At 30.6% G+C, this 115,343-nt stretch carries 101 protein-coding genes, 1 pseudogene and 1 other annotated feature (1 of these 103 running past the window's edge); of the genes and pseudogenes, 88 read left to right on the forward strand and 14 right to left on the reverse strand.

Annotated features, from left to right (window positions below):
- Positions 1-104: 104 nt before the first annotated feature.
- The gene (locus EDC18_RS10030) at positions 105-671 is read right to left on the reverse strand and encodes a hypothetical protein (protein WP_132252739.1); all 567 of its coding nucleotides are present in this window, start codon (positions 669-671) and stop codon (positions 105-107) included.
- A gap of 306 nt (positions 672-977) precedes the next feature.
- Here EDC18_RS10030 and EDC18_RS10035 point away from each other — a divergent pair, with 306 nt between their 5' ends.
- Positions 978-2,192 carry an AI-2E family transporter gene (locus EDC18_RS10035; RefSeq protein ID WP_132252741.1) on the forward strand — a complete coding sequence of 405 codons (1,215 nt, stop codon included), beginning with the start codon at positions 978-980 and terminating at the stop codon, positions 2,190-2,192.
- A 28-nt stretch (positions 2,193-2,220) separates the two neighbouring features.
- Positions 2,221-2,919 carry an HAD family hydrolase gene (locus EDC18_RS10040; protein ID WP_132252743.1) on the forward strand — a complete coding sequence of 233 codons (699 nt, stop codon included), beginning with the start codon at positions 2,221-2,223 and terminating at the stop codon, positions 2,917-2,919.
- Between the two features lie 43 nt (positions 2,920-2,962).
- On the opposite strand, the gene EDC18_RS10045 is transcribed toward EDC18_RS10040, so the two are convergent.
- Together EDC18_RS10045 and EDC18_RS10050 are read right to left on the reverse strand one after the other, a co-directional pair.
- Positions 2,963-3,433, reverse strand: a complete 471-nt coding sequence (locus EDC18_RS10045; protein WP_132252744.1) for a 4Fe-4S binding protein — start codon at positions 3,431-3,433, stop codon at positions 2,963-2,965.
- Positions 3,434-3,755: 322 nt separating this feature from the next.
- Complete coding sequence (locus EDC18_RS10050) at positions 3,756-4,586, reverse strand: hypothetical protein (RefSeq protein ID WP_132252746.1); 831 nt, start codon at positions 4,584-4,586, stop codon at positions 3,756-3,758.
- Between the two features lie 179 nt (positions 4,587-4,765).
- Between EDC18_RS10050 and EDC18_RS10055 the strand changes: the two genes are divergently transcribed.
- From EDC18_RS10055 to EDC18_RS10075, 5 genes are all read left to right on the forward strand, one after another.
- Positions 4,766-5,794, forward strand: coding sequence for a hypothetical protein (locus EDC18_RS10055; protein ID WP_132252748.1), 1,029 nt, complete (start codon positions 4,766-4,768; stop codon positions 5,792-5,794).
- Entirely contained in the window at positions 5,772-6,857 is a 1,086-nt protein-coding gene (locus tag EDC18_RS10060) for a hypothetical protein (RefSeq protein WP_132252750.1), read from the forward strand. Before EDC18_RS10055 ends, EDC18_RS10060 begins: the two co-directional genes overlap by 23 nt.
- Positions 6,858-6,904: 47 nt before the next feature.
- Complete coding sequence (gene ytvI / locus EDC18_RS10065) at positions 6,905-7,966, forward strand: sporulation integral membrane protein YtvI (RefSeq protein WP_132252752.1); 1,062 nt, start codon at positions 6,905-6,907, stop codon at positions 7,964-7,966.
- A gap of 68 nt (positions 7,967-8,034) precedes the next feature.
- Positions 8,035-8,233, forward strand: a binding site (T-box leader).
- A 52-nt stretch (positions 8,234-8,285) separates the two neighbouring features.
- Positions 8,286-9,722, forward strand: coding sequence for a proline--tRNA ligase (gene proS, locus EDC18_RS10070; protein WP_132252754.1), 1,437 nt, complete (start codon positions 8,286-8,288; stop codon positions 9,720-9,722).
- Positions 9,723-9,795: 73 nt separating this feature from the next.
- Entirely contained in the window at positions 9,796-11,331 is a 1,536-nt protein-coding gene (locus EDC18_RS10075) for a WG repeat-containing protein (protein WP_132252756.1), read from the forward strand.
- Between the two features lie 97 nt (positions 11,332-11,428).
- Here EDC18_RS10075 and EDC18_RS14960 read toward each other — a convergent pair whose 3' ends face one another.
- Complete coding sequence (locus EDC18_RS14960; protein ID WP_371829319.1) at positions 11,429-11,989, reverse strand: HTH domain-containing protein; 561 nt, start codon at positions 11,987-11,989, stop codon at positions 11,429-11,431.
- A gap of 317 nt (positions 11,990-12,306) precedes the next feature.
- Here EDC18_RS14960 and EDC18_RS10085 point away from each other — a divergent pair, with 317 nt between their 5' ends.
- The 40 genes from EDC18_RS10085 to EDC18_RS10280 all read left to right on the forward strand — a co-directional run bounded on the left by EDC18_RS10085 (position 12,307) and on the right by EDC18_RS10280 (position 55,770).
- A complete protein-coding gene (locus tag EDC18_RS10085) occupies positions 12,307-13,083 on the forward strand; it encodes an ABC transporter ATP-binding protein (protein ID WP_132252760.1) in 777 nt (258 codons plus the stop codon).
- A 1-nt stretch (position 13,084) separates the two neighbouring features.
- Positions 13,085-14,302 (forward strand): ABC transporter permease, encoded by a 1,218-nt coding sequence (locus EDC18_RS10090; RefSeq protein WP_165878551.1) that lies wholly within the window; start codon positions 13,085-13,087, stop codon positions 14,300-14,302.
- A gap of 183 nt (positions 14,303-14,485) precedes the next feature.
- A complete protein-coding gene (locus tag EDC18_RS10095) occupies positions 14,486-15,823 on the forward strand; it encodes a CCA tRNA nucleotidyltransferase (RefSeq protein WP_132252764.1) in 1,338 nt (445 codons plus the stop codon).
- 265 nt (positions 15,824-16,088) lie between these two features.
- Positions 16,089-17,081, forward strand: coding sequence for a CotS family spore coat protein (locus EDC18_RS10100; RefSeq protein WP_165878552.1), 993 nt, complete (start codon positions 16,089-16,091; stop codon positions 17,079-17,081).
- Between the two features lie 257 nt (positions 17,082-17,338).
- Positions 17,339-18,634 carry a PEGA domain-containing protein gene (locus EDC18_RS10105; protein WP_132252768.1) on the forward strand — a complete coding sequence of 432 codons (1,296 nt, stop codon included), beginning with the start codon at positions 17,339-17,341 and terminating at the stop codon, positions 18,632-18,634.
- 51 nt (positions 18,635-18,685) lie between these two features.
- On the forward strand, positions 18,686-20,383 hold the full coding sequence (locus EDC18_RS10110) for a phospho-sugar mutase (RefSeq protein ID WP_132252770.1): 1,698 nt from the start codon (positions 18,686-18,688) through the stop codon (positions 20,381-20,383).
- A gap of 106 nt (positions 20,384-20,489) precedes the next feature.
- The gene (locus EDC18_RS10115) at positions 20,490-20,894 is read left to right on the forward strand and encodes a protease complex subunit PrcB family protein (RefSeq protein WP_132252771.1); all 405 of its coding nucleotides are present in this window, start codon (positions 20,490-20,492) and stop codon (positions 20,892-20,894) included.
- A gap of 250 nt (positions 20,895-21,144) precedes the next feature.
- On the forward strand, positions 21,145-21,639 hold the full coding sequence (gene lepB, locus EDC18_RS10120; RefSeq protein ID WP_165878553.1) for a signal peptidase I: 495 nt from the start codon (positions 21,145-21,147) through the stop codon (positions 21,637-21,639).
- A 164-nt stretch (positions 21,640-21,803) separates the two neighbouring features.
- Positions 21,804-22,058 carry a Veg family protein gene (locus EDC18_RS10125; RefSeq protein ID WP_442929360.1) on the forward strand — a complete coding sequence of 85 codons (255 nt, stop codon included), beginning with the start codon at positions 21,804-21,806 and terminating at the stop codon, positions 22,056-22,058.
- 67 nt (positions 22,059-22,125) lie between these two features.
- Positions 22,126-23,709, forward strand: coding sequence for a DUF3794 and LysM peptidoglycan-binding domain-containing protein (locus EDC18_RS10130; RefSeq protein ID WP_132252775.1), 1,584 nt, complete (start codon positions 22,126-22,128; stop codon positions 23,707-23,709).
- Between the two features lie 291 nt (positions 23,710-24,000).
- The gene (locus EDC18_RS10135; protein ID WP_132252776.1) at positions 24,001-25,650 is read left to right on the forward strand and encodes a MutS-related protein; all 1,650 of its coding nucleotides are present in this window, start codon (positions 24,001-24,003) and stop codon (positions 25,648-25,650) included.
- A 237-nt stretch (positions 25,651-25,887) separates the two neighbouring features.
- Positions 25,888-27,141, forward strand: coding sequence for a DEAD/DEAH box helicase (locus EDC18_RS10140; RefSeq protein WP_207669195.1), 1,254 nt, complete (start codon positions 25,888-25,890; stop codon positions 27,139-27,141).
- A gap of 169 nt (positions 27,142-27,310) precedes the next feature.
- A complete protein-coding gene (gene ispE / locus EDC18_RS10145; RefSeq protein WP_132252778.1) occupies positions 27,311-28,186 on the forward strand; it encodes a 4-(cytidine 5'-diphospho)-2-C-methyl-D-erythritol kinase in 876 nt (291 codons plus the stop codon).
- Between the two features lie 6 nt (positions 28,187-28,192).
- Positions 28,193-28,867, forward strand: coding sequence for a GntR family transcriptional regulator (locus EDC18_RS10150; protein ID WP_132252779.1), 675 nt, complete (start codon positions 28,193-28,195; stop codon positions 28,865-28,867).
- Positions 28,868-28,969: 102 nt separating this feature from the next.
- Positions 28,970-29,179, forward strand: coding sequence for a CLC_0170 family protein (locus EDC18_RS10155; protein ID WP_132252781.1), 210 nt, complete (start codon positions 28,970-28,972; stop codon positions 29,177-29,179).
- 12 nt (positions 29,180-29,191) lie between these two features.
- Entirely contained in the window at positions 29,192-30,745 is a 1,554-nt protein-coding gene (locus tag EDC18_RS10160) for a spore germination protein (protein ID WP_132252783.1), read from the forward strand.
- A gap of 38 nt (positions 30,746-30,783) precedes the next feature.
- Positions 30,784-31,878 carry a GerAB/ArcD/ProY family transporter gene (locus EDC18_RS10165; RefSeq protein WP_132252785.1) on the forward strand — a complete coding sequence of 365 codons (1,095 nt, stop codon included), beginning with the start codon at positions 30,784-30,786 and terminating at the stop codon, positions 31,876-31,878.
- Positions 31,878-33,005, forward strand: a complete 1,128-nt coding sequence (locus EDC18_RS10170; protein WP_132252787.1) for a Ger(x)C family spore germination protein — start codon at positions 31,878-31,880, stop codon at positions 33,003-33,005. Before EDC18_RS10165 ends, EDC18_RS10170 begins: the two co-directional genes overlap by 1 nt.
- A gap of 76 nt (positions 33,006-33,081) precedes the next feature.
- Positions 33,082-33,801 (forward strand): stage II sporulation protein R, encoded by a 720-nt coding sequence (gene spoIIR / locus EDC18_RS10175; RefSeq protein WP_132252789.1) that lies wholly within the window; start codon positions 33,082-33,084, stop codon positions 33,799-33,801.
- A gap of 164 nt (positions 33,802-33,965) precedes the next feature.
- The gene (locus tag EDC18_RS10180) at positions 33,966-35,030 is read left to right on the forward strand and encodes a D-alanine--D-alanine ligase family protein (protein WP_132252790.1); all 1,065 of its coding nucleotides are present in this window, start codon (positions 33,966-33,968) and stop codon (positions 35,028-35,030) included.
- A 9-nt stretch (positions 35,031-35,039) separates the two neighbouring features.
- Positions 35,040-35,849 (forward strand): glutamate racemase, encoded by an 810-nt coding sequence (murI, locus tag EDC18_RS10185; RefSeq protein ID WP_132252793.1) that lies wholly within the window; start codon positions 35,040-35,042, stop codon positions 35,847-35,849.
- Positions 35,850-35,859: 10 nt separating this feature from the next.
- Positions 35,860-36,339, forward strand: coding sequence for a YwiB family protein (locus tag EDC18_RS10190; RefSeq protein WP_132252795.1), 480 nt, complete (start codon positions 35,860-35,862; stop codon positions 36,337-36,339).
- Positions 36,336-37,226, forward strand: a complete 891-nt coding sequence (gene galU / locus EDC18_RS10195) for a UTP--glucose-1-phosphate uridylyltransferase GalU (RefSeq protein ID WP_132252798.1) — start codon at positions 36,336-36,338, stop codon at positions 37,224-37,226. The genes EDC18_RS10190 and galU overlap by 4 nt, the downstream gene beginning before the upstream one ends.
- Positions 37,227-37,238: 12 nt before the next feature.
- Complete coding sequence (locus EDC18_RS10200) at positions 37,239-37,718, forward strand: HD domain-containing protein (RefSeq protein ID WP_132252801.1); 480 nt, start codon at positions 37,239-37,241, stop codon at positions 37,716-37,718.
- Positions 37,719-37,781: 63 nt separating this feature from the next.
- A complete protein-coding gene (locus tag EDC18_RS10205) occupies positions 37,782-38,345 on the forward strand; it encodes an anthranilate synthase component II (protein ID WP_442929361.1) in 564 nt (187 codons plus the stop codon).
- A gap of 4 nt (positions 38,346-38,349) precedes the next feature.
- On the forward strand, positions 38,350-39,720 hold the full coding sequence (gene pabB, locus EDC18_RS10210; RefSeq protein ID WP_132252806.1) for an aminodeoxychorismate synthase component I: 1,371 nt from the start codon (positions 38,350-38,352) through the stop codon (positions 39,718-39,720).
- A 24-nt stretch (positions 39,721-39,744) separates the two neighbouring features.
- Positions 39,745-40,560, forward strand: coding sequence for an aminotransferase class IV (locus tag EDC18_RS10215; protein WP_132252807.1), 816 nt, complete (start codon positions 39,745-39,747; stop codon positions 40,558-40,560).
- 97 nt (positions 40,561-40,657) lie between these two features.
- The gene (folE, locus tag EDC18_RS10220) at positions 40,658-41,224 is read left to right on the forward strand and encodes a GTP cyclohydrolase I FolE (RefSeq protein WP_132252810.1); all 567 of its coding nucleotides are present in this window, start codon (positions 40,658-40,660) and stop codon (positions 41,222-41,224) included.
- A gap of 9 nt (positions 41,225-41,233) precedes the next feature.
- Positions 41,234-42,082, forward strand: a complete 849-nt coding sequence (folP, locus tag EDC18_RS10225) for a dihydropteroate synthase (protein WP_132252812.1) — start codon at positions 41,234-41,236, stop codon at positions 42,080-42,082.
- Position 42,083: 1 nt separating this feature from the next.
- A complete protein-coding gene (folB, locus tag EDC18_RS10230) occupies positions 42,084-42,449 on the forward strand; it encodes a dihydroneopterin aldolase (protein ID WP_132252813.1) in 366 nt (121 codons plus the stop codon).
- Positions 42,442-42,918: a 2-amino-4-hydroxy-6-hydroxymethyldihydropteridine diphosphokinase gene (gene folK, locus EDC18_RS10235; protein ID WP_132252815.1), complete on the forward strand. Its 477-nt coding sequence runs from the start codon at positions 42,442-42,444 to the stop codon at positions 42,916-42,918. Before folB ends, folK begins: the two co-directional genes overlap by 8 nt.
- Positions 42,919-42,995: 77 nt before the next feature.
- A complete protein-coding gene (locus EDC18_RS10240; protein WP_132252818.1) occupies positions 42,996-43,550 on the forward strand; it encodes a VanZ family protein in 555 nt (184 codons plus the stop codon).
- Positions 43,551-43,574: 24 nt separating this feature from the next.
- Complete coding sequence (locus EDC18_RS10245; RefSeq protein ID WP_132252820.1) at positions 43,575-44,900, forward strand: MATE family efflux transporter; 1,326 nt, start codon at positions 43,575-43,577, stop codon at positions 44,898-44,900.
- Between the two features lie 356 nt (positions 44,901-45,256).
- Entirely contained in the window at positions 45,257-46,381 is a 1,125-nt protein-coding gene (locus tag EDC18_RS10250) for an S-layer homology domain-containing protein (protein WP_132252822.1), read from the forward strand.
- Positions 46,382-46,396: 15 nt separating this feature from the next.
- Positions 46,397-46,732 carry a hypothetical protein gene (locus EDC18_RS10255; protein WP_132252825.1) on the forward strand — a complete coding sequence of 112 codons (336 nt, stop codon included), beginning with the start codon at positions 46,397-46,399 and terminating at the stop codon, positions 46,730-46,732.
- A complete protein-coding gene (locus tag EDC18_RS10260) occupies positions 46,729-47,868 on the forward strand; it encodes an S-layer homology domain-containing protein (protein ID WP_132252827.1) in 1,140 nt (379 codons plus the stop codon). The genes EDC18_RS10255 and EDC18_RS10260 overlap by 4 nt, the downstream gene beginning before the upstream one ends.
- Before the next feature lie 14 nt (positions 47,869-47,882).
- Positions 47,883-48,218 carry a hypothetical protein gene (locus tag EDC18_RS10265; protein ID WP_132252830.1) on the forward strand — a complete coding sequence of 112 codons (336 nt, stop codon included), beginning with the start codon at positions 47,883-47,885 and terminating at the stop codon, positions 48,216-48,218.
- Positions 48,215-49,354, forward strand: coding sequence for an S-layer homology domain-containing protein (locus tag EDC18_RS10270; protein ID WP_132252832.1), 1,140 nt, complete (start codon positions 48,215-48,217; stop codon positions 49,352-49,354). Before EDC18_RS10265 ends, EDC18_RS10270 begins: the two co-directional genes overlap by 4 nt.
- A gap of 14 nt (positions 49,355-49,368) precedes the next feature.
- Positions 49,369-51,729 carry a hypothetical protein gene (locus tag EDC18_RS10275; RefSeq protein ID WP_132252833.1) on the forward strand — a complete coding sequence of 787 codons (2,361 nt, stop codon included), beginning with the start codon at positions 49,369-49,371 and terminating at the stop codon, positions 51,727-51,729.
- Between the two features lie 18 nt (positions 51,730-51,747).
- Positions 51,748-55,770, forward strand: a complete 4,023-nt coding sequence (locus EDC18_RS10280) for a hypothetical protein (RefSeq protein ID WP_132252836.1) — start codon at positions 51,748-51,750, stop codon at positions 55,768-55,770.
- Positions 55,771-55,835: 65 nt separating this feature from the next.
- On the opposite strand, the gene EDC18_RS10285 is transcribed toward EDC18_RS10280, so the two are convergent.
- Both EDC18_RS10285 and EDC18_RS10290 read right to left on the reverse strand, forming a co-directional pair.
- Positions 55,836-56,558 carry a DUF554 domain-containing protein gene (locus tag EDC18_RS10285; protein ID WP_132252837.1) on the reverse strand — a complete coding sequence of 241 codons (723 nt, stop codon included), beginning with the start codon at positions 56,556-56,558 and terminating at the stop codon, positions 55,836-55,838.
- Between the two features lie 145 nt (positions 56,559-56,703).
- The gene (locus EDC18_RS10290) at positions 56,704-58,881 is read right to left on the reverse strand and encodes a DNA topoisomerase III (RefSeq protein WP_132252839.1); all 2,178 of its coding nucleotides are present in this window, start codon (positions 58,879-58,881) and stop codon (positions 56,704-56,706) included.
- Between the two features lie 751 nt (positions 58,882-59,632).
- On the opposite strand from EDC18_RS10290, the pseudogene EDC18_RS10295 reads away from it, so the two are divergent.
- From EDC18_RS10295 to pyrG, 5 genes and pseudogenes are all read left to right on the forward strand, one after another.
- A pseudogene (locus EDC18_RS10295) lies at positions 59,633-59,785 on the forward strand (GntR family transcriptional regulator); the annotation flags it as partial.
- 189 nt (positions 59,786-59,974) lie between these two features.
- The gene (locus EDC18_RS10300; protein WP_132252841.1) at positions 59,975-62,911 is read left to right on the forward strand and encodes an S-layer homology domain-containing protein; all 2,937 of its coding nucleotides are present in this window, start codon (positions 59,975-59,977) and stop codon (positions 62,909-62,911) included.
- Between the two features lie 81 nt (positions 62,912-62,992).
- Positions 62,993-64,540, forward strand: coding sequence for an S-layer homology domain-containing protein (locus tag EDC18_RS10305; RefSeq protein ID WP_165878554.1), 1,548 nt, complete (start codon positions 62,993-62,995; stop codon positions 64,538-64,540).
- Positions 64,541-64,552: 12 nt separating this feature from the next.
- Entirely contained in the window at positions 64,553-65,941 is a 1,389-nt protein-coding gene (locus tag EDC18_RS10310; RefSeq protein WP_132252846.1) for a S41 family peptidase, read from the forward strand.
- A 170-nt stretch (positions 65,942-66,111) separates the two neighbouring features.
- Positions 66,112-67,719, forward strand: a complete 1,608-nt coding sequence (gene pyrG / locus EDC18_RS10315) for a CTP synthase (protein WP_132252848.1) — start codon at positions 66,112-66,114, stop codon at positions 67,717-67,719.
- Positions 67,720-67,839: 120 nt separating this feature from the next.
- On the opposite strand, the gene EDC18_RS10320 is transcribed toward pyrG, so the two are convergent.
- Complete coding sequence (locus EDC18_RS10320) at positions 67,840-68,223, reverse strand: hypothetical protein (RefSeq protein WP_132252851.1); 384 nt, start codon at positions 68,221-68,223, stop codon at positions 67,840-67,842.
- A 155-nt stretch (positions 68,224-68,378) separates the two neighbouring features.
- On the opposite strand from EDC18_RS10320, the gene cls reads away from it, so the two are divergent.
- Complete coding sequence (gene cls / locus EDC18_RS10325; protein WP_132252853.1) at positions 68,379-69,881, forward strand: cardiolipin synthase; 1,503 nt, start codon at positions 68,379-68,381, stop codon at positions 69,879-69,881.
- 49 nt (positions 69,882-69,930) lie between these two features.
- Here cls and EDC18_RS10330 read toward each other — a convergent pair whose 3' ends face one another.
- The 3 genes from EDC18_RS10330 to EDC18_RS10340 form a co-directional block, all read right to left on the reverse strand.
- On the reverse strand, positions 69,931-70,641 hold the full coding sequence (locus EDC18_RS10330; protein ID WP_132252856.1) for a lysophospholipid acyltransferase family protein: 711 nt from the start codon (positions 70,639-70,641) through the stop codon (positions 69,931-69,933).
- A 44-nt stretch (positions 70,642-70,685) separates the two neighbouring features.
- Positions 70,686-71,564: a M15 family metallopeptidase gene (locus EDC18_RS10335; RefSeq protein WP_132252858.1), complete on the reverse strand. Its 879-nt coding sequence runs from the start codon at positions 71,562-71,564 to the stop codon at positions 70,686-70,688.
- 142 nt (positions 71,565-71,706) lie between these two features.
- Entirely contained in the window at positions 71,707-73,155 is a 1,449-nt protein-coding gene (locus tag EDC18_RS10340; protein ID WP_132252859.1) for a nicotinate phosphoribosyltransferase, read from the reverse strand.
- Between the two features lie 383 nt (positions 73,156-73,538).
- Here EDC18_RS10340 and ileS point away from each other — a divergent pair, with 383 nt between their 5' ends.
- Positions 73,539-76,664 (forward strand): isoleucine--tRNA ligase, encoded by a 3,126-nt coding sequence (ileS, locus tag EDC18_RS10345; RefSeq protein WP_132252862.1) that lies wholly within the window; start codon positions 73,539-73,541, stop codon positions 76,662-76,664.
- Positions 76,665-76,717: 53 nt separating this feature from the next.
- Here the strand turns inward: ileS and EDC18_RS10350 are convergent, their stop codons facing one another.
- The 3 genes from EDC18_RS10350 to EDC18_RS10360 all read right to left on the reverse strand — a co-directional run bounded on the left by EDC18_RS10350 (position 76,718) and on the right by EDC18_RS10360 (position 80,306).
- Positions 76,718-77,407 carry an MgtC/SapB family protein gene (locus EDC18_RS10350; protein ID WP_132252864.1) on the reverse strand — a complete coding sequence of 230 codons (690 nt, stop codon included), beginning with the start codon at positions 77,405-77,407 and terminating at the stop codon, positions 76,718-76,720.
- A 132-nt stretch (positions 77,408-77,539) separates the two neighbouring features.
- Positions 77,540-78,916 (reverse strand): magnesium transporter, encoded by a 1,377-nt coding sequence (gene mgtE, locus EDC18_RS10355; RefSeq protein ID WP_132252867.1) that lies wholly within the window; start codon positions 78,914-78,916, stop codon positions 77,540-77,542.
- 199 nt (positions 78,917-79,115) lie between these two features.
- Positions 79,116-80,306, reverse strand: a complete 1,191-nt coding sequence (locus EDC18_RS10360) for a cation:proton antiporter (protein ID WP_132252870.1) — start codon at positions 80,304-80,306, stop codon at positions 79,116-79,118.
- Positions 80,307-80,564: 258 nt separating this feature from the next.
- Between EDC18_RS10360 and spoIID the strand changes: the two genes are divergently transcribed.
- The 3 genes from spoIID (at position 80,565) to EDC18_RS10375 (ending at position 83,710) form a co-directional block, all read left to right on the forward strand.
- Entirely contained in the window at positions 80,565-81,521 is a 957-nt protein-coding gene (gene spoIID, locus EDC18_RS10365; protein ID WP_132252872.1) for a stage II sporulation protein D, read from the forward strand.
- 41 nt (positions 81,522-81,562) lie between these two features.
- Complete coding sequence (locus EDC18_RS10370) at positions 81,563-82,387, forward strand: M23 family metallopeptidase (RefSeq protein WP_132252875.1); 825 nt, start codon at positions 81,563-81,565, stop codon at positions 82,385-82,387.
- A gap of 285 nt (positions 82,388-82,672) precedes the next feature.
- Entirely contained in the window at positions 82,673-83,710 is a 1,038-nt protein-coding gene (locus EDC18_RS10375; RefSeq protein ID WP_165878555.1) for an FAD:protein FMN transferase, read from the forward strand.
- Between the two features lie 74 nt (positions 83,711-83,784).
- On the opposite strand, the gene EDC18_RS10380 is transcribed toward EDC18_RS10375, so the two are convergent.
- A complete protein-coding gene (locus EDC18_RS10380; protein WP_132252880.1) occupies positions 83,785-84,621 on the reverse strand; it encodes an FMN-binding protein in 837 nt (278 codons plus the stop codon).
- A gap of 289 nt (positions 84,622-84,910) precedes the next feature.
- Here EDC18_RS10380 and spoIIID point away from each other — a divergent pair, with 289 nt between their 5' ends.
- From spoIIID to EDC18_RS10535, 31 genes are all read left to right on the forward strand, one after another.
- The gene (gene spoIIID, locus EDC18_RS10385; protein WP_132252882.1) at positions 84,911-85,186 is read left to right on the forward strand and encodes a sporulation transcriptional regulator SpoIIID; all 276 of its coding nucleotides are present in this window, start codon (positions 84,911-84,913) and stop codon (positions 85,184-85,186) included.
- 512 nt (positions 85,187-85,698) lie between these two features.
- Positions 85,699-86,688 carry a rod shape-determining protein gene (locus EDC18_RS10390; protein WP_132252884.1) on the forward strand — a complete coding sequence of 330 codons (990 nt, stop codon included), beginning with the start codon at positions 85,699-85,701 and terminating at the stop codon, positions 86,686-86,688.
- Positions 86,689-86,706: 18 nt separating this feature from the next.
- Positions 86,707-87,462, forward strand: a complete 756-nt coding sequence (locus tag EDC18_RS10395; protein ID WP_132252886.1) for a flagellar hook-basal body protein — start codon at positions 86,707-86,709, stop codon at positions 87,460-87,462.
- Between the two features lie 16 nt (positions 87,463-87,478).
- Positions 87,479-88,294 (forward strand): flagellar hook-basal body protein, encoded by an 816-nt coding sequence (locus tag EDC18_RS10400; protein WP_132252889.1) that lies wholly within the window; start codon positions 87,479-87,481, stop codon positions 88,292-88,294.
- A 12-nt stretch (positions 88,295-88,306) separates the two neighbouring features.
- Complete coding sequence (locus EDC18_RS10405; protein ID WP_132252892.1) at positions 88,307-88,618, forward strand: rod-binding protein; 312 nt, start codon at positions 88,307-88,309, stop codon at positions 88,616-88,618.
- Positions 88,619-88,947: 329 nt separating this feature from the next.
- Positions 88,948-90,141 (forward strand): methionine adenosyltransferase, encoded by a 1,194-nt coding sequence (gene metK / locus EDC18_RS10410; RefSeq protein WP_132252893.1) that lies wholly within the window; start codon positions 88,948-88,950, stop codon positions 90,139-90,141.
- Positions 90,142-90,477: 336 nt separating this feature from the next.
- Positions 90,478-92,709 carry an SF1B family DNA helicase RecD2 gene (gene recD2, locus EDC18_RS10415; protein WP_132252896.1) on the forward strand — a complete coding sequence of 744 codons (2,232 nt, stop codon included), beginning with the start codon at positions 90,478-90,480 and terminating at the stop codon, positions 92,707-92,709.
- 28 nt (positions 92,710-92,737) lie between these two features.
- Positions 92,738-93,451, forward strand: coding sequence for a ComF family protein (locus EDC18_RS10420; RefSeq protein WP_132252898.1), 714 nt, complete (start codon positions 92,738-92,740; stop codon positions 93,449-93,451).
- A gap of 16 nt (positions 93,452-93,467) precedes the next feature.
- Positions 93,468-93,884 (forward strand): flagellar protein, encoded by a 417-nt coding sequence (locus EDC18_RS10425; protein ID WP_132252901.1) that lies wholly within the window; start codon positions 93,468-93,470, stop codon positions 93,882-93,884.
- A gap of 142 nt (positions 93,885-94,026) precedes the next feature.
- Positions 94,027-94,305 (forward strand): flagellar biosynthesis anti-sigma factor FlgM, encoded by a 279-nt coding sequence (flgM, locus tag EDC18_RS10430; RefSeq protein ID WP_132252904.1) that lies wholly within the window; start codon positions 94,027-94,029, stop codon positions 94,303-94,305.
- Positions 94,306-94,322: 17 nt separating this feature from the next.
- Complete coding sequence (locus EDC18_RS10435; protein WP_132252905.1) at positions 94,323-94,835, forward strand: flagellar protein FlgN; 513 nt, start codon at positions 94,323-94,325, stop codon at positions 94,833-94,835.
- 18 nt (positions 94,836-94,853) lie between these two features.
- Positions 94,854-96,452: a flagellar hook-associated protein FlgK gene (gene flgK, locus EDC18_RS10440; RefSeq protein WP_132252908.1), complete on the forward strand. Its 1,599-nt coding sequence runs from the start codon at positions 94,854-94,856 to the stop codon at positions 96,450-96,452.
- A 10-nt stretch (positions 96,453-96,462) separates the two neighbouring features.
- Positions 96,463-98,181 (forward strand): flagellar hook-associated protein FlgK, encoded by a 1,719-nt coding sequence (gene flgK / locus EDC18_RS10445; RefSeq protein ID WP_132252910.1) that lies wholly within the window; start codon positions 96,463-96,465, stop codon positions 98,179-98,181.
- Positions 98,182-98,194: 13 nt separating this feature from the next.
- On the forward strand, positions 98,195-99,523 hold the full coding sequence (gene flgL, locus EDC18_RS10450; RefSeq protein ID WP_132252913.1) for a flagellar hook-associated protein FlgL: 1,329 nt from the start codon (positions 98,195-98,197) through the stop codon (positions 99,521-99,523).
- Between the two features lie 60 nt (positions 99,524-99,583).
- Positions 99,584-100,045, forward strand: coding sequence for a flagellar assembly protein FliW (gene fliW, locus EDC18_RS10455; RefSeq protein ID WP_132252916.1), 462 nt, complete (start codon positions 99,584-99,586; stop codon positions 100,043-100,045).
- A gap of 1 nt (position 100,046) precedes the next feature.
- The gene (gene csrA, locus EDC18_RS10460; RefSeq protein WP_132252917.1) at positions 100,047-100,259 is read left to right on the forward strand and encodes a carbon storage regulator CsrA; all 213 of its coding nucleotides are present in this window, start codon (positions 100,047-100,049) and stop codon (positions 100,257-100,259) included.
- A gap of 141 nt (positions 100,260-100,400) precedes the next feature.
- Positions 100,401-101,210, forward strand: a complete 810-nt coding sequence (locus EDC18_RS10465; RefSeq protein ID WP_132252919.1) for a flagellin N-terminal helical domain-containing protein — start codon at positions 100,401-100,403, stop codon at positions 101,208-101,210.
- A 98-nt stretch (positions 101,211-101,308) separates the two neighbouring features.
- Positions 101,309-101,674, forward strand: coding sequence for a DUF8042 domain-containing protein (locus EDC18_RS10470; RefSeq protein WP_132252922.1), 366 nt, complete (start codon positions 101,309-101,311; stop codon positions 101,672-101,674).
- Between the two features lie 33 nt (positions 101,675-101,707).
- Positions 101,708-103,624 (forward strand): motility associated factor glycosyltransferase family protein, encoded by a 1,917-nt coding sequence (locus EDC18_RS10475; RefSeq protein WP_165878556.1) that lies wholly within the window; start codon positions 101,708-101,710, stop codon positions 103,622-103,624.
- A 50-nt stretch (positions 103,625-103,674) separates the two neighbouring features.
- Positions 103,675-104,667 carry a UDP-N-acetylglucosamine 4,6-dehydratase family protein gene (locus EDC18_RS10480; RefSeq protein WP_132252927.1) on the forward strand — a complete coding sequence of 331 codons (993 nt, stop codon included), beginning with the start codon at positions 103,675-103,677 and terminating at the stop codon, positions 104,665-104,667.
- Positions 104,668-104,686: 19 nt separating this feature from the next.
- Positions 104,687-105,667 (forward strand): hypothetical protein, encoded by a 981-nt coding sequence (locus EDC18_RS10485; RefSeq protein WP_132252930.1) that lies wholly within the window; start codon positions 104,687-104,689, stop codon positions 105,665-105,667.
- Between the two features lie 37 nt (positions 105,668-105,704).
- Entirely contained in the window at positions 105,705-106,112 is a 408-nt protein-coding gene (gene tagD, locus EDC18_RS10490) for a glycerol-3-phosphate cytidylyltransferase (RefSeq protein ID WP_132252933.1), read from the forward strand.
- A 60-nt stretch (positions 106,113-106,172) separates the two neighbouring features.
- The gene (locus tag EDC18_RS10495; RefSeq protein WP_207669196.1) at positions 106,173-107,201 is read left to right on the forward strand and encodes a TylF/MycF/NovP-related O-methyltransferase; all 1,029 of its coding nucleotides are present in this window, start codon (positions 106,173-106,175) and stop codon (positions 107,199-107,201) included.
- 28 nt (positions 107,202-107,229) lie between these two features.
- Positions 107,230-107,409: a hypothetical protein gene (locus EDC18_RS10500; RefSeq protein WP_132252936.1), complete on the forward strand. Its 180-nt coding sequence runs from the start codon at positions 107,230-107,232 to the stop codon at positions 107,407-107,409.
- Complete coding sequence (locus EDC18_RS10505) at positions 107,409-108,056, forward strand: hypothetical protein (protein WP_132252939.1); 648 nt, start codon at positions 107,409-107,411, stop codon at positions 108,054-108,056. Before EDC18_RS10500 ends, EDC18_RS10505 begins: the two co-directional genes overlap by 1 nt.
- A gap of 34 nt (positions 108,057-108,090) precedes the next feature.
- Positions 108,091-109,065 carry a glycosyltransferase family A protein gene (locus tag EDC18_RS10510; protein ID WP_165878557.1) on the forward strand — a complete coding sequence of 325 codons (975 nt, stop codon included), beginning with the start codon at positions 108,091-108,093 and terminating at the stop codon, positions 109,063-109,065.
- Between the two features lie 23 nt (positions 109,066-109,088).
- Positions 109,089-110,507, forward strand: a complete 1,419-nt coding sequence (locus EDC18_RS10515) for a CDP-glycerol glycerophosphotransferase family protein (protein WP_132252945.1) — start codon at positions 109,089-109,091, stop codon at positions 110,505-110,507.
- A 14-nt stretch (positions 110,508-110,521) separates the two neighbouring features.
- Positions 110,522-111,682, forward strand: coding sequence for a class I SAM-dependent methyltransferase (locus tag EDC18_RS10520; RefSeq protein WP_243115113.1), 1,161 nt, complete (start codon positions 110,522-110,524; stop codon positions 111,680-111,682).
- 50 nt (positions 111,683-111,732) lie between these two features.
- Positions 111,733-112,737, forward strand: a complete 1,005-nt coding sequence (locus EDC18_RS10525) for a glycosyltransferase (protein ID WP_132252948.1) — start codon at positions 111,733-111,735, stop codon at positions 112,735-112,737.
- A 24-nt stretch (positions 112,738-112,761) separates the two neighbouring features.
- Positions 112,762-114,144: a CDP-glycerol glycerophosphotransferase family protein gene (locus EDC18_RS10530; protein ID WP_132252951.1), complete on the forward strand. Its 1,383-nt coding sequence runs from the start codon at positions 112,762-112,764 to the stop codon at positions 114,142-114,144.
- Positions 114,145-114,212: 68 nt separating this feature from the next.
- Positions 114,213-115,343, forward strand: the 5' portion of a protein-coding gene (locus EDC18_RS10535; protein ID WP_132252953.1) for a glycosyltransferase. The gene runs 6 nt beyond the window's last position; 1,131 of the gene's 1,137 nt are visible here — the first part of the coding sequence; it begins with the start codon at positions 114,213-114,215; its stop codon lies beyond the right edge, outside the window.

The raw sequence follows: 115,343 nt of genomic DNA on the forward strand, positions 1-115,343 counted from the left end.
AACATGTTAAAGGGAATTGAGGATAAGTGCATTATTTTTTTACAAAAAAATAATGTTGAGGTTTTTACACCCCAACATTTATTATAGAACCTAATGAATTTGCCTTACTCCACTAATCCTAATTGACGCATTGAATTTCTATAGGCATCTTCAATATTTGCATTTATATATCGGCCATCTTCGCCCATTCTGCCTAAGAAATTTTGCTCATCTGCTTGTGTTTGGAACCCTGCATAATTTGTACCAAATTCGTTAAATCTTGTATGACCTGTTTGATAATAATTTCTTATATTATCATAGTGAGGCGCATTTGCTTGGTCGTTTAAACCAAGTGCATTAAATTCATTAAGTGCAGTTCCATAAGCATTTGCTCTATCGGTATAAATTCTTGCACGATCTGTATAGTTAATGCTTGGATCAGATGCAGCCGCATCAAGATCTTCTAATTGTGTGGTTAAAGTGGCATTAATTCTTCTAAGTTCAGGATGATCTAGGGCTACATCAATATCATTGTCCGCTTCCTCTATTGTAGTATCTTCATAAGGGTCTTGTAAGCCAGTAGTATTTGGGAAGTTTGGTTGGTCGTTCTGTGTACCATCTTCTAGAGCCCCAGCTCTACATGCTGAAAAAGCTAATGTACATATGACTAATAAAGCTAAAATCTTTTTCATAATAAGCCTCCTAATAATTATTTTCTTTTGTGAACAGTGTCACTTTATAAACATAATTTAGTATTACTCAAAACAATAAAAATATAAGTTCTAAAGACTATCAAAATTTGGGAAAAAATTATAATTTAATTTTAGATATAAAAATATCTCTAGAGACCTTGATTAAAAAAACAGAATTATATATAATACCAAAGGATGGAGATAATCTTTTACATAGATTTTAACTTTTAAAAGAAATTTATATATGGTAGAATATTTAAGATGTATAAAAGTTTTTAATTTATTATACACAAGAGGTGTTAAGTTTTGAAAATAGAACTTGATAAACGTTATATGAAGAAAATAAAATATTTTACCTTAGGTTTTGTTATTGTATATATTATATATGCAGTGATTGAAAATCTTAATATTGTGTATCAAACAACTATTGGCATTTTATCCCGTACTTTAAGTATTTTATCTCCTTTGATTTGGGGTATCGTTATTGCATATCTGTTACTACCATTGGTTAAATTTTTTGAGTCCCACTTATCAAATATTAAGTTTAGTAAAAAAAACAAAAGTGAACCATCAATAGAAATCAAAAGATATACAAGAATGATAAGTATAACAATGGCCTTCGCTGTTGTGCTGATGATTATTATACTTTTAGGTTATAGTATTTATATGATGGTTGGTGGAAGTGTTAAAGACTTTAGTTTTGAAGAAACTTGGAAGTATATACAACAATACTTTGATCAATATTCGGAAGAAATAAAAAATGTTAGCGTGGCAATGGAGGATTTAGGAATATCTAATGATCTATTAAATTATATAGATGGTTTTTCTGAAAGTTTTTCAAAGGGATTACAAAAGTTACTTTCTTTACTTGCTGCAAGAGTTGGAACCATAGGCAAATACTTTATTGATTTGTCATTTGGTTTAGTATTTTCTGTTAATATCATGTACAATAGAGAGTATTTCACTAAACTTATTGACAATACATTAAAGCTGTTATTTGTGGAAAAAAGAAGAAAGTCAATAACGCTGCTATTTCAAGATATAAATCTAGTCATTAGCAGTTTTGTTAGAGGTCGACTAATTGATTTAACCTTGTTATCTTTTGTTACAGCATTTTCATTAATTATTATTGATTTTGAGTTTTCTTTTTTAGTTGGTGTTTTTGCTGGGTATACAAATATAATTCCTTACTTGGGTACTTGGATAGGGATTATTCCTGCAGTAATTATTGCGCTTATTAATGAAGGTGTTAGAAGAGCTTTTATGGTAGGCTTATATATAGTTGTTGTGCAACAAATATATATTATGTTAGTGTCACCAAAAGTTCAAGGTAGGAGCATAGGCATACATCCATTTTTTGTTCTCCTTTCATTGATTGTATTTGGAGCATTATTTGGACTTATGGGTATGATTTTATCTATTCCAATAGCAGGGATAATTAAGGTTATTATTATTAGATGGTCAAAAAATAGGCAAGCATTAAAAAATATAGAATTACATGATTTAAGTAACTACAGATAGACAGGTGCATTATATTTTGGAGGTAATTATGTATAAAAATTATTATTTTGATTTATATGGAACACTAGTTGATGTTGTGACTAATGAGAACAAAGATGAAGTTTGGGAAAAAATGATTTTGTACTATGGGTATTATGGTGCAGTATACACACCAGAAGAGATGAAAGATATTTTTGATAAAACAAAGAAAAAACTTTTAGGATTAAGCAGTGGACCAGTACCTACTATAAATATAGAAGACGTATTCTATAAATTATTTAAAAACAAAGATATTAAACCTAAGAAAAAATATACGAAAAGTGTTGCAAAAGCGTTTAGAATGTTAACGACTGAATCAATACATCTTATAGATGGTACTAGAGAAGTATTGGAAAAGTTAAAAGAAGACAATAAAAATGTGTATATTATAAGTAATGATCAATCTTTGTATGGTTTATCAGAGCTTAAACTTTTAGGTGTAGATAAATATTTTGATGACTACTATTTTGCATCTGATATGGGTATATCTATGCCAGATGAAAACTTTATGAAAAAAGTATTAGATGAATCTAAGGGCAAAGCAAAAGAGAGTTTGATAATTAGTAATAATTTAGACAAGGTAATTAAGAGTAGCAGTAAGATGGACAGTGTGTTCCTTTATGATACAGAAGATATAAATGTAAAGAATGTAAGCAAATATACAATTGAAAAAAACAATATTAGAAATATATTAAAGGTAATTGATTAAAAAAGGGGCTTATCTCAGAAATCATTCTGAGATAAGCCCTTTCTTAGCTTGCTTTTTTAATATTAGTAATCAGAGCGGTTCCATGACCCATTGGGCATACTTGGCACCAACTTCTAGGTTTAAAGAAAATGCCGAAGAGAATGCCGATTATGAAGGATACCCCCATGAATCTAAAGAATACAAAGCCTACTTTTTGAAATTCAAACCCGGTGTGAATGATGGATATAGAGAAGACAGTTAGCATTGTAACTAATAAAAAATGTTTGAAGTTTTTAGTTCTCATAAACTTAGGCAAGGCATTATTAAAAGAGACAAATGGCATGAATTTCCCTAAAAATGAGCCTCTTGGACAATATTTAGAACAGTGAATCTTGCCTCTACCCCTTAATGCGTGGTAAATAGGTGCAGCCATACAAGCCAATCCAAGTACACCAAACCTAAAATCAAAAATTCCCAAAACAAAGAAAGATATAATCAGTATCCAAGACCATTGTTGATGATTTTTTCTTTTCATAATGTTACCTCCATACATCGTAATAATATAATATTATAATATAACAATATACTTAGGGTGTCAAGTCAAAAAGTAAAAGCCCTATAAAATGGGCTTGGAGACTGTAGACAAACTTATAGGAACAAGGATTTTTGTTATATATAAGTGTAATAGCGTAGCCAAGGATGGCGCAGCGAAACTCTTGCAACCAAGGACGGTTGCGGGTTTCAGAAACTTATATATAATAAAAATCCCTTCACCACCTAGAATACATTAAAATAGTATCGACTTTGTCGATACTATTCAAGCCCCTATAAAAGGGGCTGGGTTAGATATAAGTTAATTATATGGTTATGGATGCGATGTTTTTTTCTAATATTTTTTCCGCATTAAATAATAAATCTTCAGGGTTGTCTCCATCACTTGGATAAGATACAATAGAATAAACCAATTGATATTGATCTTTATTAGTAATCCAGTGGGGAAGATTATTTAAGTAAAGTTTTTCAATTTTATCTGTTACAGCTTCAGCATTAAAGCTAGATGTAAAGGGCAAGAAAGAAACGATGGTTAATGTGCCATATTGAACAACTGTATCAGTAGACCTTAATCGACTATGAACAAGTTTGGATAATTGATTAATAAGTAAACAGATGGTTCTGTCATCGCTATCAAAGGTTAACTCTTTAGGTACAATAGAGAAGAATACAATAGACAAATCATATATACCTCTTTCAGCTCTTTTAATTTCTGAAAATAAATATTCTTGGAAGGTCATTTGAATGTTTGCAATTTTATCTTTTTTATATAAAGTAGAACAACTTAAAGATTCTAGGGTTAATGATAATCTAGAACTGAATTCTTCTTGTGAACAAGGCGTAATAATATAGTCGTAAGCGCCTAAAGCCAAGCCATTTAATATTTGTTGTTTATTGCCAACTATAATAAATGGTATATCCTTGTATAAATATTTAGTATGCAAGGAAAGAATTGTATTAAAGCTATCCATATCATTTTCCAAAGAAATGATTAAAAGATGCACTGTTTTATAATTGGTCTTAAGGTGTTCCAATAGTAATTCTTTGGTAGTTGTTATCGTTGAGTTAATATTAAGTTTATCCAGTTGTTCCATTAAAGAATTGTTGTTTCCTACAAATACAACATTATAACTCATATTTTATCCCCCAATAAAATTATTCTTTATATGCTAAAGGATTTCTAGTTTTTCAGCATATAAAAAATTATGACTAAAAGTGCAGTATCTTTAGAATAACTTCATTATGATGTATGATGAAGGCACTTTGTTTCAATTATATCAAAATTGTAATAATTTTACTAGAAGAAACAAAATATATGTTTGTAAAGAAAGAGTTGGATTTAATAATGAACAAAAAAAGGTGTTTAAAATTAATATTATTTAGTTTTATAAAAAGTTTAATACAATTATTGGTATTGGTTAGTTTATCAATTATTATCAGACCATATGTTTTATATGTAACGAGATCAAATATAAATCTTAATGCATTTAATATACTTTTATTTCAACCCCTAGTAAGTGATACAAAAGCTACACTAATTAATATTTCTAGTATTTTTATTCTTTGGTTATTACTAATAGGTATAACGAATCTAGTTTTTAAAAAATTTTATTCGGTTAAAAATAAGGTAGGATTTGTGATTTTAGAATCATTATTTCTAACTGCTTTTTTACAAGGAATAGAGTACTATATTGCAGGTACTTTTACTTGGTTCATACCTTTATTTATTACAATATTCTTGTTCAACGCAAGTATATTGTTAGCAACTATGCCTTACATAGGAAAAACTGTATATACTATAGTTGGTATTTTTATTTTTCCAGTTACTTTGTTTGCTTTATTTTTCTCATTAAATGCTGGCATCTTTGGTGAAATAAGCTTTTGGATTATGGTACCGAATGTTATTGTATATATTTTTGTTTTGGCATTAGGTGGAAATGTAAATATCGGATTTACAAATGAAATCCTAATTATAAGTGGTTTTAATCTTGGGGCGGAAGGTATGTATTATAGTTATATAGAAGGGGTTTTTTCTTATATATTTGTAATTTTATTACTTGGTATTCTACTATTATTACTTGCTAGCTTTTATGGAAATCCAAGAAATAATTTAAAAAATCAAATATTTTTAATTTTTTACTTTTTTATTTTGATTTTTATTTGTATACTAATATCAAGCTTTAGTTTTGAGTTTCCATTTCTAGGAACGATTGCTCTTTCTGTAGGTCTTGGAAATTCATTAATATTTATAACAGTGTTTTTATTTATAATATTTTTATTAAGAAAAATTTTGAAGTTGCATATAAAGGAGGATAATACTTTTGGAACAGATGAACAATCATAAAAAAATATACAAAGATGCATTTAAAGTGGGGGCGCAATTAGTTGGGTATTTATTGGTTTTTAGTTTTATATTGAGTATGAGTGCATTATTTTTTATTCGAAGAGGTGATATTTTTAGCATTAGTTACATTTTTGGGGTATTAGGTATTGCAATAAATATATTGTTTTTAAATAGCATTGGTACCTTTACAGTGAATATTATTTTAGTTCTATTAATTACTTTTTTTATTTTTTATTTTGTTTTAAAGAAGAAGATTATGAATTACCATGACTTAAGGGAGTTTATCATCTACACATTAATTATTGCCTTTGTTGTGAGTTTTGTTACTAGCATATTGTCATATATTTTTTCCTTTATACGTTTAGACATTTATTCTTCAGAGCAAGCTATATATAAAGCTAATTTTTTTATAAACTTTATTAAAACATACATAAAATCAGTACTATTTATACTGATAATAAAAATATACTTATATGATAACAATAAATTAAATTCAGGTATTGTTGCATTTAAGAGATATTTTTACTTAATCACTATATATACTTTTGTGGTTTCAGTTTTAATAGAAGTTTATATTATGTACTTAATTTCAGGATTTCCATATTACACAAGTGTGTTGAATTTAGGGGTAATCTTAGGAATATTTAATGTAATGGGTTATCTTTTGCTATTTTTATTTGGTGGTGTTCTAAGTTTTTCAGCTATATTTTTAGGAAATACCAATAGATATTTAGTTAGTTTTTTAGACATTTATACAGGCCAATTTGGGCTATTTGTGTTGATATTCTATATAATAGGCATACTTATATTGTTTGGTATTATTTTTCTCTCAATTAAAAAACTAAAGGAAGAATCTTTTATAAAAGACAGTATAGTATTTGTTCTATTAGTAGTAGGTTTTAATATATTGTTAAGTGTTTTTTCTTCAATAAATATGAGTGTTCAATTTCTAAGTTTAAGATTGCAATTTCCAGTTATACCAATAATAATATCAACACTTATCTTGACGAGTATTGTTGTATCAGTAAAATACATTTTAATAATTATTAAAAAGAGTATTTAAGTAATGGTATATGCCATACCCCAACTTTAAAGGAAAGGAGTGTATATATGACAGATAAAAACAATAAACAACTAATCAATTTGACAATTGTAGGCATAACCCTTGTATTTATTTACTTTTTTACAATTCGATTAATTTCTGTTTTTTTGCCCTTTATACTTGGGTATTTTATAGCAGTTATAATCGAACCCATAATAAAAGTCTTTAATAAATATCTAAAAATCCCAAGGGCATTTAGTAGTTTATTGGCAGTAATTAGCTTTCTTAGCATCGTTGGATTGATAGGAAATATTATTATTAGAAAGCTTGTTACAGAATTTAAGTCATTCGTAATACACTTTCCTGAGTATAAAGATCAAGTTATTTTGACACTTGAAAATTGGGGTTATAGCTTTGATAGAATGTTAGGGTATTCTCAAGGCAGCACGAAAGATATGGTTATTAATAACTGGGATGAAATAGGAGGAAGGATTACGAGAGTTCTAACCCCAGGGGTAACAGATGGGTCTCTCAATTTGGTTTCTTCTTTGCCAGGGTTTATGTTCTTTATGATTATCACATTAATAGCGACTTTTTTTATAAGTAAAGACAGACATAAAATCAGAATTTTCTTATCAAAGCAAATGCACACTAAATGGAAAGAAAAATTTAATTTAATTAGAAAAGCATTAGTAGGTGCGTTTTTCGGGTATGTAAAAGCACAATTGACTTTAATGGTTATTATTGGCGTTGTATGTACAATTGGTCTATTAATTATAAGAAATCCATATGCCTTACTGATTGGATTGATTATTTGTATCTTAGATGCCCTTCCTGTATTTGGAAGTGGTACAGTTTTAATTCCTTGGGCACTATTCAAAGCTTTTTCAGGGGATCTGCAATATGCAGTTTGGCTGGGTATTATTTATGGTACAGCGGTATTAATAAGACAATTTCTAGAACCAAAATTAGTGGGAGACAATATTGGTGTTCATCCTTTAGCAACACTAATGGCAATATATATAGGAGTAAGAGTTTTTGGTGTCGTTGGCATTATTTTAGGACCTTTGATTTTAATATTTATCAAAACATTACAAGAGGTAGAAGTATTGCCAAAATGGAAATCTTAATCTTGACAGAAATTAGGATGTAATATACAATTTTATTTAAGTTTATAATCTAAAAAGCGAATATATTTATAAAAATGTTGAAGAGGACTATTAAGTAGAAGGTTTTATTTTAGAGAGAAAACCATTGGTGAAAGGTTTTTATAAGACGCTACCCAACCTACCTTGGAGTTCTGTATGAAAATACAGCGGAGCCTTCCGTTATTAGGAATAAGAGAGAACCTTTTTGGTTAATTAGGGTGGTACCGCCGATAATGCTCGGTCCCTTTGTGGGATGGAGCTTTTTTGTTGTCTAAATATATCAATTGAAAGGAGATTTATAATGGCAAAGGAAAAAAAATTAGTAGAAGCAATAACGTCTATGGAAGTTGATTTTGCACAGTGGTATACAGATGTAGTAAAAAAAGCTGAGTTAGTAGATTACTCAGGAGTTAGAGGATGTATGGTTATTAAACCAAATGGATACGCCATTTGGGAATTATTACAAAGACAATTGGATCAAAGGTTTAAGGATACGGGGCATCAGAATGTGTATATGCCAATGTTTATACCAGAAAGCCTATTACAAAAAGAAAAAGATCATGTTGAAGGGTTTGCACCAGAGGTAGCATGGGTAACTCATGGAGGCTCTGAAGAATTAACGGAGAGATTATGTGTTAGACCAACTTCAGAAACTTTATTTTGTGAACATTATTCAAATGAAATACAATCTTATAGAGATTTGCCTAAATTATACAATCAATGGTGTTCTGTAGTAAGATGGGAAAAAACAACTAGACCATTTTTACGTTCATTAGAATTCTTATGGCAAGAAGGTCATACAGCGCATGCAACAGCAGAAGAAGCAGAAGAAGAAACAATTAAAATGTTGAATGTGTATGCCGATTTTTGTGAAGAAGTTTTAGCAATACCTATGATCAAAGGTCAAAAAACAGAAAAAGAAAAATTTGCCGGTGCAAAAGCAACTTATACCATTGAAAGTCTTATGCATGATGGTAAAGCGTTACAGTCAGGAACCAGCCATAACTTTGGTGATGGATTTGCAAAAGCATTTGAAATTCAATATACAGACAAAGACAATACATTAAAATACGCACACCAAACATCTTGGGGTGTTTCTACTAGATTAATAGGGGCAATTATTATGGTTCACGGAGACAATAATGGTTTGGTATTACCACCAGCTATTGCACCAACTCAAGTGGTTATTGTACCTATTGCTCAACACAAAGAAGGTGTCTTAGATAAAGCCAATGAACTTAAAGCTTTATTAAGCAAAGATTTTAGAGTTAAACTTGATGATACAGATAAAAGTCCAGGCTGGAAGTTTAGTGAGCATGAAATGAGAGGGATCCCTCTTAGAGTTGAATTAGGACCAAAAGATATTGAAAACAATCAGGCAGTACTTGTAAGAAGAGATAATGGAGAAAAAATATTCATTAATCTTGATGAGATAGAAGAAAAAGTAGCTGAAACCATTGCTGCTATTCAAAGTGGACTGCTAGAAAAAGCTAGAAATCATCGTGATGAAAACACATTTACAGCCAAGTCTATGGATGAATTTGAAAAAATACTTGTGGAAACACCAGGTTTTATCAAAGCAATGTGGTGTGGAGACACTGCTTGTGAAGAGACAATTAAGGAAAAAACAGGGGCAACAGCTAGATGTATTCCTTTTGAACAAGAGGATATTAGTGATACATGTATTTGCTGTGATAAACCTGCTAAAAAAATGGTTTATTTTGCTAAAGCATATTAAAAAAATTAAAAAAATTAAAATTTTCTATTGATTACTACATCAATAGGAAAATTTTAAATAATAGGAGGTTAGTATGAAGAAATTAATTGTAACGCTTATGATGATATTTTTGTTAGTACTTACAACAAAACCTTTATTGGCAAGAGAAGAAGTATCTTTTGAAATCAAAATAAATGGACAAATTCTGAATATCCCTAAGGGGATGGGGGCGCCATTTATAGATATATCAAGTAGAACTCAAATTCCAGCTAGAGCTATAATAGAGGGTCTTGGTTATGTTGTTTTATGGAATAACGATACACAGACCATAGCTATTCTTGATAAAAAAGACAACTTAAAAGCAACACTAGTGATCGGAAGTAGGTTAGTAAAGCTATCAGGTGGAGAAATAATTGAGATGGATACAGAAGCTATATTAGGTAGTGATGGAAGAACCTATGTCCCTTTACGTTTTGTTAGTCAAGCGTTAGGATTTTTAATACCCGATGATGGATATGCATTTAAAGATGGCGTTCATAAAATAGATTTAATAAATTCCGAAGAAATTAATAAGCTTAGTGTTGTGTTAAATGAAAAGCCATTATATAAAGTTTGGGAAAGTTTTTTTAATGGTAGAAGATATGTGAGTAGGTATAGTTTTATGGATAATCAAGGTAATATTGTAATTGAACCTAAAGAGTTTAGGGATGTAAATAATTTTAGAGAAGGACTTGCTGTAGTTACATACGATAGAAGGTCATATGGGTACATAAATACGGTAGGAGATATGGTAATAGAACCCAATTTTTTTAGAGCATTTGACTTTTTTGAAGGATTTGCTAGAGTTATCTTGTTTGAGGATAGACATGGAATAATAGATAAAGAAGGTAGTATTGTTTTTGCTTTTGATAATAGATCATCTTCTATAATAAGTGATTTTAAAAATGGATTAGCACTTGCAAGAATAAATGGAGAGTATGTATTTATTAATACAGCTGGTGAGATTGTTGTTAGACCAGAAATTAAAGCAAATGATGCTGATAATTTTAGTGAAGATTTAGCCTTGATTAAAAATTATAGTGGATGGGGTTTTATTAACAAAAAAGGCAAAGTAATTATACCGCTTCAATATCTATTTGCGAAAAATTTTTCTGAAGGAATAGCTGCTGTTCAAGATAAAAACAGTAAAAAATGGGGTTATATAAACAAGCAAGGGGATTATATTATCGAACCTAAATACTATGAAGCTGAGACTTTTTCTGAAGGATTAGCTCTTGTAAATATTGGTGAAAGATTCAATAATTATTATGTTTTTATTGATAGGGAAGGGAATTATATAGTAGATCTATATAAAGTTATAGAAAATATACATAAAGAATTTAGTGATACTTGGATATATGATGTGACTAATTTTTCAGAAGGATTTGTAGCAGTAAGTTATAGGACATATATACCTAATGTAATAGGGCCTGTTTCAAACACATCGTATATTGATCAAAAAGGCAATATATTAACAACAATTTATCATGGTCATGGACAATTGGGCTATGGCCATGAATTTAGGGATGGAATAGCAGAAGTTGGAAACTATTATATAAACAACACAGGTAAAATAATTAAGAAATGGTAAGTTAAAATCTGTGTAGGAATATAGGGTTGAATTAAAGTGCGCATCCAAAAGCTAGAGAAAAGCTTTTGGAGGTGCATTTTTATTTTGGCTCTTTAAATTAACACCCTTGTAAAGGACAAATTTTAGACCCCATACTTAATAAATTATCTAATTTCTTGCTAGAGAAATAATTGTAATAACCAGAACGTGATACGTTGGCAAGAGAACAAAGGGCACTAATAGTAAAAGACTTCATTTGAGATATTCTCCTTATTAACTTGAATTGTTCCCCAGTCATATTTCGTTTACATATCATCTCACTTTCTATTTTTTCGAGCTTTTTTATAAAGGCTAACTCTTGCTTGGTTTTCTTGAGTTCCTTCTTTAAGTGTAATATCTGTTGATCTTTACTTAAGACAGAATTAATATTTCTAGGTAAGAGATGTTTATCTTGAAATACTTCTAGACCATGTAAATTGTATTGTTTTTTCCATCGCTTAATTTGTTCTGTAGGTCTGGTTCCTAAATAAGAAATGTCAAAACCACACTTAGTAAACACCTGTTTAGCTGTGTAACCTTCTAATCCTAATATAATAGCTCTTTTTTTAAATTCATTACTATATAAAATTCTATCTATATTAGCATCAAGTACATATTTGTTTTTCTTTAGTTCTTCAATATGATAAGGATTTAGTTTTTATATATTTCCCATAATATCTTCCTGTTTGTATTACTTTAATTTTACTTTGGGGTGTGAGAATTGTCCATTATTATAAATCCAGTCTACTTTGTAAAGCTTTGGGGTGTAGGAGGTGGGGAAAATAATTCGATTTTCCCTTCTACCCGATTAGTCCAAAGACAGTACAGCTACCTCAAATAGTTTACTTGAAACAATGGAAGCTAATTAATGATAATTAAAAATGAGTGGGTATTATTTACAGTAACAATGCAATAAGATAGAATAATATGTATTGTTAGAAAATGAGGAGGGTATAAATGATAGAGGTAAAGAATTTAACTAAAATATATAAGCTTAATAAAAAACAAATGAAAGAGTTAAAATCTAGAACTAATAAAAAAACAGCTGTTAATAATTTAAGTTTTACAGCACATGAAGGAGAAATCTACGGCCTTCTTGGACCTAATGGAGCAGGAAAGACAACAACCTTAAGAAGTATTGCTACCTTGTTAAAACCAACAGAGGGAGAGATTGTTGTACAAGGTTTTGATGTTGTTAAAAAATCAAGTGAAGTAAGAAGAAGAATTGGGTTTTTAACCAATGAATTAAAATTAGATACCCATTTTTCACCAAAGTACACGATGCAATTCTTCGGCAAGCTGTATGGGCTTGACAATGAAACTATAAAAAAAAGAACAGAAGAACTCTTTAAATACTTTGGAATTGATAACTTTTCAAATAAAAAAATAGAGGAACTATCCACAGGGATGAAACAAAAACTATCTATAGCAGTAAGTTTAGTCCATGACCCAGAGGTAGTTATCTTTGATGAGCCTACAAATGGATTAGATATTATTACGGCAAGAGCTGTTACGGATTATTTGTTTGAATTAAAAGAAAAAGGTAAATTAGTCATTGTGTCTACACATATTATGTCTGTAGCAGAAAAGCTATGTGACCGTATAGGGATTATTATTAACGGTGAGTTAAAGGCAGAGGGAAATGTTGCCCAAATATTAGCGTTAACCGATACAGAGGATTTAGAAGATGCATTCTTTGAGTTGTATAAAGCAAGTGTTAAGGAGGAGGCATAAAATGTTAAGTGTTATTATAAAGAAAGAGTTTAAAAGAGTTTTTTCTGATAGAAGGCTAATATTTTCAATGTTTATTCTCCCTGCGGTTAGTATCTTTGCTATGTATTCTATCATGGGGATTGCTCTTGAAGGGATGATGAAAAATTTTGATGAACATACTTCTGTGGTCTATGTATATAATGCCCCTGAATTATTTAAGATGTATGGGTTAGATAATGAATTAAATATGAGTATATCTTTTATTGAAACCAACGAAAATTTTGATAAAATTAAAGAAGATATCCGATTTGGTAGAGTGGATTTACTAGTTGAATTTGAAGAGGGTTTTATGGATATGGTTGATAGCTATGCCACAGGTAATCGTCCAGAAATAAGAACTTTTTATAATCCCTCTGAAGACAATTCAAATATTGCAAGAAACAGATTTAGAACTACTTTATTGTCAACCTTTGAAAATGATATCTTAGCGGAGCGTTTTGGGAATATAGACTATATTACAGTTTTTGATATTGATAGAACTAATCCATCAGAAGGGATTATTCAAGATGATAATAGAGCAACTGGAAAAGGTCTTGCAATGTTACTACCTGTACTTATTACAGTGTTTTTATTCTCAGCGGTTATGGGTATTGGAACAGATACAATTGCAGGGGAAAAAGAGCGTGGCACTATGGCTACCCTTTTATTATCACCTGTAAAAAGAGAAACCATTGCCTTTGGAAAGTTAATAAGCTTAGGACTTGTTTCTATACTTTCAGTACTGTGTTCATTTGCAGGAATTATAGCTTCTATGCCATTTGCTGCAGTTATGTTTTCTGGTGGAGGGGATATGAATATATCAGGGTATCGATTGGATTTTATAGCTTATGTGCAATTATTCTTTATCATGATAGGTATGGCTGGTATTTTCGTTGGCATTATTTCCTTGGTTTCTGTAAGAGCTAAAACAATAAAAGAGGCAAATACATATGCTGCGCCAATTACAATGATTGTTATGATGGGTGCTTTTGCCAATATGTTTTCTCAAGGAACGCCAGAACTTACAAGCTTTGGTATACCTGTTTATGGAAGTGTGGCAGCATTAAAAGCTTTATTAGAATTGGAATTAACTATGGCACAATTCTTTGTTAATATAGGTGGCTCAGCAATAGTCTTGGGTGTAATCATTGTTATGATAACTAAAACCTTTAATGATGAAAATATAATGCTAAATGCATAAAGGTTAATATATAAAGTAATCCTATCTTACAATACAAGATAGGATTATTTTTATAAAAATGATGGATTCTTTAAGAAATATATGATTAAATTAATTGTAGAATACAGAATAAACATATTTAATGATATATTTTTTAAAAAGAGTATGGATACTAATTGTAAAAGTATGGTTAGGAGACTTATAATGAAAATAAATTTGCCAAATGAAGTCATTTCAATTATAGATCAATTACAAGAGTCAGGATATAGTGCTCATGTTGTAGGTGGTTGTGTAAGAGATAGTTTATTAGGAAGAAAACCAGAGGACTGGGATATTACCACCTCTGCAAAACCAGAAGAAGTTAAAAAATTATTTCAGAAAACAATAGATACTGGGCTGCAACATGGTACAGTTACGATATTAATAGACAATAAATCTTACGAAGTAACAACCTATCGAATTGATGGAAAATACTTAGATAATAGAAGACCTGAGTCTGTAGAGTATACACAAGATCTTATTGAAGATTTAAAAAGAAGAGATTTTACAATTAATGCAATGGCATATAATAATGAAGATGGATTAGTTGATGTTTTTGATGGCATTAAGGATTTAAAAGAAGGCATTATAAAATGTGTGGGTAATCCAATAGAACGATTTAACGAAGATGCACTTCGTATGTTAAGGGCCATTAGATTTGCAGCCCAACTGAGCTTTAAGATAGAACAAAATACAGAGATAGCAATAAAAAAGCTTTCGAGAAACATCAATAATATTAGTGCTGAAAGAATTTTAGTAGAACTTACAAAGCTATTAATTTCTAATAATCCTCAATTAATAAAAAAATTATATGAACTCAACCTCCTAGAAAATATAATTCCTGAGTTTCTCCCTTGCTTTGAGACAGAACAAGAAAATCCTCATCATATGTATAATGTAGGAGATCATACATTAAAGACATTAGGGTATATTGAAGGAGATGCAATTCTAAGATGGACTATGTTATTTCATGATATAGGAAAGCCAGCAAAAAAAACAACAGATAAAAAAGGAATTGCTCACTTTTACGGTCATGCAGAAGAAAGTAGCATACTTGCTGAAAGAATATTGAAAAGGTTAAAGGCAGACAATAAAACAATAACAACTGTAAAAAGATTAATCATTCATCATGACTATAGATACAAAGTAAGTTCAAAAACAGTAAGAAAAGCTATATTCAAGGTAGGAGAGGATATTTTTCCATTGCTATTAAAGGTGCAAAAAGCAGATGTTATGGCACAAAGTGAGTATATGAAGGAAGAAAAATTGTTAACAATAGAAAAAATTAATGAGATTTATAAAAAAATAATAGAGGAAAATCAATGTGTAAGCATAAAACAATTAGAAATTACTGGAAAAGATATAATAGCATTAGGCATCAATGAAGGCAAACATATTGGGGAAACTCTAAACTTCCTAATTAACGTCGTATTAGAAGATCCTGAAAAAAATAATACGTTTACCTTATTAGAATTAGCAAAGAAAAAATTAAATATAAAATAAAAATTTCAAATTCACTTTATCCTGTCCTCATATTTTAGTAATTAAAGTCATATAAATAACAGTAGTTGGCTTTATGTAAAATATGAGGTTTTTCTATTGAGTAAAATTAATATCACGAACCACTAAGATCGATTATAGAAAACCTATTAAAAAGGTACATAAATTGATAAAGCAAATAAATGCCAACATAAAATCAGATTATAAGGACTTCTAGAAGTCTTATAATAGGGCTGAAAAACAAACTAAATTGGCAGGGGGGATTGCCGTGATAGAAAACATAAATAAGATAGTAGAAAATTACGGATTTAAAGTGAAAAATTACTATAGAGGAAGAGGTGCTCATATATGTGAGACCAATAAAGGCGTAAAACTCTTAAAAGAAATGGAAACCACAGTTAATAGAACATGGTTTGAGTTTTACGTGAAAAAACATTTAATTGAAAAGGGATTTACGGATGTAGATCAGTTTAACTTAGTGGAAGATAAACCTTTTTATGAATTAAATGACAAAAAGTATATTTTGAAAGATTGGTGTACAGGTAGAGAATGTAATTTATACGATGAGAAAGAAACCATTCAAGCAGTGGAAAACTTAGCTAAGATACATAAAGGGCTTCAAAATGTAAGTTTTCCAGAACATAGTGTTGTGTATAGTAATCTTGGAGATCTTACATATAATTTAAAAAGACATACAAATGAACTAAAAAAAGTACGTAAATATATACGAAATAAAAGTCATTGGTCAGAATTTGATATATTATTTTTGAAAAATTACAGCTATTATTATAGTAAAGCCAAAGAATCCATAAATGGGTTTGAGGTATCAGATTACAATTCTCTTGTAAAAGATGCTCAAAGCAAAGGTCAGGTTTGCCATGGTCAGTATACCCAACATAATGTTTTATTAACAAATAGTTCTACAATGACTGTTAATTTTGAAAAAAGTTGCTTAGACCTTCAGATAATGGATTTATACCATTTCATTAGAAAAGTAATGGAGAAAAACAATTGGAATGCAAATTATGGGATGAAAATGATAGAGGCATATAATAAGGTGAATTCTTTGGATCAAGATGGTTTAGAAATATTATACTTTACGTTATTATATCCAGAAAAGTTTTGGAAAATAGCCAATTACTATTTTAATACAAGAAAAGCCTGGGAGCCAAAATTAAGTTTAGAAAAACTCCAAAAAATAATTACTCAAAAGGAAACAAAACATGAATTTCTATCAATGTTAGAAAAAAGTTGTAAATGATAAGACCCTCTAATAGGGTCTTTTTTTGGTTTATTTACAATTTATTGGGAATAATTAATAATAGTCATTGAAAAGTACAAGTATTATTCACATATTGATGAATATTTAAAAGAAGTATCTTACCATTATTTTACGAAAACATTAAATTTCATTAAAAAAATTTGCTTTTTCATCTTTTTATATTATAATAACTATAACATTTTACATATTTATAAAACAAGTTTTTTTAGAGCGTTAAGGAAAGAGGTAGAACTTAAATGAAAAAAAGCATTAATTTTTCTAAAGTTATTTTTATAATGGGTATATTGCTACTAATATTAATAAATTTAACAGCATGTCAACAAACTACCAATACAAGACCCAATAATAATAATTCAGATGATGAAGAAATTCTAATTGATCAAGAATTTGATAGAATTCTAGGTGTTATTAAAAATGTTGATACGGCAAATAGAAGGTTGTTTGTATACGATATCGAAAATGAAAAATTAGTTACACTTAATATTGATGGGTCAGTTGTATTGCAAAACAAGTTTGGAGAACCAATCACGCTGCAACAGTTTAAGATGGGTGATATGGTAAGGACAAAATATGAGATTAATACACTTGTTCCAGAACAAGTACAAATTACAGCTCAAGTTTGGGAGTTCCAAAGAGTATCCAATGTTATAGTAAATAAAGAAAATCAAACAGTTCAAAGAGGAAATGATCATTTTAAGTATACAGACGAAGTATTGGTTTTGTATAATGGGATTCCTATAGAAATAACAGATGTAACACCAAATGATCAAGTTACATTAAAAGGATATAGAGATAAAGTATGGGTTATTATATTAGACAGTGGACATGGTTTTATTGAACTTAAAAATCATGAATATTTTATTGATGGCATTATAGAAGTTGGATCAAACATTATGGAAGTTATTAAAAGCAGAACTAGGATACCTGTGCCAGTAGGTGTCCATAGAATAGTTATAGACAAACCTCAGCACGATCCAGTTATAAGAGAAGTCATGATTGAAAAAGACCAAGTAGTAATTTTGGACTTAGGAAGAGATGTTCCTAGAGAAGGAGATCTTAAAATAAACCTAGCTCAGTCTGATGTTAAAGTATATATAAATGGCAAAAGATTTGATGACTTATCAAATCCTATAAGATTGCCGTTTGGGGTTTATGTAATAGTTGCAGAAAAAGAGGGTTATTTAAGATACGAAGACAGCATAAACTTTAATCAGCCACAATTTAGTTATCCTATAAATCTTGAAAAACAAGAACAACAAGTAATCTCTAATTATATGCACGTTAATAGTCCATCTAATGTAGAATTGTATTTAAATGGTGATTACATAGGTATGATACCAGTCTCTATACCTATCAAGCCAGGCAATCATTCTATAACACTAAGAAGAGAGGGTTATTTTTCAAAACTATATACTGTAGAAATATTAGATAATGGCAAAGACAGCTTTTTTACTTTTCCAGAACTGGTTAAGATTCAATCTAATACTGAAGGTAATAGTGAAAATGTAAATGAGACAAATGTTCAAGAATAACAAATTTGGGGTATTAGATAAAGAAGGAAAAAATTAATAGGGGTGAAATAATTGAAACACTTAGAAATTTACAATGAATGGATCAATGATGCTTATTTTGATGAGGAAACAAAAGGAGAATTGTTACAAATTAAAGATGAGAATGAAATTAAAGAAAGGTTCTATAAAGAACTAGAGTTTGGAACAGGCGGATTAAGAGGGATAATTGGCCCAGGGACTAATAGAATCAATATTTACACTATAAGGAAAGCAACTCAAGGATTAGCTAATTACATTATTAAACAAGGTAAAGAAGCAGTAAAAAAGGGTGTAGCTATTGCATATGATTCAAGATATATGTCTTATGAATTTGCGCTAGAAACAGCATTAGTCCTTAATGGCAATGGTATAAAAACATTTATGTTTGATACTCTAAAATCAACACCAGAGTTATCTTTTGCGACTAGACAATTAGGATGTGTTTCAGGAGTTGTTATAACGGCTAGTCATAATCCACCAGAATACAATGGTTACAAAGTATATTGGGATGATGGTGCTCAAGTTACATCACCAAAAGACATAGGGATTATCAAAGAAGTTAATGCTATAAAGTCTTTTAAAGAAGTTAATAGACTAGAAATAAATGAAGCAAAGAAAAAAGGCTTATATAACATCATTGGCAAAGATATGGATGAATTATATATTGGTGAATTAAAAAAGTTAATACTTAATCAAGAGGCAATTAACCAAGAAGGGGATAATTTAAAGATCGTATATACACCACTTCATGGAACAGGAAATATTCCGGTACAAAGAATTTTAAATGAAGTGGGATTCTCACAGGTCTATGTGGTACCAGAACAAGCAGAACCAGATAGTAATTTCTCTACTGTTGGTTATCCAAATCCAGAGGATATGAATGTGTATACATTAGCAATAGATTTAGCAAGGAAAACACAAGGAGATATAATCTTAGCCACAGATCCGGATGCAGATAGAATTGGTGTATTGGTAAAGGGCGAAGAGGAATACATTCCTTTAACAGGAAATATGTTAGGGGTATTGATTGCTGACTATATACTTACTAAAAGAATTGAAAATAGCGATTTTCCTTCAAATGGTGCTTTAATTAAAACCATTGTTTCAACAAATATGATTAATGAAGTAGCTAAGTACTATGGTGTGACATTAATTGAAGTTCTTACTGGATTTAAATATATAGGTGAAAAGATAAAAGAATTTGAACAAACTGGTGATTACACATATTTATTTGGTTTTGAAGAAAGTTATGGGTATTTAATAGGTACTCATGCAAGGGATAAAGATGCAATAGTTGCAACTATGACCCTTTGTGAAATAGCTGCTTATTATAAAACCAAAGGATTGACCTTATGGGAAGGTATGTTGTCCCTTTATGAAAAGTACGGATATTTCAAAGAAACCCAACAATCAATTACCCTTAAGGGCATTGATGGTATAGAGAAAATGAATACAATGTTGAAAGAACTAAGAAATAACCAATTAAGTAATATTGGTAACAACAAGGTATTGTCAACCATAGATTATCTAAATGAAAAAGCCACTGGGTTACCAAAGTCCAATGTATTGTACTTTGAATTGGAAAACAATGGATGGGTTTGTGTAAGACCATCAGGCACTGAACCAAAAGTAAAAATATATTTTGGTATTAAAGGGATTTCAATGGAGGATACCCATAAAAAACTAAATGATCTTCAAGATGATTTTATGAAAATAATGGAAAACAAATAAATGTAAGTAAGCAATAGTACTGTCCTACCTACTTTGTTATAGTTAATATTCTAAAACCATAATTAGAGAAATAGAATATAAAAAAAGAGCTAAGGTGATTTATTACATGAAGAAAATTTTATTTTTAGTAGTCCTATTGTCTTTAATACTTACAGCATGTAAAACAGAAAAAATAGATCAAGGTAATCGAAAAAGTGATTTAGAATTTACTGTTATTGATGAGGATGATGCACCTCAAGAGATAATAAATATGATAGAAAATCAAAAGCAGGAGCCCTTTAGATTTAGTTATGCTAATGGCAATGATCTATATATAGTTGTTGGATATGGAGAGCAACCAACTGGAGGGTATAGTATACAGGTTAAAGACTTATATGTGACAGAAAATGCTATTGTCATTGATACAGATTTAATAGGACCGTCGAAAGAAGACTTAGTAACAATGGCTTTAACATATCCTAGAGTTATAGTAAAGACAGAGTACATAGACAAACCTGTTTATTACAACTAAATGATCTAATAAATTAGAAAAGATATTCTTACAAATTACTTTGTATGAATATCTTTTTTTACGCTATAAAAAGTAATATAAGGTGAATTCAGATAAGAAATTATGAAATATTTTTTAGAGTGACCAAGTCGCTGTGTTCATATTATACATTAAAGGAAATATTTACTTTCTGACAAAAAGTAGATGTAGGCCTCCGTTTATGTTAAAATATAAACATATTATAATTAAATATTCATTGGGGGGAATAATCATGAAACTTTTGGATAAAATAGAAATGTTAGAGTGGATAAAAATAATAATATTTTCTTTACTTGTTATCTTATTATTCCATTGGATTATTTGGCCTATTCGTGTATATGGACGTTCCATGGAAAAAACTCTTTATCATAATGATTTTATGATCATCTCTAAAGCCATTACATTTATTAACCCCATTGAAAATGGAGACATTATAGTAATAGAGGTTCCTATGGATGATAAGGAGGCTCTAGCTGTAAAAAGAATAATTGGAGTAAGTGGCGACCATGTTATTATAAAAGATGAAGATGTTTATGTTAATGGTATAAAAATTAACGAAGATTATATATTAGGTAAAACATATGGTGATATAGATACTATAGTAGAAAATGGTTATGTTTTTGTACTAGGAGACAATAGACAAATAAGTAAAGATAGCCGAGATTTTGGGTCTATTCCACTTAACAAAATAAGAGGAAAAGTTATAGTTAATTTTAGATTTATGTAACATTTTGTTGATACCATAAAATGTTTTAGCACAATAGAAATATCTGTTAAAATAGATTAATTCTTGGAGGTTTATTTATAAGATTTAAGATATGTCAGAAAATTTCTTGACTTTTGCCGCTTTTTATGCTATCATGAAAAAAGTCGGAATAGATGAGGTGATTAATGTTGATTGCAAAAGAAGACATTATACAAGTGAAACGACGTATGGATGAATATGTTGGAAGCCGAGTAAAAGTCAGAGCCAATAAAGGTCGTAAAAAAGTTGTTGTAAAAGAAGGTGTTTTAGAAAACACTTATCCTAGTATATTCGTAGTAAAAGTTCAAAATGAATTACAAGATTCTTATAGAAGAGTTTCATACAGCTATACAGATATTTTAACACATACCGTTGAATTATCATTATGTCGTGAAAACTAAATAATTAGTCATAAAATCCGTCCTATCTTTAATATAATTATATAGACAAAGATTAGGAGGGATTTTTTTGGCGTTAAATTTAATTAGAAAAGATATACAAATGACTAAAACGAAAGGAACTTCAGTAGTTCAAATTACATTAGATGATGATTTTAATGTACCAGATATAAAACCAGACATTCACAAAATTATACAGGAACGTGCAGATATTAAAGTAAATAACATAGAAACTATGAATGACAAAGTTAAAGTAAAAGGTGAATTAGAATTTACAGTATTATATTTAACAGACACAGATGATAAACCTGTACATAGTTTAACAAACTCAATGCATTTCGATGAGGTTGTTAATATGGATGGAATACTAGAAGATGATGATATTAGATTAGCATGCAATATTGAGAATATGATGACCAGTGTTATTAATTCTAGAAAACTCAGCGCAAAGGGCATATTAGAATTAAAGGCAGTAGCGGAGGAAGGCTATTTTATCAATGTGGCAACGGATGTTGAAAGCGAAAGCAACTACCAAAACATTAAAGAGCCTATTAGAGTAAGTCAAGTTTTTACAAGTAAAAAAGATACTTATAGGGTAAGGGACGAACTAGCAATACCTAATAGCAAACCAAATATTATGGAAATCTTATGGAGCAATGCTTCTATAAGAAATCCAGAAGTAAGATTATTAGATGATAAAATAAGTGTAAAAGGTGATATAGCTCTCTTTGTACTTTATATAGGGGAGACGGATGATAAACCTGTAGAATTTGTAGAATTTGAATTGCCTTACAATGGTATGTTAGAAGCAGATGGTTGTCTAGAAGAAATGATTGCTAATGTATCAATGGAAATATTCCAAAAGGATATTCAAGTTAGACCAGATTTAGACGGTGAAGAAAGAGTCTTAGATGTCGAAATAATAACAGAACTAGATATAAAAATTTATGAACAAGAAGATGTAAATGTTCTAAGAGATATCTACTCACCATCTAAAGACGTAGTAATAAAAACAAAACCTGTTACTTATGAAAATATTTTATTAAAAAATCAAACTCAATGCAAAGTGTCTGAGAAGATTGGGATAAAAGACGGAGAGCCATCTATTCTACAAATCTGTTATGCAGATGGAGATATCAAAATCGATGATGTTGAAATCACAGAAGATGGTATAGAAGTTGAAGGTGTAGTAACAGTGCAAATAATTTATGTTGCAGCTGACGATAAGACGCCTATAAATGTAATCAAAGATGTGATACCTTTTACACATTTAATAGATGCTAAAGGTATTAATGATAGTTGCATCTATAATGTGAAACCATCCATTGATTATATTAGTTGCAATATGCTTGATGATCAAGAAGTTGAAATCAGAAGTGGTATCAACTTAAATACTATGGTCTTTGAACAATTAACTAGAAATGTAATAGTAGATCTAGAAGAACAAGAATTAGAAATGAAGAAAATATACGATTTACCAAGTGTAGTAGGTTATATTGTTAAAAAAGGGGAAAGCCTTTGGGATATAGCTAAAAAATACTATACAACAACTGATAAAATAAGGGAAATAAATGGATTGTCAGCAGAACAGGAAGTAAAAGCAGGAGATAAAATCATAATAATTAAAAATGTTGAAGCCATTATAGCAAACTAATGAATAGCCGTATTACTTGTAAAAAGTAATACGGCTATTTTACTTTATAGAAAATTACTATTTCCTATAAAGTAAAAATATTGATTAAATGCGCTGCATTTTTCTAACACAGTTAGAAAAAGCTTGATGCGCAGGAACAATATGACTTCTAATAAGCCATTAATAAATGTTTTTGAGAGTGACGAAGTCACTTTGTTCTATAAAAAAGTCTTGACATTTAACGATTACGAATGTAATATATAGTTAATACTACAATCGTAATACTACTACTGATTAAAAGGGGGGGTTAATGTGAAAGATGTAAGCAAACATTTAAAATCTATCAATGACTTTAGTCTTTTATATCCAATGGGTAAAGAGAATTCCTTTCAAAAGCTTAGTGAGATTGTATGTAATGACTTATCAATTGATTATATTTGTTCATTCTTAAGCAAAAAGGAAAATGAACAAAGAAAGATACGTGGTATCTTAACAGATATCCCTAATGATGAAGAGGTTATAACATATCGTAGTATGGTATATAAAGATTTAAAAAACCATCCGGAGTTTTGTATTAAAGTAGAGGAAGCTCTTGAGGAAATTGAATTGTTAAATGAATATGGAAAGACAAAAAAAGACTGGGATAGCTCTAATTTATGGGAGCTTGTTAGTAGACTAAAAGAATTAGAGGTATATATAGAATGTATAAAAAAACTAAAAAGTAGCATAGAGCTTTCCAGTTTTGAATCAGAAGGACTTAAAAATCTCAATGCCTATGTAAATGGTATATATAATGACAGTGGCTTTTCAGAGTTTCAAGAAGATGTTGAAAAAATTGGGTATGATATTTCTGCAATTAAAAGTATTTCGCTTGGTGTAAATCTAGATGAGAACTTAAACCCAATAGAAGCTGGTATCGTATCCATAAATAGCGAAGCCTTTAAGGGACAAACGTTTCTTAAAAACTTTTTAACATATCATAAAAAAAGAAGTAGCAACAACACTTCTGACTTGTTTCAAGGGATGACTTATTTTAAACATACTGCTAGTAATGGCATTAATCCCTTAATGAATAATTTAACAAAAATTGTTGAAAACATGTTACAGCCAATTGTGAAAGATCTAAAAAAAACATTGAAAAAATATATGAATGTTAGTGGATTGGCGTTGGTTAATATAGCTGATGAAATACGCTTTTATATAAGATTTTTAGAGTTAGAAAAAAAAATCAAGGATATAGGGTTGCCGGTATGCATTGGGCAAACCAACCCAATTAATGATAGTGAGTGTAAACTAGAGGATTTTTATAATATTAAGTTAGCAATATGTAAGTTAAAAGGAGAAATTCAACACGATATTATTAGAAATGATTTGATTTTTACTAAGGACCAAAGGATTTTTATTTTAACTGGTCCCAATCGTGGTGGAAAAACCATATTTACTCAAGGTATTGGATTAGCCTTTTTATTTTTTAACAGTGGTGTATTTATTCCTTGTGCCAACGGCGTTATGAAACCTTGTGATAATATTTTTACTCACTTTCCAGCTGATGAGAACAGTACTGTTGAAATGGGTAGATTAGGTGAAGAGTCTAATCGCTTAAGTGATATTTGTGGTAAAGCCACCTCCAAAAGCTTGATTTTGTTTAATGAATCCTTTGCAACCACAAGTCATACAGAATCTTTATTTATAGCAAAAGATGTAGTGAAATACTTGTGTTATCTAGGTGCAAGAACATGTTTTAATACACATATTCATGAGCTTGCCGAATCCGTAGAAGAAATTAATAAAGAGATAGATGCAGCCCATAATGCGGTAAGTTTAGTGATGGGTTTGGAAAATGGAGAACGCTCTTTCAAAGTTAAAATATCAAAGCCTCAAGGCATAAGCTTTGCAAGGGATATTGCTTATAAATATGGCATCACATTTGAACAATTAAAAAACAGAAGAATTATTAGTTAAGCACATCCAATATTAATATATATACTCAATAGAAAAGTCCTTTTAATAAGGGCTTTTTTACTTTACCCTACAAGTTCTCTTTGCTATAAAGTAAAAAGCTGATTAAAAGTCATTAACTTTGATATATTTGTATTTTATGATATAATTGGACCAAATAAAAACTATGTTTATAAAAGTTTCTCTTGTAGATTATAATAAGAATATAGTGAATAGATAGAGATGAAAGGATTGAGAAATATGGAGATGACAGAAGATAAATGGATAGATTCAATAGATATAAAATCTTTTTTAAAAACAGCTTGGGGGACATCAGGTTTTAAAGCACCTACTTTTATTCAAAAACAAGCAATTCCATTAATTCTAGAAGGAAAAGATGTCATTGCAGAATCACCAACAGGCTCAGGAAAAACCTTAGCCTATTTAGTACCATTATTAAATAAGATTGACCCAGAAAAGAAAGAATTACAAGTCGTGGTGTTAGCCCCTTCCCATGAATTGGTTATGCAAATATTGGGTGTGATTCAAAACTGGACAAAAGGAACGACTATTAGAAGTGAAGGCATCATTGGTGGGGCTAATATAAAACGTCAAGTAGAAAACTTAAGAAGCCATCCACATATAATTGTTGCAAGTACAGGTAGATTGATTGAATTAATCAAAATGAAAAAAGTGAAAATGCATGAAGTAAAGACAATTGTAGTAGATGAATTTGATGTACTTATTGCACAGGAACATGTTGATAATGTAAAAAACATCATAAAAACCACTTTAAGAGATAGACAGTTAGTATTCTTCTCAGCTACCCTATCTGATCGTACAAGCCAGATTGGTAGTGAGGTAATGAAGGATCCAGAAACCATAATAATTAATAAAGATGAAGGCATTCCTTCTATAACGGAACATTATTATATTGTATGTGACCAAAGAGATAAAATCGACTATATAAGAAAAATTGTAAGATCATCTCCAAATGTGAAAGCCTTAGCATTTATTAATGATGTTGAAAAACTATCCATTATAAGTGAAAAATTAAAATTTAAAAATATGCCACTAGGTATACTAACAAGTGAATCTTCTAAAAGTGAGAGAAAAGAGGCACTTATTAATTTTAGAAGGGGCAAATTCCCATTACTAATAGCCACAGATGTAGCAGCTAGAGGGTTAGATATTGAAGGGCTAACCCATGTCATTAATTGGGATCTGCCTAGTAGTCCAAAACAGTATATTCACAGAGCAGGACGAACAGGAAGAATGGGAGCACAAGGCACGGTGGTATCAACGGTGACTCAAGGTGAAGAAAATATATTAATGAGAATGGCGAGTAAAGCAGAGATAACCATTACAAAGAAAAGACTGGTTCAAGGGGAAATGGCTGACACAACAAATAGAAAACCAACTTCAAATGATAGTAAAAAAAAGAGCTCAACAATTACCTCAAAAACCAAATACCAACCTAAAAATAATGGCAATAGAAATAACAAGAAAAAATAGAATAAAAGATCAAACTAAAATAGCTATTAGGAAGGGACCTAATAGCTGTTTTGTAATTTCAATGGTTTGTATAAGTTTTTTTGGAGATGTACCCCTATATTTTTATGTTGAATTCCAAGTTATATTTGTATATAATATTTAGTATACAAGATACAAGGTGAGGGCATCTATGGAAAGTATACATTTAAAAGCAAGAGCAAAAATAAATTTAGCTTTAGACATTCTTAATCGTAGGCCAGACGGCTATCATGAAGTAAGAATGATTATGCAGACGATTAATTTATTTGATCGATTATATTTAAAAAAGATAAATAAGCCGGAAATAATTATTAAAACAAATCTGCCCTTTATTCCAACAGATAATAATAATTTAGTGTATAAAGCCGCTGATCTAATAAGAAAAGAATTTGATATTTCTCAAGGTCTGTATATTCAATTGCATAAAGTAATACCTGTTGCAGCTGGATTAGCAGGTGGAAGCAGTGATGCAGCTGCTGTGCTAACAGGGTTAAATACTTTGTATAATCTTAACTTATCAAATAAAGACTTAATGGCATTAGGTGTTACTATTGGTGCCGATGTTCCTTACTGCATAATGAGGGGAACTGCATTGGCTGAAGGCATAGGAGAAAAACTAACACCATTAGATCCAATGCCCAATTGTTACATATTAATTGTGAAGCCTAATATTAATGTTTCAACAGCTTATGTATACTCAAAGGTGAATATAAATGAATTTGAAACCAGGCCAAATATTGATAAGATGATAGAAGCTATTAAAAGTAGTGATTTAAATAAAATATCTAGTTGTATGGGAAATGTACTAGAAACCGTTACTATAAAAGAATACCCAGTTATTGATAAGTTGAAAAGATTAATGCTTGAAAAAGGAGCTATTGGGTCTATGATGAGTGGTAGTGGACCTACAGTTTTTGGAATTTTTGATGATAAGATTAAAGCTAGAAAAGCGTTGTATGATTTTAAGATAGATAGTAGTAGTGTAAAACAAGCGTTTTTAACAACGATTTTTAATAGGAAAGGGTAGGGGAAGATGGAGGACAATTTAAGAGTTAATCTAAATGAATATTTACCTTTACGAGATGTAGTATTTAATACATTACGAAAAGCAATATTAAAGGGAGAGTTAGTTCCAGGGGAAAGATTAATGGAAAAACAATTAGCAGATCGCTTAGGTGTTAGTAGAACGCCAATTCGTGAGGCTATTAGAAAGCTAGAATTAGAAGGATTAGTCGCTATGGTGCCTAGAAAAGGTGCAGAAGTAGCTAGAATAACTGAAAAAGATTTAAGAGATGTATTAGAAGTTAGATGTGCATTGGAAGAGTTAGCAGTAAAAATAGCCTGTGAAAAAATGACACCAGAGACAATAGAAAAATTAAGAGAAACAATGAATGCTTTCAATGTGGCAGTAAATCAAAAAGATGTAGAAAAAATTGTTGAAAAAGATGTAGAGTTTCACGATGTCATATTCAATGCAACAGAAAATGAAAAACTAATCCAAATCATTAATAATTTAAGGGAACAAATATATAGATTTAGGGTAGAATATATTAGAAAATCAGATAATCATATGGATTTAGTTAGAGAACATGAGCAAATTTTAAATGCAATAGAAAACCAAAATGTTGCCAAAGCAAAAGATGTGGCTCAACAGCATATTTTAAATCAAGAAATGACTGTTATAAAACTAATAAAAGATATTGACTAATAAATTATTATGTTAAAAAAAGGCTAAGATGTATAATCTTGGCCTTTTTTTTTAATACTATTAACTAGTAATGTTAAAAAATAATGTAAAGAGGGACATATTATGGAAGAGATTATATATAAATTAAAGGCGAATTTTACTTTAAACGTTGTTATTTTTATGATCATTATTAGTTTAATTTTATATTATATAGACAGAAAAAAATTTATTGAACAGGAATACAAAACCGAGGAAAAAGTGGCAAAAATATTAAGCTATATATATTTCTTTGGAAGTCTTGGGCTTTTTATTGCATTAAGATTTTTACCATAAAGGAGGGTCACTATGGAAGAAAATAAAAGGACAACCCATAATGCAGGACATAAGATTATTGTTCCATTCACTAAAGATATTGATGAGAATATAAAAACCTTTGAAATGTTATTTGAAGGGAGTGGGGATGTTGTAAAAAGAAAATTTCCCATAGGAGAAAAAAATCAATTTTCCGCCTATATAGCCTATATTGATGTTATGGTTGATCGTACGGTTATTGAACGGTCCATACTAGGACAAATTATGCTGCAAGTAAGGCAGGCGCCTAAAGATATAGATGACTATTCAATAGAAGAAAAAGTAAACTTTGTAAAAAATGGTGCATTTGCAACTGCAGATGTAAGTGAAATAACATCAATGGATGAAGTTGCGCTGGCAGTTCTTGCTGGGGATACCATATTTTTTCTTGATGGATATGATAAAGCATTAAAAGTAGCTACTAGAGGTTTTCCTAACAGGGGAATTCAAGAGCCTGATACAGAAGTCGTTATAAGAGGATCTAAAGAAGGCTTTAGTGAAGCATTTAGATTTAACACGGTATTAATAAGACGTAGAATAAGAGATACACGACTTAAGGTAAAACAAACACAGGTAGGTGTTAGATCAAGAACAGATATAGGCATTATGTATATAGAAGGATTGGTAAGACCAAGTATATTGAAGGAAGTAGAAGATCGATTAAAAAAGTTTAAAGTAGATGCAATCTTTGAAAGTGGTCAGTTAGAACAGCTAATAGAAGATGATTGGCTATCACCTTTTCCACAGTTCCAAGTAACTCAGAGACCTGATAAAGCTGCTTCAGCAATTTTAGAAGGTCGAGTGGTACTGATCATTGACAATACACCCTTTGTATTGATATTACCAACAACTTTAAATAGTTTCTTTCAAGCATCAGAAGATTATTATAACCGATGGCATATTATGACTCTAGTAAGGTTATTAAGATTTGTTGCAGCATTTTTTGCCATTGCCTTACCTGGATTATATATAGCCCTGACAACATATCATCCGTCTATGTTGCCCACATCTCTGGTGTTTTCTTTTGCAGCTGCCAGAGAAGGGGTGCCCTTTCCTGTGGTAGTTGAGATAGTCCTTATGGAATTGGCCTTTGAATTATTACGGGAGGCTGGTATTCGTTTGCCTGGACCAATAGGTAGTACCATTGGTATTGTTGGCGGTTTGATTATTGGACAGTCTGCTGTAGAGGCTAATTTGGTTAGTCCTATTATTGTCATAGTAGTTGCTTTAACGGCTATTTCAGCATTTACTGTGCCTGGTCAATCTTTAACAGAAGCCTTTAGAATTCTTAAGTTTTTCATCATTGGTGCCTCAGCTGTTTTAGGCTTATTAGGTTTTTGGTTGGCGTTATTAGTGATACTAATACATTTGGCATCATTAAAAAGTTTCAATATTCCTTATTTAGTACCTTATGTATCCAGTAACTTAAATGATTACAATGACTTAAAAGATACATTGATTAGGCCGCCAAGTTTTCTAATGAAAAGAAGACCAATATTTACAAATTGGAGAGAAAGAAGAAGGCTGGTTATTAAGAAGAAGGAATAGATTGAAGCCAGTACCTTGAGTACGAAAGGAATGGGAGTATGTTTTCAGCAAATGATAGAATTTCTATAAGACAATTAAAAGTCTTATTAATGTTAAATTTATTTGGCACCACCAGCTTAATATTGCCTAGAATGGCAGCTGAAACAGCAGGTAGAGATGGATGGATTTCTGTTGCATTAGGGACAGTTTTTGCAATTGTATATGCAGTAATTATTTTGCATTTGGCATATAAATTCCCCCATAAAACTTTATTTGAGTATACAGAAACGTTGGCAGGGAGAATTATTACCTTTATCATTGCTTTTATATTTATTACAAGATTAGTATTGGCCGCTTCTTTTGGTTTAAGATTATTTAGTGAATTAATAAAGGAGGCCCTACTAGAGAATACCCCTATAGAAGTTATTATAATGTCTATGCTATTAGTGGTTTTATATATAGCAAGAAAGGGATATGAATGTAGAGCAAGGGTAGCAGAAATAATCGTATGGATTGTTTTTATACCTATAATACTAGTCCTTTTATTTGCCATACCACAAGTTAATTTTAGTAGAGTATTGCCTGTATTTGTAAGTAGCCCACAAGATATATTTATGGGCGCATATGTCATATCTTTGACTTATTCTGCTATTGATCTTTTATTAATAGCCATTCCTTATACAGATAAGCCTAGAAAAACAAGAAGACCTGTAATCAGTGCAATTGTACTAATAGGCATTTTTAATGTATTTTTATGTATTATTACCTTTGGATTATTTGGCGATATTGGAACACAAAGGCAAATATGGCCTGTTATGAATATAATGCAAGTTGTTAAATTGCCAGGAGCCCTTTTAGAAAGACAGGACGCATTAATGATATCTTTTTGGATACTAAGTATATTTGCAGTTATAAACGCTTATGTATTTTTTATAAGTGTTATTACACAAAAAGTATTTAAACTAAAGGAGCAAAATTTTTTAGTATTACCTTTACTACCAATAATATTTTTAATTGCATTAATACCAGATAATGTGGTTCAAATTTATGAGTATACGAAAAATATTATGTCTTATATGGGATTGTTTTTATTGGTGTTTTTACCTTTAGCCCTTATATTCTTAGCTAGAATAAAAAAAGTAGGTGAGAGCTAATGAAGTTAATAAAATACTTGTGCATCATTTTAATACCATTACTGCTAGTAGGATGTTGGGATCAAGTAGAACTGAATGAACGAGATTATGTGGTTTCTATTGGCATTGATTATATTGATGAGGCCGTACATTTTACCTATAATTTACCAAATTTACCAGTGGTAACAGGACAAGGGGATGGAGATGAGAAAAGCTTTATTAAAGTCATAGAGGCCAATACTTTATATGAATCCAATAAAATATTTGGTTCTAGATCAAAAAGAAAGTTGAATTTTGATCATGCTAAAGTAGTCATATTTGGAGAAGGTGTATTAAACAATAAAACAGTGTTCACAAAAATTTTAGATGAGTTTGAAAGAAACCCTCATTTTGCACGTACAGTTATGGTCCTTGCAGTAGAAGAAGAGGCAGAAGAAATGATAGAGCTAGAAATAGAGGGTAGTAATGATATGGGAATGCACCTAATGGGATTATATGAAAATAATCAGTATGATGTGTTAAAAGCAGCAGAGTTAACATTAGGAGACTTAATCAATAGTATTAATGAAAGAGATGGTACCGTATTAATCCCAAGAGTAAAGCTAGAAGAAGATGAGCCTATGATTGAGGGTCTTGGATTGGTAATAAATTATGAATTTCGGGATTGGTTATCACGAGAAGATGTAGAGAAAATGAGCTGGGTAACGGGAAAAGGAAAGGGAACCAGTGTGGTTACTTCATTTGAAGAAGGAAATGAAGAGGAAGAAGTAACGATAGAAATAACAAAGATGGAAACAAGTTTGAAATTTGATGAAAAAGAGGGTGAATTTCGCATTAGCGTTGATATCATTACTGAAGCAGATGTTAAGGCCTATACATTAAACCCTCAATACAGCTTATTTGAAGAAGAGAATATAAGAAAATTAGAGGATAAAACAAAAAATATTTTGGAAGAAGAAACAAAGGACTTTATAACAATGATACAAGATGAGTATGGTATAGATTTATTTAATATGTTGGATCAAATGGCCATTAAGAATAGAAAACTCTGGATAAAACATAACGAAAATTGGGATGATGTTTTCGCTAAAGCAAATATAGAAGTCGAAGCAAAAGTAGATATAAGAAGAATAGGTGTTGCAAAATAAAATTTTACAACTCGTATAATACTTTCCATTTTTGGTAACAATTAAAATATAGTATTAGAAACGGGGGATAAAACCAATGAATAAAAAGATTTTAAGAGAAGGTATAATAATAACAATAGCACTAAGTTTAGGCTTATTAAGCACATTTTTGATAAGTATAGCAAGAGAAAAACCAGCTGGTGAAGTACAACAAGCATTAGCCAGTCAAATCATTAGATTTCACGTTCTAGCTAACAGTGATACAGCAGAGGATCAAGCATTAAAAAATAAAGTAAGAGATGCTGTATTAGAAGATATGGAAGAAATACTATCTGCAACAGAAAATATTGAAGAAACCCGATCAATTATTAATGATAATCTTGATAGAATAAAAGCAGTTTCAGAAAATATAATAAAAGAAAATGATAAAGCATACAAAGTGAATGTTAAATTAGAAAATGCTTTGTTTCCCACAAGAGCATATAGTGATATGATTCTACCTACAGGAGAATATGAAGCATTAAGAATAGAAATTGGGGAAGCCAAGGGCCAGAATTGGTGGTGTGTAATGTTTCCACCTCTATGTTTTGTAGATTCTACACATAGTTTTATTCCAGAAAATACCCAAAAAACCCTTCAAAATGTATTAACAGAAGAAGAATATAAGGGAATATTACAAGCACAAAAAGAAGAAGACATACCATTGGTAGTAAGATTTAAAATATTAGATGTGGTTAACGATACAACTGCAAGACAAAAAGAAAAAAATACGGGGATAATGGCAAAATTATTTGGCAGACCCTTTATGAGTCGATAAATCGACTCTTTTTTTTATAGAAAAGTTCTATTTCCTATAAAGGATACACTAATAAATCTATTGAATAATTGGTGTATTAAGGTTAAAATAAAAAAGAATACTTTTTAGTAAATAAATAACATAGTATTATATTATATAGATTTAAGATTAGGAGAAAAATGCGTATGAAGCAAATTAATTTAGTTGTATTATTTGGAGGACAATCTTCAGAACACGAGGTTTCTTGTGTATCAGCAACTACAGTCATTGAGAATATAGATAGCAATAATTATAAAGTAATTCCGGTAGGTATTACAAAAGAAGGAAAATGGTTACTCTATGAAGGAAAAGATTTAACAGAATTAAAATCAGGGGAATGGATTAATAAATCAAAACCAGCATTTATATCACCAGATGCAAGTGAAAAAGCTTTATATATTATAGAGAAAAATAGTTATAAAAAAGAACAAATAGATGTGGTTTTTCCCGTTTTACATGGGATGTTTGGAGAAGATGGAACAATTCAAGGGTTATTAGAATTGGCTAAAATACCTTATGTTGGTTGTGGGGTATTTACTTCAAGTGCGTCCATGGATAAACATTATACAAAAATAGTTGTAGATCAATTAGGCATTGATCAAGCAAAACATATTACAATATCAAAATATGATTTAAATGAAATGGAAAATATCATAGAACAAATTGAAGGAAAATTAGTATATCCTATGTTTATAAAACCATCAAATGCAGGTTCATCTGTAGGTATATCAAAAGCTAAAAATAGAGAAGAGCTTGTTGAAGGGATTAGGAAAGCTGCTGTTCATGATAGAAAAATCATTATAGAAGAAGGCATTATAGGAAGAGAAATAGAATGTGCAGTATTAGGTGGCATAAGTCCTAAAGCTTCAGGATTAGGTGAAGTTGTTGCGGCAGCAGAATTCTATGATTATGATGCAAAATATAATAACAACGAATCTAAAACAATTATCAATCCAGAATTGCCAAAAGTAGTGGCAGATGAAATACGAAAAAATGCAGTACAAATTTTCACAGCACTAGATGGCTATGGATTAAGTAGAGTAGATTTTTTTGTTGAGAAAGATACCAATAGAATAATATTTAATGAAATTAATACATTGCCAGGATTTACTTCAATAAGTATGTATCCTATGTTATGGGAAGAAAAAGGCATTTCTAAAAAAGAACTAATAGATAAATTAATTCAATTAGGCATTAAGAGGTATAATTAGGAGGCTATAATGGATACAAGACCTATTGGCGTTTTTGATTCGGGTGTAGGTGGGCTGACGGTGGCAAAAGAGATAATGGCACTCCTACCCAATGAAAAGGTTATATATTTTGGTGACACAGCTAGAGTTCCTTATGGGAGCAAATCAAAAACAACTATTGTAAGATATTCACAGCAAATCGTTAGATTTTTACTTACGGAAGATGTGAAAGCCATAGTAATAGCATGTAATACAGCAAATTCCTATGCATTAGAGGAAGTAAAGGAAATGTTTAGCATACCAATTATAGGTGTTGCATTACCAGGCGCTGAAATGGCTGTTAATGCAACTCAAAATTACAAAATTGGTGTTATAGGGACAGAGGGCACAATAAAAAGTGAAATATATAGTAAATTAATAAATCAAATTAACCCAGGGGCAGAAGTTATCGGAAAAGCGTGTCCTTTATTTGTTCCATTAGTTGAAGAAGGGTTAATAAACGATAGTGTGACGGAAGAGATTGCTAGAAGGTATTTGGATGATTTTAAACAAAAACCTGTAGATACGGTTGTATTAGGATGTACCCATTATCCACTAATAGAAGATGTTATTCAAAAAATTATGGGTGATAAAGTGTATTTGGTTAATCCAGCATTTGAAACGGCTAAAAATTTAAAAGATTTATTAATTAAAAATAACATAGAGAATTCAGAGATTAATACAAATCATCACCATTACTTCTATGTAAGCGATAGAGCTGAAAAATTTGAAGAATTTGCAAAAATAATTCTAAATTACCCAATGATGCCTGTTAAACAAATAAATATAGAAGATTATTAAGAGGTGACTAATGACAAAAGATGTAATAATATCAATAAAGGGTATACAGTCTGATTTAGTTGAAAGTGATTCTGTAGAAATGATAACAACTGGAACCTATTATATAAAAAATGAAAAACACTATGTGAATTATATAGATAGAGATCTTAAGGAAGATAGTGAAACAAATACAACCATTAAGATAACAAATGATAAGGTTGATTTAATACGTTTTGGTGGGGTTTCTACTCATATGATATTTGAGCTTAATAAAAAGCACATCACCCATTATGATACACCATTTGGATCCCTTCAAATGGGCATTCAAACAAAAAAAATTAACATAGACAATTCAGTAAGTCATCTAAATGTTCAAATCACCTATAATTTAGAGGTGAACAATAATTTTGTAAGTGAAAATTTATTTGAATTAAAAGTTCAAAGTAAAAAAGACTCAAAGATTCAATTAAGAGAATTTAAAGATGAAGTTACGGAGGAGGACCACTTGTGAAAATAAGGAAGGCTATTATTCCTGCAGCAGGACTTGGAACAAGATTTTTACCTGCCACAAAAGCTCAACCTAAAGAAATGCTTCCCATTGTTGACAAACCAACCATACAATATATTGTTGAAGAAGCTGTAGCATCAGGAATAGAAGACATCATTATTGTAACGGGAAGAAATAAACGTTCAATAGAAGATCATTTTGATAAATCTATAGAGCTAGAATTAGAATTAGAAAGTAAAAACAAAGCAGACTTACTTGAAATTGCAAGAAAAGTGTCTGAAATTGCTAATATACATTACATACGTCAAAAAGAGCCTAAAGGATTAGGTCATGCAATACTAATGGCTAAAAATTTTATAGGGAATGAACCCTTTGCAGTATTGCTAGGGGATGATATAGTCGTTTCTAAAGAGCCTTGTTTAAAGCAAATGGTAAATATATTTAACGAATACAAGACCTCAATTTTAGGGGTCCAAGAAGTTGATAAAGAAGATGTTAATAAATACGGCATAATTAAAAGCAAACATATTGAAAACAGAGTCTATAAAGTAAGTGATTTAATCGAAAAACCATCTATTAAAGAAGCGCCTTCTAATATAGCCATATTAGGTAGATACATAATAACGCCAAGAATTTTTCATTATTTAGAAAGCCAAGAAGCAGGAGCTGGTGGAGAAATTCAGTTAACAGATTCTCTTAAAAGATTAGCAATGGAAGAAGCCATGTATGCATACAATTTCTTAGGTAAACGTTATGATGTAGGGAACAAATTAGGGTTTTTAGAAGCCACTGTTGAATTTGCATTAAGAAGAGAAGACTTAAAAGAAGACTTTAAAAATTATTTAAAAGCACTATTAAACGATTTGGATGAAAAATTAAAGTTTGACTAAAAAGGATCCCATATGATAAGAGTAAATAAGATTTTAAACCATAAAGTTTTTAATGAATACTTAGAGAGAATAAATAAAGCAGAAGAAAATAGGCTTTTCTGTCTTCATAATATTGGGCATTTATTAGATGTGGCAAGAGTTGGATATATTATTTCTTTAGAAAAAGGGTTTAATTTAGACAAAGAAATGATATATGCAGCTTCATTGTTACATGATATTGGTAGATGGAAGCAGTACTTAGATGGATCGGACCACGCTTTAGTAAGTGCTCGATTAGCAGTAGATATTTTAAAAGAATGTGATTTTAATGATCAAGAAATAGATGGTATTATAGAATCCATAAAAAAACATAGAAAAGGTAAAGATCTTATTACAAACTTAGACTTTGTTTTATATCATGGTGATAAAAAATCAAGGTTATGTTTAAAATGCAATAGCATTAATGAATGTTTAAAAGGTGAAAAAGAAGATTACTTAAAACTAGAATACTAAAGCTAGAAAGGCGGTGGAAACCGTTTCAAGTAATTTCACTTGTGCGGTAAAGTCTTGATTTTAATGATTGATAATTATGATTCATTTACCTATAATCTAAAGCAATATTTAATGGAGCTTAATGAAGATGTTTTGGTTTATAGAAATGATGAGATAACAATAGAAGAAATAAAAAGGAAAAATCCAAGCATAATAGTCATATCTCCTGGGCCTTGTACCCCTAATGAATCAGGAATATCTATAGATGTTGTCAAAGAATTTCAAGGTAAAATCCCAATTCTAGGAATATGTCTAGGACATCAAACCATAGGACAAGTCTTTGGCGCTAAAGTTGTACAAGCCACTGAGCCTGTACATGGCAAGGTGCATTCAATTACTCATACTAACAATGGTTCTTTTAAAGGATTAAAAAACCCCCTGAATGTAACAAGATATCATTCTTTATTAATAGATAAAAGTACTTTGCCTGATTGTTTTGAAATAACAGCACTAACAGGTAAAGGTGAAATAATGGGAATAAAACATAAAGAGTACTTAATAGAAGGTGTTCAATTTCACCCAGAGGCAATATTAACAGAATCAGGCCTAGACTTATTAAAAAACTTTATAGAAATGGCAAATAGGTGATAAAATGTATATTAAAGAAGTAAAAACATCCCTAGATTCTTTTGAATTATATACAGTATTTAAAGATAGAGATTATAGTTTTATATTGGATAGCAGTATGAACCATAATAGATTGGGAGAGTACTCCTTTATAGGATTTGACCCTTATTTACTCTTTGAAAGTAAGGGAAATGAAGTGCGAATAAAAAAAGATGGTATGGAAGAAATAATTACTGAAGATCCATTTCATAAATTAAAAGAAATTCTTAAAATTTATCAAATGGATTATAAAGCAGACTTGCCTTTTGTAGGGGGATTAGTTGGCTACTTATCCTATGACTTATGCCACTTTATAGAAAAATTCCCAAGAACAGCAGTGGATGATGTGAATATTCCAGATTGTCATTTTGGGTTATATGATGGGGTTATCGTAATTGATCATATCAATGAGAAAACCTATATTACATCATTAGGTATAAAAGGGGAAGAAAAAAACATAGTAGCTGAAATAGAAAAAGCAATAGAAGAAAGTGAAAATAGAAGTATACAAAAGAGTGTAAAGAAGAAAAATAAAGATATAGTTCTAAAATCAAATATAGAAAAAAGAGATTACTTAAGAAAAGTACAAAAAATTAAAGAGTATATAAAAGCAGGGGACATATACCAAGCCAATATGACTCAAAGATTTGAGTGTGAATTAGAAGAAAGTCCTTATGAATTATATAAAAGACTTAGGGCAATAAACCCATCACCTTTTGGTGGATTTATTGATTTTGGACAAGGTCAAATACTCTCTAGTTCTCCAGAGAGATTTATAAAAATTAAAGATAGAAACATAGAAACAAGACCCATAAAAGGGACTAGGCCTAGAGGAAAAACCCCAGAGGAAGATATTCTTAATAGAGAAGAACTGATAAATAGTGAAAAAGACAAAGCCGAGCTTCTTATGATTGTTGACTTAGAAAGAAATGATATAGGAAAGATTGCAAAGACAGGTTCAGTAAAGGTGACAGAGCTTTTTCACTTAGAAGAATATGCGACGGTTTATCACTTGGTTTCAACAGTGGTTGGAGAAATAAAAGAAGACTATGATGTTATTGATTGTATTAAGGCAACTTTTCCAGGTGGTTCTATAACAGGTGCACCCAAAATAAGAGCTATGGAAATTATTGATGAATTAGAACCAACTCAAAGGAATATATACACAGGATCCATAGGGTATATAGGTTTAAATGGGGATGTGGATTTAAACATTGTTATAAGAACCATCCTTTGTAAAGATCATAAAGCCTATTTTCAAGTAGGTGGAGGTATTGTTTGGGACTCTGATCCAGAATCAGAATATGAAGAAACATTACACAAAGGCAGGGCATTGGTAAGGGCATTAAAGGAATAAAAAAGATATTAGGTCGGTGAAAAGATGTTTGTTAATATAAATGGCAAGAATATACCCCAAGTAAGTAGTAATGTATCCCCTTTAAAAGAAGGGTTTTCTTACGGGTATGGTGTTTTTGAAACAATTAAATTCGAGAAAAATAAAATATATTTTTTAAAAGAACACTTACAACGACTTTTTGATGGTTGTAAAAAATTAAACATTAACCCAACTTTTAATGAAGAACAAATAATACAACATTCAAAAGAAATTATTAAGAAAAATGAATTAGACAACGGTGTCTTAAAAATTACTATTGCTAAAAACAATCAAGAAAGTGACTTAATCATTACAGTAAGAAAAAACACATATACTAAGGAACAGTATGAAAAAGGATTCAGACTATCTTTTACAGAAGTAAAAAGAAACCAAGACTCTTTATTAGTCAATATAAAATCAAATAACTATATAGAAAATCTAATTGCAAGGCAAAAAGCAATAGAAACTGGATTTGATGAAGTGATATTTGAAAACACAAAAAATCATATTTGTGAAGGTGCCATATCCAATATATTTTTTATCAAAAACAGTGTTGTATATACCCCAGCCATAGAATGTGGATTGTTGCCAGGAATTATAAGAGATAAAATAATAAGTATTGGAAAAGGGTTAAAATTAATTGTAAGAACAGGTCAATACTCAAAAGAAGACCTATTAACTTCAGATGAAATATTCATCACCAATTCCTTATTAGAAATAATGCCTGTGGTTCAATTAGAAAATAAAAAGTACGACATTAAGACGAACCTTATTACAAAAATGTTAATTAGAGAATTAAATGAAATAAAAGAAAACTATTAAAGGTGCCCTTTGAAAAAAATGTAGAATAATGATATGATAAAAGTACACTTAAAGCTAGAAGCATAAGATAAACTGTTTGAAGAAAAGAGGTTGAAAAATGGACAGGCAAAAGATAGAAAATGCAGTTAGAGATATTCTAGCAGCTATTGGAGAAGACCCTAATAGAGAAGGCCTCCTTGATACACCAAAAAGAATAGCCAAAATGTACGAAGAAATTTTCAGTGGGTTAAATGAAGACCCAAAAGAGCATTTGGAAATATATTTTGAAGAAGAGAATCACGAAGAATTGGTATTGGTAAAAGACATACCTTTTTATTCTGTATGTGAACATCATTTGGTACCATTTCACGGAATAGCCCATGTTGGATACATTCCTAAAAATGGTAAACTAACAGGATTGAGTAAGTTAGCAAGAGTAGTTGAAACAGTGGCTAGAAGACCACAATTACAAGAAAGATTAACCTCAACCATTGCTGATGCAATAGAGGAAAAATTAAGCCCATATGGTGTAATTGTAGTTGTTGAAGCGGAACATATGTGTATGACTATGAGAGGGGTTAAGAAATCCGGATCAAAAACCCTTACATCTGCTGTTAGAGGTGTATTCCAAAAGGATGGTAAAGTAAGAGCTGAAGCTATCTCATTAATCAATTTCGGAAGATAGGTGATTATGATGAATAGTATAAAATCTACTTTAAATAGAAAAGTAACTATAAAATGTGGCAATAAAACCTTTCAATTTGGTACCAAAACTTATATTATGGGCATTCTTAATATAACCCCAGATTCTTTTTCAGATGGGGGTAATTACTTTGAGTTATACAAAGCCATAGAACATGCCAATGAGATGATAAAAGAAGGTGCTGATATTATCGATGTTGGAGGGGAATCCACAAGACCTGGTGCAGATGAAGTAGATGTAAAAACAGAATTGAAAAGGGTTCTGCCTATTGTTGAAAAGCTAGTTGCTGAAGTCAATATCCCTATATCTGTAGATACGTATAAGGCAGAGGTGGCTGAAAAAGTGTTAGAGGCAGGCGCCCATATGATTAACGATGTGTGGGGGCTTCAAAGAGAACCCCAAATAGCCAATATAGTAGCCAAGTACAATGTGCCTGTGGTTATAATGCATAATCAAAAGGGAACAGAATATAAAACAGATATTATGGAATCTATTAAAGAATTCCTTAAAAAATCCATACAAATAGCAAAGACAGCAGGTATTCAAGAAGAAAATATAATAGTAGATCCAGGATTAGGCTTTGGCAAAAACTTTGAACAAAACATAGAAGTTATGTCAAGACTAGGGGAATTAAATGAATTAGGATACCCTATTCTATTAGGAACTTCAAGAAAATCTATGATAGGAAAAATATTAGATTTAGAGCCTAAGGCTAGAGTGGAAGGCACATTATCAACAACTGTTATGGGAATTATACAAGGTGTGGATATGGTTAGAGTGCATGATATAAAAGAAAATTTTAGAACCATAAAAGTAACGGATAAAATAGTGAGGTCATAGTATGGATAAAATAATAATGAAAAACTTAGGATTTTACGGTTACCATGGCGTTTTACAAGAAGAAAAGACATTAGGACAAAAGTTTTTTATAGATGTTGAATTATATGTTGATCTAAAAAAAGCAGGAGAAACAGATGATTTGAATTACACCATTAATTATGCAACAGTATATGATCTAATAAAAGACATAACAGAGAATAAAGTATTTAATCTTATAGAAGCATTAGGAGAGCATATTGTAAATAAGATACTAAGTCATTATCAAGAAATAAAAGAAATTAATATAAGGATAAAAAAACCAGAAGCACCAGTTAAAGGCATATATGATTACTTTGGAGTTGAACTAAGGAGAAAAAGAAATGGCTAAAGTATATCTTGGACTAGGTAGTAATATAGGAGATAAAGAACAAAACTTAAAACAAGCAATAAAGTTGCTACAAGAACATAAACAAATAAAACTGATGAAAAAATCTTCTATATATGTAACAGATCCAGTTGGATATACGGATCAAGATGTTTTTTATAATCAAGTCATTGAGGTAGAATCAGATTTAGAGCCATATGATTTGTTAGCTTATGTTAATGAAGTAGAAGAAATTCTTAAAAGAAAAAGGCTTATTCGGTGGGGACCTAGAACCATTGATATTGACATATTGCTTTATGACGAGTACATATCACAAGATGAAAAATTAACAATACCTCATCCAAGAATGACTGAACGAGCTTTTGTTATGGTACCCTTATTTGAACTCACTCAGGATGTAAAAATTAATGGAAAAGACATAAAAGTTATTTATGAAGCGATAGATAAAAACGGTGCAAAGAAAAAAGTGTGATATATTGAAACCACTGTTAAAACGGTGGTTTTTTGCTAGGAAACTATTGGTTTCAAAATGATGAGAGTAGGTATAAAATGATTAGGATTAATTTTATATTATGTTTATTTATAATTATTCCTATTTGGTTAATAAGTAGAAGAAAAAGATTTGTGCAAAGAAGAAAAAGATTTAATCCCTATAGAGAATTTTTAGTGAATATATTATTCATTTATTTTCTATGGGTAGCTTATTTAACTCTAAGCCCTTTTTACTTTACAATACCAATATTAGGAGGAAGAAATTTTTATTTTGACACAAAATTATTTTATAATTTAAGGCATATGGCAAGAGGTTATTTAAGATTACAATTATTATATTCAGTAGGAAATATTGCAATGTTTATTCCTTTTGGTATTTTAATACCATTAATCTATAAAAAGGCACGAAGATTTTATATAATTGTGTTTTTAAGTTTTATGTTTTCTTTAACAATAGAGTTAACCCAAGTATTGTTTACAGTGTTTAGAAGTGGGACGGTAGACGATTTGTTTTTTAATACTTTAGGGGGCGTTATAGGGTATATAGGTTATATTATAATAAAAAAATTAAGTAAACGTATTAAAGTATTGGGTAAGTTTTTAATTCCATAGATACGTTTTATAAGGAAAAGGCACATGAAAAATAAATTAGACTTACAAAATGATAATATTAAGAAACTGTTTTTCTCATATCTAATACCCTCCATTTGTGGCACAATCGTCACTTCTATTTATATATTAGTAGATACCATAATGATTGGAAAAGGCATTAGCAATTATGCTGTTGCAGGGTTAAACATTATATTGCCATTGTTTACCTTGTTTTTTGGAACAGGTCTTCTATTTGGCGTAGGAGGCTCTGTTCTACTGTCTTATTATAGAGGTAAAAAAGATTATGTTAATGAAGATCAATGCTTCTCAACAGCAGTTGTATTAAATATATTAGCGAGTATTTTTTATGTGGTAATATTTATTGTATTTTTTGAGGAAATTATTTACTTTTTAGGTGCCACAGACCACACCATAAAATACATTACTGATTATGGAATGGTATTTGCTGTAGGAATTCCTTTTTTTATATGTTCTTCTTTTTTGCAAACATTCCTTCGCAATGATAAAGCTGCAAAACTAGCAATGATGGCTGTAGTATCCGGTGGTATCTTAAACATCCTTTTAGATTACTACTTTATATTTGTTTTTAAATGGGGTATGAAAGGTGCCGCTATGGCAACTGTAATCGGAAATATGACTACTTGTATTATTCTATTAATGCATTTTAGATCGAAGAGGAATAAATTATTCTTTAGGTTTAATGGTATATCAATACAAAAAATTAAAGATATCATTATAAATGGGCTATCTACATTTTCTAATGAAATATCATTAGGCATTGTTATATTTATATTTAATATTCAATTATTAAGGTATATAGGTGATATTGGTGTAATGGTTTATGGTGTTATTGCTAATACAACAGCCATAGCTACTTCCTTATGTAATGGTATTTCCCAAGCAGTACAACCTATCGCCTCCACAAATTATGGCGGAGGTAGAATGGATAGGATAAAACACCTGAAAAAACTCGGATTAAATACAGCATTTATAACGGGAACAATATTTTGTGTTGCAGGTTTACTTTTTCCAAAGTTTATCATTAACATATTCTTAAGACCTAATGAAGAAATAATAACTTTAGGCGTTCAAGGCATATCGATATTTTTTATTTCCTTTATAGGTCTTTCAGGAAATATTTTTTTAAATAATTTTTATCAAGCGGTATTAAACCCAGAAAGAGCTTTGTTAATAAGTTTGTTAAGAGGGGTAATATTAAGTTTATTATTTGTATTTATTCTGCCACCATTTTTAGGTGTAACTGGAATTTGGCTAGCGATGCCATTAGCTGAAACCATAACCTTGTTGGTTGCTATTAATAAAAGCTATAAAAATAAGTTATTATTATAATCATACTAGGATTTTGCAGATAGGAATATTTTAATGTATTATAAAGTTATCAAACATTAGGGAAAGTAAGATGTTAAGCAATGGATTAGAATCTAATTACCATTTTATCAAGAGATTTTATAGCACCAAATAAAAAAATATTTAGATATTGTGTAATTCCATAAACTCACGAGTAAAACGAATAAAAGTTTGAATTAATAAAAACTTTTATTCGTTTTTTTTAATAAGAATCAACATTTGACAAAACATTTAATTGTATCTTAAAATTAATGTAATATTAAAGTGTTTTTTTGCAACAGGACAACAATAAAAGCATTATTAAATAATAAGTTAATTTTAAGGAGAGTGCATATTTTATGAAAAAAAACATCGTAATTTTATTAATTGCTACGATTTTAATGAGTAGTATAGGAGGGATATCTGCTCAAGGAAAAAACTTGGCAGACATAAGCAGCCATTGGGCTAAAAATCAAATTGAAGAATTGGTTTCAAGGGGCATTATAAATGGTTATGAAGATGGTACATTTCGACCTGAAAATACCCTAAGCACAGGAGAATATTTAAAACTTGTAATTGCCGCATTAGGTTTTACAGACATAACAAATGCAACCAGTGGACATTGGGCTAATAATTACAGAACAAAAGCAGTTGAATTGGGTATTATTAAGAGTAATGATTATGTAGGAAATAGTCAATTGGATAGACCTATAACAAGAACAGAAATGACAAGAATAATTGTTAATGCGTATGAGTATAAGGAAAAGACAAGCATACCAGTAAATGAAGATTTTAAATTCATCATTAAAGATTATAACAACATAGGAAACAATGATGTTAATACTGTATTAAAGTCATATAAGGCTGGGTTAATAGTAGGGGATACAAATAACAACTTTAGACCTACTGGAAATGCAACAAGAGCTGAAGCAACAACAGTAATAATGAGATTAATAGACAAAAGCTATAGGGTAACCATAGACCCAGATAGTTTATTTAATACAGTAGAATCTTTAGGGTTAAAAATGCAACAAGTAGAAGACTTTGGAGATTTGTTTATTAATCTTAGAACAGGTACACATATGTTATTACCAAGAGTTACTGAAATAGTCTTTATAAAAGAAGAACATCTACCCTTTAAGATAGAAAATACAATTATCTATTCTATTGAGAAAAAAGTGTATGACAATGTAGAAAGGTTAAGAGTTGTCCAAAATAGATTAATAGGAACTGACTTAGGTATGCACGTATATTATATTAATGACAAAGACAAAGCATCAAGATTTCGTGGTGATAAAACATTATTCAGTGGAAATATAGACGATAAAAAAAGAGATGGTGTTTATGACATAGTAAGCATACAAGATGTACTATATTATCCTAACTGGAAAGATTTTAATTTTACAACCACAGAATATATACTTTTTAAACCTTTTGGGGATGATGTTGCTATTGCATTAGAAAGTCCTTGGTATAAAAAATAGGGGGGTGTAACATAAATGAAAAAAAGTATATCCATTATTTTAAGTTTTGTTTTAGCCCTATTAGTTTTAAATAGTAATTATACTGATGTTAATAGTGCATACGTTGAGGGAGAGTTTAGGTATATTGTAGACATTGCCTACTATGATACTTGGTTACGCTCAGATGGGGTGACTTGGATAGACAATGTTAGCCCTTCAAGGTCACAAAGAGTTACTTTTTCTGCATCACATAGTAGGACATTTACTAATAGAAAAGATGAAATTATTGAAAAAGCAGAGAAGTATTGTGATAAAGAGATAATCACATATGAAGAACTAAAATCTAATAATAAGAGGGTGGAGATAATATGAAAACGGCACAAATGAAAAAAAAATTATCAGTATTACTAATGGTGATCATTATTTTAACAAGCATTAACATTACAGCAGCATCAAATTTAAATTTAAAGGATATTAACGACCATTGGGCTAAAAACCAAATTGAAGAATTGGTTTCAAGGGGCATTATAAATGGTTATGAAGATGGTACATTTCGACCTGAAAATACCTTAAGCACAGGAGAATATTTAAAACTTGTAATTGCTGCATTAGGTTTTACAGACATAACAAATGCAACAAGTGGACATTGGGCTAATGATTACAGAACAAAAGCAGTTGACTTAGGTATTATTAAGAGTAATGATTATGTAGGAAATAGTCAATTAAATAGACCTATAACAAGAACAGAAATGACAAGAATAATTGTTAATGCGTATGAGTATAAGGAAAAGACAAGCATACCAGTAAATGATGATTTTAAGTTCATCATTAAAGATTTTAACAACATAGGAAACAATGATGTTAATACTGTATTAAAGTCATATAAGGCTGGGTTAATAGTAGGGGATACAAATAACAACTTTAGACCTACTGGAAATGCAACAAGAGCTGAAGCAACAACAGTAATAATGAGATTAATAGACAAAAGTTATAGGGTAAGCATAGACCCTGATAGTTTATTTAATACAGTAGAATCTTTGGGATTAAAAATGCAACAAGTAGAAGATTTTGGAGATTTGTTTATTAACCTTAGAACAGGTATTCATAACTTGTTGCCAAGAATCACTGAAATAGTCTTTATAAAAGAAGAACACTTACCATTTAAAATAGAAAACACAATTATCTATTCTATTGAAAAAAAAGTGTATAACAATGTAGAAAGAATAAGGGTTGTTCAAAGTATATCACCTAGAGTTAATGAAGGTATAGATGTATTCTTAATTAACGACAAAGATAAAGCATCAAGATTTCGTGGTGATAAAACATTATTCAGCGGAAACATAGACGACAAAAAAAGAGATGGTGTTTATGACATAGTAAGCATACAAGATATTGGATATTATCCTAATTGGAAAGACTTTGATTTTACAACTACAGAATTTATACTTTTTAGACCTTTTAGGGATGATGTTGCTATTGCATTAGAAAATCCTTGGTATAAAAAATAGGGGGTGTAACATAAATGAAAAAAAGTATAGCCATTATTTTAAGTTTTGTTTTAGCACTATTAGTTTTAAATAGTAATTATACTGATGTTAATAGCGCACACGTTGAGGGAGAGTTTAGGTATATTGTAGACATTGCCTACTATGATACTTGGATACGTGCAGATGGGGTGACTTGGATAGACAATGTTAGCCCTTCAAGGTCACAAAGAGTTACTTTTTCAGCATCACATAGTAGGACATTTACTAATAGAAAAGATGAAATTATTGAAAAAGCAGAGAAGTATTGTGATAAAGAGATAATCACATATGAAGAACTAAAATCTAATAATAAGAGGGTGGAGATAATATGAAAACAGCACAAATGAAAAAAAAATTATCAGTATTACTAATGGTGATCATTATTTTAACAAGCATTAACATTACAGCCGCATCAAATTTAAATTTAAAGAATATTAACGATCATTGGGCTAAAAATCAAATTGAAGAATTGGTTTCAAGGGGCATTATAAATGGTTATGAAGATGGTACATTTAGACCTGAAAATACCCTAAGCACAGGAGAATATTTAAAACTTGTAATTGCTGCATTAGGTTTTACAGGCATAACAAATGCAACCAGTGGACATTGGGCTAATGATTACAGAACAAAAGCAGTTGACTTAGGTATTATTAAGAGTAATGATTATGTAGGAAATAGTCAATTGAATAGACCTATAACAAGAACAGAAATGACAAGAATAATTGTTAATGCGTATGAGTATAAGGAAAAGACAAGCATATCAGTAAATGATGATTTTAAGTTCATCATTAAAGATTATAACAACATAGGAAACAATGATGTTAATACTGTATTAAAGTCATACAAAGTTGGTTTAATAGTAGGAGATACAAATAACAACTTTAGACCTAATGGAAACGCAACAAGAGCTGAAGCAACAACAGTAATAATGAGATTAATAGACAAAAGTTATAGGGTAATCATAGACCCTGATAGTTTATTTAATACAGTAGAATCTTTGGGCTTAAAGATGCAACAAGTAGAAGATTTTGGAGATTTGTTTATTGAACTTAGAATGGGTACACATATGTTATTGCCAAGAGTTACTGAAATAGTCTTTATAAAAGAAGAACACTTACCATTTAAAATAGAAAATACAATTATCTATTCTATTGAGAAAAAAGTATATAACAATGTAGAAAGACTAAGAGTTGTTCAAAATAGAGTCACTGGTATGGATTTTGGTATGGACCTGTATTTTATTAATGATAAAGATAAAGCAACTAGGATTAGGGGTGATAAAACATTATTTAGTGGAAATATAGACGAGAAAAAAAGAGATGGTGTTTATGATATTGTAAGTATACAAGATATTGGATATTATCCTAATTGGAAAGATTTTGATTTTACAACTACTGAATATATCCTTTTCACTCCATATAGGGATAATATTGCAATTGTATTAGAAAATCCTTGGTATAAGAAATAGGGGGTTTATCATAAATGAAGAAAAATATATCTATTGTTTTAATTTTTATTTTAGCCCTATTGGTTTTTAATAGTAATTATACTGATGTTAATAGTGCATATAGTGAAGGAGAGTTTAGGTATATTATAGACATTGCCTACTATGATACTTGGATACGTGCAGATGGGGTGACTTGGATAGACAATATTAGCCCCTTCAGGTCACAAAGAGTTACTTTTTCAACATCACATAGTAGGACATTTACTAATAGAAAAATAAAAGATGTTAAAGTACAAAGGTATTATGGTAGTCCAATGGAATATTTCACAGGTTCAAGGTCGGATGATTGGGGTTTTTACAATAATAGATCCTCTGGTAATATTTCAGTAAGCGCATCTAATATTAGGGGAATTGGTACAGATACAGTAAGTTTTAACACTACCATTAATGCCATATTAAATGCAGTAGCCCCCTTAAATATTTCAGACACAGCCACCCACCCACTAGACCCCAACGCAAGGGGCTTTAGAACATTCATCCCCTTACTAATAATCGTTGAATTAGAACCAATAGGAAGTGCAACTGTAAATGGCAATTTAACAACACCTGAAAATGTATATACCATTGGGCCATACTCAGAAAGCGTTGATATCCCTATTACAGTAAATGCTACAGCAAATTTAGCAGGCGGTGCGACAGTAAACAACATCGATGAAATCTCTGCAACATATGGCAGTATCACTAATAAACAATCTAAAGCACAACAAGTAAGTACAACAAGTACCTACAGGGCATCAAGAGCAAATTATCCAGTAGGAACACATCAAATAGAATTAAGTGGATCCGTTGGCCTTAAAGCTTATAATAATTTAGATACAAAAAAAGTATCTAAAACAGTTACTCTAGTAGTAGAAGAAAAAGGAGCCGATCCTTTTGTATCTTTAAATGTAATAACAACACCAAAACGTTCAAAGTTTAATGACGGTGATATAAATATAAATATAAAACTTGAAGCACAAGCACATAACATTGTAAATATTAACAATATTAAAGAATGGGAATTCTTTGCAAGAGAAAAAGAAGTTATGGATGCATTAATAAAAAAGGATTATAACAAGAGTTTTACGTCTGAAGCAAGCTTTGATTTTATAATACCAAAAGAGAGAGTAATCACAGACAATTTTATTCAGGAATACGTAGTAAGAGCTAGATTACATTTTATAACACCTGTAAATGGAGAAACATCTATTGATATTCCTGCAGAAACTTTTTCAGAAGTTTATAAAGTAGAACCTGAATTTGAACCACCAATTACAGAACCAGAACCAGGACCTAACTTACCACCAGTAGCAATAATATCAGCTCCATATTTTGTTAAAGCAGGGGATGATGTATATGTAAGTGGATTAAATTCCTATGATCCTGATGGAACAGTAGTAGGTTACAATTGGTTAATGCCATCAGCAGAAAATAAACTTACAACAGAAGATAGTGGCTACATATGGTACCCAACATCAGCAATAGGAAATAATATGATACAGTTAACAGTTATTGATGATAAAGGCAGTTTTGGTAATGCAGTACCACATACAATAATGGTCACTCAACCTACTCCGACAGCCAACTTGAGAATCAAAGGAAATTTAAAAGAAAATAGAAAAATAATTATAGATGGAAGTGAATCATCATCACCGACAAGGTTCCCTTTAGACTATTCAAAAAGTCAATTAACCATTGAAGCAATCTCAGGAAATCAAGAAAGCATTAGATATAATGGCAGCTTAAATGGAATATTAGAAAAAGATATACTTATTAAAGAACAAGGCACATATAAAATTACGCTATACGTAGAAAATGTATTAGGATATTCCAGTATAGCAACTCAAATTATAAATGTAGCGCCTGACTTACCTCCAAGAGCGAGGTTTAGCAAACTAAATAGGGTATACAGAGATAGTAATGATTCAAATTTTGCATCTATAGACATATATTGTATGAGTTTTTCACCTGATAGAGATATAATAAATGATCGAATATGGACAATTACATACAATGACAATAACTCTAAGCTAGCCAATGGACAACCTAACTTTTTAGATAATACATCTTTCTCTTTCAGAAACTCAGAGCTTGAAACCAACCAAGAAAAAACCATTATACATAATGGTGAAACATATAAAATTACAAAACGTTCAGAAGAACATATCATACTAAAAGCAAAAGAAGTAGGTAATTATCTTATAGAACTAGAGGTAATAGAAAGGCTTGGCCAAGATACAATTATTGAGTTTTTAGAGCCTTTAGACTATAAAAGAGGTAATTCTGATTATATGGATATTACTGAAAAATATACTACTATATGGAACAGACCTCCAATTGTTGATTTTTTACCTTAAAAAAGGAGGACTAAGATAATGAAAAAAAAGTCATATGTTATATCATTTTTAATTATTATATTTGCGTTTAATAGTTTAAGTTTAAGAACATATTCTTATCAACACATTGAGCCTGAATTAACTTATGATAGCGCACTTGGATTTTTAGATAGAAATGGAAATATTCTTAGATTTCGATGGGATCGATTTGATGTTTATAAAAATAAAACACTAACGCATAGCTATAATACAGGATTAGGAAATGTAAATGGTTATTTTTTTCAATCAACAACCTTATATAAAGAATTTGATAATGGTAATTTAGGTATTGTGTCTCTTTGGACTGATTTTGATTACCAGTTTCACAGATATTATTACACTCTTTTTCGTTGGGATGAACCTACACAACAATATATACTTATAAGCAATACAGTACTTAAAAATACAACTATCGCAAGAGCAGATATTACACCTTATGGATTTGCACTTTATAATAGTGCATTTTATGGATTAGGTGGGACAGTATATGTATTTAATGGAACAGGGTATACTGCAACAGATTATTCAGAAATTCCTTGGAATGCATATGAAACTTTTGTAGGAAGTAATGGTGTTGTCTATAGTGTAAGTCATTTTTCGCAAGAGGTTTTTACATTTAACTCACCTTCATCGGGTTTATCTGCAACTGGATATACAACAGCCACTTTTCCTAATTGGAGAGTATTAATTAGAGATTATACACTTAGACTAGCTAATGGTAATATTCGTAGATGGCACTATTCAAGGGATTTTAATGGAATACCTTATTATAGTAATACTAGAGGTGTTGTTTATTATCCCACAAATTTACCTCCAGAATTGAGTACTGTCAGTCCAATTGAAAACTCAGTTTACGTAGATTATGAAGGTATGAGCGAGATAATAATAGAAGGACATATTCGTGACTTTGATAATGATAAAATTACAGTTACGGCAACAATAGGTGATGTATCAAAATCACTTGATATTGATGATACATTAACACATAAATTCTTTTCTGTTACGTTTGATGTTATTGATGATTTTTTACCTTTAGGAGTTCAAAATATTGAAATTATAGCTAATGATAACAGAGGCGGTATAGCAAAAAAAGAAATTCCTATAAATATTAAAACAAGATTGACAGAAAATACATACATACTTGTTGATAATATTATATATTACACAACTTCATATGAAGATTATGAAAATGATCCTTTATATAAAAATCAGTATAGATTTATACACAACCCTTATTACTTTGATAATAATTTAGGTTTTATTGAAAATACAGGCATTTGGATAGATGAACCTTTTAATAGTTTTAGTAAAACAGGGAATTATATTATAAGTTATAGGGCAAAAGATATTCCTAGAAATGTTGGGGGCTTTGAAGATTATAGGCTATGGAGTAAAGAAAACCTTACACAGATTAATGTTTTTGTGCATAGAAAACCTATACCAGTAGCAATGATTAGTACATCATATAGAAATAGCTCCACAAGATTTATTCACGTAACTGAAGCATCTTATGACCTTGATCATCAAGAAAAATTAGGAAAAGGAATAAGTGATAGACAATGGCAATGGAGAAATATTAATGATTCAACTTGGATAAATGGAGAGCTGCCAAGTTTCTTGTCTATAGATCAAGAGTATATTGCAAGGTTAAGAGTAAGAGATATAGATGGGCCTAGTGGGCTAGGGGTATGGAGTGAGTGGCTAGAGATACCTTTTGACACAACAGGACAGAGAGTACAACCAATAGCATTATTTACATTAACACCTAAAAAAGTTTCTCATAGTGAAATAATTACAGCAACAGATTTATCTTATAGTCCTTCAGGACACCTAATAACAGAAAGAGAATGGGTAATCAAAAGAAAAAATGGTACAATTTTACAAACATTGTCTACAACACCCACATCCAATCAGTTAAAGCAAGGTGGACTAGGTGAGTACACACTACAATTAAGGGTTAGAGATGCTATAGGATGGAGTGAAACTTATCAATTAGAGTATGCTGTTATGAATAACCCACCATTGGCAGATTTTGAAATCCCTGAAGAAGTTTATCGAGATACTATTATAAAACCTATCAATAAATCATTTGATCCTGATAATGATAATATTACTTATAGATGGTATCTCATATTAGATAACGAGGAATATTTTATAAGCAATCAAAAAGAGCCAAACTTTAATATACAACAAATAATAAATAGTCATACCATACCACCAATTAAAGCTATTGATGAGTGGGATGTGAGGTTAAGGGTAACAGATAGCTTTGGGGCTTCATCGACTAGTATTCAAAGTATAAACGTATTAAATCAAGAGCCAATAGCAAGTATGAATGGGCCTATAACTGCAAATCAATATACTCAAGCAACATATACATCTACAAGTATAGATCCTGATACAGCAGATAACCCATTAACACAATATTTATTTAGACATACATTTCCGAATGGTAAAATAATAAATCATACAGGCAGTAGTTATATAGCAAATTTTGATTTAGAAGGTGAACACTTAATTGAACATTGGGTAGTTGATCAAATAGGAGCTGAATCTCAAAGGGTATTTAAGACCGTTGAAGTAGTTGAAAATCAAGCACCTAATATGATAATTACAAATCCTATAGGTACAGAGACAAGTCCAAGTATTATTGTAACGAACCAATTAGATTTAAACTGGCTCTATACTGATTTAGAAGAGGATCAACAAGAAAAATATTCATTTGACTTCTATATAGCAAATGGTAATTTATTGCATTATACAATTAGTGCAGATGACCTTGCTGGAAATATAAGGAGTCATTTATTTAATAAAAGCCTCTTTGAAGAATATGTAAGTTATAGAGTTTTAGGAAGAACCTTTTCAATGTACAAGTGGTCAGAGCCATCTAATGAAGTATACTTTATGTTCGCCCCATTTGAAATACAAGCCAATTTAAGAACCCAGGACAATAGATTCTCAGTAAATTCAATTCCTGCATCTGAAGGACTATTGGTGACAGACATAAAGACGAAGTTTCCATTAGCTCATCATTTAGAAATGGCTATCTATAACAATAGTGGCACTAGATTGACACCTATAAAAACAGTATCTAATAGTCAAGCCATAAGAAATAATAATGATTGGACTTGGAACAATCAAACCTATACCATTCCTGCAACTTTAGCAGATGGGAATTATAAATTTAGAGTTTATGCTAGAAACTCAACAAATCCAAGTTATGTAACTTATACGGAATTTGATATTACTGTAAATACACCAATTAATTTAGTATCAACAATAAGAGATACTTACCAACTAGATGAACCAATGGTGTTTACAGCTACAACAAGTAAGTATGCAACAAGTAATACAGTTAATTTGTATCAAGGTACTGAATATCAGATTACTAGAAATATGACTTTGGTTAACCAAGTAAATGAGATTAACTACTGGTCATATATTCATAATGAAACAAGGGATGTTCCTGACGGGACATACACAGCAAGGTTTACAGCTACTACGCCAAGTGGAAAGTCACAAGTTGTTAATGATGAGTATAATTTAGTAAGTTTAAACATACTTGAATTTACAATCCGAGGTGCATGGAACCATTGGAGAGGACAGGTTAATATACATGGTAATCAATTAAGAAATATGCCACACCGTTTTATGTCCTATGAAAAAGTTTATATTAATGCAATTATTCAAGGCAATCCAGATGAAGTGTATATCAGATTCAGTCCAGAACTTGAATCTATGGTCTTTACTGATCCTAATGGTCACATTTATTATTATCAAAATCATATAGGATACACAGTGGATTTTCCTATTCATATGATATCTTCAGATGAATTGCATTATGAAGTAGAATACATTTTACCACTAGCAAATAGTACAATGGATTATAATGATTATACCCTTAGAGGAAAGTATTGGGTGGAACTCACAGCAATAAAAGGTTCCACAGTAAGAAAAATAAGAATCGATGATATAGATATTACAGGCAACACCCTTGATAGAATCTATATGCAGCAAGAATAAATAATACCGTCCCTGTTTAAAAGGGACGGTTAAAAAAACTCATATTTAAGGAGCAGCTATATGTTTTAAAATAGCAATTCAAACAAAGCAACAATCATTGGTATAAAAATAGCCGGTAATAAATTACCTACTTTAATTTTTTTAATCTCTAATATATTGATTCCAATAGCAAAGATTAGAATATTCCCAATTAAGGACATTTGTTGTATAACAACATCTGTTAATATTGGTTCTAAGGTACCTGCTAAAAGAGTAATACCTCCTTGGTAAATTAAAACAGATACACTTGAAAAAACAACACCAATTCCTAATGTAGAACTAAAAATAACCGCTGAAATTCCATCAAGTATGGATTTGGCAAACAACGTATTAGGATTTCTTAGAAGACCATCTTCTAGCGCGCCTACGATTGCCATGGCACCAATACAATAAACCAAACTAGCTGTTACAAAGCCTTTAGCAAAGTCCCCTACAGTACCAATTTTCTTTTGTAGAAATAATCCTAAGTTGTCTAGTTTTAATTCAATGTTGATCCATTCGCCTAAAATACCGCCAATTACTAAACTTAAAATCATGGTCATTATGTATTGTCTATCAATTCCATTGGACTCTGTAATCTTAAACATACTTTGTATTGTACCAGATACCCCAATGAACAAAACGGCTAGTCCTAATGATTGCATAACAATTTGTTTGAAGCGACTGGATAAACCTGTTTTTAAACCGAGACCCAAAAAACCACCAAGTATAATAGCTATAAAATTAACAATGGTTCCAATACCTATCACAGAAATTCTCTCCCTACGTATGTAATAACTATTTTAATATATCACTTTTTAATATAGCACTTTATCACATTAAAATCAATTATAATAAAAGGAAATAACTAAAAGGAAATGGTACCTAATTAACCATTAGTACCATTTCTTATAATTATTTTTTAAGATTTTTAAAGGCATCTGCAAAAGCAGAGTTAAGCATTGGTTCATCTTGTTTTTTCTGCTGCTTTAAATAGTTAGACACATCTTTTTTAGTAACATTTTTACCCTTATCTTTTCTATTTTCATTAAAAGAACTTAACTTTTCTCTATGACCACATTTGCAAATGAATCTTTGGCCTTCGCCTTCTCCTACTAACTGCATTTTTTTGTGACAGTTTGGACACCTAGCGTTAGTGATTATGGATACAGACTTTCTATGGCCACAATCTCTATCTTGACAGACAAGCAACTTGCCTTTTTTACCATTCACTTCTAACATAAATTTGCCACATTCAGGGCATCGGTCCCCTGTAACATTGGTATGCTGGAATTTTGAATCATTGTTTTTGATAATGGTAACAACTTTTTTTGTGTAATCCTTCATATTATTAATAAAGGTTTTAGAATCTAACTGACCTTTTTTAATATGATCCAGTTCTTGTTCCCATTTTGCCGTTAAAATAGGTGATTTTAAGTCGTCAGGAACAAGATCTAGTAGTTGAATGCCTTTTTGAGTGATATGAATATGATTCCCTCTTTTCTCAATTAAAAAGGAACTAAATAATTTTTCAATAATATCGGCTCTCGTTGCGACTGTTCCTAGGCCCCCTGTTTCATTAAGGGTTTTAAGTAAGGCATTATTGTTGGTATCCATATATTTTGATGGATTTTCCATTGCAGACAAGAGGGAGCCTTCGTTGAAATAAGGTGGTGGTGTGGTTTGTTTTGTAGTGTGTCTAACATTTTGAACAGTATATTGTTCCCCTTTTGTAACCTTAGGAAGCGTCGAGTCACTTAATTCATCATCATCTTCCTCAACTGTATTATATATTTCTTTCCAACCTAAGGATTTCACAACTTTGCCTTTTGTAGAGAATGTTTCTTCTCCAATTTTTCCTATTATGGTTGTTTGAGTATATTCAAAGGGTGGTAATAATACAGATAAGAAGCGTCTCACTACCAATTCATATATCTTACGCTCTTTATCATTAAGTTTAGTAAGATTCAATGGTTCATCAGTTGGTATAATAGCATGATGGTCAGAAACTTTACTATTATCTACAAATGATTTATTTGCTTTGATAGGTGTAGACAGTATTTTATTAGCAGTCTTTTTATAACTGCCAAAACTACAACTGTCAATCCTGTCTTTTAAGGTATCAACAATATCTGAAGTAAGATATTTGGAGTCAGTTCTAGGATACGTTAAAAGCTTATGTCTTTCGTATAAAGTTTGCATTATGGATAATGTTTCTTTTGCAGAGTAACTGTATAATCGATTAGCATCTCTTTGTAATTCCGTTAGATCGTATAATAAAGGTGGGTATGTTTTCTTGTCTGATTGAATAACCTGTGTTATTTCACATTTTTTATTGTCAATGGATCTAATAATTTTATTACAAAGTTCTTTATCAAAAATGTGTGTGTTATTTGTCTTGGTATCTTGCCAAGTCAAATTAAATTTTCCTAGATTAATATCTATTATATAATAATCCTTAGATCTAAAGGTCTTAATTTCCTCTTCCCTTTTAGCAATGATGGCTAGAGTAGGGGTCTGTACACGGCCACAAGATAATTGTGCATTGTATTTACAAGTTAAAGCTCTTGTTGCATTTAACCCTACATACCAATCAGCAGCAGAACGTGCTACTGCAGAAGCATAAAGAGCTTCATAATTTTTACCAGGCTGGAGTTTGTTGAATCCATCCTTTATGGCTTTGTCTGTAACGGAAGATATCCATAAGCGCTTTATAGGTTTATTGCATTGTGCTTTTTCTATGATCCATCTTGCAACAAGTTCTCCTTCGCGTCCAGCATCTGTTGCAATAACAATGTCTTTCACATCTTTACGCGTTAGTTGGGATTTTACTGCAAAGAATTGTTTGCTTGTCTTTTTGATAACTTCTAATTTTAATTCAGAAGGTAACATTGGAAGATCTTCTAAATTCCAAGATTCGTATTTTTTATTATACTTTTCTGGCGAGGCTAAAGTAACTAAATGTCCCAATGCCCAAGTGACAATGTACTCATTGCCTTCTAAAAAGCCATTACCTTGTTTGGTGCATCTAAGAACTTTTGCAATATCTCTACCAACAGAAGGTTTTTCAGCTAATACAAGTGTTTTACTCATTTTATGATCCTTTCTTTGTAACATGACTTTTTTGCCTAATTATACATAGTATACACTTAAGAAAATTAGAAGTAAAGGAGATCAAAAGTACTTTCTTAGCAAAAAAAAAGAAACCTCAATTGAAGATTTCAATAAATTGTACTAAAGAATTTTAAAGGTAGATTAAATAATCGAAATTAAGTTTACAGCAGGTTTGTTATTATCCCTTAATCGTAGAACACGCATATTAAAGAGGTCTAAGTCAAAAGGCAGTTAATGTATTTTAGGCAGATGATTTAGAATAATAGTTCTTTAATCAGTAGTAATTCTAAAGTATAAACATCTTAGTATCTTTGTATATTCAATAAACTTCTCCCCATCAGTAAATGAAATACTAGATTAAGTAAAAATACTTTATCTAAATAGCTCGTTTTGTAAGATATCAAAGTAATTTAATCTACAAAAAATACATACTTACCATCTTAACTCAGTTATTCAAGTTTATCTGTCCTGCGTACAGATATTATAAGCGTAAATTAATTTCGATTATTAAAATCTAGTCTTCAAAAAAGATATATAAATAACCTCATCATATATATAACAATTAAGGGTGGCATTTTCTTACACTATTTTGAAAAAAATTTAAAAAAAATTTAAAAAGATTTTTTAGAGGAAATTCAAAACATTAATTAGGTTAAAATTTCCTTTACACTAAGTAGTATTTGTATTGCAATATATAATACAAATACTACTTAGTGTAAAGGTGGTCTATGTGATTTTAAAAATTAATTTTAACAGTGATATACCTATTTATGTGCAACTTAGGAATCAAATCGTAATAGGTATTGGTAAAGGGGATTTGGAATTTGGAGAAAAGTTGCCCACTGTAAGACAAATGGCTGAAGGCTTAGGGTATAATAATTTAAATAAATTAATGAATACACCATAAAGAGTAGTTTTATAAACGAAAACAACATGAAGGAATAAATTACCATTATTTATTCCTTTTTATATGTGAATTTTTTGGGAGTTTTTGCCGAAATATTATGGTATAATGAAATAACAATATTAGGCAGCTAATGAAACATTATTATAGATAAATGGAGGCATAACAATGAAAAAAAAGTGGATGGTAGGCGCCTTAACTTTTGTATTAGCAAGTTCCATTATGACACAACCTTTAAATAAATTAAATTATAATATAGTACAAGCTCAAGAAGTACAGTTTACTGGAAGAGATAGAGCATTGGCAATTATAGAAAACATTACTTTTAGAGATGTGGCAGACAATCATTGGGCAAAAGAAGCCATTGTAAGACTTGGAGCAATTGATATCGTAAAAGGATATAATGAAGGCAATAGAAAAGAATATAGACCTGGTGGGGCAGTGACAAATCAAGAAGCATTAGCCTTTATTCTCAGAATACTTGGGTTGGAAGAAGAAGCACAAAAAGCGTCAGAAGAGATTGAAAATGAATTTGCAACTAATGAACATGTCCTTTCAATATGGTCCAAAGGTTATCTACAGATTGCAATGGAATTAGAACTGATCACAGAGGAAGATTTTGAAAATGCACTAGAACCTAATCAAGGAGAACTTACTGAAGAGTCTTTTCGAAGAGAAATGCCAGCAACAAGAGAACAAGTGGCTCAGTGGTTGGTAAAAGCGTTAAATCAAGTAAACCCAGCTTTAATAAGACCTTTATATGTGCAAAATAGAATTTTTAATTATGCAGATTGGGAAAATACAAGTAGTGATAAAGTTCCTTATGTAGAAGCAGTTATAGCGAATAATATAATGGTAGGGGATAATATCACATTTCGTCCGAGAGCCCACCTTACACGTGCAGAGATGGCAATGATCATAAGTAATGTAGATGATATTTTATATGATGCCATGAACATTCAAAGAAAAAGTGGTGTAGTGGATAAGATTGAAGTAGAGAGTCAAATCACTTCACAAAATATTACCCGAAGAAAAATATATGTAAGAACAGATGAAGGAAAAATAGAAATTATTACATATGAAGAGAGAACAAACAATAGAACTTTAAGCATAGATGTTCCCGTTTATAATCAGGGACAAGTACAAGGACTTGGTACTTTAAAGGAAAATGATTCAATTGAGTACTTAGTAGACCAAGGGAATACGATTCTTTATGTACTTAATAAAGGGGCAGCTGCAACAGAAAAAGTACAAGGGGTATTACAACCACTACATAACCTAGAAAACGGATTTATAACCATTAAGACATCTAATGGCAACAATGTAACTTATAGACTATCAGAAAGTATGTACATAGGGTCTAGAATAAAAGTTGGGAATCAATTTGTTGAAAAAGATAGAGCACCAGTAGGTCAAAGTGTAGTATTAGATATGCAAAATAATCTAATTGTGGGTTTGGATTATGATGTGATTACTTCTGATAAAGAAATAAGTGGTATTGTAAAGAGTGTATCTCCAAATTTTGGCTATATTACCATAACAGATTGGTATACAGGAAAAGATGTCATTAAGAACTTTTACAGAAACCAAATGACAGTTGAAAAACTAATGCATTATGACAATGTAAGCCAAAGCTACATAAATGGCGCTTTTAAATTTAATCCATTAAGTTCAACTATTGAAGCCATTGAACCAGGTGATATTGTATATATAACATTGGATGATGCTGGCTACATATCACATATTAGCGCAAGAACAAACTATATTGTAAAGTACGGAAAAGTATTATTTATTAATTACAATCATGGAAACAGTTATAATTTTACTGTTGAATACGAAGATGGCCAGTTAGGGTACTTTGAAGTAAATGAACCTATTATTGTTCAAAGAGGTGGCAATATTGTCCCTTCATATGAAATAAATGCTGGGGACTGGGTTAAGATGCTAGTGAATCAAGCAGTGATAAGCCCTGGTCATATGGAAGAAAAGGTAAAAGAAATAAATATAGATTCTTATAAAAATTCAATAACAAGAGTTTTCAAAGGTCAGTTAAGTAATAATTACAATCCAGGGCAAAGAACCCTTGCCCTAATAAATAGTGAAGAACTTAGCCAAATTGGCTGGATTGATTATAGACAAAGCAGAAATTTAGAATTTAATACTAGAAATTTAGAAGTTTATTATAACGGACAACAAATATCTTTTGATGAAGCGCTACATAAGTATAGAGGACCAAATTATACCGTGTATGTGGCAATGGAAGAATTGCCTGGTAGAGAACAAATTTGTAGAATCTCAATATTTAATAATAGAGATACAATCCTTAATAAGGACCATGTAATCCATACAGATGGGGGGCAATCCTTTACATTGTTTGGTACTGTAAATCCAATTAATGTTAGCCCTGGAACAATTATTATAAGAAATGGTAGACTAGTAGAGCCAAGTAATATAATGTCACCAGATTATGCACAAGTGATATTAAATGGTCAAGGAAGAGCGGCAGTAGTAAATATCACTCAAGAGCCTGGTAATGATAGAATAACTGTTTCAAGAGGAAGAATTAAAGAAATAGAAGATAGAAATACCTTTACTGTAAGTTCACAAGGTATGCTTATGGATATGACTTGGGTGTATTCACCAATAGAAAGAACCTATACCATTAATTATGAAACAATAATTATGGACGAAAATGGTTTTGTGCCATTTGATCAGTTTAGAGGATATGATGAAAACTCTCAAATTGAAGAAGTTTATACAATAATATCTGAAGGAACACATGCAAAATATGTTATTAAAAACCCTTATAGCACAGAAGGGGTAACTGGTAGAATTTATGATATTGGTAATGGTAGCATAAGAATTAATAATGTGAATGTATATAATACGACAAATAAGACATGGGATGTTCTAAGTTATCAATCTAATTATGGCATTATTAATATTGAAGAGAATAGCATTATTCTTAAAAACAATAAGGTGATCACACCAGCAGAACTTAAATTAGGAGACAATATTAGAGTTCTTACTACAGAGAATTTAACCACTAAATTATTACAAGAAAATTCAAGAGAAGTTATTGGGTATATTATTCTCGTAGAATAAACATCTTGGTAACTATAATTTCCGAAGATAGTTTGGTTACTTGTAATCAAACTATCTTCATAATAAGTGAGGATGATAAAAATGGGGAAAAAAGTGAAGCTATTAGTAGGGATACTTCTGTTATTAATGTTGAATAGTGTAATAAGTTTTGGGGCTGAAGGTGAATCAGGTTTTTTTGGAGGTATTTCTGAAGGAACGAATTTGCCAAGACGAATTGATGAGCTAGTGCCACTACCAAGACAAAACACAATAGATCTAGTATACAAAGAAGTGATTTTTATAAGTGGGAGACCTGTTGAATTTGAAGGAACCCTTAGAATAACTAGAAATAAAGATATAATGAATAGAAATAATGCAAGTACATACAAAGAAAGATATGTATTTCAAGCTACGGATGGTCAAGGGAACACATTAAACCGTAATATTGAATTTGATACAAGGTATTTTATAAATAAAACAAATCCCTTTAATAATTTTATAGAAACAGCTTCAGAGGTATCAAGAACAGCTAGAAACTCAAAATGGAGCGAAACAATTGTTATTGATGGGGTTACATATACATTAAATGAAAATTCATCTTATTTGTTTAGAGATGCAACAGAAGACATTAGACCTGGTATTAATTATTTTCATTCAGTAGTAGAGTATTTTGCTGTGTATAATATAAATGGCAATCAAAATGAAAAAATTGAAGTACTAGCATATAACAATATTTATGGATTTAAGCAACCTTGGGCTAAGATTGAAAAGCAAAACTTAAATCTCGCAATAGAGAACATTTCTAGTGAGGGACAAGGATGGCAGATGAATGTAGAAGTTAGACCTGTGATGAATGCAAAGAAAGCAATGTTCTACTCAGGGGTTGAGCCATTCCCAAACAGTTTTGAAGGAGTATACAATCAAAGGTTAGAAAGAGAATCAAGTTTAACATATACCATAACAACAAATAACCTTCACCTTACACCAAATCAAAGAAATAACAGCTTAGCAATTAGAATACCTAATCAATCAGATGGGTTGTTAACACCTGCAAGGAATTTAGATTTCTTATTAGGGAATTATGTTTGGGCAAAAAGTGATGTAGAGCAATTATATGCTCTGGGAATTTTAACGGAAGAGCCACATCCTAACATGAGATATGAAGCAATGAGTAGAGGAGAATATGTGAAAGCTTTATGTAAAGCAATGAACTTAGATATATCCAAATATGTAGGAACTAGAGGGGTGAAAACGAAGATATTTGATGATGTACCCTCTACCCATCCATTATATCCATATGTAATGACAGCCTATGATGAAAAATTAACTGTTGGACAAGGTAAAAACTTTGGTGTCGATGTTCCGATTACAAGAGAAGAAGCTTTTGTTATATACATAAGGGTAATTGGATTAGAAAGACTTGGTGTAACAGAGTCGCCTCAAACCAGATTTGTAGATGATTCGAAAATTTCAAACTGGGCTAGAAGAGAAATAAAAGCAGGAGAGGTTTTAGGCATTATAAAAGGGGATAATTCTGGGCGTGTGAATCCTGGGCAACATATAAGAAAAATTGAGGCAGCATCAATAATCAATCGTTTAATTGACTATTTAAGATATGATTTAGCAAATGACTTTGTTGGCATTAGATAAGGGGGAGATTAGATGAAAAAAAGAATCATTGGATGCATTTTAATATATATTTTATTATTTACTTCAGTAAATGCCAATGGGATAACATCAGATTCAACAGGGGAAGATATAAAAGTACTTATGGAGTTTATACTAGATAACTATGTAGGTAGTGAAATAAACGAAGAAATCCTTTATTATGGGGCATTAAAGGGAATGTTTGAAGTCCTTGACTCTTATAGTGAATTTTATACTGCAAAAGAATATGATGAATTCTTTGTTGCTTTAGAAGGAAGCTTTTATGGTATTGGAGCAGAATTACAAAAGGCTGATGAGTATGTAAAAATTGTTAATGTACTAAGAGATACACCGGCAGAAAAAGCAGGACTCTTAGTTGGAGATATTATTTTAGAAGTGGATGGACAATCAATTGAAGGGTTAAGTGTGGATGGTGCAGTAGCTATTATTAGAGGAGAGTTAGGAACAAAAGTAATATTGACCATAAATAGAAATAATGAAATAATAACTCAAGAAATTACGAGAGGTAGAATAAATGTTTCTTCTGTATATACAGAAGATTTAAGTAAATTTGAGAATGTATATGAAAAAGAATTACTACAAACTATAGAGTACATATATATATCTAGATTCAGTGAAAGTGTATCAGATGACTTTGCAAAAATGCTAATAAAAGCACAAGAAGCTGAGAAGGATTACCTTGTACTTGATTTAAGAAATAACACAGGTGGTTATATGAATCAAGCAATAAATATTGCTAGAATGTTAGTGCCAGAGGGACCGGTGTTATATACAGTAAATAAAAATGGAGAGGAACAAGTGTATTACAGCTATTTAGAGAATAAAGTTTTTGAACAAATCATTGTCATCACAAATGAATACACGGCATCAGCTTCTGAAATCTTAGCAAGTGCTATAGTAGAGTCAGGTGCTGGATTAATTGTTGGAGAGCAAACATATGGCAAAGGTGTGGTCCAACATTTATACAATTTTGGGAACTCCGCATTCAAATTAACAGTAGAAGAATACTTTAGTCGCAATAGAAGTAAAATAAATGATATAGGTATTAAACCAAATATAGAAGTAAAGATACCGTATTTATTACCAGAACCTACAATAAGATATAGTATGAATATGAAAGATGATAGGATCTATGAAATAAATGAGATATTAAAGTACTTAGGGTATTATGAAGGGAACATTTCAAATGAATATACTCAAAAAACCTTTGAGGGAATAAAATCTTTTCAAAGAGACCATGGTTTATACCCTTATGGTGTATGCGATTTAAGCACCCAATTAAAGTTAAATGAAATATTAAAAGATAATGTACAAGAAAAAGATATGCAATTAGATAAGGTATTACAATTTATACAAGAATATAACAAGAATATTAAAAAGTGACTTGACTAACGCCTAAACTACCTTTAAAATATATTAATTGTGGTACTGTTTTAGAGATATAAATTTAGCAATAAAATTTTTTAATGTAAATTATAAGTAATTATAACTTACTTCATATAATCTATTTCAAGAAAACCAAATGATAAAGAAAAATAATAGAGGTGAAAAGGATGCAAACGAAGTATATTTTTGTTACAGGAGGTGTAGTATCAGGCTTAGGTAAAGGGATAACAGCCGCAGCATTAGGAAGGTTGTTAAAAGAGCGAGGTAAGAAAGTTACTATTCAAAAGTTTGACCCTTACATTAATATTGATCCTGGTACGATGAGTCCATATCAACATGGAGAAGTGTTTGTAACAGAAGATGGCGCTGAAACGGATTTAGATTTAGGTCATTATGAAAGATTTATTGATGAAAATCTTTCCCAATATAGCAGTGTAACTACTGGAAAAATATATTGGTCAATCCTAAACAAAGAAAGAAAAGGGGAATTCCTAGGAGCCACTGTACAAGTAATTCCTCACATAACAAACGCTATAAAAGACAGAGCATACAGAGTAGGTAAAAACAATCAATCAGAGATCGTTATAACTGAAATTGGTGGTACAGTAGGTGATATAGAAAGTTTACCTTTCTTAGAAGCTATTAGACAAGTTGCGTCTGATGTAGGAAGAGAAAATGTTCTATATATCCATGTAACACTAATCCCATATTTATCAAAATCTGGTGAAATGAAAACAAAACCAACACAACATTCTGTAAAAGAACTACGTTCTATTGGTATTCAACCAGATATATTAGTATGTCGTTCGGAACAAGAAATGTCAGAAGATATGATTGAAAAATTAGCCTTATTCTGTAATGTAGATAAAGATTGTGTAATACAAAATCTTGATGCAGAAACATTGTATGAAGTACCTTTAATGCTAGAAGAGCAAGGTCTTGCAGATATAGTATGTAAAAAGTTTAACTTAGGCTGTACACCTCCAAATTTAACGGACTGGACCAATATGGTACAAAAAGAAAAAAATGTTGACAAGGAAGTAACTATAGGATTAGTTGGAAAATACGTTGAATTACACGATGCTTACTTATCAATAGTAGAATCACTAAAACACGGTGGAATCTTTCACTCAACCCAAGTGGATATTAGATGGATTAATTCTGAAGAATTAGATGAATCAAATATGAAAGAAAATTTAGATGGATTAAATGGTATTCTAGTTCCAGGTGGATTCGGTGATAGAGGTGTAGAAGGAAAAATTTTGGCAATACAATATGCAAGAGAGAACAAAATACCTTTCTTTGGAATCTGTCTTGGAATGCAGTGTGCCGTTATTGAATATGCAAGAAATGTATTAAACTTAAGTGGTGCACACAGTTCGGAATTAGTGCCAGAAACGCCATATCCAGTTATTGACTTAATGCCTGAGCAAAAAGACATTGATGGATTAGGTGGTACCATGAGATTAGGTGCTTATCCTTGTAAAGTAAAAGACAATACAAAAGCAGCAGAAGCTTATGATGATGAGTTGATTTATGAACGTCATAGACATAGATATGAGTTTAATAATGAGTATAGAGATAGATTAGAAGAAGCTGGACTGGTAATATCTGGTGTTTCTCCAGATGAACATTTAGTAGAAATGGTAGAAGTTAATGACCATCCATGGTTTGTTGGTGTTCAATTCCATCCAGAATTTAAGTCTAGACCAAATAGAGCGCATCCTTTATTTAGAGACTTTATTGGAGCAAGTGTTAGCTGTAAATATGAGTAAAAAAAAGACCTTACATAAGTGTTTGTAAGGTCTTTTTTAATTGGTATAAAAGGTTAAAAAAAACAGGTAAACAAAAACTGCCACCTGTAGCTTTTTCTTAAGTATGTTATGTAGCTAAAATTACTTTTTAGCTCCTTTAAATCCAACGATATATACACCAGCTAATTCTACTTTTACCATTTTCTTAACAGGTAAATCATTAAATACTTTATCATCACATAATAAAGTCGTAATTTTTGGTCCTATTTTTGCCTTTACCATAGGTAGTTTTCTAAATCTAAGATATTTTGGAATTTGGTCGTGAATATTCTTAGGTAGGTTAGCATCTTTTGCTTTTAATTTTTTCTTATCAATGATTAGTATTGATGTAACAGTTTTATGTTGGTCAATTAAGGATTTTTGTTCATCCATCTTTGATTGCATTTTTCTACCAACAAGATATAGAATACCCATAATACCTAGCAGAACGGCAATTATTATTAAAGTAACTTGAAAAAATGTCATAAATAGGCACCCTCCTTAGTATTTTTAAGTCCTATTGTATTTTATCACTAAATAAGAAAAAATGAAATAGTTAAATTTATATTTTTTAATTCCACCCTTTTTTGGTATAATATAATGAAGGCAAAAATCATAAGGTGAGTAAATGTAAATATAGTATGTTAAAAATACAAAGGTTGGATGGAGAGATAATAACTGTGGGAATAGGAGAATTTATTGTATCAAGTTATAGATGGATATTTAGCAATATATTACTAATCAATATATTACTAGCTATTCTTATAGTATTTTTCGAAAGAAGAAATCCTACCAGTGTTTGGGCTTGGATTCTAATACTTATATTTTTTCCCATTGGAGGATTTATTCTTTATTTATTGCTAGGTCAGGATTTAAGAAGGAAAAAATTATTTAAAGTAAAAGAGATTGAAGACGAGGTTAACCGAGTTATAAGAAGGCAAGAAGAAAAAATATATCGGAATGAATATAAAGCCATTGATCCATTGTTTCAAGAATTTAGAGATATGATTATGTTTAACCTTGTTAGTAATTCATCTATGTATACAGCAGATAACGAAATAGAAATATACAATGATGGTATTAAAAAGTTTCAAGCATTAATAGATGCAATAGACAATGCAAAGTCCTTTGTTCATATTCAATATTATATTTTTAGAGACGATGAATTGTCAGTGAGGTTATGTGAAACCCTTTGTAAAAAAGCTAGAGAAGGTATTGAAGTAAGATTACTATATGATGGAATGGGTTGTATTCGGGTAAAAAAGAAGTTTTGGAAACATCTTGCTAAATCAGGTGTTAAGATTGCTGAATTCTTTCCACCTTTTGTACCTTTAGTGAATCTACGTGTGAATTTTAGAAACCATAGAAAGATTGTAATTATAGATGGCTATCAAGGGTTCGTAGGTGGATTTAATGTAGGGAAAGAATACATTGGAAAAGTAAAGAAGTTCGGTTATTGGCGTGACACACATTTGAAAATAATAGGCTCAGCTGTAGATTCTTTACAAATGAGATTCCTCCTAGACTGGAATTATGCTTCTAGAGAGAATCTTATTAGGTATGAAAAGTATTTTCCAACTAAAGTATTGGCTGGAAGCAATGGGATACAAATCGTATCAAGTGGCCCTGACTCTAAAAGACAAAATGTAAGAAACAATTATTTAAAAATGATAATGAAAGCGAAGAAAAGCATTTATATACAAACGCCCTATTTAATCCCAGATGATGCTATATTAGAGTGTTTGAAAATAGCCGCCTTATCAGGTGTGGATGTTAGGGTAATGATTCCAGATAAGCCAGACCATCCCTTTGTTTATTGGGCATCCATATCATATATTGGAGAACTTATTGATGCAGGGGCAAAATGTTATAAATACAATAATGGGTTCCTGCACAGCAAAGTGGTTACAATTGATGGGTTGGTAAGTAGCGTAGGAACGGCCAATATGGATATCAGAAGTTTTAAATTAAACTTTGAAGTAAATGCATTTATATATAATTCTAAAACCACTATGGAACTAGAAAAGAACTTTATGGAAGATGTAAAAAATTCAACAGAGATTACAAAATACCTGTATATGCAAAGGTCCTTAATAATAAAAATTAAAGAGTCTATATCAAGGCTTTTATCACCTGTATTATAAAAAAAGATGAGTAAAGGACGGCTATCCTAATACTCATCTTTTTTGACGCTTATTTTTCAATTAATTCACTTACAATATGTTGGACATATTTAGCACTCTGTTTTTGTTCTGAAGGCTCTAATTCGTTAAGAAAAACAGGTTTTCCAAAGTTCAATTGTACATTTGCTGGCTTTACTCTTTTTCCATTTTTCTCAAGAATATAATCACTTCTGCTAATGCCAAAAGGCACAACAGGAATGCCTGCTTTTTCCGCTAATTTTAAACTGCCTTGCTTAAATGGCAGCATATCATCTGTCTTTGAACGAGTACCCTCTGGAAAAATAACCATAGAATGGCCGTTTTTTAATAACTCTACCCCAGCGATCATGGTTTTCATAGCTGCTCTTACATCGTGTCTATCAAGAAACAAACAGCCAGCAGAAGTCATCCACCAACTCATAATAGGAACTTTTTTCATTTCTTTTTTTGCAATAAAGCCTGTTGAATTTGGTAAATGCTTAAATAATACAGGAATATCAAACCAGCTTCGATGATTTCCAATAAATAAGGCTGGTCCTTTTGGTATGTTTTCAAGTCCTGTAACGGTTATTTTTGTGCCAGCCATGGATAAAAGATGACTTGACCAAATTTTGCCAAAGTATAAGGTGTATTTATATTGTGCCTTTTTACTGAACAACCCTATAATGTACCCTATAAGTAAAAAAGGTAAAGTCAATATAAAGTATAAGATAATATAAATTGCAATAAGTATGATACGCATTTTATCACCTGCTTCATCTATTAGTCTTGTGAGTAATTTTAACCTTAAGGTGTCAAATTATTCATGTAGTAGTATTCATCTAAAGTTATATTATTGTCTGTTAAAATATCAGCCAGATCAATTCCAACATATCTGATATGCCAAGGTTCAAAATTATAACCTGTAATGTGGGTTTTATCTGCGGGATAGCTAATGACAAATCCAAAACGATGGGCATTGGCTTTTAACCATTGTCCCTCAGGAGTAGAAGCAAATTCTGAAGTCAAATTAAACCCAACAGCTTTAGAAGTAACATCCATAGCTAAGCCAGTTTGATGTTCGCTATGACCTGGTTTTGCACTGTATTTATTTGTCCATTCTTCTCCTCTTGTTTGAAGATTACGCTCATATATTGCTTTCTGGCGTTGATAAGATCTATAGCCAGAAACAGCAAATAGAAATAAATTTTCTTCTTCTTCAGCAGCGTTAAATAGATCTTCTAAAGCTATAGCCGCAACTTCTCTAAGCAGCATTTTATCATCATAACCTTCGAATGAAAATCGAACATTAGGAATCATAAGATCATTAGGAATATAATTACTTGGCAAATAATACAATTTATTTACCAATGAAGTCACACTATCAGGAGTATTAATAGGAGTAACTTCTTCTGGAATAACTGGTTCCTTTGGAATCATAGATTCATCAATTCCTTTTGTTTCGTCGTTATTATCTATTATATGTCCAGGTGATTGGGTATTATTATTAAAATCTTTTTCAATAATTTCTTCTATAGCCAATGCACTATCTGAATCATTTTCACTTTTGTTTTCTATTTCTTTTTCAGAGATAGTATTTGATATAGGAATATAATTTGAAGTTCTATTATTACATCCAGCAAAAAAAATAGTGGCTGTTATCATTACTAGTATTCTTTTTTTCATCTAACTTGCCTCCCTTACTAATGTATTATAACATGTGGTGACAAAGTTGTATATAATGTAGCATTTTCTCTTATTAAACGAGAAAATCCTTCAATAACTTAGAAATACCTAAGTCAAGAAGGATTTATTAAATACTATATAATTAGATTTCAGTTTCTCTAAAACGTTCTATCATTTCTTGTTTTAAATTATAAAGATTAGTGGTTAAATCCACATAAACATATTGTGGGTTGATAATACGTCTTGTTTCAGGCCATAGAGATTCAAGTTCAGTAAAACAGTATTTTTGAATATCCATTACTTTTGGTGAGTTATAAACACAGTGACCTTTTATAAAGATTGGTATCAATAATTCTCTAAGAGTAAAGGTACCAGGCTTTAGGATCATTCTCTTCCAAGTTGCCTTAGGATCAAATAAAAGCAAAGGTTCTGTTTCTTTTATATCTTCGTGGTCTAAAGCAATTAAGTCTGCTTTAATTTTTCCAGAATCTTTATCATATACTCGATAGATTTTTTTATTCCCAGGATTTGTTATCTTTTCTGGGTTTTCAGATACTTTAATCTTAGGTTCAAAAGTATCTCCTTTAGATATAGCACTTAATTTATAAACACCACCAAAAGCAGGGCAGTCTTTAGAGGTTATTAAGTTAGTACCTACACCCCATACAGTAATTTCTGCACCTTGAGATTTAAGATCTTGAATGAGATATTCATCTAAATCACTAGATGCGGATATAACGGCATCTTCAAACCCTGCATTATCAAGCATTTTTCGGGCTTTTTTAGATAAGTAAGCTAAGTCTCCACTATCAAGGCGAATGCCATATAATTTAGGTTTGATGCCTTTTTCTTTTAGTTCTTTAAATACTTTTATTGCATTAGGCACACCAGTTCTAATGGTATCATAAGTATCTACTAATAAAAGACAAGCATCAGGATATAAATTGGCATAAGTTCTAAAAGCAGTCAATTCATCATCATAACTCATAACCCAACTATGAGCATGTGTTCCCTTAACCGGCACATCAAATAATTTACCAGCTAAAACATTAGAAGTACCAGAACAACCACCAATAACTGCGGCTCTAGCGCCATAAATACCAGCATCAGGACCTTGAGCTCTTCTAAGACCGAACTCTAATACAATATTATCCTTTGCTGACCATTTTACCCTTGAAGCTTTTGTGGCTATTAGACTTTGATGGTTCATTATATTTAAAACACCTGTTTCTATAATTTGAGCTTCCATTATAGGGGCAATGATTTTCATAACAGGTTCATTTGGAAATATAACTGTACCCTCAGGTACACTATAGATGTCACCTGTAAATTTAAAATGGGATAAATAGTCTAAAAAATCTTCCTCAAATATTTTTTGTTCTCTTAAATATTGAATATCTTCTGGTGAAAAGTTAAGATTATTAATATAATCAATTACTTGTTCTAAGCCAGCAGCAATGGAGTAAGAGCCATCACAAGGATTTGTACGATAAAAAAAGTCAAATATTACTTTTCCATCTCGATCATAGGATTTGAAATATCCTTGCATCATAGTTAGTTCATAAAAATCTGTCAATAAAGTTAGATTCATTTATATTCAATCCTCTCTATTTCATCCGTTGTATAAAGATAGTATAACAAATAAATTCTATTGTTATTTTAACATATACAAATTTTAGCAACATTATAGCATATGTAAAGTTATCTGTATATACGAAAATGTCTTAGAAACCTTTACAAATTAGATTATTAACTATATAATAGTATATTGACATGTCTGTGTTTAAGTACAGTTAAGCATGGGCTATAAAGTAGCGGTTAAAAATAACGAAGCCTATGCCTCTTGCTTTGTAAGAGCCACAAGCTTTGTTGAAAACATTAATTTCAAATCCTTGCAAGCAAGTTTGAAATTAATACTTTCATATTGTATTTGTGAAATTTATATAGACTCACATTAGATTAGGAGGTATTAAGGTGTACGAGAAAGTATCAACCAACCTTAATTTTGTCGAGAGAGAAAAGAAAGTATTAGATTTCTGGAAAGAAAACGAAGTATTTGAAAAAAGTATTGATTTTAGAAAAGAGGGACCAACATATACATTTTATGATGGACCACCAACAGCCAATGGAAAGCCACATATTGGGCATGTTTTAACACGTGTAATAAAAGACTTAATTCCAAGATATAGAACTATGAAAGGCTATAAAGTTCTTAGAAAAGCAGGATGGGATACCCATGGACTTCCTGTAGAACTTGAAGTAGAAAAACTTTTAGGTCTAGATGGAAAAGATCAAATTGAAGAGTACGGATTAGAACCATTTATTAATCAATGTAAAGAAAGTGTTTGGAAGTACAAAGGCATGTGGGAAGATTTCAGTGGAAAAGTTGGTTTTTGGGCTGACATGGACGATCCATATGTAACTTATGACAACAATTATATTGAATCTATTTGGTGGGCTCTTAGACAAATATGGGACAAAGGATTGTTATACAAAGGACATAAAATTGTTCCTTACTGTGCAAGATGTGGAACACCTTTATCAAGCCATGAAGTAGCTCAAGGCTATAAAGATGTCAAAGAAGCATCAGCAATAGCAAAATTTAGATTAAAAGACAAAGAAGATGAGTTTTTCTTAGCTTGGACAACAACACCTTGGACACTACCTTCTAATGTTGCCCTATGTGTTAATCCTAATGAAACTTATGTAAAAATAAAATTAGAAGATGGTTACTATATTCTTGCAGAAGAACTAGTAAGCAAAGTAGTTGGAGAATTAGAATATGAAGTAATAGAAAAATACAAAGGTAAAGATCTTGAATATAAAGAGTATGAGCCTTTATTTGATTTTGCACAAGTAGAAGGAAAAGCTTTCTACGTAACATGTGCAGACTTTGTTACTTTATCAGATGGTACAGGTATTGTTCATATAGCCCCTGCATTTGGTGAAGACGATTCACAAGTAGGTAGAAAATATGAATTACCATTCGTTCAATTAGTAGATGAAAAAGGTGAGTTTGTACCTGAAGCAGCACCTTATACAGGAAAGTTTGCAAAAGATGCAGATCCACAAATTATAAAAGATTTAACTGAAAAAGGATTGTTATTCAAATCCCTAGACTATGAACATTCATATCCACATTGCTGGCGTTGTGATACACCACTATTATATTACGCAAAAGATACTTGGTTTGTAAAAATGACAGAAGTTAAGGAAAGACTTATTGCCAATAACAATAAGATCAATTGGCTTCCAGAAAGTATTGGTAAGCGTCGATTTGGAGATTGGTTAAACAATGTTCTAGATTGGGGACTTAGCCGTGATAGATATTGGGGTACACCACTTAATATTTGGGAATGTGAATGTGGCCATAGACATTCTGTTGGAAGTATAGAAGAATTAAAATCAATGTCAGATAATTGTCCTGATGATATTGAACTTCATAGACCATATATTGATGAAGTGTTAATCAACTGTGAAAAATGTAGTAGTAAAATGAAACGTGTAGATGTGGTAATTGACTGTTGGTTTGATTCAGGGGCTATGCCTTTTGCTCAATGGCATTATCCATTTGAGAACAAGGAAATCTTTGAAGACAACTTCCCAGCAGATTTTATATCAGAAGCAGTAGACCAAACAAGAGGATGGTTCTATTCATTACTTGCAATTTCTACATTATTATTTGATGAGCCAGCCTTTAAAAATGTTATTGTACTAGGATTGGTTCAAGATGAAAACGGACAAAAAATGTCCAAATCAAAAGGCAATGCAGTAGATCCTTTTGAAGCATTAGAAAAATATGGAGCGGATGCTATTAGATGGTACTTCTATGTAAATAGTGCACCATGGTTACCAAACCGTTTCTATGACGATGCAGTAGTTGAAGGTCAAAGAAAGTTTATGGGGACCCTATGGAACACATATGCATTCTATGTGCTTTATGCCAATATAGATCAATTTGATCCAACACAGTACAAATTAGAATATGATAAGTTAAACCAAATGGATAAATGGTTATTATCTAAATTAAACACATTAATTAAAACAGTGGATACTAATTTAGATAACTATAGAATTACTGAATCTGCAAGGGCTTTACAAGAATTTGTTGATGATTTAAGTAATTGGTATGTAAGAAGAAGTAGAGAAAGATTCTGGCAAAAAGATATGCCACAAGATAAGATCAACGCTTATATGACATTGTATACAACTCTTACAACCCTTACAAAAGTATCAGCACCATTTATACCATTTATGGCTGAAGAAATATATAAAAATTTAGTAACAAACTTTAGCAAAGAAGAACCAATTAGTGTTCACTTGTGTGATTTCCCAGTAGTAAATGAAGAAATCATTGATACAAAATTAGAAGAGAATATGGACTTAGTACTTCAAATCGTAGTACAAGGACGTGCGTGTAGAAACTCTGCTAATATTAAGAATAGACAACCTATTGGTACAATGTATGTAGGAGCTAAAAACCAATTAGAGGATTCATACAAAGAAATCATTGCAGAAGAGTTAAATATTAAAGAAGTTATCTTCTTAGAAGATATGAGTGCCTTTACTTCCTATGCCTTTAAACCACAATTAAAAACATTAGGGCCAAAGTATGGTAAACTCATTCAACAAATAAGACAAGGGCTATCTGAAGTAGATGGCAATAATGCAATGAATGAACTTAAAGCCAATGGAAAGCTTATATTAAATATAGAGGGTCAAGAAATTGAATTGCTTGAAGAAGATCTATTAATAGAAGCCGTTGAAAAAGAAGGATTTGTAACGGATTCTGATAAAGATGTAACCGTTGTATTAGATACCAATCTTACAGAGACATTAATTGAAGAAGGTTATGTAAGAGAAGTCATTAGTAAAATACAAACAATGCGTAAAGAAGCAGGATTTGAAGTAACAGATCATATAAAAGTATTCTATCAAAATAATGACAAACTTGTAGCAATTATTGAAAAAAATAAAGAAGAAATCATAGACGAAGTATTAGCAAAAGAAGCCAATGTAGGTAAAGATGAATCAGGGTATTCTAAAGAATGGAATATCAATGGTGAAGAAGTAGAATTAACAGTAGTGAAAGTATCTTAAGAAAAACACACATATAGTAAAAAGCTCCCAAGTATAAAATTTGGGAGCTTTTTTTAACTCATTGCAATGTTCCATTTTATAGAAGAAATTGTTTTTTCTAGACTTAATTCTTGTACAACCTTTTCTAGCAATTCTTTATTGCCTACGGTGGATAGAATCTCAGCTGTAACCTCCATATACAATGGGTTATCAGTCTCTTCACTAGAAAGAGAAATGAGTATTAAAGGACTTTTGCTTAGAACCTCAACAGTTCTAGCCCGAATATGACCAACGTCTTCTAAGGTACAAACCAATTGTAGTCGATAAGACAGTTCTAATTCCATACTTTTGTAATGAGATTGATTCATTTTATATTGAATGCGTCTAAGTACTGTATTAGCCATAAGAATGACTAAAGTTCCAATAAAGGCTTCAACCAGGAAGCCGCCACCACATAGGACACCAACGGCAGCAGAACACCATAAGGTAGCTGCTGTATTTAACCCCCTTACATGAAAGCCCTCTCGAAGGATAACCCCTCCACCTAAAAAACCAATACCAGATACTACGGCAGCAGCAGTACGTGTAGGGCTAGAGTCAAATTCAACCATTGCAGATAGTAGTACAAATAAGGATGAACCTACAGCAACTAATGCATTTGTTCTAAGGCCTGCCATCCTTTGTCGCCATTGTCTTTCTGTACCAATAAGAATCCCTAATAAAAAAGCAACTAATACTCTTGAGCTAAAAGTAATTAAATTCATAATTTAACCTCCTTTTGGGAGAGTGAGTTAACAATAGTATAAAAATAGTAAATCACATTTAAAACCTGATTTACTATACTATATACAAATTTATGGATGAAAGTGAATTTGTATTTTCTATATACCATATTATTATAGTAAGTGGGATAAGAAATATTGTACAAGGAAGAAATAAATTGCTAAACCAGAGATGTCTTTTATAGTTGTAATAATTGGGTCAGATCCTGCAGCTTGATCAAAGCCTAATTTAACTAATACATAAGGTACAAAATAACCTAAACTTGTTGCAAGGGTAATTGTAAGGGTTAAGGCAATTCCAATTGCAATACCAAGACCTGGAATGCCTTGCCATATATGTGCAATAATGCCGGCTAGAGAACCTAAAATAACACCCATACTAAATCCAACATACATTTCTCTAAAAAGATGTCTAGAAAAATTTTGGATATTAATTTGCCCTAATATAAGTGCACGAGTAAAGATTGTTGAGGATTGAGTACCTACATTGCCACCCATATCCATGATGACAGGTATAAAAATGGCTACAGCAGCAATAGATTCAAGAGTTTCTTCGAAAACGTCTATAACCAAACCTGCTAAAAGACCACCAGCTAAAGTAATAAGCAAAAATGGGATTCTAGCTTTCCAAACATCTATCATAGAACCTCTCACAAGGGCAGCGCTTCTATTGGTTTCTCTTTGATTAATATCAAGCAAACCAACTTTATCAAAAATATCATCTGTTGTTTCATCTTCTAGAATATCCATAGCATCATCAACAGTTACGATACCAACTAGTCTGCTTTCTTTATCTAGTACTGGAACAGATAATAAGTCCCGGTGTTGTAGTAATTTTGCTACTTTTTCTTGATCTGTATCTGTATAAACATTTGTAAAATCTTTAGTCATTAGTGTTTCTAGCTTTGTATCATCATCATTTATAAGTAAGTCTCTTAAGGACACAATACCTTCTAGAATTCTATTTTCATTTGTTATAAAAATAGTATAAACAGTTTCTGGGTTTTTCTGATTGGCAATTTCACGTATTTTATTAGTTGCTTCTTTTACAGTAAGATGTTTTTTTAATGAAATATACTTAGGTGTCATTATTCTACCAGCAGTTTCACTTTCATAACCTAATAAGTCTGCTGTTATTTGACGATCTTCAAAAGATAAAGAATCAAGTAATTTTTTTGCTACTTTTGCTGGCAGTTCATCTAATAATCTTGCTCTATCATCTGGTGCTAAGTCTTTTATAATCTCAGTTGATTTTTGGTCTGTAAAGGATAATAATAAATTTTCTTGCAAATCTAAGTCAAGTTGTTCAAAGACATTAAGTGCTTTGTCTTTTGATAACAATCTAAACAAAACAACTGTATCATTATCATCTTCTAACTCTTTGAAAACATCTATTAAATTCCAAGTTTCTGTTTTATTTGCAATTTCTTTTAATGCATCTAGGTTTTTATCTTTTAGTAAAGATTGAATGGTTACGATATAATCTTTCATTTCTAATCCTCCTCTTAAAATAACCTAAAATTAGCATGTCGCTATTTAATGCACTGTATTCATTTTTATAGATAAATAATTATGTTCTGAGGGTTCTATCGTATTTTAAAATTTAATCATATTATCAGTATATCATAAAAAGTTATACAAAAAAACGACTCAAAAGAGTCGTTATAACAATTTTTGTTGTAGAGAAAATCTATGAAACCGCTTGATGGCTTGAATGTGTAGGCGTTGGTATCTCTTCAGAATCACCTCTAAAAGCTAGTTTTAATAGTAAAGGCGTAATCAACGTGGTGATTATGATTACAATAATTACAGGTACAAAATATTTTTCTGAAATAAGACCTAAGTTATAACCTCTGTTGGCAATAATTAAAGCAATTTCACCTCTACATACCATACCAATACCTATTTGAACAGATTGTTTGCCTTTAAAACCTGAAAGTTTTGCCCCTAATGTACATCCACCTATTTTTGTCAAAATAGCAACGATAGACAATACGGCTATAAATAAAATAATTCTGCCTTCCATTGGACCAATAACTGTATTAATACCGATATAGGCAAAGTGCATTGGTGCAAAAAACATATACGATAGCACTTCTAGTTTATGCTCTATATAGTCAGATTCAACGGTGTTACAAACAATTAAACCAGCAATATAAGCCCCTGTAATATCAGGTACTGAGAAAAGGCTAGCAACATAAGCTAAAACCAAACAAAATACAAATCCAAAAACAGGGATTCTACGCTTTTTACCTTCTCTTTCGCTAAACCAATTAAAAAGAAAACGAAATATTACACCTGCAATAAGAACAAATATAAAAAATCCTGCTATTTTTAGCAATTCCATTGAAAAAGATGTTGTTGTAGGATCTAATCTTCCTATTAAAAAAGTTAAAATAATAATTCCTAAGATGTCATCAAGAACTGCAGCACCGATAATGGCAACCCCTGTAGAAGTTCTTAACTTTCCTAATTCCATTAAAGTTTCTACTGTAATACTAACAGATGTTGTTGTAAGAATAATCCCTATAAAAATAGTTTCTAACATAGGAAGACCAAAAAAAGATGCAACAGCAAATCCACCTAAAAAGGGAAAAATAACCCCTAATACGGCGATGAAAATCATTGCCTTACTACATTTTTTTAGCTCTCTTAAATCTGTTTGCATACCTGCAACGAATAAAATAATAATAACACCTATTTCACCCATTGTTTCTATAAAATGATGATCGTGGAATATATTAAAAACTGTAGGCCCCAGGATAATCCCTGCAAGCAAAGCGCCTAAAACTTGAGTCATGCTATATTTTCTTGTAATAACCCCGAACAATTTAGTAAACAGCAATATAATTGCAACGTCTCTTAACGCTTCTGTAGCCATAATAACCCTCCTGTCACACTGTTGAATATTATGTCGAATCCTTCTTGAAGCACTATCGTATATTATAGCATAATAGCTTTTTAAATGAAACAAATAAAGTTATCCATGTATATATAAATTTTGCAGGTAATTTGATGATTTGTAGTACATTTTTACTCAGAAAAATTAGAGAGGTGTCAAGATGGTTTCACTTGTTCTAATTTTATATAAAAATGAATATACAAGAATTAGGACAAATATATAAAAAAGGTGGATAAGATGCTAAAAACGAAACTCATTAGTGGATTACTCATAATTATTATAATAATTTCACTACCTTATTTTATAACACTTATATTAAATGAAAACAGGACTATTAATGATGTAAAAATAGAAAGTGGAGAAAAAGGAGTCAAAATAATTAATGAGTTAGGAGAAGTAGAGGAATTAGGGTTAGAAGAATATATTATAGGGGTAGTGGCGGCAGAAATGCCAGTAAGTTTTGAAAGAGAAGCCCTAAGAGCTCAAGCAGTAGCAGCTAGAACATATGCAGTAAAGCATATGGGGGAAAATGCAACCATACATGTAGATGACATTTATCAAAGTTACATTAGCAAAAAAAAGATGGAAGAAATCTGGGGCGTTAGAAATTTTGCAGAAAATTATAATAAGATATCAGACGCAGTTTTAAGTACAAGAGGTGAAATAATCGTTTATGATGACGAGCCAATAGAAGCTGTATTTCATTCAACGAGTGCAGGCAGAACACAAGGGGCCCAAGATGTCTGGCAAGCCGAATTGCCTTATTTGGTTTCAGTAGATAGTAGTGAGGATATGAGAGCGCCAACCTTTTTAACTGTAAAAACATTTTCTAATGATGAAATTATTCAACTTATAAAAAAAGCTGTACCTGACTTTGAAATTTACTCTTCTAATGTAATTGAACAAACACAAATTATTAGAAGAAGTGAGGGGGGTTACATAACCTCAATGCAAATAGGGAACACTATTTTTACAGGGGAAGAGATAAGAAATATTTTATCTTTAAAAAGTAGTAACTTCACCATGGAGAATTATGATGGTGATGTAAGATTTGTATCTAAAGGATACGGACATGGGGTTGGATTAAGTCAATATGGGGCAAACTATATGGCAGAAGAAGGTTATACCTATGAAGAGATATTAAAACATTATTATTATAATATTGATATAGTATTGTTAGAAAAGAGTGAATAAAGAAGGTAACCTCTGGAAATAATAAAAGCAGAGGTGATTACATGAAAAAAGAAAAACTATTGTCAGTACTTAAAGGAAAACAATTTTACTATGTTCTTTTGTTAGGTTTCATTGCAATCTTTTCAATTTCTAGCATAATCCTTTCTGATGGCAATAAAAACAAAGAAAATGATAATATTGATATTGTAGATTTGAACACACCATTAGAAGATGAAGAGGATGAATCTTTTCTTCTAGATCCAGTTACATCTGATAATCTAAATACAATCAGAGAGACAGAAGATGTAGCTGATGAAGAAGTAATAAATGAAGAGATTGATTATGCAGAAAATGAAGTAGAAGATGTCCAAGAGGAAGTGGATATTGAAGAACAAGTTGTTACCACAATAAGTGGATCCATTCAAATTTTTGGTGAAACAGTGGCAAAAGATGAAGAAGTAGTATTAACTTTTAGTGAAGGAAATGGGCTGTCTTGGCCTATACAAGGTGAAATAATATTGCCTTATGATGAGGACAGGATAGGTATTTATTTTCAAACATTAGGCCATTACCGAGTGCATGAAGCAATGGGTATTCAAGGCATGATTGGAACTGAAGTAAAAGCTGCAGCTAGAGGAATCATAAAGGAAATATCCAACTTGGAAAAAACAGGATTAACGGTAACAATAGAGCATGGAAGTGGCTATAATACAGTGTATGGGCAACTTAAAGACGTTAACTATAAGGTAGGAGATATGATTAATGAAGGGGCAGTTCTAGGATTAATAAATGAACCTACAGGTTCCTTCGTAGTAGAAGGTAGTCACTTACACTTCCAAGTGTTAAAAGATGGAACAGCAATTAATCCTCAAAATCTATTAAAGTAAAAAAAGTAAATATGCCTTTCCTAAATATCTCCTGAATCTTGATTCAGGAGATATTTGTATGTTATATTGAAAGTCTAATCTGCAAACTTGCTCGCAAGGATTTGGAGATTAGGCTTTCATTGAAACCTTGTGCCTGTAGCGTAGCGAGGGCATGTTGCAAGGTTGATATTAAAGTCTAATCTGCAAACTTGCTCGCAAGGATTTGGAGATTAGGCTTTCAACGAAGCTTGTGACTCTTGGGAAGTAGAGTCATAGGCTGAAGACAAAAACTTAGGAGGCACAATGATGAGAAAACTAAAAATACTATTGATATGCTGTATTTCATTTGTTCTTGTTGCTTGTAATGAAAGATTAGAACAAAAATCCGATATTACATATGCATTAGGAACTATTAGTAGAATAACTATTTTTGACAAAGCGGACAATGATTCAGAAAAGTATTTTAAAGCCATTTCTGACCTTATAAAAGAAAAAGAAAAGGTATTTAGCAAGAATCTAGAAATAAGTGAAGTATCAATGATAAATCTAATGTCAGGACAAGGGCCTATAACAGTTTCTGAGGAAATGGCATATTTATTATTAAAAAGCAAGGAACATGCCTTATTGTCTGATGGCTTATTTGATATTACCATAGGCCCTATAATAAATTTATGGGATATTGGTGGCACAGAGGCTAGAGTGCCAGGTGAAGAAGAAATAAAAGAATTATTACCATATGTGGATTATACTAAAATTAGACTCAATACTAATAATAATGAAGTAGAGTTATTACAAGATAATATGGTTATAGATTTGGGAGGGATCGCTAAAGGGTATATAGCAGATCAAGCCGCTGAATATATGAAAGAGCTAGGTATAAAACACGGTATAGTAAATTTAGGTGGAGATATTGTTACCATAGGGGGTAAACCTGATGGTACGCCTTGGAGGATAGGTGTACAGAATCCACAAGAGGGTCGAGGAGAGACCATTGGGGTTATATCATCTTTTGATAACAGTATTGTAACATCAGGCATATACGAGAGGTTTGTACTAGGTGATGATGATGTGATTTATCATCATATGATAGACCCAAGAACAGGATATCCTTTTGAAAATGAATTAGCCAGTGTTACAATTGTATCGGAATTTGCAATAGATGGAGACGCTTTATCAACAGCGGTATACGGTATGGGATTGGAAAAAGGCTATCTATTTGTTGAGGCGTTAGAAAATATAGATGCAGTTTTTATAACTAAAGAAAATGAAGTATACATTACAACAGCTTTAAAAGATAGATTTGAATTAACAAACAAGCATGAATTTATATTAAAAGAGTGGTAAAAATTTAACTAAAAAATACCATAAGTAATATAAATATAAAAAAGCGGAGATTTTATAATCTCCGCTTAATTTTTTTAGTTATTTAAAGCTTTGTCTACTAATTCAAAGAAATAGTTAACTTTCATAGTAGCTCCAGAAATATCATCAGAAACACCATCTGTAAAAGCAATAGCAGTTGGGTCTTGAATTTCTAATAAATGAGCTTCTGCAAGAGCAGCTTGCTCGTGCCATTCTAATGAAGCGCCACCACGTGCTACCATTCCGTAATTACCATCAATTGAAGCTTGTTTTTTACCGATATCGCCATTCTCTGGAACACCATCCCAGTTAGCAGCAACAATATATCCGTTAATAACTGTTACACGTGCAGAGTATTTGTATCCATTACTGAATTCATCAACTTCTGCATAGTAAGTACCATCTTCCCATAAACCTCTACCTACTGGACCTTTAGCTAGAGCATCTTGAACTAATTCGAAGAAGTAGCTAACAGTAATAGTAGCACCAGTTATTTCATCTGTTTTTCCTGTTTCTGCATCATACGAAACAGCATATGGATTTTGAGTTTCTAATAAAAATGCTTCAGCAGCTTCAGCTTGTAAGTGCCATTCGCCTTGAGTTGCAACAGCAGCCATGCCATATTCACCATCTGCAGCAGTAGTTTTTTTGTCTTTTCCACCATTTCTGTTGGCAGCGTTCCAATCAATCCATTCAAATTTGCCATCTTTAACTTCGAAAGTAACTACGTTTTTCCAGCCGGTTCTTTCGTTGAAACTATCTTCTTGAGCAAAGTAGATACCATCTGCATATTTTGATAAGTTAAATGTTTCTGCCGTTGGTTTTTTTTCGCTACATCCTGCTAAAGATAATGCTAACACCACTAATAACAATATTGATAAAACCTTTTTCATAAAAATATCCTCCTTGAAATATAAAATTCTGTCAATTCCTTATAAGTTATTTTTTTAACATTCAATAGATAAAAAAATAACAAGTGATTGCAAAACTAGTTGAACTTTATTATATATTCTTTTAAGAAAAAAATCAATACCTTTTATTCCTAAATCATAATTTACCAATAGGACTTCTAAGTATTAATAAATCACTTAATAAAATAAAACAAAAACAGTTTCTTATATTCATATTTTAAACCTAGTAGCCATATATTTAACTAAGTGTAACTTTAGAGGGGGACTTAGGTTGAAACAATACATAGAAGAGAGGGCTATTGATATAGCAAATTATATCATTGAAGCAAATGCTACTGTAAGACAAACAGCAAAAAAATTTGGAATAAGTAAATCAACAGTTCATAAAGATGTTACAGAGCGTTTGACTCTAATAAATCCTTCGTTAGCTATGAAAGCCAGAAAAGTTCTTGATGTGAACAAATCCGAAAGACATATTAGAGGTGGATTAGCAACCAAAGAAAAGTATATGAGCCTAACCCAGAATACAAAGTCAAGTATATATTAACTTTCAATAGGTTTTGATGAAAGTATTAAAAGCAATCGATTATTATCGGTTGCTTTAAACGTATAGAAGACTTTTTATATACTATAAAAATGTGACAAAATGATTTTGTATACGGTGAAATATATAAAGAAATAATTTTGTGAAAGATATTTGTTTATAGGGAAAAATATAGTTTTTAAAATTTGTCATAATAGTGTATAATAGAAAGAATAAAACACAACAATTTGTTTGTTAAAAAGGATAATAGAATGCCCAATTTTTGGGAATGCTATAAAAGGTCATTAAATAAATCTAAATTAACAAAATACCTTTAAAAAATGTCAAGTATTGTATATAATAGAATTATATACACGAATTAAACTTTATATGTAATTTGACGATATAAGTAATGTGTTTTTTGATTGTAGGATTGTTGCCAATTCAAGATCGTTAGTGGCAAATAAATTATGGTTAAACAGAATAATTAAAAATATATAAATAATAAGGAAAATAAGCAGGAAGGGGTACAAATAATGTTCGGTACAGATATTGGAATTGATTTAGGAACAGCAAGCGTATTAGTTTATATTAAAGGAAAGGGAGTTGTATTAAAAGAACCTTCTGTTGTTGCTATTGATCGTGATACGGATAAAATCTTAGCAGTAGGGAATGAAGCAAGAAGTATGCTAGGAAGAACACCTGGTAATATTGTTGCAATTAGACCTCTTAGACAAGGGGTTATTTCTGATTATACAGTTACGGAAAAAATGTTAAAATATTTCATCGGTAAAGCAGTAGGAAGAAGACTTTTAAGAAAACCACGTATTAGTGTATGTGTGCCGAGTGGTGTTACTGAAGTTGAAAAAAGAGCTGTTGAAGATGCTACATACCAAGCGGGAGCAAGACGTGTAGAGATTATAGAAGAACCTATTGCTGCTGCTATTGGCGCAGGCATAGATATAACAAAAGCTTGTGGAAGTATGGTAGTAGATATCGGTGGCGGTACATCTGATATAGCTGTTATATCTTTAGGTGGAACAGTAGTAAGCAACTCCATAAAAATTGCGGGAGATAATTTTGATGAAGCAATTGTTAGGTATATGAGAAAGAAACATAACCTATTAATTGGTGAAAGAACAGCAGAAGACATTAAAGTAAAAATTGGAACGGCATATAAAAGACCAGAAGTATTAACTATGGATGTAAGAGGAAGAAACTTAGTAACAGGACTTCCAAAAACCATAACAGTATCCTCAGAAGAAACAGAAGAAGCGTTAAAAGAAGTAACTTCTCAAATAGTAGAAGCTGTTCATAGTGTATTAGAAAAAACACCACCTGAATTAGCATCAGATATAGCTGACCGTGGAATCGTTATGACAGGTGGCGGCAGTTTATTACAAGGCTTAGATCAATTAATAGAACAAAAGACAGGTATTAATGTAATAACAGCAGATGACCCTCTAACTTGTGTTGCTATTGGAACTGGAAAATATGTTGAATACTTAGCAGGAAAAAGAGACTAATAGAAAAGGTGTGAAACTATGGTAAGAGGATTATATACGGCAGCAACAGGTATGATGAACCAACAGCAGAGAATGGATATAGTTTCTAACAACTTAGCCAATGTTAATACAACAGGATTCAAAAAAGATGGCGTTGTAGTAGAATCATTTGAAGATGTTTTAACATTAAAAGTTAATGACAACAATATGAATACACATATAGGAAAGATGAATTTAGGTGTTAAAACTGGTGTAGTATTTACAGACTTTAACCAAGGATCATTTATGCAAACACATGATCCTTTTAATATTGCCATTCAAGGGGAAGGGTTCATTGGGATTAGTACTCTTGATAGAAATGGAAATATTGTTGAAAGATATACAAGAGATGGCTCTTTTGTAGTAAATAATGATGGAGAACTTATTACAAAAGATGGGCACCAAGTAATGGGACAAAATGGTAATATTGTTCTAGGTCATGGAGATGTGAGAATTGATGGTACAGGGGCTATATATTTAAATGATGAGTATATTGACTCATTGAGATTAGTGAATTTTGATAAAGAGGATATCATTAAATTAGGAGACAACCTATATAATGCAAGGGAAGACGCTGAAGCATTAGAATTTAATGGTCAAATTTTACAGGGCTATTTAGAGGAATCTAATGTTAATACAATTAGAGAAATGGTCGATATGATAAATATAATGAGAACATATGAAGCGAACCAAAAAGTAATTCAAACCATTGATGATACTTTAGGGAAAGCTGTTAATGAAGTAGGGCGATTATAATTGGAGGTGAAGTAGTATGATGCGTTCATTGTGGACAGCAGCGTCAGGGATGACAACTCAACAATTAAATGTTGATACCATATCAAATAACTTAGCTAATGTGAATACTACTGGATTTAAAAAAGAACGTGTTGAGTTTAAATCTTTGTTATATCATACGATGGAAAATGCAACAAGTAATGAAAATGGTGCAGGAAGACCAGTTGCTTTACAAGTCGGACATGGTGTAAGACCAGTTGCAACAAGTGTGAATTTTTCTCAAGGTACTATAGAAAGAACGGATAATGCCTTTGATTTTGCAATTGATGGAAAAGGATTCTTTTCTGTAAGAGGTTTTAATGGAGATGAATTTTATACAAGAGATGGAAGTTTCAAATTATCTATAATGGGCGATGAACTTATGTTGACCACTTCAGAAGGTTATGCTGTTCTTGACAATAATGGAGAACCTATTATGTTTGAAAACGATGTAGATTTAAACAGACTAGAAATTGGACCAGATGGTGCATTCCGTTTTATTGATGCAGAGAATAATCTTGTGGATATGAATATGATGTTTAAAGTGGTTCAATTTAGAAATCCTTCAGGGTTAGAGAAGATTGGGAGTAACTTACTAAGAAGTACTACTGCTTCTGGAGGACCACTTATTGAAGAAGATGAAGACAATATAACTAGAAGTAGAATTATTGGAAGAAGTCTAGAAGTATCCAATGTTCAAGTTGTAGAGGAAATGGTTAAACTAATCGTTGCTCAAAGGGCTTATGAAGTGAGTTCAAAAGCGATACAAACTTCTGACGATATGTTGGCACAAGCAAACCAGCTAAAAAGATAGTAGGTGAGTATTTTGAACATTAATACATATAATATTAATTTGAATTCAACGAATAATATAGATGAAAAATTAAAAAGAAAAGAAGATAACAATGAGTTAAAAGAAATGTGTCGTGAGTTTGAATCTTATTTTATTGAGCAGATGTTTAAGGAAATGAGAAAGACAGTACCCAAATCAGGACTAATACAAGAATCTCATGGCGAACAAATATTCACAGATATGTTATATCAAGAATATGCAAAGGAAGCATCAAAAGGTCAAGGAATGGGACTTGCTCAAATGCTTTACAAACAACTATCTAGTACTAATAAAATAATTGAATAGCAATTAAAGCCTTGTATATATATGCAAGGCTTTAAAAATGTAAAAGTAGTTGAATGAAGTTAAAAGTATTTTTTTTGTGTATTTTGGTCAATATATAAAAGATAGCTTTTTATAAGGAGAGTATCTTCTGGCATTAAAAGATATAGAGGTACTAGATAAAAATTAAGGTATTTCCTGGGATTTTGTAGTATTATATGATATAATTAAAATAAATATCAATATGATATTGATTATATAGTAGAAATATGGTATCATCTTCCTGCTAAATAACTATTTGATAAAAAGAAAATTTTTATAAATACCTAAAAAACCAAAGGAGGAAAAAGAAATTGAATAAAAGATTATTTACTTCGGAATCAGTAACTGAAGGACATCCAGATAAAATCTGTGACCAGATTTCTGATGCAGTTCTTGATGCTATTTTTGAACAAGATCCAACTGCAAGAGTTGCTTGTGAAACTGCTGTAACAACAGGTTTAGTGTTAGTGATTGGGGAAATTTCTACAAAGTGTTATGTAGATATACCAAAAATAGTACGTGAAACAATTAAAGAAATTGGATACGATAGAGCTAAATATGGATTTGATGGAGATACTTGTGCAGTATTAACATCGTTAGATGAACAATCAGTGGATATTGCACTTGGGGTTGATCAAGCATTAGAATCTAAAAAAGGTGAGATGACAGACTCTGAGATTGAAGCTATTGGAGCAGGAGATCAAGGAATGATGTTCGGATTCGCTTGTGATGAAACGCCTGAGTTAATGCCAATGCCAATTTCTTTAGCACATAAACTCACTAGAAGATTATCTGAAGTTAGAAAAAATGGTACATTAGGTTATTTAAGACCAGATGGAAAATCTCAAGTAACTGTTGAGTATGTTGATGGAAAACCAGTTAGAGTTGATGCTGTTGTTATTTCTTCACAACATAATGCAGATGTTGAGCATAGTACAATCGAAAAAGATATTATTGAGCATGTAGTTAAAGCTGTAATTCCAGCTGAGTTATTAGATGATCAAACAAAATACTATATTAATCCAACAGGAAGATTTGTTATCGGCGGACCACAAGGTGATGCTGGTTTAACAGGTAGAAAAATCATCGTAGATACTTACGGCGGATACGCAAGTCACGGTGGTGGCGCTTTCTCTGGAAAAGATCCAACAAAAGTTGACCGTTCGGCAGCTTACGCTGCAAGATATGTTGCTAAGAATATCGTAGCAGCTGGACTTGCTAAAAAATGTGAGATTGAGTTAGCTTATGCAATTGGTGTGGCTAGACCAGTTTCTATTTTAATTAATACTCACGGAACAGGTGTTATTGCAGATGAAAAGATTACAGAAATTGTTGATAAAACATTTGATTTAAGACCTGCAGGTATTATTAAATCTTTAGATTTAAGAAGACCAATTTACAAAAAAACAGCGGCTTATGGACATTTTGGAAGAACAGATGTTGATTTACCTTGGGAAAGAACTGACAAGGTTGATGCTATTAAGGCAGCGGCTGGAATTAATTAATACAACTAAAGCGAAGATTAAATTCTTCGCTTTTTTTTATGAGTGTTGGGTTGCTGGGAACTGGCGACTTAGAAGTGTTATATATAAGATTAATGGACCCTTATTCATCCTTGGATAAAAGGGTCCAGCTACGCCATCCGTGGCTTCGCAGTTAAATCTTATATATAACACTTCTAAGTCTTTGACGTGGTTTTAAGAAGTTTCTTTAAATTAATAGATTAAAGATTATAAAGATTAGGGACGGTTCTTCAAATTACATTCTGCTTTGATTTTCTGCGTTGTACATTGGATATCTCTATGCTAAAATATAATCAAATAGGAACTTAGGTGAGATGGATGGAAATTATTGAAGGTTATGTTGAATCGATTATATATACGAACTCAGAGAATGGGTATACTGTTTTGACTTTAGTGAGGGATTTGGAAGAGATTTCTTGTGTTGGGTATTTTGGTCAGATTAGTGAAGGTGAGTATCTTAAAGCCGAGGCAGAGATTAGTAAGCATCATACTTATGGAGAGCAGTATCAGGTTAAGAAGTATGAGATTACTATGCCTCAAAGTGTCCATGGTATAGAGAAATATCTTGCTTCTGGGATTATTAAGGGGATAGGTCCTGCTTTGGCTAAGAAGATTGTTAATAAGTTTAAGAAAGAAACTTTTAGGATTATTGAGGAAGAGCCAGAAAGGCTTGTTGAGATTAAAGGGATTACAGATAAGAAGGCTCAGTCTATTGCTGAAACTTTTGAAGAGAAGAGAGAAATGAGACAAGCCATGCTTTTTTTACAGGAATATGGCATCTCAACGAATTTTGCTATAAAAATATATCAAAATTATGGTGAAGATCTTTATAATGTAGTAAAAACCAATCCCTACATGCTTGCTGAAGATATTGAAGGGATAGGTTTTAAATTAGCAGATGACATTGCAGGTAAGATAGGAATTGATAGCAATTCTGATTTTAGAGTTCAATCAGGTATTTTATACATTCTTACTCAAGGATCTTTAGAAGGTCATACCTATTTGCCTAAAGGGATTCTGCTTGAAAAGGCAATAGAATTATTGGCTGTTCCAAAGGTTAATATTGAACATATTATAGTCGATATGCAGATTAACAAATTGTTAATACAAAAGGAAGTAAATAACGAAACGGTCGTATATTCTTTAAGATATTATTATATGGAATTAGCAGTGGCAAGAAAATTGTTTGATCTAAGTGAAAGCTATGAGGATATAGATGCAAGTCAAATTGAAAAAAAGATTGCCCATATAGAAAAAAACATAAATATAGAGTTAGATGCCATACAAAAGGAAGCGGTTATGGAAGCTGCTAAAAGTGGTGTTTTTGTATTAACAGGTGGACCAGGTACTGGTAAAACCACAACAATTAATACCATCATTCATTTTTTCAAAGAAGAGGGCTTAGAGATTTTGTTGGCAGCACCAACAGGTAGAGCGGCGAAAAGAATGACAGAGACCACAGGGTATGAAGCCCAAACCATACATCGATTATTAGAAATATCCTATAGAAGTGATGATGATAAATTTGGCTTAAGGTTTGAAAGAAATGAAGACAATCCTTTGGAAGCAGATGTTATAATAGTGGATGAAATGTCTATGGTAGATATTACAATTATGCATCATTTATTAAAAGCAATTACACCTGGGACAAGGTTGATATTAGTTGGAGATGCTAACCAGTTGCCGTCTGTTGGTCCTGGTAATGTATTAAAAGACATCATATATTCTAATTGTGTCAATGTGGTTATGTTAAATAAAATTTTTAGACAAGAAGATCAAAGTAAAATAGTTGTAAATGCTCATATGATTAACGAAGGAAAAGATATTGAGCTGAATAATAAAAGCAAAGACTTCTTTTTTATAAAAAGAGTAACACCAGATTTGTTAGTTGATGAGTTAAAAACTTTAGTTAAAAATAGATTGCCAAAGTTTACAGGTTGTAGTATATTTGACGGCATTCAAATACTAACCCCAATGAGAAAAGGGGTACTAGGCACACAACAACTTAATAATGATATACAAGAGATTATTAATCCTTCTAATAAGAACAAGCAAGAAAAAACATATAGAAATATCACTTTCAGAGAAGGTGATAAAATAATGCAAATAAAAAACAATTATCAAATTATGTGGCAAGTAAAAAATAAATTAGGGTATGTAATCGAAGAAGGAACAGGTGTGTATAATGGTGATATGGGCGTCATAAAAAGCATTAACAATTACGCTGAAACCATATTGGTTCATTATGAAGATGGTAAAGAAGTTGAGTATGAATTCAATCAATTAGAAGAAATAGAATTGGCTTATGCAACTACAATTCATAAATCTCAAGGATCAGAATACCCAGTTGTAATCATACCATTATTAACAGGACCTAGCTTGCTCCTTAATAGAAATTTATTATATACTGCAGTAACGAGAGCAAAAAAATATGTTATACTCATTGGAAGTGAAAATACCATTCAGACGATGATCAAAAATGAAAGGGAAATCTATAGATATTCTAGTTTAGAACTTCGAATAAAAGAGCTTTTTAATCAGATGCAATAGGAAAAACTTTTATAAAGCAGGTGAATTTATGGATTATATAACAAAAATGTTAGATATAATATATCCACCTAGATGTCCTTTATGCAATGACATCATACCTTGGTTTGAAGAAAAAAGAATATGTACAGGATGCTTAGAAAAGTCACCTATTATTGAAGGGCCTAGATGCACAAAATGTAGCAAACCTGTCTTTCATCAAGAAATTACACACTGCTTTGACTGCCATAAACAAGAGTTGGCATATGAAAAAGGCTGGTCCCTATGGTCATATGAAGAACCTGTCAAAAAAGCCATTTACCAATACAAGTACCATAATAAAAGAGAATATGCGCCTTTGTTTGCAAAGGAATTGGTATCAGAATTCAAAAGTGATATAGAGAAATATAATATAGGGACTATTGTACCAGTACCATTATCCAAGAAAAGACAAAGAACAAGAGGGTACAATCAAGCTTATCTATTGGCAAAAGAGATAGGCAAGCTATTAGATAAAGAAGTAGTAGAACTCTTAGAAAGACATTTGGACACATTGCCCCAAAAGGAATTGAATGATAAAGAAAGATTGAAGAACTTAAATAAAGTTTTTTCTGTAAACAATGATAAAAAAGTACTAAATAATATATTGATTGTAGACGATATATATACTACAGGAAGTACGATTAATGCATGTGCAATGAGTATAAAAGAACATTATGATACGGATATTTACTATATCTGTATCGCCATAGGGAAAGGCATTTAGAAGGAGGAGACATGATATGGATGTAAGAAATTGTAAAACTTGCGGAAAAATATTTAATTATATAGGTGGGCAACCCATATGTCCGACCTGTAAAAGAAATCTAGAAGATAAATTTCAAGAAGTAAAAGCATATATCAAAGATAATCCAGAAGCTCAGATTTATCAAGTAGCTGAAGATACAGATGTTAATATTAATCAATTAAGACAGTGGATTAGAGAAGAAAGGCTTACCTTTTCAGATAGTTCCACGATAGGAATAGAATGTGAAAAATGTGGGATAACCATTAAAACGGGAAGATTTTGTAATAGATGTAAAGAAGACATTGCTCATAATTTAGGGAGTGCCTATGGTACTCAGAAAAAAGAAGAAGTGAATGAGTTTAAGAACAAAGATACAACAAGTAAAATGAGATATTTAAATAGAGATCGATAAACCTAAGAAAATGCATATAAGGAAACTTGACTTGTATGTATTTTTTTGTAATGAAAAAGTTAAGAATTAATATAAGTATTCCGATAAATAATATAAATAGATAGATGTAAAAAATGAGAGTGGGAAAAGGTTGGTGAACGTTATGAGAATTGACGGGATAAATAAAGTTGGAAATATCTACAATAAAAGTGGCGTAAAGGTTGAAAAGATATATGCTGCTAAAAAAGAAAATGATTCATTAAACATATCAGATTTTGGAAGAGAATTGCAAATTGCTAAGAAGGCAGTTGGAAATACACCTGATATAAGAAGAGACAAAGTTGACGCTATTAAAAATCAAATAGCGTCAGGAGCATATAATGTTAGTGTAGAAGAAGTAGCCAATAAAATCATTGAAAGCTATTTCGATTTAAAAATCTAATATACAAGGAGTAAATCATGGCTAGTTTAATCGAAGAATTAATAAATACTCTTAGTGAAGAATTGGATTCTTACAATCAAATATTAGAAGTAACCAATGCTAAAACAGATATCATCATTAGGGGCGATGTATCAGCTTTGCAAGAAATTACAGAAAAAGAACAGAATATAGCTGGGAGATTAGCTAGACTTGAAAAAAAGAGAGAATCCCATATAGAGGATATAAGTCTAGTGATCAATATAAATTCTAAGGAACTTTCTCTGACAAAATTAGTAGAACTACTAAAAGGTCAGGAAAAAGAACGAAAAGAATTAATGGATATTAACAATCAATTAAAAGAAACCATAGAAGAATTACAAAATAGAAGCGAACAAAATAAGGCATTAATTAATCAGTCATTAGATTTGATAGACTTTACAATTAATGCCATTAGAACTAGCAGAGTGGCACCACAAACTGCAGGTTATGAAAACAAAGGGAAAGCCTTTGAAGGCAATACAAACAATGCCATGTTTGACGCAAAACAATAATAGAACTGAGGTGGTACAATGGCTTCCATAGGCAGTTTGTCTAGAGCGGTATCTGGATTAATGGCGAATCAAAGAGCATTAAATGCTACGGCTCATAATTTATCAAATGTAGACACACAGGGATTTGTAAGACAACAAGTATTATTTAAAGACAGTTCTTATGTAGGAATAGGGAATAATTTTCAAGTAGGACTAGGAACTGATATACAATCCCTAAGACAAGTAAGAGATATATTTTTAGATAGAGCATATAGAGATGAAGCAGGAAGATTAGGCTTTTATGATTCAAAATATCAAGCAGTTGCAGAGCTTGAAATTGTTTTTGGAGAGATAGGGGGAGAAAGTTTTTCTACAGTATTAGATGACTTGTGGAAATCTATCAATGAACTCTCTAAACATCCAGAAGGATTAGAAACAAGAGGTACTTTTGTACAAAGTGCAACCATGTTTATAAATCGTGTTAATCTTATTTCTAATCAAATGAATGACTATCAAATGAACCTTAATACACAGGTTGTGGATATGGTTAAGGAAATCAATGGATTAGGAGATACAATACACCAATTAAATGAAGCCATTTGTAAATACGAAGCATATGGCGATAATGCTAACGATTTAAGAGATCAAAGAAATAATGCATTAGATCGATTGTCTTATTTGGTGGATATTACATATAGAGAAGATGCAACAGGAAAAGTATCGGTAAACATAGAAGGGATGAATTTTGTTTCAAATGGTAGAGTATCACATTTAGGACTTGAACAGGCTGAGCCTAATAGCCCGATGGTCAAACCAGTTTGGAAAGAATACGATAAAGACTTATTTAGTTTCCATAAGGAAATAAAGCCTGAAAATGACAATGATAAAGGTGCCTTAAAAGGGTTACTACTTGCAAGAGGGACGCGTGCAGCTAATTATACAGATTTGGAAAATGCTGAGCATTATAACAAAAATATTAAACCCTCTGTGGTAATGAATGCCCAAGCCCAATTTGATAAATTAGTCAATGGCATAGTAACATTAATCAATGATACTCTAGCGCCTAATAAAGATGGGGTTTTAGATGATGAAGCACCATATGGGTTAGATGGTAGTCGAGGGACAGAAATATTCAAAAGACAACATTACAATAGATATGATGCAGATGGCAATGTAATTGGCACGGATAATACCGATATTTATACATTATATACTTCGGGAAATATTATAGTTAATCCTGCAATACTACAAGATTACGATAAGATAGCTCTTAGTAAAGTGAATGGAGCTATTGGTGACAACAGCATTATTGAAAAACTAATTAACAATTGGAACAAGCCTTTTGGGGCTCTTGAACCAGGGGCAACATCTCAAATGAACTTTAATGAATACTATGCAAGTTTTATATCTGGATTAGGTAATACAGGTAATTTGGCAATTAATATGCAAAAGAACCAGCAGATAATGGTGAATCAAATTGATAATCAAAGAAGTCAATTAATGGGTGTTTCTTCAGACGAAGAATTAGGAAATATGATGAAATACCAACACGCCTATAATGCCAATGCAAAAGTAGTTAATGCAATAGATGAAATGATGGAGCACATAATAACTAGAGTAGGAATAGTAGGTAGATAGGAGGTTAGTTATGTCATTCTTTGGAATAAATGTTGCAACACGAGGATTATTTACAGCTAAAACAGCATTAAACGTAACTAATCACAATATAGCCAATGCTGAAACAAAAGGGTACTCAAGACAAGTTGCGGAACAAAAGGCTATTAGAGCTTTACCTGGGTATGGTATTGGTATGATAGGAACAGGTTCTGAAGTTGTTAATGTAAAACAATTAAGGAATCAATACTTTGACGTAAAATTGTGGAATACATCTCGTTATTTAGGGGAATACAGTGTAAAGAACACAAACCTAAGACAGTTAGAAACCATATTGGATGAATTATCAGGTACTGGATTCAATGTAGAGTTTAATAGAATGTTTGAGCAAATACAAAACTTATCTACAAATCCAAATGACCCTGCTTATAGAGCTACTTTTAGAGATGCTGCAGTTAGTTTTGGAAACTACTTTAACAGCTTAGATGAACAATTAAGAAACGTACAAAGAGATATGAACTTTGCAGTAAAAACAAAGGTAGATGAAATCAACTTTACGGCAGATCAACTAAGCAGTTTGAATGCTCAAATAGCCAATATCGAGTTAACTGGCGTAAAGGCAAATGATCTAAGAGATGAAAGAGCCAATTTAATTGATAAACTCTCACAAGTTGTAAATGTTAAAGTTAGTGAAATTGAAGTAGGCACTAATATGAACCGTTACATTGTTACAATAAACGGGCAAACATTAGTGGATGGTCAACATTCAAACTATTTAGAAGTAAGACCAAGGGCTGTGTTGTATAATCCAGAAGATGAGCCAGATTTATATGATATTTACTGGAGAACAGGACAAGAATTTAATATTAGTGACAATAATCTTGGTGGAGAACTAAAAGGTTATTTGGATTTAAGAGATGGTAATAATGGACAAAACTTTAAAGGTGCTGTTTTAAGTCGAGACGATGATGCACATACCATTACTATAGGAAATATGAATAGAACAGATATCCCTAAAAGTGGTCAAATATCAGTTAACAATGTAAAAGTAAATTATAACGATTATACTATTAATCCAGATGGAAGTATAACCTTTGAATTAGATCCTTCTACACCAATGCCAGAAACGGCTACCACTGTTCAAATAGGCAATAACATGGGGTATAAAGGTATTCCTTATTATATGGCTCAGCTCAATGAATTTGTAAGAACATTTGCAATGAGTGTTAATAAAATACATACACAAGGTCAAGACAACAGTGGCAATCCAGCAGGGGCATTGTTTTCATTTGTAGGCTATACAGGTACTCCTCCATTAGACGAAAATGATCCAAATTCATACAATGGCATAACAGCTAATAATTTTACGTTAGATAGAACAATTATGAATGACTTAAGTAAAATTGCAACAGCAATGGACGCGTCTCTAGGAGTAGAGAACAATGACATATTATTAAAAATATTAGAATTAAAGCATGATATCAATATGTTTAGTCAAGGAAAACCAGAAAGCTTTATGCAGGCATTAACCAGTGAATTAGCCATAGATGCAAAACAAGCTAATAATTTTACAAATGGGCAGCAAAACATTATATTAGCAATAGAAAACCAAAGGCTATCCTTCTCAGGAGTAGACTTAAATGAAGAAACGACTAATATGCTAAGATTTCAACATGCCTATAACTTGGCTGCAAAAATGATAAGTGTAATGAATGAAATATACGATGTAACAATAAACCGAATGGGTGTATAGGAGGTTTGAATAGATGAGAATTACGAACAGCATGGTAAGAAACAATACATTATTAAATCTTAATAGAAATAGACTCGCCCTTAGTCAGTTAGAACAACAAATGGCTACAGGGAAAAAAATTCAAAAACCTTCAGAAGACCCTATTATTGCAGTAAGAGCCATAAAACTAAGATCAAATGTTAGAGAAGTGGCCCAGTATAGATCCAATATAAACGATGCTCTTTCTTGGATGGGTGTTACGGAGCAAGCAGCGGTAAATATTAATGATATCTTAAAAAGAGTTAGAGACTTATGTGTACAAGGAAGCAATGATACATTAGGTGTTGGAGAAAGAGAAAAAGTTGTACAAGAACTAGAACAATTAAAATTCCAAATTCAACAAGAAGGTAATGTAAACTATGCAGGACGATTTGTATTTACTGGATTTAAAACAGATAAGCCTCTTATCTTTAATAGAGATAATAATGAAACCTATGAAATTACCCAAAGGTTAAATAGTAAAGACATAGAGAAAAAAGCATATGTAAAAGAGGGTACGCCACCAGCAATGGCTGAAACTTTTAGAATTAGATTGGCTTATGCTGGTCTTGGTGAGGCAGCAACACCTATTACGGAAATACCAACTAAAACCCCTCCAGCATTAAATGTTATCAATCTAACGTCTGAAGAGGCTAATGCATATGAACCAAACCCAGGAGAAGTAATTTTCCTAAAAGACACAGGCGAATTAATATTTAATGAGGTGGATATAGATAATATAAATGATACATTTACATTTACTTATGATAAGACAGGGTTTAAGAAAAATGACTTAAACCCAGAACATTACTTTAATGTAAAACACAAAGTAGATCCAAGTGATGATACAACTTGGGTTACATACAATGAAAATAATGAAAAAATAAATTACCAAATAAGTTATAATCAAGACATTAATGTTAATACTTTAGGAAAAGATTTAATAACCCATACCATGATTAGAGATATTGAAGAATTAATTAGTGCAGTAATCAATATACCTGAAGAAGACTCTGTTAAGAAAACCTTACTTGAGGATCAATTAGGACAAAAGTTTGGAAATATGTTGTCTAGGGTAGATAAGCATTTAAAAACAGTAGTAGGAGAAGTTGCTGAATTAGGAAGTAGGATGAACAGGTTAGAATTAACTAACAACAGGTTAGAAAATGACTTACTTAACTTTACAGACTTAATGTCACAAAATGAAGATGTTGATATAGCAGAAGTTGTTGTAAGTATGCAAAGTAGAGAATTGGTATACACGGCATCCTTAATGGCTTCATCTAAAATATTACAACCTTCACTATTAGACTTCTTAAGATAATTCAAATGACTAGTTGCTTAAAGTAACTAGTCAAATTTATATAAACGGGAGAGGATACAGATGATAATTGAATCAAAACATTTCGGAGAAGTAGAAATCGACCAAGATAAGGTATTAAATTTTCAGCACGGATTACTAGGTCTTACAGAGTATAAGAACTTTACAATTTTATACGATAGTGAAGATGATCATCCAATCATTAGTTGGTTACAATCAACAGAAGAAAAAGACTTTGCACTACCAATAATCAACCCTCTATTGGTACTAGAAGATTATAACCCTACTATAGAAGATGAACTATTAACAGAATTAGGAGAATTAAAAGAAGAAAACCTTTTAGTGTTTAACGTCGTTGTTATTCCGGATGATATAACAAAAATGACAACCAACCTAAAAGCTCCAATTGTAATCAACACAGATACAAAAAAAGGAAGACAAGTCATCGTAGAAAATGAAGACTACGAAATCAAATTCCCACTATATAAAGAACTTAAAAAATTCAAAGGAAAGGCAGGTGAATAGTATGCTGGCTCTAACAAGAAAAAAAGATGAATCTATAATAATCGGTGATAACATCGAAATCACAATTCTAGAAGTGAATAAAAATGAAGTAAAATTAGGCATATCCGCACCAAAAAGCGTACCTATTTACCGCAAAGAACTATACGTAGAAATTCAAAACTCTAACAAAGAAGCCTTAAACAATAAAAATATAAATTTAAAAGATTTTTTATAAAAAAGCTATAAAGTACTTTTGAAAAATGTCGATATATAATGTGTAAGTAACAATAGTTCAAAGTTGGCCAACACAGAGCTATTTTCAACCTAAAGGCATGGATGCCTTATAAAAAACTTAAAATTCAAGGAGGAATTTATTATGAGAATTAATAATAATTTACAAGCTATGAACACACACAGACAATTAGGCATGAATAATTTAGCAGCATCAAAATCTACTGAAAAATTATCATCAGGTTTTAGAATTAATAGAGCCGCTGATGATGCAGCAGGATTAGCTGTATCAGAAAAGATGAGAGCGCAAATTAAAGGTTTAAATCAAGCTTCTAGAAATGCTCAAGATGGTATTTCTTTAATTCAAACTGCTGAAGGGGCATTAAATGAAACTCACGCTATCCTACAAAGAATGAGAGAGCTTGCTGTACAATCTGCCAATGGAGCTTTAGAAGATAATGACAGAACTAAAATTAATACTGAGTTTACAGCGCTTCAAACTGAAGTTACTCGTATTTCTAGTGATACAAAGTTTAATGAAAAGTCTATTTTAAACTCTGCGCAAACTATTAATATACATGTAGGTGCAGATGCTGATCAAACAATAGCTATAACATTAACAGACAATTCTGCCACTGGACTTAGCATTAATGGACAGAATATTAGTACTTCTACTGCAGCAAACACTGCTATAACAAGTGTAAATACTGCAATAGGAACATTAAATACAAACAGAGCAAATCTAGGAGCGGTTCAGAATAGATTAGAACACACTATTAAAAACTTAGATAATGCTTCTGAAAACTTACAAGCTGCTGAATCAAGAATTAGAGACGTAGATATGGCAAGAGAAATGATGGAATTCACTAAGCAAAACATTCTTTCACAAGCTGCTACTGCAATGCTTGCACAAGCAAACCAAGCTCCTCAAGGAGTACTTCAATTATTAAGATAGCAATCACAGAAGGACTGACCAACTTATTTAGGTGGTCCGTCCTTTTTTTAAATTCAATTATATTAACTTAACATAGAAATATTGAAAAGAGGATTAATATGGAGAAAGAAAAAATAATTAAAGAAGTATTCGAATCTCTGTTAGAATACTTGCCTAAGATAATCATAGGTATAGAGAAAAATATTGATTTGTTTAGACAGGATAGAGAAGAAGAAGCGGTTAACTTATTAATTCAAGTGATAGAAGGGTTGCAATGGATTTTTACAGTTTTAGGTCAGACCACGGAAACTCTTAAGTCTAATGGAATTGAAGTTGATGCATCGAGAATAAATGATGTTTTTATTGAATTGTTAGATGGTGTTAAGAATCAAGACTATGTTTTAGTTACGGACTTGATGGAATACGAGATGCTAGATATACTAAAGGATTTAAAACTAAGGTTAGAAAATAAGAGCATAGACTAATATTTAATTGTTTAACTTGTAAGGGGAATGCATATGATTGAAAACAACAATTCAATATATACTATGAATATTAATGGTTTAAGAAAAAAGTATCCTGATTTTTTGGATGACTTTAAACAGAGATTAAAAGTGAAGTATAATATTGAAGTGATAAATTCAAGAGATAATAACTATTCAATGGTATATACAGAAGAAAATATATCGATGTATTTACATAGCAAGTATAGACCTACAGAAGAAGCTGAAAAATGGGTTAACTCTCAATGTTTTGATAATAATAATTTAGTTATCTTTGGATTTGGGTTAAGTTATAATATAAGAGAAATTATAAAGATAATGACTAATAAACAATCTCTAATTATTATAGAACCTTCAATACAAGTTTTCCATAGGACAATTCAATATATTGATTGTGTAGATATTTTTACAAATGATAAGGTGCATATTATAATAGGAACAAAAGCAGAAAAGTGGCATCAGTTATTGTCAAATGTTTTGGGATATCCAATTGATAAAGACATGAGTATATATGCCTTACCTAATTATGATAGAATATTTGAAAATGAATACAATCATCTTAAATCAATTTTGGAAAAGGTTTGTTTAGAAAAAGATTTGGCAAAAAACACTATTCTTAACTTTTCAAATTGTTGGCAAAAAAACCTATTTAACAATTTACCTTATATATTAACAAGTCATCATGTGAAATATTTTTTTGGGAAATTTAGAGACAAACCTGCTTTTATTGTTTCAGCAGGACCTTCTCTAGATAAAAACATTAAACATTTAAAAGAAGCAAAGGGTAAAGCAATTATTATTTCAGTTGATACAGCATTGCCTGTATTGTTGAGAAATGGAATAAAACCAGATGTTGCTATTACTGTAGATGGTGGGTATGCGAACTTTAGCCACTTTAAAGATATTGATTATTCAGCAGTACCTATTATATATGATGCTAGAGCTTATTATGGTATTTTAGAAAAACATACTGGTAAAAAAATTCTTTCAATGCCTTTAGATGGATATGTAAATGATTTATTTAATGAATGGAAGATTGAAGTAGGCAACCTATTAGGAGATCATACAGTAGCTTCAAATGCATTTGAGTTTGCAATAAAAGTAGAGGCGAATCCTATTGTATTTATTGGACAAGATTTATCATATAAAGATTATTCACAAACTCACGCCTTAGGTGCAGTGCAGTCTATTAAAACTAATGATGAAAATGAAATTGTCATAAAAGATATAAATGGAAATGATGTATTAACAAATGCTACTTTTTATGCTTCTCTTATATGGTTTAATAAACGTATAGCACTAGATAAATCATTAAGAGTATATATTGATGCAACTGAAGGTGGTGCAAAAATAGAAGGTACAAAAATTATGACACTAAAAGATACCATAGACCTATACTGTAAACATAATATTGACACTGAAAGTATAATAAATGAGGTATTTAAAAAAAGGTCACCACTTCAAATAGAAAAAATTGAAGTATTAATTAAAGATTTAAAACAAATACTAATAACTTTAAAAAGGTTAAAGAGCGACTGTGAAGAGGCAGAAGTATTATGCCAATCACTTTATGAATTGTATTATAAAAATAAATTAAATAAGACTACCAAGATAAACACTATTATTGGAAAATTGAATAATATTGATAAAAAAATTACTAGTGAAAAGGATAAGTTTAGTATAATAAATTTGGTTCTTCAGCCAGTATTATTTAAGTCTTTAGAACAAAATTCAAATATAGAAAAGCCAAACTGTAGTGAAAGAGAAAAAGGAATTAAAATCTCCCTTGCTAGTAAGGAGTTATATTTAGGAATTGTTAAAGCTATAGATGATACGGAATTTTTATTAATGAACTGCATTAAAGAACTTGAAGAAATATTTACTATAGAAGCTTTAGAATTCACTGTAAATATAATTGCAAATAATAGCTAATAAAAAATAATAGAATATACAGTATTTTATAGGAGAAAGTAGGTAAGTACATGTTTAATCATAAGAATATCTTAATAATTGGTGGGACTGGTACAATTGGTCAAGCGATGGTTAAACAATTAATTAAATATCAACCTAAAGTTATAAGAATCTTGAGTAGAGATGAATATAAACAGTTTAATATGCAACAGGAATTAAAAGAAAAGAAAAATATAAGATTTTTATTAGGTGATGTTAGAGATAAAGAAAGAATAGATAGAGCTATGAATGATATTGATATTGTCTTTCACTTAGCTGCATTAAAGCATGTTCCAGCTTGTGAATATGACCCCTTTGAAGCAGTAAAAACAAATGTAATAGGAGTACAAAATGTAATTGAATGTGCCATAAAAAATAGGGTTGAAAGAGTTATATATTCAAGTAGCGATAAAGCGGTATCCCCTACTAATACAATGGGTGCTACTAAATTATTAGCAGAAAGATTAATATCTGCAGCAGATTATTCAAAAGGCGATAATATTCCTATTTTCGCATCTGTAAGGTTTGGAAATGTAATAGGATCTAGAGGTTCGGTAATTCCTTTATGGAAAAAACAGATAATAGAACATAGACAAATAGAAATAACAAACCCTAATATGACTAGATTTATGATGACTATTGATGAAGCAGTAAATTTGACATTAAAAGCATGTGAATTAGCTAAAGGTGGAGAGACTTTTGTTTTGAAGATGCCAGTAATAAAGTTAGGAGATCTAGCAGAAGTAGTAGTAGAAACATTATCTAGAGAATTAGGATTAAATGATGAGAATGTTAATATAAAGGAGGTAGGGTTAAGAACGGGTGAAAAAATGTATGAAGAGTTAATGACAGAAGATGAATCTAATTATGCAATCGAATATGAAGATATGTTTGCTATTCAACCATTATACAAAAATGTTGAAATAAGAAACAAACTATTGGTAAGTTATAGCTCTAGAAAACAAACAATTTTAAAAAAGGAAGAGATTAAAAAAATCATTAATGGACTTACCTTTACAGATTAAAAGTGATTGAGGTGTAATGATGAGTATTATATTGCCAATATTAAATCAAAGTAAATACAAAATCAAAGATAAATATAAGAATATTGTTGAAATTGAACTAGGAGACTTTATTGACGATGAAAAATCTGGATGTTATTATATGCATCCTGAATATAAATTTATTGAATTTAAGTATCAACCAAATTATGAAGTAGTAAAAGAAGATTATAAAGTAATTTATGGTGATATGAGTGTAGAAGAAAATAGTATCAGTTTGTTCTCTAATAAGAGTGAAAGATTTAATGATGAAAAATATAGGGCTAGAGTACTAATTGATAAACCTATTACTTCAAACGAGTTTGATATAATAAGTATTGAATTTGAGAGAAGTGATGTTAGTACATTTTTTATTGGTTTTTTTGATAGCTTCACACGTGATTTGGACATAGAATTCTTAGAGGGTGTTCAAAATTTGGAAAGCTATAAATCACCTAAATGTGATATAATTTATAATAACTTTGACAAAGATGTACTAAAAATTATTAAAAGAGTAGGTCTAAAGTATTTAATGGATACTTTAATGACTGAAAAATGCTTAATGAAAAATATAGAATGTACAATTAACATTTCAGAAGGCTTTATACAATTAAATAATGAAAGACGAATTTATAATAAGTTGTTACAGCGATCACAAGAGACATATATAACCTATGGGTATCATCCAAATGTAAAAAGTGAAGTTATTGGAAAAATTAATAAAGTGTCAATGGGAAAAAATAAAGGATATCTTTTTCTAAAGCCAATTAAAATAGATTTTAATAAATGCAAAGTATTAATGTTATATTCAGGAAAACCAGAAATTGAATATTTAAGTAAAAACGAATTAACGTGGACTAAAATAGATGAGTTATCTCAGATAGAAGTAAACAAAGAATTGATTTTAAGAGTAGCAATGAATCATAGAGATAGAATTTATAGTATCTTCATTGTAGATGAGTTGGAAGATGTTCAATTAGAATAAAATGCAATAAAAAATTCTACTAAAAAGGAGAATTGTTATGAAAACAATTATAACATACGGTACTTTTGACTTGTTACATATAGGGCACATAAATTTGCTAAAACGTGCCAAAGAATTGGGTGATTTTCTAATAGTAGCTTTATCTACGGACAACTTTAATGAAATAAAAGGAAAAAAAGCGTACTATAATTTTGAAGAGAGAAAAGCAATTTTAGAATCTATTAGATATGTAGATTTAATTATAGAAGAAAATCATTGGGAACAAAAGAAAAGCGATATTACTTACTATAATGCTGATGTTTTTGTAATGGGATCTGATTGGAAGGGGAAATTTGATGATTTAAGTGACTTTTGCCAGGTCGTATATTTACCTAGAACAGAAGGTGTTTCAACAACAAAGATAAAATTGGATCTTAGCAATAGTATTATAAAAAATGCTATATAATTTAATTTGTTCCCTAGGTTAAGAGGAATAAATATTGGATATAGAAAGAGAGTATATACAATGAATAATAAAGAAAAAATAATTATCTTTGGTACCGGTGAAGGTTCAAAAAAAGTATTAGAAATAATTGATTTAGATAAAGTAGAAATATTAGCTTTTGTAGATAATGATATAAATAAACAAGGTAACAAGTACAATGAAGTAGAGATAGTGAATCCTGAAGCAATACATAGTTTGAGTTATGATTATATCATAATTGCAAGCATGTTTTATGAGGAAATATTAGAGCAACTTTTAAATATGAAAATAGATAAAAATAAAATTGTAAGATTAATTAAAAAGAAGGAGAAAAGTGCAAAACAATTAATCAAGGAAGTATACAATAAAAATGCTGTATATTCATTAGTTGTTAAGGATGAGTATCTTTCATATTACTATAAAGAATATGGAATTTGTGATATGTACTTATTAAATAATGATAGGAACAAACAATTATATAAATATCCAGATTATTTACTTAATGGCATTGACTATGTTAGACTTTCAACAGTAGATCTAATGGCTCGTGAAATAAAAGAAAAAGAAATAGCTGGAGCTATAGCTGAATTAGGAGTTTATAAAGGAGATTTCACTCGATTAATTAATGATTATTTTCCCGAGAGAAAACTTTACTTATTTGATACTTTTGAAGGATTTTCAAAAGAAGATGTTAATGTAGAAGAAGAAAATGAGCTTTCAAAGGCTAAAGTTGGGCATTTAGGTGATACAAATGTTGAGTTAGTTTTAAGAAAACTATTACATAAAGACAATGTTATAATTAAAAAAGGGTATTTTCCAGAAAGCGTTTATGACTTAGAAGAAAAAGTATATGCATTTGTGAGTATTGATGTTGATTTGTTTAAGCCAACATATGAAGGAATACTTTATTTTTATAAAAAACTAGCGAAAGGTGGTTATATTCTTGTGCATGATTATAATCATCCTGATTATACTGGTGTAAAAAAAGCTGTTAAGCAAGCCTGTAAAGAATTAGGTATTAACTATATTCCTTTAAGTGATTATTTTGGTAGTGTTGTAATTAGCAAGTAACATTTTTTATTAAAGTGGGGAATCAGAGATGAATAATAATGTTTTAAAATATATCACATCATCTAAATTTATTCATGAGTTTAAGATAGATATTATTGAAACAACTGATAGTAATATAATTTATAAATCTAATGAAGTATCTATTGAAAAAAAAAAGATAAAAACATCGTTGAAAGTATTAGAATATTCTTTAGTTCAAAAGATTTAATGTTTACTTTATACATTTTTAAAAAGAGAATAATAATTAATAAAGAAAAAAGTTATTATTACTGTATACTAATTTTACTACTATATGAAAGTATACTAGAATTCATAATTGGAAAAAGCAAAGAAGTTTTATTAAAGGATTTTCTGAAAAATAACAATAAATTTGATGAGTTAGTTTGTTTATGGAGTAAATTCAACAAACATGAAAAAGAATTCATAAAAAAACTTTGTTGTGAAAATACTATGATCTCGGAAATGTATATTGATGAAATTGAAAAGCTTTGCAGATTTCAGAAGTACCAAAGTATAACGACAAAAATAAGCAATACAGAATCATTAAAATATGATCAAGGTTTTCATAAAATAAGTAAAAGTGATAATATTGCAATTTATGGTGTAGGTAATATTGGAATGATTCTTTATAAGTTATTATCTAAGAATGATTATAGTGTAAAAATTTTTATAGACGAGTTCTATGAAGATAAAACAGCTAATAATATGCCAGTAATAAAAAGTGTAGAATTAAGTAAACATAATTACAACTATGATGTGATTATTATTACGCCTGTATTTGATTTTGATACTATCTATGAAAACTTAAAAAAATATACTGACAAAACAATTATTTCTATAGAATTTATTTTATAAAGATGCAAAGAAAATGAAATTGAGGACTAAGAAAATGGATAAAATGATATCAGTTATTATCCCTATGTATAATACAGAAAGCTATATTGAAGAATGTATCCAGTCTCTTATGGATCAAACATATATTAACTTTGAAGTTTTTATAATAGATGATGGATCTACGGATAAAAGTTTTCAAATTGCTGCTGATAAGATTAAATCAGATAAAAGATTTAACTTAATTAAACAAGATAATATGGGGGCATCAACTGCAAGGAATAAAGGAATAATGATGTCTAAAGGTTTTTTTCTGTATTTTTTAGATAGTGATGATTATATTCACAAAACTACATTTGAAAAATGCATGAGAGAATTTGAAGAAAAAAAAGTAGACTTAGTTATATTTGATGCAATTTGTATTGTTGACAAAGTTTATTTAAATAAGAAACAAGAAAAATATGAGGAGAAAATGTCTAATTTTTATGACAGAAGTAGTATTCCACAATTTAAAAACGTTATTATGGTCAATGATTTTTTAAGAATTAGTTTCTTAGAAAATAAGTTTAGAGGTAATAGTGTTTTGTATATGATAAAAAGAAATATAATTACTAAAAATAATATCATGTTTAACGAAAAAATTACTTATTATGAAGATGTTTTATTTCTATATAAAGTTATAAAGCATATAAAAAAAGTAAAGTATTTATCCCATAAATTTTACTACAGAAGATTAACTGGAAATTCGTTGATGACTAGCAATAAGAATATAGAAATAGTTAACGATGTAATACAGTGTATTGATTTAATTAGAAGTGAAGGATTAAATGAAATTAATAAAATGTTTATCAAATATTTATCTATGGTAGCATATGTTTTTTGGAATAAGTGTAGCAATGTTTCTAAAAATGATATAAAGTTAACTTATTACATAAAAATATTATTTGAAAGTCTTATGGTGTATACGGATGAAAAAGATGTTTTAGAAGCATCGTATAATGATAATATAATAAAAATAATGAATACATTATAGATATAATAAATAAGGGTGGTACTATGAAACGAATAATAGTATTTGGAACTGGAAGCAGTGCTGAAAAATTATTAAGCTCTCTTGATTACAGCCAAGTTCAAATAAGTTTTTTTGTTGATAATAATGAAAAAAACCAATATATGAAGTTTAGGGGCTATGATATTTTTCATCCTAAAGAAATTATAAAAGCTAAGTATGATTATATAATTATTGCCAGTCAATACTCAGTGGAAATTATGCAACAATTATTAAATTACAATATCTCTTTTAATAAAATAATTCCAAGTGATAGCTATACTCACAATAATGATATAAAAAGTATGCAAGATGAAATTTATAAGGGGATAACAATTCATGATGAGGTCAATAATAATAAGCTAAAAATTGCGCTAATTAACTATAATTATTCTAATTACAACGGCTATTCTTTGTTTAGGAAGCTCCCTAAATATATACAAAACAAATATGAAATTGATTTGATAGAAATTCAAGACAAAGAAAAATTAATGGAGTATGATGTTATTTGTTCTTCTCATTATGACGGAATTTATGATAGAAAACATATTAATTTGGAATTGTGGCATGGTTTTCCCCTTAAACAGATGGGGAACATGCATTATGAAACGAATCAAGAATCACTTAATTATTATAGAAATCGTTCGGATAATACTAATCTAATTTTCTCGTACTCTCAATTGTATAGCACTTTTTTTAATGCTTGCTTTTCAAATTCTGGAGATAAATATAGAATTACTGGAATGCCTAGAAATGACTTGCTATTTGAAAAGGGTAGTTTGGTTAAGCTTGAAAAAATATGCCAAAGAACTTTAATGGATACCAATATAGTTTTCTTTCTCCCAACTTGGAAAAAAGGTAAGAACAAAAAAATAGAATCGAATAGAGAGTGGAGTAAACTATTTGGATTTAGCAATGAAAATGAAGAAAATATTGTAAAAATGTTAGAACGAAATAATTTATTCTTACTAGTCAAATTACATCCTTATGAATATGATGTTTACAAAGACATGGATATTTTTAAGCATGATAGAGTTTTTTTGCTTTCTGAAGAACATTTAATACAGAATAGAATACATTTGTATGAACTACTTAATTGTGGAAAAATGTTAATTACAGACTATTCATCTATATATTTTGATACTTTATTAGTTGATATGCCAATAATATTTACACCTTTTGATATCAATGAGTATAGTAAAAAAAGAGGATTTTTAATTGAGCCTTATGATTTTTTTACACCAGGTCCAAAAGTTGAAAAATTAGAGGAGTTAGAAGAAGAAATAGCAAGATATATTAGTGGAAAAGATCAGTATAAAGATAAGCGGGAACGAATAAAAAATATTGTGTTCAAGTACACTGATAATAAAGCTAGCTTAAGGGTATGGAAGGAAATAGATAAATATCTATCAAAAAACAGAACATAAAGGAGCAAATAAAAATGGACTATGTTATAAATCTTATAAAAGAGGCTGCATTAAAAAAACTTGTTATATTTGGAACTGGAAGAGCAAGTGATATCTTAAGTCAATATTTTAATGATAATATAAGTTACTATCTAGATAATGATATTGAGAAAAGAGGAAAATATTTTAAAGAAAAAAAAATATACACGCCAGAGATTTTAACAAATGAAAACAAAGAAAACATGACAATTATTATTGCAAGTATGTATTACGATGAAATCAGTACTCAACTAGAAAATCTGGGATTTGTAAAAGAAAAAAACTTTTGGAATGGTATGGTATTGTACAATGCCATAGTGGAAATGAATTATGATAAAAAAAGCCAACAAGTTATAAAATTAGAATATCCAGTTAACCCAAACTATAGGTATGGTTATGGTAAAAAGCCACATCAATTAATATATAATATAATTAATAAGTGCAGAAGCAGGTATACAGAGTTGCTGTCTAAGTTTAATGTGTATGAAAAAAAACTACTAGGTATTAGTAGGATTGAAAATAGGGAATCAATGATAGAACCTTTTTGGGAAAATAATTATATGTCAGGTTTAGATGCAATTGCTTTATATTCGATAGTTAGCATATACAAACCTAGAAAATATATGGAAATTGGTAGTGGTAACTCTACTAAATTCGTTTATAGAGCAATTAAAGACAATGATTTAAAAACGAAAATAATATCGATTGATCCTTATCCTAGAGCAGAAATTGATATTATTTGTGATGAAATTTATAGAATTCCTGTAGAAGATTTAGATCTGGATGTATTTGATGATTTAGATAAGGGAGATATTCTATTCGTTGACAATTCACATAGGTGTTTCACGAATTCAGATGTTACTGTATTTTTCCTTGAGATATTACCGAGGCTAAAGAAAGGGGTAATTGTGCAAATACATGATGTATACCTTCCTTATGATTATCCTGATGCTTGGAGAAATAGATTTTATTCGGAACAGTATTTACTTGCTTGTTATTTATTATCAGGTGGAGATTTATTTGAAATAATACTTCCAAATGCACTAATTACACAAGATAATGAATTGGTTAATATTATTGACCCTATTTGGAAAGGTTTTGAGGAAAAGGGATTATCTCAAAAAAGAGGATCATCATTTTGGTTAATAATAAATTAATTATTGCTACTTAGTAATAGTAATTTTTAAATGGGCAAAGGAGATATAATATGTGTTATATAAGTGCATTAATGCCTGTGTATAATGGGGAAAATCACATTAAAGAAACCATAGAAAGCATTCTTTACCAAACATATAAAGAGTTTGAGTTTATTATTATTAATGATGGATCAACAGATAATACACAAAAAATTATTGAGAAATATAAAGATAAACGAATTAAATTATATAACCTAGAGTCTAATAAAGGAGTTGGGTTTGCATCAAATTTTGCTTTAAACAAAGCCAAAGGCAAATATATTGCAAGGGTAGATAGTGATGATATTTATCATAAAGATAGGTTTAGATTACAGAAAAACTATCTTGATAGTCATCCAGAAATAGTACTTGTTAAGACGTTGATTGAATATTTTGGAGATAATAAAATTGTCAATACAGATAGATATAAAACTATAAAAGAAATAGTTGAACTAAACAAAAACAAAGTAGTTTCGACTGAAGAGATATCAAAACAATTGTATTGGAATATGTGTATACCTCATACTTCGGTAATGGCAAGAACAAAGGTATTGAAAGAATTTGGATATACAGAGTTAAGATGCTGTGAAGATTATTACTTATGCTATAATATGAACAAGAAAAATTATAAAATGGCTACAATAAATGAACATTTAGTTAAGGTTAGGATTACTAATGAATCGACTACTGCGCAAAACAGAGATATTCTTTATAAAAATATATATATAATTAAAAAAGATATAATAAATAATTTATTCTTAAAAGGAAAAGTTTATATATGGGGAGCAGGTAGTTTTGGAAAGTTAGTATATAACATACTAAGGGAATACTCATTACCAATAGAAGGATTTATTGATAGGGATACAAAAAAACAGAATATATTAATAGATGGTTTAAGAGTATACTCACCCAATATGATAACTGGGAATAAGACAATGAAAATAATTATTGCCTCACAGCCAGGTACATACTCTATAATAAATTATATTGAAAATATAGGATATAAGCATATAGATGATTATTTAGTATATTTTTAATTGAATTGAATAAAAGGGGATTATATGAATAAAATTGTACTATTTGGAGCATCCAGATTAGGTGAAATAGCATATCAGTATTTAACTAAAAATCATAAAATTATTGCTTATGTTGACAATGATGAAACAAAACTAGGAAAAACAATGAATAATGTAAAAATATATAATACAGAAATATTGAGTCATATTGAAGGTTATATAATAATTTGTAGTATGTATGATCTGGAGATTGTTACTCAGCTAATAGGTTTAGGAGTAACAAGATTTGGAGTTTTTGAAGTTAATCAATCTAATTATGAAGTTATGCATTATGATTATTCAGACATAGATGATTTTTCAGTAAAACCCAATAAAATTTGCCTTATAATAGAGAATAATTCAGGTTCAAATACCTATGCTCTATTAAAAAGAGTTGATGAAATTATATGTGAAAAATACAATGTAACTTCTATCTATAAATACTTAAAAAATAGCAATTACTATTTTGATATATTAACTAGTAAATTAATTTTATATACACATGATACTAGATGTAATGAAAACCAAATTAATATTCAAATGTGGCATGGGTTTCCTCTTAAAGGTCTCTCATATATGAGCAAATACAATCATCAAAACAGGGAGGCAAATCATATTGCTTGGTCCAGATTAGATTATATTGTTTCTTATTCTCAGACATATAGTACATTAATGAATGCTTGTTATGGAGTAGATGGGGAAAAATATAAGGTTTTAGGTATGCCAAGAAATGACTTGCTATTTTGTACTAACTCTAAAAAAAGATTAGAAGAAGTTTATAATATAACTTTAAATAATAAAAAAGTTATATTTTATATACCTACATTTAGAAACACTGTATTTGGTGAGAAGAATGGTGGTTTTATAAAGTCTTGTCTAACAGATGATGAGCTAATTGAGTTGAATACTTATCTTGAAGAAAATAATACTATAATGGTTTATAAAATGCATCCACAAGAAGAAAAAGAATTAATAACGTTAAAAAATATATTAAACTTAACAGAGAGTATGTTGGTAGATTTTAGTTTAGATTTATATGAACTATTAGGGAGTGCAGATGTATTAATTACTGATTATTCGTCAGTGTATTTTGATTTTCTATTATTAGATAAACCTATTATATTCTATATTTTTGATTATAAAACTTATGAAGCGAGTAGAGGGTTTTTGCTCCATCCATTTGATTTTTGGGCACCAGGGGCAAAGGCATATGATTTTAAGTCATTACTAATAGCAATTAATAATGGTTTATATGGGGATGAGTACAAACTTAAAAGAGATTTAATTTGTAATATAGTTCATACGTATAAAGATAACCAATCTTGTGACCGTGTATGGAGTTTTGTTGACGAAATTCTCAATAAAAACAATTTCATGATTAGAAAATAATTTTAACAATATTAAAAAAAGTAATAGAATTACTTGGAAGTAGGGAAATTACTAAAAGGAGAAAGCATATGATTAGTATTATCTTGCCTGTTTTCAATGGAGAAAAATTTATTTGTAATGCTATACAAAGTGTATTATTACAAACATATTCGAAATGGGAATTAATTATAGTGGATGATGGTTCAACAGATCAAACGTCATCTCTTGTGAAAATATTTTCTGACAAACGTATAAAGTATATATATCAAAAAAATCAAGGACCTGCTTCTGCAAGAAATCAAGGTATAAATATTGCTAAAGGAGAGTATATAGCTTTTATTGATGCAGATGACTTATATTTGGAAGACAAACTAAAAGAACAAGTAGAGTATTTAAGACTACACCCTGAGATTGATATAGTATATAATGATATAAAGGTAGTAGATGAGAGCTTAAGTTATCTTTATTCCTTGAATAGTGAACATGTATATAATAGTAAAGAAGAATTCCTTGCAATGCTATTATTTAGACAAATTATTCCTTTGCCCCCATCTATTATGTTGAAAAAAAGCTGTTTTGAAGAAGGTATACGTTTTAATAAAAAATATAGCCATGGAGAAGATTATGATTTAACTATACAGTTGGCAAAAAAATTCTGTTTTGGTTATTTGCCAAAAACATTGTATATTTATAGAAGACATGACAATAATTTAACAAACAATCATAAGAAACAACTAGAAGCAGAAATAAACGTATTGCATTGTTTGGGCTATTCAAATATTGAATTAATAGTAGAAAAAAGCAATTTTCCTTTTTTTGATAGAAAATTATTACTTGCTAAAATATATTTGAAATTAGAAGAAGTTAAGCCTGCTGAAAGAATATTATTAGATTTATATAAAAAAAATAAAAAGCATTCATTAATAAATTTTTATTTAGGGAATTGCTCTTATCAATTAGATGATTTAGAACGTGCAAAAACTTTTTTTGAATCTGCAATCTTAAATGAATGCAACAAAGCAGAATTTTACAATAATTTAGGATGTGTATATGCGAGACTTGGAGAGATGGAAAAGGCACATTTGCTTTTTCAAAAAGCATTACTTAAAAGGCCAGAATATTTAGATGCATTCTATAATAAAGAAGAGATAAACAATAATAAAAAAGACTGGAAATTAACTAAGAGACAATTAAGAAAAAATCTAACTAAGTATCACATT

Origin of the sequence: Natranaerovirga pectinivora (assembly GCF_004342165.1) — a bacterium.
GTDB classification, from domain to species: domain Bacteria; phylum Bacillota; class Clostridia; order Lachnospirales; family DSM-24629; genus Natranaerovirga; species Natranaerovirga pectinivora.

What these genes read in the sequence shown, in the direction of transcription:
- EDC18_RS10030 (WP_132252739.1), bottom strand. Translation starts at nt 671, where the DNA reads ATGAAAAAGATTTTAGCTTTATTAGTCATATGTACATTAGCTTTTTCA.
- proS (WP_132252754.1), top strand. Translation starts at nt 8,286, where the DNA reads ATGGCAAAGGAAAAAAAATTAGTAGAAGCAATAACGTCTATGGAAGTT.
- EDC18_RS10370 (WP_132252875.1), top strand. Translation starts at nt 81,563, where the DNA reads ATGAAAAAAGAAAAACTATTGTCAGTACTTAAAGGAAAACAATTTTAC.
- EDC18_RS10425 (WP_132252901.1), top strand. Translation starts at nt 93,468, where the DNA reads ATGGATGTAAGAAATTGTAAAACTTGCGGAAAAATATTTAATTATATA.
- EDC18_RS10495 (WP_207669196.1), top strand. Translation starts at nt 106,173, where the DNA reads ATGAATAATAAAGAAAAAATAATTATCTTTGGTACCGGTGAAGGTTCA.
- EDC18_RS10320 (WP_132252851.1), bottom strand. Translation starts at nt 68,223, where the DNA reads ATGACATTTTTTCAAGTTACTTTAATAATAATTGCCGTTCTGCTAGGT.
- EDC18_RS10150 (WP_132252779.1), top strand. Translation starts at nt 28,193, where the DNA reads ATGGAGGACAATTTAAGAGTTAATCTAAATGAATATTTACCTTTACGA.
- EDC18_RS10055 (WP_132252748.1), top strand. Translation starts at nt 4,766, where the DNA reads ATGTTTGTAAAGAAAGAGTTGGATTTAATAATGAACAAAAAAAGGTGT.
- EDC18_RS10255 (WP_132252825.1), top strand. Translation starts at nt 46,397, where the DNA reads ATGAAAAAAAGTATATCCATTATTTTAAGTTTTGTTTTAGCCCTATTA.
- EDC18_RS10085 (WP_132252760.1), top strand. Translation starts at nt 12,307, where the DNA reads ATGATAGAGGTAAAGAATTTAACTAAAATATATAAGCTTAATAAAAAA.
- EDC18_RS10200 (WP_132252801.1), top strand. Translation starts at nt 37,239, where the DNA reads ATGATAAGAGTAAATAAGATTTTAAACCATAAAGTTTTTAATGAATAC.
- recD2 (WP_132252896.1), top strand. Translation starts at nt 90,478, where the DNA reads ATGGAAATTATTGAAGGTTATGTTGAATCGATTATATATACGAACTCA.
- cls (WP_132252853.1), top strand. Translation starts at nt 68,379, where the DNA reads ATGTTAAAAATACAAAGGTTGGATGGAGAGATAATAACTGTGGGAATA.
- spoIIR (WP_132252789.1), top strand. Translation starts at nt 33,082, where the DNA reads ATGAATAAAAAGATTTTAAGAGAAGGTATAATAATAACAATAGCACTA.
- EDC18_RS10050 (WP_132252746.1), bottom strand. Translation starts at nt 4,586, where the DNA reads ATGAGTTATAATGTTGTATTTGTAGGAAACAACAATTCTTTAATGGAA.
- murI (WP_132252793.1), top strand. Translation starts at nt 35,040, where the DNA reads ATGGATACAAGACCTATTGGCGTTTTTGATTCGGGTGTAGGTGGGCTG.
- EDC18_RS10165 (WP_132252785.1), top strand. Translation starts at nt 30,784, where the DNA reads ATGTTTTCAGCAAATGATAGAATTTCTATAAGACAATTAAAAGTCTTA.
- EDC18_RS10420 (WP_132252898.1), top strand. Translation starts at nt 92,738, where the DNA reads ATGGATTATATAACAAAAATGTTAGATATAATATATCCACCTAGATGT.
- flgM (WP_132252904.1), top strand. Translation starts at nt 94,027, where the DNA reads ATGAGAATTGACGGGATAAATAAAGTTGGAAATATCTACAATAAAAGT.
- flgK (WP_132252910.1), top strand. Translation starts at nt 96,463, where the DNA reads ATGTCATTCTTTGGAATAAATGTTGCAACACGAGGATTATTTACAGCT.
- EDC18_RS10400 (WP_132252889.1), top strand. Translation starts at nt 87,479, where the DNA reads ATGATGCGTTCATTGTGGACAGCAGCGTCAGGGATGACAACTCAACAA.
- EDC18_RS10270 (WP_132252832.1), top strand. Translation starts at nt 48,215, where the DNA reads ATGAAAACAGCACAAATGAAAAAAAAATTATCAGTATTACTAATGGTG.
- EDC18_RS10045 (WP_132252744.1), bottom strand. Translation starts at nt 3,433, where the DNA reads ATGAAAAGAAAAAATCATCAACAATGGTCTTGGATACTGATTATATCT.
- EDC18_RS10395 (WP_132252886.1), top strand. Translation starts at nt 86,707, where the DNA reads ATGGTAAGAGGATTATATACGGCAGCAACAGGTATGATGAACCAACAG.
- EDC18_RS10280 (WP_132252836.1), top strand. Translation starts at nt 51,748, where the DNA reads ATGAAAAAAAAGTCATATGTTATATCATTTTTAATTATTATATTTGCG.
- EDC18_RS10105 (WP_132252768.1), top strand. Translation starts at nt 17,339, where the DNA reads ATGAAAAAAAGCATTAATTTTTCTAAAGTTATTTTTATAATGGGTATA.
- EDC18_RS10090 (WP_165878551.1), top strand. Translation starts at nt 13,085, where the DNA reads ATGTTAAGTGTTATTATAAAGAAAGAGTTTAAAAGAGTTTTTTCTGAT.
- EDC18_RS10330 (WP_132252856.1), bottom strand. Translation starts at nt 70,641, where the DNA reads ATGCGTATCATACTTATTGCAATTTATATTATCTTATACTTTATATTG.
- ytvI (WP_132252752.1), top strand. Translation starts at nt 6,905, where the DNA reads ATGACAGATAAAAACAATAAACAACTAATCAATTTGACAATTGTAGGC.
- EDC18_RS10265 (WP_132252830.1), top strand. Translation starts at nt 47,883, where the DNA reads ATGAAAAAAAGTATAGCCATTATTTTAAGTTTTGTTTTAGCACTATTA.
- csrA (WP_132252917.1), top strand. Translation starts at nt 100,047, where the DNA reads ATGCTGGCTCTAACAAGAAAAAAAGATGAATCTATAATAATCGGTGAT.
- EDC18_RS10290 (WP_132252839.1), bottom strand. Translation starts at nt 58,881, where the DNA reads ATGAGTAAAACACTTGTATTAGCTGAAAAACCTTCTGTTGGTAGAGAT.
- EDC18_RS10155 (WP_132252781.1), top strand. Translation starts at nt 28,970, where the DNA reads ATGGAAGAGATTATATATAAATTAAAGGCGAATTTTACTTTAAACGTT.
- EDC18_RS10275 (WP_132252833.1), top strand. Translation starts at nt 49,369, where the DNA reads ATGAAGAAAAATATATCTATTGTTTTAATTTTTATTTTAGCCCTATTG.
- pabB (WP_132252806.1), top strand. Translation starts at nt 38,350, where the DNA reads ATGTATATTAAAGAAGTAAAAACATCCCTAGATTCTTTTGAATTATAT.
- EDC18_RS10525 (WP_132252948.1), top strand. Translation starts at nt 111,733, where the DNA reads ATGTGTTATATAAGTGCATTAATGCCTGTGTATAATGGGGAAAATCAC.
- EDC18_RS10040 (WP_132252743.1), top strand. Translation starts at nt 2,221, where the DNA reads ATGTATAAAAATTATTATTTTGATTTATATGGAACACTAGTTGATGTT.
- EDC18_RS10335 (WP_132252858.1), bottom strand. Translation starts at nt 71,564, where the DNA reads ATGAAAAAAAGAATACTAGTAATGATAACAGCCACTATTTTTTTTGCT.
- flgL (WP_132252913.1), top strand. Translation starts at nt 98,195, where the DNA reads ATGAGAATTACGAACAGCATGGTAAGAAACAATACATTATTAAATCTT.
- EDC18_RS10500 (WP_132252936.1), top strand. Translation starts at nt 107,230, where the DNA reads ATGAATAATAATGTTTTAAAATATATCACATCATCTAAATTTATTCAT.
- EDC18_RS10240 (WP_132252818.1), top strand. Translation starts at nt 42,996, where the DNA reads ATGATTAGGATTAATTTTATATTATGTTTATTTATAATTATTCCTATT.
- EDC18_RS10480 (WP_132252927.1), top strand. Translation starts at nt 103,675, where the DNA reads ATGTTTAATCATAAGAATATCTTAATAATTGGTGGGACTGGTACAATT.
- EDC18_RS10215 (WP_132252807.1), top strand. Translation starts at nt 39,745, where the DNA reads ATGTTTGTTAATATAAATGGCAAGAATATACCCCAAGTAAGTAGTAAT.
- EDC18_RS10180 (WP_132252790.1), top strand. Translation starts at nt 33,966, where the DNA reads ATGAAGCAAATTAATTTAGTTGTATTATTTGGAGGACAATCTTCAGAA.
- ispE (WP_132252778.1), top strand. Translation starts at nt 27,311, where the DNA reads ATGGAAAGTATACATTTAAAAGCAAGAGCAAAAATAAATTTAGCTTTA.
- EDC18_RS10250 (WP_132252822.1), top strand. Translation starts at nt 45,257, where the DNA reads ATGAAAAAAAACATCGTAATTTTATTAATTGCTACGATTTTAATGAGT.
- EDC18_RS10340 (WP_132252859.1), bottom strand. Translation starts at nt 73,155, where the DNA reads ATGAATCTAACTTTATTGACAGATTTTTATGAACTAACTATGATGCAA.
- EDC18_RS10305 (WP_165878554.1), top strand. Translation starts at nt 62,993, where the DNA reads ATGGGGAAAAAAGTGAAGCTATTAGTAGGGATACTTCTGTTATTAATG.
- flgK (WP_132252908.1), top strand. Translation starts at nt 94,854, where the DNA reads ATGGCTTCCATAGGCAGTTTGTCTAGAGCGGTATCTGGATTAATGGCG.
- EDC18_RS10520 (WP_243115113.1), top strand. Translation starts at nt 110,522, where the DNA reads ATGGACTATGTTATAAATCTTATAAAAGAGGCTGCATTAAAAAAACTT.
- EDC18_RS10160 (WP_132252783.1), top strand. Translation starts at nt 29,192, where the DNA reads ATGGAAGAAAATAAAAGGACAACCCATAATGCAGGACATAAGATTATT.
- EDC18_RS10075 (WP_132252756.1), top strand. Translation starts at nt 9,796, where the DNA reads ATGAAGAAATTAATTGTAACGCTTATGATGATATTTTTGTTAGTACTT.
- folP (WP_132252812.1), top strand. Translation starts at nt 41,234, where the DNA reads ATGAATAGTATAAAATCTACTTTAAATAGAAAAGTAACTATAAAATGT.
- EDC18_RS10360 (WP_132252870.1), bottom strand. Translation starts at nt 80,306, where the DNA reads ATGGCTACAGAAGCGTTAAGAGACGTTGCAATTATATTGCTGTTTACT.
- EDC18_RS10515 (WP_132252945.1), top strand. Translation starts at nt 109,089, where the DNA reads ATGAAACGAATAATAGTATTTGGAACTGGAAGCAGTGCTGAAAAATTA.
- EDC18_RS10510 (WP_165878557.1), top strand. Translation starts at nt 108,091, where the DNA reads ATGGATAAAATGATATCAGTTATTATCCCTATGTATAATACAGAAAGC.
- EDC18_RS10470 (WP_132252922.1), top strand. Translation starts at nt 101,309, where the DNA reads ATGGAGAAAGAAAAAATAATTAAAGAAGTATTCGAATCTCTGTTAGAA.
- EDC18_RS10380 (WP_132252880.1), bottom strand. Translation starts at nt 84,621, where the DNA reads ATGAAAAAGGTTTTATCAATATTGTTATTAGTGGTGTTAGCATTATCT.
- fliW (WP_132252916.1), top strand. Translation starts at nt 99,584, where the DNA reads ATGATAATTGAATCAAAACATTTCGGAGAAGTAGAAATCGACCAAGAT.
- EDC18_RS10505 (WP_132252939.1), top strand. Translation starts at nt 107,409, where the DNA reads ATGTTTACTTTATACATTTTTAAAAAGAGAATAATAATTAATAAAGAA.
- EDC18_RS10115 (WP_132252771.1), top strand. Translation starts at nt 20,490, where the DNA reads ATGAAGAAAATTTTATTTTTAGTAGTCCTATTGTCTTTAATACTTACA.
- EDC18_RS10310 (WP_132252846.1), top strand. Translation starts at nt 64,553, where the DNA reads ATGAAAAAAAGAATCATTGGATGCATTTTAATATATATTTTATTATTT.
- mgtE (WP_132252867.1), bottom strand. Translation starts at nt 78,916, where the DNA reads ATGAAAGATTATATCGTAACCATTCAATCTTTACTAAAAGATAAAAAC.
- EDC18_RS10465 (WP_132252919.1), top strand. Translation starts at nt 100,401, where the DNA reads ATGAGAATTAATAATAATTTACAAGCTATGAACACACACAGACAATTA.
- EDC18_RS10260 (WP_132252827.1), top strand. Translation starts at nt 46,729, where the DNA reads ATGAAAACGGCACAAATGAAAAAAAAATTATCAGTATTACTAATGGTG.
- EDC18_RS10205 (WP_442929361.1), top strand. Translation starts at nt 37,782, where the DNA reads ATGATTGATAATTATGATTCATTTACCTATAATCTAAAGCAATATTTA.
- folB (WP_132252813.1), top strand. Translation starts at nt 42,084, where the DNA reads ATGGATAAAATAATAATGAAAAACTTAGGATTTTACGGTTACCATGGC.
- folE (WP_132252810.1), top strand. Translation starts at nt 40,658, where the DNA reads ATGGACAGGCAAAAGATAGAAAATGCAGTTAGAGATATTCTAGCAGCT.
- tagD (WP_132252933.1), top strand. Translation starts at nt 105,705, where the DNA reads ATGAAAACAATTATAACATACGGTACTTTTGACTTGTTACATATAGGG.
- EDC18_RS10300 (WP_132252841.1), top strand. Translation starts at nt 59,975, where the DNA reads ATGAAAAAAAAGTGGATGGTAGGCGCCTTAACTTTTGTATTAGCAAGT.
- EDC18_RS10350 (WP_132252864.1), bottom strand. Translation starts at nt 77,407, where the DNA reads ATGAATTTAATTACTTTTAGCTCAAGAGTATTAGTTGCTTTTTTATTA.
- EDC18_RS10245 (WP_132252820.1), top strand. Translation starts at nt 43,575, where the DNA reads ATGAAAAATAAATTAGACTTACAAAATGATAATATTAAGAAACTGTTT.
- EDC18_RS10530 (WP_132252951.1), top strand. Translation starts at nt 112,762, where the DNA reads ATGAATAAAATTGTACTATTTGGAGCATCCAGATTAGGTGAAATAGCA.
- EDC18_RS10485 (WP_132252930.1), top strand. Translation starts at nt 104,687, where the DNA reads ATGAGTATTATATTGCCAATATTAAATCAAAGTAAATACAAAATCAAA.
- EDC18_RS10170 (WP_132252787.1), top strand. Translation starts at nt 31,878, where the DNA reads ATGAAGTTAATAAAATACTTGTGCATCATTTTAATACCATTACTGCTA.
- EDC18_RS10140 (WP_207669195.1), top strand. Translation starts at nt 25,888, where the DNA reads ATGGAGATGACAGAAGATAAATGGATAGATTCAATAGATATAAAATCT.
- EDC18_RS10390 (WP_132252884.1), top strand. Translation starts at nt 85,699, where the DNA reads ATGTTCGGTACAGATATTGGAATTGATTTAGGAACAGCAAGCGTATTA.
- EDC18_RS10125 (WP_442929360.1), top strand. Translation starts at nt 21,804, where the DNA reads ATGTTGATTGCAAAAGAAGACATTATACAAGTGAAACGACGTATGGAT.
- folK (WP_132252815.1), top strand. Translation starts at nt 42,442, where the DNA reads ATGGCTAAAGTATATCTTGGACTAGGTAGTAATATAGGAGATAAAGAA.
- EDC18_RS10190 (WP_132252795.1), top strand. Translation starts at nt 35,860, where the DNA reads ATGACAAAAGATGTAATAATATCAATAAAGGGTATACAGTCTGATTTA.
- EDC18_RS10435 (WP_132252905.1), top strand. Translation starts at nt 94,323, where the DNA reads ATGGCTAGTTTAATCGAAGAATTAATAAATACTCTTAGTGAAGAATTG.
- pyrG (WP_132252848.1), top strand. Translation starts at nt 66,112, where the DNA reads ATGCAAACGAAGTATATTTTTGTTACAGGAGGTGTAGTATCAGGCTTA.
- EDC18_RS10375 (WP_165878555.1), top strand. Translation starts at nt 82,673, where the DNA reads ATGAGAAAACTAAAAATACTATTGATATGCTGTATTTCATTTGTTCTT.
- EDC18_RS10475 (WP_165878556.1), top strand. Translation starts at nt 101,708, where the DNA reads ATGATTGAAAACAACAATTCAATATATACTATGAATATTAATGGTTTA.
- spoIID (WP_132252872.1), top strand. Translation starts at nt 80,565, where the DNA reads ATGCTAAAAACGAAACTCATTAGTGGATTACTCATAATTATTATAATA.
- lepB (WP_165878553.1), top strand. Translation starts at nt 21,145, where the DNA reads ATGAAACTTTTGGATAAAATAGAAATGTTAGAGTGGATAAAAATAATA.
- EDC18_RS10095 (WP_132252764.1), top strand. Translation starts at nt 14,486, where the DNA reads ATGAAAATAAATTTGCCAAATGAAGTCATTTCAATTATAGATCAATTA.